The organism is Nitrosomonas sp. Is35, assembly GCF_033063295.1.
Classification (GTDB): Bacteria; Pseudomonadota; Gammaproteobacteria; order Burkholderiales; family Nitrosomonadaceae; genus Nitrosomonas.
This window is the reverse complement of record NZ_JAWJZH010000001.1, coordinates 1,841,357-1,956,699: the sequence shown is the minus strand read 5'-3', so window position 1 is coordinate 1,956,699 and position 115,343 is coordinate 1,841,357. Positions and strand designations below refer to the sequence as shown.

The 115,343-nt window shown below is 48.8% G+C and carries 112 protein-coding genes, 1 tRNA gene and 2 pseudogenes (2 of these 115 running past the window's edge); 55 read left to right on the top strand and 60 right to left on the bottom strand.

All coding sequences use genetic code 11. From position 1 onward, the window contains the following. Nucleotides 1-1,902 carry the 3' portion of an excinuclease ABC subunit UvrB gene (gene uvrB, locus R2083_RS09225; protein ID WP_317538279.1) on the top strand. 129 nt of this gene lie to the left of the window's left edge, so the window shows 1,902 of its 2,031 coding nt (coding positions 130-2,031); its start codon lies off the left edge, out of view; it ends in the stop codon at nucleotides 1,900-1,902. 6 nt (nucleotides 1,903-1,908) lie between these two features. On the opposite strand, the gene R2083_RS09220 is transcribed toward uvrB, so the two are convergent. The 6 genes from R2083_RS09220 to R2083_RS09195 form a co-directional block, all read right to left on the bottom strand. Beyond that, nucleotides 1,909-2,265, bottom strand: coding sequence for a hypothetical protein (locus R2083_RS09220; protein WP_317538278.1), 357 nt, complete (start codon nucleotides 2,263-2,265; stop codon nucleotides 1,909-1,911). A 50-nt stretch (nucleotides 2,266-2,315) separates the two neighbouring features. Then, the gene (locus R2083_RS09215) at nucleotides 2,316-3,140 is read right to left on the bottom strand and encodes an RNA methyltransferase (protein WP_317538277.1); all 825 of its coding nucleotides are present in this window, start codon (nucleotides 3,138-3,140) and stop codon (nucleotides 2,316-2,318) included. Nucleotides 3,141-3,183: 43 nt separating this feature from the next. After that, nucleotides 3,184-4,488, bottom strand: a complete 1,305-nt coding sequence (hisD, locus tag R2083_RS09210; protein WP_317538991.1) for a histidinol dehydrogenase — start codon at nucleotides 4,486-4,488, stop codon at nucleotides 3,184-3,186. A gap of 35 nt (nucleotides 4,489-4,523) precedes the next feature. After that, complete coding sequence (gene hisG, locus R2083_RS09205; protein WP_317538276.1) at nucleotides 4,524-5,168, bottom strand: ATP phosphoribosyltransferase; 645 nt, start codon at nucleotides 5,166-5,168, stop codon at nucleotides 4,524-4,526. Between the two features lie 11 nt (nucleotides 5,169-5,179). Beyond that, on the bottom strand, nucleotides 5,180-5,821 hold the full coding sequence (locus tag R2083_RS09200) for a superoxide dismutase (protein WP_132427542.1): 642 nt from the start codon (nucleotides 5,819-5,821) through the stop codon (nucleotides 5,180-5,182). 64 nt (nucleotides 5,822-5,885) lie between these two features. Further along, a complete protein-coding gene (locus R2083_RS09195; protein ID WP_132427544.1) occupies nucleotides 5,886-6,317 on the bottom strand; it encodes an ExbD/TolR family protein in 432 nt (143 codons plus the stop codon). Nucleotides 6,318-6,545: 228 nt separating this feature from the next. On the opposite strand from R2083_RS09195, the gene purE reads away from it, so the two are divergent. From purE to R2083_RS09155, 8 genes are all read left to right on the top strand, one after another. After that, the gene (gene purE, locus R2083_RS09190; RefSeq protein WP_317538275.1) at nucleotides 6,546-7,034 is read left to right on the top strand and encodes a 5-(carboxyamino)imidazole ribonucleotide mutase; all 489 of its coding nucleotides are present in this window, start codon (nucleotides 6,546-6,548) and stop codon (nucleotides 7,032-7,034) included. Then, the gene (locus R2083_RS09185; protein ID WP_317538274.1) at nucleotides 7,034-8,167 is read left to right on the top strand and encodes a 5-(carboxyamino)imidazole ribonucleotide synthase; all 1,134 of its coding nucleotides are present in this window, start codon (nucleotides 7,034-7,036) and stop codon (nucleotides 8,165-8,167) included. The genes purE and R2083_RS09185 overlap by 1 nt, the downstream gene beginning before the upstream one ends. Before the next feature lie 10 nt (nucleotides 8,168-8,177). After that, entirely contained in the window at nucleotides 8,178-9,065 is an 888-nt protein-coding gene (locus tag R2083_RS09180) for a phosphoribosylaminoimidazolesuccinocarboxamide synthase (RefSeq protein WP_317538273.1), read from the top strand. A 155-nt stretch (nucleotides 9,066-9,220) separates the two neighbouring features. Next, complete coding sequence (locus tag R2083_RS09175) at nucleotides 9,221-9,829, top strand: hypothetical protein (protein ID WP_317538272.1); 609 nt, start codon at nucleotides 9,221-9,223, stop codon at nucleotides 9,827-9,829. Nucleotides 9,830-9,993: 164 nt separating this feature from the next. After that, nucleotides 9,994-11,445, top strand: coding sequence for a hypothetical protein (locus R2083_RS09170; RefSeq protein ID WP_317538271.1), 1,452 nt, complete (start codon nucleotides 9,994-9,996; stop codon nucleotides 11,443-11,445). A gap of 263 nt (nucleotides 11,446-11,708) precedes the next feature. Then, nucleotides 11,709-11,930 (top strand): type II toxin-antitoxin system HicB family antitoxin, encoded by a 222-nt coding sequence (locus R2083_RS09165; protein ID WP_317538270.1) that lies wholly within the window; start codon nucleotides 11,709-11,711, stop codon nucleotides 11,928-11,930. Continuing rightward, a complete protein-coding gene (locus R2083_RS09160; protein ID WP_317538269.1) occupies nucleotides 11,923-12,147 on the top strand; it encodes a type II toxin-antitoxin system HicA family toxin in 225 nt (74 codons plus the stop codon). Before R2083_RS09165 ends, R2083_RS09160 begins: the two co-directional genes overlap by 8 nt. A 435-nt stretch (nucleotides 12,148-12,582) precedes the next feature. Then, nucleotides 12,583-14,733 (top strand): fatty acid cis/trans isomerase, encoded by a 2,151-nt coding sequence (locus R2083_RS09155; RefSeq protein ID WP_317538268.1) that lies wholly within the window; start codon nucleotides 12,583-12,585, stop codon nucleotides 14,731-14,733. 66 nt (nucleotides 14,734-14,799) lie between these two features. Here R2083_RS09155 and R2083_RS09150 read toward each other — a convergent pair whose 3' ends face one another. The 9 genes from R2083_RS09150 to R2083_RS09110 all read right to left on the bottom strand — a co-directional run bounded on the left by R2083_RS09150 (nucleotide 14,800) and on the right by R2083_RS09110 (nucleotide 22,520). Continuing rightward, nucleotides 14,800-16,302 (bottom strand): aldehyde dehydrogenase family protein, encoded by a 1,503-nt coding sequence (locus R2083_RS09150; RefSeq protein WP_317538267.1) that lies wholly within the window; start codon nucleotides 16,300-16,302, stop codon nucleotides 14,800-14,802. 62 nt (nucleotides 16,303-16,364) lie between these two features. Further along, the gene (locus R2083_RS09145; RefSeq protein WP_317538266.1) at nucleotides 16,365-17,474 is read right to left on the bottom strand and encodes an NAD(P)-dependent alcohol dehydrogenase; all 1,110 of its coding nucleotides are present in this window, start codon (nucleotides 17,472-17,474) and stop codon (nucleotides 16,365-16,367) included. Between the two features lie 50 nt (nucleotides 17,475-17,524). Continuing rightward, the gene (locus R2083_RS09140; protein WP_317538265.1) at nucleotides 17,525-19,069 is read right to left on the bottom strand and encodes an FAD-binding oxidoreductase; all 1,545 of its coding nucleotides are present in this window, start codon (nucleotides 19,067-19,069) and stop codon (nucleotides 17,525-17,527) included. A 12-nt stretch (nucleotides 19,070-19,081) separates the two neighbouring features. Continuing rightward, nucleotides 19,082-20,011, bottom strand: a complete 930-nt coding sequence (locus tag R2083_RS09135) for a hypothetical protein (RefSeq protein WP_317538264.1) — start codon at nucleotides 20,009-20,011, stop codon at nucleotides 19,082-19,084. A gap of 14 nt (nucleotides 20,012-20,025) precedes the next feature. Beyond that, nucleotides 20,026-20,355: a cytochrome c gene (locus tag R2083_RS09130; protein ID WP_317530491.1), complete on the bottom strand. Its 330-nt coding sequence runs from the start codon at nucleotides 20,353-20,355 to the stop codon at nucleotides 20,026-20,028. Between the two features lie 114 nt (nucleotides 20,356-20,469). Continuing rightward, nucleotides 20,470-21,288: a class III extradiol ring-cleavage dioxygenase gene (locus R2083_RS09125; protein WP_317530492.1), complete on the bottom strand. Its 819-nt coding sequence runs from the start codon at nucleotides 21,286-21,288 to the stop codon at nucleotides 20,470-20,472. Between the two features lie 59 nt (nucleotides 21,289-21,347). Continuing rightward, nucleotides 21,348-21,950: an NAD(P)H:quinone oxidoreductase gene (gene wrbA, locus R2083_RS09120; protein ID WP_317538263.1), complete on the bottom strand. Its 603-nt coding sequence runs from the start codon at nucleotides 21,948-21,950 to the stop codon at nucleotides 21,348-21,350. Nucleotides 21,951-22,068: 118 nt separating this feature from the next. Continuing rightward, nucleotides 22,069-22,233 (bottom strand): hypothetical protein, encoded by a 165-nt coding sequence (locus R2083_RS09115; RefSeq protein WP_317530494.1) that lies wholly within the window; start codon nucleotides 22,231-22,233, stop codon nucleotides 22,069-22,071. A gap of 80 nt (nucleotides 22,234-22,313) precedes the next feature. Next, the gene (locus R2083_RS09110) at nucleotides 22,314-22,520 is read right to left on the bottom strand and encodes a hypothetical protein (protein ID WP_317530495.1); all 207 of its coding nucleotides are present in this window, start codon (nucleotides 22,518-22,520) and stop codon (nucleotides 22,314-22,316) included. Between the two features lie 276 nt (nucleotides 22,521-22,796). Between R2083_RS09110 and arfB the strand changes: the two genes are divergently transcribed. Further along, a complete protein-coding gene (arfB, locus tag R2083_RS09105; RefSeq protein WP_411172542.1) occupies nucleotides 22,797-23,210 on the top strand; it encodes an alternative ribosome rescue aminoacyl-tRNA hydrolase ArfB in 414 nt (137 codons plus the stop codon). Between the two features lie 336 nt (nucleotides 23,211-23,546). On the opposite strand, the gene R2083_RS09100 is transcribed toward arfB, so the two are convergent. From R2083_RS09100 to R2083_RS15400, 7 genes and pseudogenes are all read right to left on the bottom strand, one after another. Continuing rightward, on the bottom strand, nucleotides 23,547-23,771 hold the full coding sequence (locus tag R2083_RS09100; RefSeq protein WP_317538262.1) for a transcriptional regulator: 225 nt from the start codon (nucleotides 23,769-23,771) through the stop codon (nucleotides 23,547-23,549). A 204-nt stretch (nucleotides 23,772-23,975) separates the two neighbouring features. Beyond that, nucleotides 23,976-24,791 (bottom strand): integrase core domain-containing protein, encoded by an 816-nt coding sequence (locus R2083_RS09095; RefSeq protein ID WP_317537428.1) that lies wholly within the window; start codon nucleotides 24,789-24,791, stop codon nucleotides 23,976-23,978. Between the two features lie 122 nt (nucleotides 24,792-24,913). Next, nucleotides 24,914-25,528: a tyrosine-type recombinase/integrase gene (locus tag R2083_RS09090; RefSeq protein WP_411172541.1), complete on the bottom strand. Its 615-nt coding sequence runs from the start codon at nucleotides 25,526-25,528 to the stop codon at nucleotides 24,914-24,916. Nucleotides 25,529-25,534: 6 nt separating this feature from the next. After that, a pseudogene (locus R2083_RS15405) lies at nucleotides 25,535-25,783 on the bottom strand (tyrosine-type recombinase/integrase); the annotation flags it as partial. A 21-nt stretch (nucleotides 25,784-25,804) separates the two neighbouring features. After that, nucleotides 25,805-26,568, bottom strand: a protein-coding gene (locus R2083_RS09085) for an IS5 family transposase (RefSeq protein WP_317529838.1) whose coding sequence is annotated in 2 segments (ribosomal slippage) — nucleotides 25,805-26,253 and nucleotides 26,253-26,568 — 765 coding nt in all. Because the reading frame shifts where the segments join, the coding sequence is not laid out codon by codon here. Between the two features lie 12 nt (nucleotides 26,569-26,580). Continuing rightward, nucleotides 26,581-26,760 carry an integrase arm-type DNA-binding domain-containing protein gene (locus R2083_RS09080; RefSeq protein WP_317538260.1) on the bottom strand — a complete coding sequence of 60 codons (180 nt, stop codon included), beginning with the start codon at nucleotides 26,758-26,760 and terminating at the stop codon, nucleotides 26,581-26,583. Continuing rightward, nucleotides 26,724-26,906, bottom strand: coding sequence for an integrase arm-type DNA-binding domain-containing protein (locus R2083_RS15400; RefSeq protein ID WP_411172499.1), 183 nt, complete (start codon nucleotides 26,904-26,906; stop codon nucleotides 26,724-26,726). The genes R2083_RS09080 and R2083_RS15400 overlap by 37 nt, the downstream gene beginning before the upstream one ends. A gap of 341 nt (nucleotides 26,907-27,247) precedes the next feature. Here R2083_RS15400 and R2083_RS09075 point away from each other — a divergent pair, with 341 nt between their 5' ends. The 5 genes from R2083_RS09075 (at nucleotide 27,248) to R2083_RS09055 (ending at nucleotide 32,253) form a co-directional block, all read left to right on the top strand. Then, entirely contained in the window at nucleotides 27,248-28,498 is a 1,251-nt protein-coding gene (locus R2083_RS09075; protein WP_317538259.1) for a tyrosine-type recombinase/integrase, read from the top strand. Nucleotides 28,499-28,610: 112 nt separating this feature from the next. Continuing rightward, nucleotides 28,611-29,474, top strand: a complete 864-nt coding sequence (locus tag R2083_RS09070; RefSeq protein ID WP_317538258.1) for a hypothetical protein — start codon at nucleotides 28,611-28,613, stop codon at nucleotides 29,472-29,474. A 128-nt stretch (nucleotides 29,475-29,602) separates the two neighbouring features. Beyond that, a complete protein-coding gene (locus R2083_RS09065) occupies nucleotides 29,603-30,199 on the top strand; it encodes a TetR/AcrR family transcriptional regulator (RefSeq protein ID WP_108699556.1) in 597 nt (198 codons plus the stop codon). A gap of 64 nt (nucleotides 30,200-30,263) precedes the next feature. Next, nucleotides 30,264-30,536, top strand: a complete 273-nt coding sequence (locus R2083_RS09060; RefSeq protein ID WP_090322434.1) for a DUF4242 domain-containing protein — start codon at nucleotides 30,264-30,266, stop codon at nucleotides 30,534-30,536. Between the two features lie 55 nt (nucleotides 30,537-30,591). Continuing rightward, nucleotides 30,592-32,253, top strand: coding sequence for a hypothetical protein (locus R2083_RS09055; protein WP_317538257.1), 1,662 nt, complete (start codon nucleotides 30,592-30,594; stop codon nucleotides 32,251-32,253). Nucleotides 32,254-32,286: 33 nt separating this feature from the next. Here the strand turns inward: R2083_RS09055 and R2083_RS09050 are convergent, their stop codons facing one another. Both R2083_RS09050 and R2083_RS09045 read right to left on the bottom strand, forming a co-directional pair. Beyond that, nucleotides 32,287-32,859, bottom strand: a complete 573-nt coding sequence (locus R2083_RS09050; RefSeq protein ID WP_317538256.1) for an NADPH-dependent FMN reductase — start codon at nucleotides 32,857-32,859, stop codon at nucleotides 32,287-32,289. Nucleotides 32,860-32,973: 114 nt separating this feature from the next. Continuing rightward, nucleotides 32,974-33,294, bottom strand: coding sequence for a winged helix-turn-helix transcriptional regulator (locus R2083_RS09045; protein WP_292923525.1), 321 nt, complete (start codon nucleotides 33,292-33,294; stop codon nucleotides 32,974-32,976). Between the two features lie 106 nt (nucleotides 33,295-33,400). Here R2083_RS09045 and R2083_RS09040 point away from each other — a divergent pair, with 106 nt between their 5' ends. From R2083_RS09040 to R2083_RS09020, 5 genes are all read left to right on the top strand, one after another. Next, nucleotides 33,401-34,306, top strand: coding sequence for a pirin family protein (locus tag R2083_RS09040; RefSeq protein WP_292923526.1), 906 nt, complete (start codon nucleotides 33,401-33,403; stop codon nucleotides 34,304-34,306). Between the two features lie 64 nt (nucleotides 34,307-34,370). After that, nucleotides 34,371-34,721 carry a SnoaL-like domain-containing protein gene (locus R2083_RS09035; protein WP_121167146.1) on the top strand — a complete coding sequence of 117 codons (351 nt, stop codon included), beginning with the start codon at nucleotides 34,371-34,373 and terminating at the stop codon, nucleotides 34,719-34,721. 40 nt (nucleotides 34,722-34,761) lie between these two features. Next, nucleotides 34,762-35,391 carry an isochorismate family cysteine hydrolase YcaC gene (gene ycaC, locus R2083_RS09030; protein ID WP_317538255.1) on the top strand — a complete coding sequence of 210 codons (630 nt, stop codon included), beginning with the start codon at nucleotides 34,762-34,764 and terminating at the stop codon, nucleotides 35,389-35,391. A 139-nt stretch (nucleotides 35,392-35,530) separates the two neighbouring features. Next, nucleotides 35,531-37,402: an amidohydrolase gene (locus R2083_RS09025; protein WP_317538254.1), complete on the top strand. Its 1,872-nt coding sequence runs from the start codon at nucleotides 35,531-35,533 to the stop codon at nucleotides 37,400-37,402. 36 nt (nucleotides 37,403-37,438) lie between these two features. Further along, entirely contained in the window at nucleotides 37,439-38,806 is a 1,368-nt protein-coding gene (locus R2083_RS09020; protein ID WP_317538253.1) for an alginate export family protein, read from the top strand. Nucleotides 38,807-39,185: 379 nt separating this feature from the next. On the opposite strand, the gene R2083_RS09015 is transcribed toward R2083_RS09020, so the two are convergent. The 3 genes from R2083_RS09015 to R2083_RS09005 form a co-directional block, all read right to left on the bottom strand. After that, complete coding sequence (locus R2083_RS09015) at nucleotides 39,186-39,332, bottom strand: hypothetical protein (RefSeq protein WP_317538252.1); 147 nt, start codon at nucleotides 39,330-39,332, stop codon at nucleotides 39,186-39,188. Between the two features lie 2 nt (nucleotides 39,333-39,334). Further along, nucleotides 39,335-39,679, bottom strand: a complete 345-nt coding sequence (wrbA, locus tag R2083_RS09010; RefSeq protein ID WP_317538251.1) for an NAD(P)H:quinone oxidoreductase — start codon at nucleotides 39,677-39,679, stop codon at nucleotides 39,335-39,337. 166 nt (nucleotides 39,680-39,845) lie between these two features. After that, complete coding sequence (locus R2083_RS09005; protein ID WP_317538250.1) at nucleotides 39,846-41,984, bottom strand: copper-translocating P-type ATPase; 2,139 nt, start codon at nucleotides 41,982-41,984, stop codon at nucleotides 39,846-39,848. 506 nt (nucleotides 41,985-42,490) lie between these two features. Between R2083_RS09005 and R2083_RS09000 the strand changes: the two genes are divergently transcribed. From R2083_RS09000 to R2083_RS08980, 5 genes are all read left to right on the top strand, one after another. After that, nucleotides 42,491-42,799: a type I restriction endonuclease subunit M gene (locus R2083_RS09000; RefSeq protein WP_317538249.1), complete on the top strand. Its 309-nt coding sequence runs from the start codon at nucleotides 42,491-42,493 to the stop codon at nucleotides 42,797-42,799. A gap of 69 nt (nucleotides 42,800-42,868) precedes the next feature. After that, nucleotides 42,869-43,012 (top strand): hypothetical protein, encoded by a 144-nt coding sequence (locus tag R2083_RS08995; protein WP_317538248.1) that lies wholly within the window; start codon nucleotides 42,869-42,871, stop codon nucleotides 43,010-43,012. Continuing rightward, the gene (locus tag R2083_RS08990; protein ID WP_317538247.1) at nucleotides 42,999-43,214 is read left to right on the top strand and encodes a hypothetical protein; all 216 of its coding nucleotides are present in this window, start codon (nucleotides 42,999-43,001) and stop codon (nucleotides 43,212-43,214) included. The genes R2083_RS08995 and R2083_RS08990 overlap by 14 nt, the downstream gene beginning before the upstream one ends. Before the next feature lie 9 nt (nucleotides 43,215-43,223). After that, nucleotides 43,224-44,144 carry a site-specific integrase gene (locus R2083_RS08985; RefSeq protein WP_317538246.1) on the top strand — a complete coding sequence of 307 codons (921 nt, stop codon included), beginning with the start codon at nucleotides 43,224-43,226 and terminating at the stop codon, nucleotides 44,142-44,144. A gap of 5 nt (nucleotides 44,145-44,149) precedes the next feature. Beyond that, nucleotides 44,150-44,719 (top strand): hypothetical protein, encoded by a 570-nt coding sequence (locus R2083_RS08980; RefSeq protein ID WP_317538245.1) that lies wholly within the window; start codon nucleotides 44,150-44,152, stop codon nucleotides 44,717-44,719. A 56-nt stretch (nucleotides 44,720-44,775) separates the two neighbouring features. Here R2083_RS08980 and R2083_RS08975 read toward each other — a convergent pair whose 3' ends face one another. Together R2083_RS08975 and R2083_RS08970 are read right to left on the bottom strand one after the other, a co-directional pair. Then, nucleotides 44,776-45,999, bottom strand: coding sequence for a glycosyltransferase (locus tag R2083_RS08975; RefSeq protein ID WP_317538244.1), 1,224 nt, complete (start codon nucleotides 45,997-45,999; stop codon nucleotides 44,776-44,778). A 129-nt stretch (nucleotides 46,000-46,128) separates the two neighbouring features. Beyond that, the gene (locus tag R2083_RS08970) at nucleotides 46,129-46,956 is read right to left on the bottom strand and encodes an AraC family transcriptional regulator (RefSeq protein WP_317538243.1); all 828 of its coding nucleotides are present in this window, start codon (nucleotides 46,954-46,956) and stop codon (nucleotides 46,129-46,131) included. 321 nt (nucleotides 46,957-47,277) lie between these two features. On the opposite strand from R2083_RS08970, the gene R2083_RS08965 reads away from it, so the two are divergent. After that, nucleotides 47,278-49,980 carry a cation-transporting P-type ATPase gene (locus R2083_RS08965; protein ID WP_317538242.1) on the top strand — a complete coding sequence of 901 codons (2,703 nt, stop codon included), beginning with the start codon at nucleotides 47,278-47,280 and terminating at the stop codon, nucleotides 49,978-49,980. A gap of 119 nt (nucleotides 49,981-50,099) precedes the next feature. Beyond that, the gene (locus R2083_RS08960; RefSeq protein WP_317538241.1) at nucleotides 50,100-51,998 is read left to right on the top strand and encodes a potassium transporter Kup; all 1,899 of its coding nucleotides are present in this window, start codon (nucleotides 50,100-50,102) and stop codon (nucleotides 51,996-51,998) included. Nucleotides 51,999-52,036: 38 nt separating this feature from the next. On the opposite strand, the gene R2083_RS08955 is transcribed toward R2083_RS08960, so the two are convergent. From R2083_RS08955 to R2083_RS08905, 11 genes are all read right to left on the bottom strand, one after another. Next, nucleotides 52,037-52,633 (bottom strand): HNH endonuclease family protein, encoded by a 597-nt coding sequence (locus tag R2083_RS08955; RefSeq protein WP_317538240.1) that lies wholly within the window; start codon nucleotides 52,631-52,633, stop codon nucleotides 52,037-52,039. Between the two features lie 382 nt (nucleotides 52,634-53,015). Beyond that, nucleotides 53,016-54,245, bottom strand: a complete 1,230-nt coding sequence (locus R2083_RS08950) for an IS256 family transposase (protein WP_317538239.1) — start codon at nucleotides 54,243-54,245, stop codon at nucleotides 53,016-53,018. A gap of 44 nt (nucleotides 54,246-54,289) precedes the next feature. Continuing rightward, nucleotides 54,290-54,970, bottom strand: a complete 681-nt coding sequence (locus R2083_RS08945) for a transcriptional regulator domain-containing protein (protein ID WP_317538238.1) — start codon at nucleotides 54,968-54,970, stop codon at nucleotides 54,290-54,292. A gap of 233 nt (nucleotides 54,971-55,203) precedes the next feature. After that, the gene (locus R2083_RS08940) at nucleotides 55,204-57,891 is read right to left on the bottom strand and encodes a DEAD/DEAH box helicase (protein WP_317538990.1); all 2,688 of its coding nucleotides are present in this window, start codon (nucleotides 57,889-57,891) and stop codon (nucleotides 55,204-55,206) included. 172 nt (nucleotides 57,892-58,063) lie between these two features. Further along, the gene (locus R2083_RS08935) at nucleotides 58,064-58,579 is read right to left on the bottom strand and encodes a zeta toxin family protein (RefSeq protein WP_317538237.1); all 516 of its coding nucleotides are present in this window, start codon (nucleotides 58,577-58,579) and stop codon (nucleotides 58,064-58,066) included. Between the two features lie 124 nt (nucleotides 58,580-58,703). Continuing rightward, nucleotides 58,704-60,398: a site-specific DNA-methyltransferase gene (locus tag R2083_RS08930; protein WP_317538236.1), complete on the bottom strand. Its 1,695-nt coding sequence runs from the start codon at nucleotides 60,396-60,398 to the stop codon at nucleotides 58,704-58,706. Between the two features lie 47 nt (nucleotides 60,399-60,445). Beyond that, on the bottom strand, nucleotides 60,446-60,658 hold the full coding sequence (locus R2083_RS08925; RefSeq protein ID WP_317538235.1) for a KTSC domain-containing protein: 213 nt from the start codon (nucleotides 60,656-60,658) through the stop codon (nucleotides 60,446-60,448). A gap of 10 nt (nucleotides 60,659-60,668) precedes the next feature. Next, complete coding sequence (locus R2083_RS08920; protein ID WP_317538234.1) at nucleotides 60,669-62,582, bottom strand: ATP-binding protein; 1,914 nt, start codon at nucleotides 62,580-62,582, stop codon at nucleotides 60,669-60,671. Beyond that, complete coding sequence (locus R2083_RS08915; protein WP_317538233.1) at nucleotides 62,572-63,789, bottom strand: SIR2 family protein; 1,218 nt, start codon at nucleotides 63,787-63,789, stop codon at nucleotides 62,572-62,574. The genes R2083_RS08920 and R2083_RS08915 overlap by 11 nt, the downstream gene beginning before the upstream one ends. Next, nucleotides 63,786-65,087 (bottom strand): DUF2130 domain-containing protein, encoded by a 1,302-nt coding sequence (locus tag R2083_RS08910; RefSeq protein WP_317538232.1) that lies wholly within the window; start codon nucleotides 65,085-65,087, stop codon nucleotides 63,786-63,788. The genes R2083_RS08915 and R2083_RS08910 overlap by 4 nt, the downstream gene beginning before the upstream one ends. Before the next feature lie 29 nt (nucleotides 65,088-65,116). Beyond that, nucleotides 65,117-67,972, bottom strand: coding sequence for an SNF2-related protein (locus tag R2083_RS08905; protein ID WP_317538231.1), 2,856 nt, complete (start codon nucleotides 67,970-67,972; stop codon nucleotides 65,117-65,119). A gap of 273 nt (nucleotides 67,973-68,245) precedes the next feature. Between R2083_RS08905 and R2083_RS08900 the strand changes: the two genes are divergently transcribed. Beyond that, nucleotides 68,246-68,863 carry a translesion error-prone DNA polymerase V autoproteolytic subunit gene (locus R2083_RS08900; protein WP_317538230.1) on the top strand — a complete coding sequence of 206 codons (618 nt, stop codon included), beginning with the start codon at nucleotides 68,246-68,248 and terminating at the stop codon, nucleotides 68,861-68,863. Continuing rightward, nucleotides 68,860-70,272 carry an exonuclease domain-containing protein gene (locus tag R2083_RS08895; RefSeq protein WP_317538229.1) on the top strand — a complete coding sequence of 471 codons (1,413 nt, stop codon included), beginning with the start codon at nucleotides 68,860-68,862 and terminating at the stop codon, nucleotides 70,270-70,272. The genes R2083_RS08900 and R2083_RS08895 overlap by 4 nt, the downstream gene beginning before the upstream one ends. Nucleotides 70,273-70,318: 46 nt before the next feature. Here the strand turns inward: R2083_RS08895 and R2083_RS08890 are convergent, their stop codons facing one another. After that, nucleotides 70,319-70,996 (bottom strand): IS1595 family transposase, encoded by a 678-nt coding sequence (locus tag R2083_RS08890; protein WP_317537134.1) that lies wholly within the window; start codon nucleotides 70,994-70,996, stop codon nucleotides 70,319-70,321. 46 nt (nucleotides 70,997-71,042) lie between these two features. On the opposite strand from R2083_RS08890, the pseudogene R2083_RS08885 reads away from it, so the two are divergent. From R2083_RS08885 to R2083_RS08875, 3 genes and pseudogenes are all read left to right on the top strand, one after another. After that, nucleotides 71,043-72,296: pseudogene (locus R2083_RS08885) on the top strand (Y-family DNA polymerase); the annotation flags it as partial. Nucleotides 72,297-72,366: 70 nt separating this feature from the next. Next, the gene (locus R2083_RS08880; protein WP_317538228.1) at nucleotides 72,367-72,723 is read left to right on the top strand and encodes a hypothetical protein; all 357 of its coding nucleotides are present in this window, start codon (nucleotides 72,367-72,369) and stop codon (nucleotides 72,721-72,723) included. Beyond that, nucleotides 72,720-73,175 (top strand): hypothetical protein, encoded by a 456-nt coding sequence (locus tag R2083_RS08875; protein ID WP_317538227.1) that lies wholly within the window; start codon nucleotides 72,720-72,722, stop codon nucleotides 73,173-73,175. The genes R2083_RS08880 and R2083_RS08875 overlap by 4 nt, the downstream gene beginning before the upstream one ends. Nucleotides 73,176-73,311: 136 nt before the next feature. On the opposite strand, the gene R2083_RS08870 is transcribed toward R2083_RS08875, so the two are convergent. The 3 genes from R2083_RS08870 to lpxK all read right to left on the bottom strand — a co-directional run bounded on the left by R2083_RS08870 (nucleotide 73,312) and on the right by lpxK (nucleotide 76,120). Continuing rightward, a tRNA-Ser gene (locus R2083_RS08870) sits at nucleotides 73,312-73,404 on the bottom strand. Nucleotides 73,405-73,455: 51 nt separating this feature from the next. Next, the gene (locus R2083_RS08865) at nucleotides 73,456-74,685 is read right to left on the bottom strand and encodes an aspartate kinase (protein WP_090317052.1); all 1,230 of its coding nucleotides are present in this window, start codon (nucleotides 74,683-74,685) and stop codon (nucleotides 73,456-73,458) included. 418 nt (nucleotides 74,686-75,103) lie between these two features. After that, nucleotides 75,104-76,120 (bottom strand): tetraacyldisaccharide 4'-kinase, encoded by a 1,017-nt coding sequence (gene lpxK / locus R2083_RS08860; RefSeq protein ID WP_317538226.1) that lies wholly within the window; start codon nucleotides 76,118-76,120, stop codon nucleotides 75,104-75,106. A gap of 224 nt (nucleotides 76,121-76,344) precedes the next feature. Between lpxK and R2083_RS08855 the strand changes: the two genes are divergently transcribed. Beyond that, nucleotides 76,345-77,235: an alpha/beta hydrolase gene (locus R2083_RS08855; RefSeq protein WP_317538225.1), complete on the top strand. Its 891-nt coding sequence runs from the start codon at nucleotides 76,345-76,347 to the stop codon at nucleotides 77,233-77,235. Between the two features lie 17 nt (nucleotides 77,236-77,252). On the opposite strand, the gene R2083_RS08850 is transcribed toward R2083_RS08855, so the two are convergent. Then, nucleotides 77,253-77,387 carry a hypothetical protein gene (locus R2083_RS08850; protein WP_317538224.1) on the bottom strand — a complete coding sequence of 45 codons (135 nt, stop codon included), beginning with the start codon at nucleotides 77,385-77,387 and terminating at the stop codon, nucleotides 77,253-77,255. 358 nt (nucleotides 77,388-77,745) lie between these two features. Between R2083_RS08850 and R2083_RS08845 the strand changes: the two genes are divergently transcribed. The 6 genes from R2083_RS08845 (at nucleotide 77,746) to R2083_RS08820 (ending at nucleotide 82,623) form a co-directional block, all read left to right on the top strand. Next, complete coding sequence (locus R2083_RS08845) at nucleotides 77,746-78,189, top strand: M67 family metallopeptidase (protein WP_317538223.1); 444 nt, start codon at nucleotides 77,746-77,748, stop codon at nucleotides 78,187-78,189. Nucleotides 78,190-78,257: 68 nt separating this feature from the next. After that, nucleotides 78,258-78,530 carry a MoaD/ThiS family protein gene (locus tag R2083_RS08840; protein WP_317538222.1) on the top strand — a complete coding sequence of 91 codons (273 nt, stop codon included), beginning with the start codon at nucleotides 78,258-78,260 and terminating at the stop codon, nucleotides 78,528-78,530. A gap of 115 nt (nucleotides 78,531-78,645) precedes the next feature. Beyond that, nucleotides 78,646-79,749: a glucuronyl hydrolase gene (locus R2083_RS08835; protein WP_317538221.1), complete on the top strand. Its 1,104-nt coding sequence runs from the start codon at nucleotides 78,646-78,648 to the stop codon at nucleotides 79,747-79,749. Between the two features lie 420 nt (nucleotides 79,750-80,169). After that, nucleotides 80,170-80,961 carry an FxDxF family PEP-CTERM protein gene (locus R2083_RS08830; RefSeq protein ID WP_317530515.1) on the top strand — a complete coding sequence of 264 codons (792 nt, stop codon included), beginning with the start codon at nucleotides 80,170-80,172 and terminating at the stop codon, nucleotides 80,959-80,961. Between the two features lie 133 nt (nucleotides 80,962-81,094). Then, nucleotides 81,095-81,469, top strand: coding sequence for a hypothetical protein (locus R2083_RS08825; RefSeq protein WP_317538220.1), 375 nt, complete (start codon nucleotides 81,095-81,097; stop codon nucleotides 81,467-81,469). After that, nucleotides 81,454-82,623 (top strand): amidohydrolase family protein, encoded by a 1,170-nt coding sequence (locus R2083_RS08820; RefSeq protein WP_317538219.1) that lies wholly within the window; start codon nucleotides 81,454-81,456, stop codon nucleotides 82,621-82,623. Before R2083_RS08825 ends, R2083_RS08820 begins: the two co-directional genes overlap by 16 nt. 82 nt (nucleotides 82,624-82,705) lie before the next feature. Here R2083_RS08820 and R2083_RS08815 read toward each other — a convergent pair whose 3' ends face one another. Together R2083_RS08815 and R2083_RS08810 are read right to left on the bottom strand one after the other, a co-directional pair. After that, nucleotides 82,706-84,307 (bottom strand): alginate export family protein, encoded by a 1,602-nt coding sequence (locus tag R2083_RS08815; protein ID WP_317538218.1) that lies wholly within the window; start codon nucleotides 84,305-84,307, stop codon nucleotides 82,706-82,708. 475 nt (nucleotides 84,308-84,782) lie between these two features. Continuing rightward, nucleotides 84,783-85,622: a radical SAM protein gene (locus R2083_RS08810; protein ID WP_317538217.1), complete on the bottom strand. Its 840-nt coding sequence runs from the start codon at nucleotides 85,620-85,622 to the stop codon at nucleotides 84,783-84,785. Between the two features lie 63 nt (nucleotides 85,623-85,685). On the opposite strand from R2083_RS08810, the gene queD reads away from it, so the two are divergent. Genes queD through ald form a run of 5 tightly spaced genes read left to right on the top strand, consistent with a single transcriptional unit; the run spans nucleotide 85,686 to nucleotide 89,497 of the window. Then, the gene (queD, locus tag R2083_RS08805) at nucleotides 85,686-86,135 is read left to right on the top strand and encodes a 6-carboxytetrahydropterin synthase QueD (protein ID WP_317538216.1); all 450 of its coding nucleotides are present in this window, start codon (nucleotides 85,686-85,688) and stop codon (nucleotides 86,133-86,135) included. 21 nt (nucleotides 86,136-86,156) lie between these two features. Next, a complete protein-coding gene (locus R2083_RS08800) occupies nucleotides 86,157-86,939 on the top strand; it encodes a TatD family hydrolase (RefSeq protein WP_317530521.1) in 783 nt (260 codons plus the stop codon). Then, nucleotides 86,923-87,576 (top strand): ankyrin repeat domain-containing protein, encoded by a 654-nt coding sequence (locus tag R2083_RS08795; protein WP_132428986.1) that lies wholly within the window; start codon nucleotides 86,923-86,925, stop codon nucleotides 87,574-87,576. Before R2083_RS08800 ends, R2083_RS08795 begins: the two co-directional genes overlap by 17 nt. Before the next feature lie 39 nt (nucleotides 87,577-87,615). Beyond that, nucleotides 87,616-88,356, top strand: coding sequence for an SDR family oxidoreductase (locus tag R2083_RS08790; protein WP_317538215.1), 741 nt, complete (start codon nucleotides 87,616-87,618; stop codon nucleotides 88,354-88,356). A 22-nt stretch (nucleotides 88,357-88,378) separates the two neighbouring features. Then, a complete protein-coding gene (gene ald / locus R2083_RS08785) occupies nucleotides 88,379-89,497 on the top strand; it encodes an alanine dehydrogenase (protein ID WP_317538214.1) in 1,119 nt (372 codons plus the stop codon). A gap of 65 nt (nucleotides 89,498-89,562) precedes the next feature. Here the strand turns inward: ald and R2083_RS08780 are convergent, their stop codons facing one another. From R2083_RS08780 to R2083_RS08745, 8 genes are all read right to left on the bottom strand, one after another. Next, a complete protein-coding gene (locus tag R2083_RS08780) occupies nucleotides 89,563-89,997 on the bottom strand; it encodes an HNH endonuclease domain-containing protein (RefSeq protein ID WP_317530525.1) in 435 nt (144 codons plus the stop codon). Nucleotides 89,998-90,181: 184 nt separating this feature from the next. Continuing rightward, nucleotides 90,182-91,048 carry a YicC/YloC family endoribonuclease gene (locus R2083_RS08775; RefSeq protein ID WP_317538213.1) on the bottom strand — a complete coding sequence of 289 codons (867 nt, stop codon included), beginning with the start codon at nucleotides 91,046-91,048 and terminating at the stop codon, nucleotides 90,182-90,184. Next, on the bottom strand, nucleotides 91,045-92,106 hold the full coding sequence (locus R2083_RS08770; protein WP_317538212.1) for a hypothetical protein: 1,062 nt from the start codon (nucleotides 92,104-92,106) through the stop codon (nucleotides 91,045-91,047). Before R2083_RS08770 ends, R2083_RS08775 begins: the two co-directional genes overlap by 4 nt. A 9-nt stretch (nucleotides 92,107-92,115) precedes the next feature. Then, on the bottom strand, nucleotides 92,116-93,726 hold the full coding sequence (locus R2083_RS08765; protein WP_317538211.1) for a peptide chain release factor 3: 1,611 nt from the start codon (nucleotides 93,724-93,726) through the stop codon (nucleotides 92,116-92,118). Further along, nucleotides 93,716-95,788 (bottom strand): ABC transporter ATP-binding protein, encoded by a 2,073-nt coding sequence (locus R2083_RS08760; RefSeq protein WP_317538210.1) that lies wholly within the window; start codon nucleotides 95,786-95,788, stop codon nucleotides 93,716-93,718. Before R2083_RS08760 ends, R2083_RS08765 begins: the two co-directional genes overlap by 11 nt. Then, nucleotides 95,785-97,293, bottom strand: a complete 1,509-nt coding sequence (locus R2083_RS08755; protein ID WP_317538209.1) for an ABC transporter permease — start codon at nucleotides 97,291-97,293, stop codon at nucleotides 95,785-95,787. Before R2083_RS08755 ends, R2083_RS08760 begins: the two co-directional genes overlap by 4 nt. Before the next feature lie 279 nt (nucleotides 97,294-97,572). After that, a complete protein-coding gene (locus tag R2083_RS08750) occupies nucleotides 97,573-98,592 on the bottom strand; it encodes a PstS family phosphate ABC transporter substrate-binding protein (protein ID WP_317538208.1) in 1,020 nt (339 codons plus the stop codon). A gap of 198 nt (nucleotides 98,593-98,790) precedes the next feature. After that, nucleotides 98,791-100,509, bottom strand: a complete 1,719-nt coding sequence (locus tag R2083_RS08745) for an OprO/OprP family phosphate-selective porin (protein ID WP_317530532.1) — start codon at nucleotides 100,507-100,509, stop codon at nucleotides 98,791-98,793. 376 nt (nucleotides 100,510-100,885) lie between these two features. Between R2083_RS08745 and R2083_RS08740 the strand changes: the two genes are divergently transcribed. From R2083_RS08740 to hslU, 8 genes are all read left to right on the top strand, one after another. Then, nucleotides 100,886-101,695, top strand: coding sequence for a methane monooxygenase/ammonia monooxygenase subunit C (locus R2083_RS08740; RefSeq protein ID WP_090316992.1), 810 nt, complete (start codon nucleotides 100,886-100,888; stop codon nucleotides 101,693-101,695). Nucleotides 101,696-101,843: 148 nt separating this feature from the next. Continuing rightward, complete coding sequence (locus tag R2083_RS08735) at nucleotides 101,844-102,281, top strand: PGPGW domain-containing protein (protein ID WP_317538207.1); 438 nt, start codon at nucleotides 101,844-101,846, stop codon at nucleotides 102,279-102,281. Between the two features lie 73 nt (nucleotides 102,282-102,354). Continuing rightward, entirely contained in the window at nucleotides 102,355-102,876 is a 522-nt protein-coding gene (locus R2083_RS08730) for a GNAT family N-acetyltransferase (protein ID WP_317530535.1), read from the top strand. A gap of 20 nt (nucleotides 102,877-102,896) precedes the next feature. Continuing rightward, nucleotides 102,897-103,724 carry a diaminopimelate epimerase gene (dapF, locus tag R2083_RS08725; RefSeq protein ID WP_317538206.1) on the top strand — a complete coding sequence of 276 codons (828 nt, stop codon included), beginning with the start codon at nucleotides 102,897-102,899 and terminating at the stop codon, nucleotides 103,722-103,724. A 17-nt stretch (nucleotides 103,725-103,741) separates the two neighbouring features. Beyond that, nucleotides 103,742-104,449, top strand: a complete 708-nt coding sequence (locus R2083_RS08720) for a DUF484 family protein (protein ID WP_317538205.1) — start codon at nucleotides 103,742-103,744, stop codon at nucleotides 104,447-104,449. After that, nucleotides 104,433-105,326: a tyrosine recombinase XerC gene (xerC, locus tag R2083_RS08715; protein ID WP_317530538.1), complete on the top strand. Its 894-nt coding sequence runs from the start codon at nucleotides 104,433-104,435 to the stop codon at nucleotides 105,324-105,326. The genes R2083_RS08720 and xerC overlap by 17 nt, the downstream gene beginning before the upstream one ends. A gap of 66 nt (nucleotides 105,327-105,392) precedes the next feature. Further along, complete coding sequence (gene hslV / locus R2083_RS08710; protein ID WP_317530539.1) at nucleotides 105,393-105,914, top strand: ATP-dependent protease subunit HslV; 522 nt, start codon at nucleotides 105,393-105,395, stop codon at nucleotides 105,912-105,914. Between the two features lie 93 nt (nucleotides 105,915-106,007). Continuing rightward, on the top strand, nucleotides 106,008-107,339 hold the full coding sequence (hslU, locus tag R2083_RS08705) for an ATP-dependent protease ATPase subunit HslU (RefSeq protein ID WP_317538204.1): 1,332 nt from the start codon (nucleotides 106,008-106,010) through the stop codon (nucleotides 107,337-107,339). Here hslU and R2083_RS08700 read toward each other — a convergent pair whose 3' ends face one another. After that, nucleotides 107,340-108,035, bottom strand: a complete 696-nt coding sequence (locus tag R2083_RS08700) for a laminin B domain-containing protein (RefSeq protein WP_317538203.1) — start codon at nucleotides 108,033-108,035, stop codon at nucleotides 107,340-107,342. A gap of 239 nt (nucleotides 108,036-108,274) precedes the next feature. Here R2083_RS08700 and R2083_RS08695 point away from each other — a divergent pair, with 239 nt between their 5' ends. From R2083_RS08695 to nudB, 3 genes are all read left to right on the top strand, one after another. After that, entirely contained in the window at nucleotides 108,275-108,580 is a 306-nt protein-coding gene (locus R2083_RS08695; RefSeq protein WP_317538202.1) for a zinc ribbon domain-containing protein, read from the top strand. A 101-nt stretch (nucleotides 108,581-108,681) separates the two neighbouring features. Further along, complete coding sequence (aspS, locus tag R2083_RS08690; RefSeq protein ID WP_317538201.1) at nucleotides 108,682-110,463, top strand: aspartate--tRNA ligase; 1,782 nt, start codon at nucleotides 108,682-108,684, stop codon at nucleotides 110,461-110,463. A gap of 21 nt (nucleotides 110,464-110,484) precedes the next feature. After that, a complete protein-coding gene (nudB, locus tag R2083_RS08685; protein WP_317538200.1) occupies nucleotides 110,485-110,940 on the top strand; it encodes a dihydroneopterin triphosphate diphosphatase in 456 nt (151 codons plus the stop codon). Here nudB and R2083_RS08680 read toward each other — a convergent pair. From R2083_RS08680 to R2083_RS08665, 4 genes are all read right to left on the bottom strand, one after another. Beyond that, a complete protein-coding gene (locus R2083_RS08680) occupies nucleotides 110,937-112,205 on the bottom strand; it encodes a SulP family inorganic anion transporter (RefSeq protein WP_317530545.1) in 1,269 nt (422 codons plus the stop codon). The two genes, nudB and R2083_RS08680, sit on opposite strands and share 4 nt — an antisense overlap. 175 nt (nucleotides 112,206-112,380) lie before the next feature. Beyond that, the gene (locus R2083_RS08675; protein ID WP_317530546.1) at nucleotides 112,381-112,614 is read right to left on the bottom strand and encodes a hypothetical protein; all 234 of its coding nucleotides are present in this window, start codon (nucleotides 112,612-112,614) and stop codon (nucleotides 112,381-112,383) included. 309 nt (nucleotides 112,615-112,923) lie between these two features. Beyond that, nucleotides 112,924-113,973, bottom strand: coding sequence for a carboxysome shell carbonic anhydrase domain-containg protein (locus R2083_RS08670; RefSeq protein WP_317530547.1), 1,050 nt, complete (start codon nucleotides 113,971-113,973; stop codon nucleotides 112,924-112,926). 46 nt (nucleotides 113,974-114,019) lie between these two features. Further along, nucleotides 114,020-115,343: the 3' portion of an NADH-quinone oxidoreductase subunit M gene (locus R2083_RS08665; protein ID WP_317538199.1), read on the bottom strand. The gene runs 182 nt beyond the window's last position; only the last 1,324 of its 1,506 coding nucleotides appear in the window; the start codon falls outside the window, past its right edge — the gene reads right to left on this strand; it ends in the stop codon at nucleotides 114,020-114,022.

Genomic DNA, 115,343 nt, shown 5'->3' with positions numbered 1-115,343 from the left:
GGCGTTACCGGATCCGGTAAAACGTATACGATTGCCAACATGATCGCGCGTTTGGGCCGTCCGGCCATCGTGATCGCGCCGAATAAAACGCTGGCGGCGCAGCTGTACGCGGAAATGCGCGAATTTTTCCCGGAAAACGCCATCGAGTATTTCGTCTCGTACTACGATTATTATCAGCCTGAGGCGTATGTTCCGGCGCGTGATCTGTTTATCGAAAAAGATTCCAGCATCAACGAACATATCGAGCAAATGCGCTTGTCCGCGACCAAATCGATGCTGGAACGCGATGATGCCATCATCGTGGCGACGGTGTCGTGCATCTACGGTATCGGCGACCCGGTGGATTATCACGGCATGATTCTGCACTTGCGCAGCGGGGAGAAAATTTCGCAGCGCGACATTATCAAGCGCCTGACCGAGATGCAATACGATCGTAACGAGCTGGAATTCAAACGCGGTGTTTTTCGCGTGCGCGGCGATGTGGTCGATGTTTTTCCGGCGGAAAGCTCGGAAGCGGCTTTGCGCGTGTCGCTGTTCGACGACGAAGTCGACAGCATGTCGCTGTTTGATCCGCTCACCGGCCGTATGCTGCAAAAACTGTCGCGCTTCACCGTCTATCCTTCCAGTCACTATGTCACGCCGCGCAGCACCACGTTGCGCGCGATGGAAACCATCAAAACCGAATTGCGCGAACGGCTGGAGTATTTCTATCAGGAAAACCGGCTGGTCGAAGCGCAACGCCTGGAGCAACGCACGCGCTTCGATCTGGAAATGCTCAACGAATTGGGTTTCTGCAAAGGGATTGAAAATTATTCCCGTCATCTGTCCGGCAAAAACCCCGGTGAACCGCCACCCACACTGCTCGATTATCTGCCGCCCGATGCGCTGATGATTATCGATGAAAGTCATGTCACGGTGCCGCAGATCGGCGGGATGTACAAAGGGGACCGTTCGCGCAAGGAAAATCTGGTGAATTATGGTTTCCGCCTGCCGTCCGCATTGGATAATCGTCCGCTGCGGTTCGAGGAATTCGAGAAACGGATGCGGCAAACCGTGTTTGTATCGGCTACACCCGCCGATTATGAGAAACAGCATAGCGGTCAGGTGGTGGAACAGGTGGTGCGTCCCACTGGTCTGGTGGATCCGGTCATTGAAGTGCGCCCGGTTGCCACGCAAGTGGACGATTTAATGTCGGAAGTTCATTTGCGTACCGCCAAGAACGAACGCGTGCTGGTCACCACGCTGACCAAACGCATGGCGGAGGATTTGACCGATTATTTTTCCGATCACCAAATCAAAGTGCGTTATTTGCATTCCGACATCGACACCGTCGAGCGCGTGGAAATTATCCGCGATTTGCGTCTGGGACAATTTGACGTGCTGGTTGGGATCAACCTGTTACGCGAAGGACTGGATATTCCCGAAGTGTCGCTGGTGGCGATACTGGATGCCGATAAGGAAGGTTTTCTGCGTTCGGAGCGATCATTGATTCAGACCATCGGCCGGGCGGCGCGTCATATCAATGGCACGGCGATTTTATATGCGGATCGTATTACCCGCTCGATGCGCGTTGCCATTGATGAGACCAACCGGCGGCGCCAAAAGCAGGTGGAGCATAATCTGCAAAATGGCATCACGCCGCGATCGGTACATAAACGGATTAAAGACCTGATCGACGGCGTCTATAACCATGAATCCGCACAACAGAATCTCAAGGCCGCGCAAGTGCAGGCGCGTTATGACGCGATGAATGAAGCGCAACTAGCCAAAGAGATTCAGCGGGTTGAGAAGAAAATGCTGAGTGCCGCCAAGAATCTGGAATTCGAACAAGCGGCACAGTACCGGGATGAACTAAAAAGCCTTAAAAACAAACTGCTGATTGGTTTTACCGATGTCGCGTAAGTAGGATTATTTCTTCACTTCGGTGGAAGAAACGAAAACGAGCGTGCCGAAAGTGCGGTTCAGCGTTTTGCTGGTGAAGTTGGTCATGACCATGTCTTGAACGAAACGAATGCGATCGCCCTTGTTCACTTTAGTCGTCGGTGCGGCGATCCAGAAGCGGTTGCCGGCATTTTCCAATTCCATGTAGGTATAGCCGGTAGTATCGATGATATCGACAACGGTTCCTTCGTTATTCGCCATTTTTCCGCTGGATGCATGCGGTGACTGGGAATCTTGCGGTTCATGGTGAATGGCCATGACCTGGGCGGAACTGAACAACAAACATCCCATCAGGGCGATGAGAGATAAAGAAGAAAATTTCATAAGTGCTCCAAAGTGACTGTTTTGATGGGTGCGGTATCATACACCGCCTGTTATTTTGTTCCAATAGCGGTTGACGCCGCGTATGCTCTGTCCTGGCGGACCTTTTCAAAAAAACAAATGGCCGCCGCGGCGGCCGCATTCAATGATTCGGTTTTACCGGGCATGGGAATCACGATATTTTCGTCTGCTGCCTGGATCATTTCTTTGGACAATCCAGCGCCTTCGTTACCGAATACAAAAGCGGTGGGGCCAACCAGAGAGATTTCAAAAAGATTCCGGTTGGCTTGTATCGATGTGGCAATGACCGTTCCGGAAAATTGCTGTGCGACCTTTTGCAAATCACTGTCTTCATGAATGTGCAAAAAAAAGTGCGCCCCCATCGCGGCTCTGAGCGTTTTGGGCGACCAGGCATCGGCGCATTGCTTGGACAAGTAAACATCCTTAACGTTGGCGGCAGCGGCGGAACGCAGAATCGAGCCAAGATTGCCGGGATCCTGGATAGTTTCCAGCAGAACGCTGAACATCTCCTTGCCGTTACTGACATCTTTTTTCACCGCGGGAAGTGCAATCAGCGCGAGGATGCCGGACGGTGTTTTGACCGGAGATATCTCGCGAAATAAAAGATTGCTGACCACCGTCAATTTGGGAGGGGTATGGCCGAAAAGAATGGTGAGAAAGTGCTCATTCTCGGCATCGTCAATATAAGCCTGGCTGACAATCAGATTTTTCGGAGCGCCCAACACGGAGCAATAGATCTGAATTAGATGAATGCCGTCGAGCAGCGTTAAGCCGGTTTTCTTGCGATATTGCGACGATTCTTCCAGTCTGATCAGTTGTTTGATGAGCGGATGGTCGCGTGACGTAATGACTGGCATGAGGTGCAAATCCGCTATGAGAGTCGGTTCACGCTATGCGTCATTACCGGTGCTTGATATAGCGATATTCCGCCGATTTTGCGTGTGCTTGTAATCCTTCCCCGTTAGCCAGTATCGATGCAATTTTCCCGAGCTTTTCGGCACCTTGCTGCGACACTTGAATCAGACTGCTGCGTTTTTGAAAATCGTAAACACCGAGTGGCGACGAGAAGCGCGCAGTGCGTGAGGTCGGCAGCACGTGATTGGGGCCGGCGCAATAATCGCCCAACGCTTCACAAGCATGACGGCCAAGAAAAATAGCACCGGCATGGCGGATTTTATCGACCCATTTTTCCGGTTGCTCAACCGATAACTCCAGGTGTTCCGGTGCGATTTTGTTAGCGATCTCGCAAGCTTCGTCCAGATCTTGCACCTGAATCAATGCGCCGCGATTTTCCAGTGAGGCGCGAATGACACTGTGGCGCGGCATTGCCGCCAATTGACGGTCGATGCTTTGTGCGACTTGATTGAGAAATTCCGCATCCGGCGACAACAAGATCGACTGCGCCAGCTCGTCGTGTTCCGCCTGGGAAAACAAATCCATCGCAATCCAGTCGGGATCGGTTTTGCCGTCGCAAATCACCAGGATTTCAGAAGGCCCAGCCACCATATCGATACCGACGATACCGAACACCCGGCGTTTGGCCGCTGCAACGTACGCATTGCCAGGGCCGACGATTTTATCGACCGGCGGCACGGTTTCGGTGCCGTACGCCAATGCGCCGATCGCTTGCGCGCCGCCGATGGTGAAAACGCGATCCACTTTGCTAATGGCCGCGGCTGCCAGCACCATATCGTTGCGTTCGCCATCCGGAGTAGGGACAACCATGATCAATTCTTGCACACCGGCGACTTTTGCCGGAATCGCGTTCATTAGCACCGACGACGGATACGAAGCTTTGCCACCCGGCACATAAAGACCGGCACGATCTAGCGCGGTCACTTTCTGGCCCAATAACGTGCCATCGGCATCGGTGTATTGCCAGGAACTGAGCGGTTGCTTCTCGTGATAGCTGCGCACCCGTTCCGCTGCTTGCTGTAATGCAGTCCGCTCAGCTTCTGGCAATGTTGCTAACGAATGCTGCAATTGATCCTGCGTCAGTTCGAGGTCTTTGGCGGATTGAATGGCCAGCCGGTCGAAGCGATTGGTGTATTCGATCAGTGCGGCATCCCTGCGGCTGCGGATATCGGTGAGAATGTTGGCAACCGTGACATCGACAGCATCATCCTGGGCATTTTCAAAAGCCAGGAGCTTGTCGAGACAGGCATTGAAATCGGCATCGGTGGAGTTGAATCGTTTTATTTGAATCATGGTATGAATGGGTTTCAGATGCGCGCGGCTATCTACTGTTTCACCGCAGCGGAAAATGCATCCAGCACCGGCTGAATGGCATCCTGTTTCAGTTTCAGTGCAGCCTGATTGACAATCAACCGGGATGAAATCTGCATAATTTCTTCGACTGCGACAAGATTATTGGCTTTTAAGGTGTTGCCGCTGGACACGAGATCGACGATGGCATCGGCTAATCCGACTAAGGGCGCCAGTTCCATCGAACCGTACAACTTGATCAGGTCGACATACACACCTTTTGCGGCAAAGTGCTCGCGTGCGGTTTGCACGTATTTGGTGGCAATGCGTAACCGTGCGCCTTGACGCACGGCGGAGTCGTAATCGAAACCATTGGGTACAGCCACCATCATGCGGCAGCGTGCGATATTCAGATCCAGCGGTTGATACAGCCCGGCGCCGCCATGTTCTTGCAGCACATCCTTCCCGGCGATGCCCAAGTCGGCCGCGCCGTATTGCACATAAGTCGGGACATCCGAGGCGCGCACGATAATCAAGCGGACATTGGCTCGGTTAGTGGATAGAATCAATTTGCGCGACGACTCTGGATCGCCCAGCGCGACTATACCCGCCGCTTTTAACAGCGGCGCCGTATCTTCAAAAATTCGCCCTTTTGACAGGGCGATCGTGATATCAGTCATAAAATCCGGAATTATCCGAGGTTAGCTTCCGCGAAGTCCCAATTGATTAATTTATCCAAAATCGCATTGGCGTAATCGGCGCGGCGGTTTTGATAATCCAGGTAATAAGCGTGTTCCCATACGTCGATGGTCAGCAGGGGGCGGATATTTTTGGTGATCGGTGTTTCCGCGTTGCCGGTTTTAGCGATGGCAATTTTACCGCCGTCCACAACCAGCCACGCCCAGCCGCTGCCGAATTGTGTCAGCGCCGCTTGTGCGAATTCTTTTTTGCATGCTTCCAGACTGCCGAATGATGCTTCGATTTTTTGCTTCAGTGCTGCGGAAGGTTCGCCGCCGCCATTCGGTTTCAGGCTGTGCCAATAGAACATGTGGTTCCAGACTTGCGCGGCGTTGTTGAAAATCGCGGCTTTATCCGCTTGCCCGGCGGATGCGCGGATAATTTCCTCCAGCGATTTACCGGCCAGATCGCTATTCGCCAGCAGATTATTCAAGTTATCGACATAGGTTTTGTGGTGCTTGCCATAGTGAAAACTCAGCGTGTTGGCGCTAATGACCGGATCAAGCGCAGTGTTTGCGTAGGGCAGGGGCGCCAGAACATATTGGGTACCGGCTTGAGCAGCTTGGGAAAAATTATCGACATTAATAGTGGACATATGGGTCTCCTTAGTGAGTTTTTTGGTGTAATTTTTTAACAAATCAAACATTTGATCACTTCCCTTAGGGGATATTGTTCGTTTCCGTGGTGAACGTGATTTTATTGTAGCCTGCCAAGCGCGCCGCTTCCATTACCGTGATCACCGATTGGTGCGTTGCTTTTGCATCCGCATTGATGATGATAAACGGATCCGGCTGATTCTTGGCCGCAGCCATCAAGGCATCGCGCAGACTCTCGATACTGGCGGATTTAATGGCTACCCGGTTGATGGTGTAATCGCCCAGCGCGCTTACCGTGATATCGATATTGTTCGGTTTCTCGATATTTTTATCGACTTGTTCCGCGCTGGTTTCCGGCAAACTGATTTCAAGCTCGGCAAATTTTGAATAGGTCGTCGTCACCACCAAAAAAATCAAAATCACCAATAATACATCGATCATCGGTATCAGATTGATTTCCGGATCGTTATTTTGTTTTCCGCGTTGAAAATTCATGCAAATGCCGGTTGTATTGATAGCTGGTAACGTTTTAAACGCAAATCAATGAAAAGCTCGCTGTTAAATCAGGTGAGTATAATACCAGTTGTGTTTTTTGTTGCAGCGATCGAAATAAATTACACGATTATTGCACAGACTTATAAAATAGCCAGCCGGGCTTTCAGGGTGTGATAGTACAACATTCTCTTGGATATTTATTTTTAATTTTTTGCCAGTTACAGTGAAATGATTAAACCGTTAATCAGCGTAGTGATGGGAAGTAAAAGCGATTGGGATGTGATGCAGCATGCGGTGGCTATTCTGGATGAATTTCATATCGCCTACGAGGCCAAGGTGGTTTCGGCGCATCGCACGCCGGATTTACTGTTTCAGTTCGCCAGAGAAGCCAAGGCGCGTGGCATTCAATGCATCATCGCCGGTGCGGGCGGCGCGGCGCATCTGCCGGGCATGATTGCGGCCAAAACTACGCTGCCGGTGCTGGGCGTGCCGGTGAATTCCAGACATCTACAAGGCTTGGATTCATTGCTGTCGATTGTGCAAATGCCGAAAGGCATACCGGTCGCCACGTTTGCCATCGGCGAAGCCGGGGCGGCGAATGCCGGGCTGTTTGCGGTGGCGCTATTGGCGGTGAATAACAGTGAATTGAGCGCGCAGCTGGACGAGTACCGGCGCAAACAAACCGAATCCGTACTGAACGCCGAGTTGCCGCAATAATGGTGATCATGCCTGGCGCGATGCTCGGTGTGCTGGGAGGCGGGCAGCTCGGGCGCATGTTCGTGCAAGCCGCGCAGCAAATGGGCTACCCAGTCACGGTGCTGGATCCGGACAGCGGCAGCCCGGCTGGGCGCATTGCCGATGCATTCATTTGTGCGAATTATGACGATCCGGAAGCGCTGGAAAAACTCGGCAGTCAATGCGCGGCGATAACCACCGAATTTGAAAATATCCCCGCGAATTCGCTGCGAAAACTGGCCAAATCCTGTGTCGTCAGCCCGGATGCATACAGCGTTTCGGTCGCACAAAACAGAATTGCGGAAAAACAATTTCTCGGTATCAATGGCTTTGCCGTCGCCCCGTTTGCGGTCATACAGCAGGCGGATGACTTTGCCGATCAGGATGCCGCGGAGTTGCTGCCCGGTATTCTGAAAGTCAGCCAGTTCGGTTACGACGGCAAAGGTCAGATCAAGGTATCCAGCGGCGCGGAATTACTGGCGGCGTATGAGCAGCTGAATCACGCCGTGTGCGTGCTGGAAAAATTCATGCCGCTGAAAAGCGAGATCTCGGTGGTCGTGGCACGCGGCAGCGCTGGCGAAATGCAAACGTTTCCGGTCGCCGAGAATCAGCACGTCAATGGCATCCTGGATGTCAGCATCATCCCGGCGAGAATTTCGCCGCAATTAGCCTCGCAAGCGCAAGAGATTGCCGGTCAGGTGGTTAAAAAACTGAATTATCGGGGTGTGCTGTGCGTCGAGTTTTTTGTGTTGCACGACGATACGCTGTTGATCAACGAAATCGCACCGCGTCCGCACAACAGCGGGCATTATTCGATCAACGCCTGCGTCACGTCGCAATTCGAGCAGCAAGTGCGCACACTGTGTGGTTTACCGCTCGGTTCGACCGCGCAACTCAGCCCCGCAGTGATGATCAACCTGCTCGGCGACGTCTGGCGCAACGGTGACCCCGACTGGAACATCGTGCTGCAACACCCCTCGGCCAAGCTGCATCTGTACGGCAAAGCCGAAGCACGCACCGGCCGCAAGATGGGACATTTCACCGTATTGAACAGCGATATCGAGACCGCATTGAGCGCAGCACTGCATATTAAACAACAACTCGACCAAAGTTAAAGCGAACACCATGACCGAAACTGCATTGTTTGAAACCGCCATCAAAAGCCTGCCATTTTTGCATCGCGGCAAAGTCCGCGATATCTACGCCGTCGGCGATGACAAACTGCTGATCGTGCAAACCGACCGCCTGTCGGCGTTCGACGTGATCCTGCCGACTGCCGTGCCCGGCAAAGGAAAAATCCTTACCGCGTTATCGCAATTCTGGTTCGGCAAACTCGCGCATATCCTGCCGAACCACCTCACCGGCATCGCACCGGAATCGGTTGTTGCTGCAAATGAACGTGAGCAAGTGGAAGGCCGCGCGTTCGTAATCCGCCGCCTGAAACCGCTGCCCATCGAAGCCATCGTGCGCGGCTACGTCGTCGGCTCCGGCTGGAAGGACTACCAGCAAAATGGCGCAATTTGCGGCATTCCGCTGCTGCCTGGATTGAAACTCGCCGATAAGCTGCCAGGTGGCGCGATCTTTACGCCATCGACCAAAGCCGCTGCCGGTGCGCACGATGAAAATATCGCTGTCAGTGAGGTGGAAAAACTGTTAGGCCGGGAATTGACCGCCAAAGTCAGCGCCAAAGCCATCCAGCTCTACTCCGAAGCCGCTGAGTATGCCTTGCAACGCGGCATCATCATCGCCGACACCAAATTCGAATTCGGCCTGGATGAGCAAGGCGAGCTCTACCTGATCGACGAAGTCCTCACCCCCGATTCATCCCGCTTCTGGCCCGCCGATCAATATCAACCCGGCCAAAACCCGCCAAGCTTCGACAAACAATTCGTACGCGACTGGCTGGAAACGCAGGATTGGAATAAAAAAGCGCCTGCGCCGGAATTACCGGAGGATATTTTGCTAAAGACGGTAAAGAAGTATCGGGAGGCATTGAAGCTGCTGGCAAGATAAACTTCTACGCGAACGAAAATGACAATCATGATCGATAGTAAAGCGCAGGCACAACCAATAGCAAGTTGGTATTATCATGGGTAAGAATAAGAATTCTTAATTATGCATCCCTTCCTTGCAATCGTAGAAAACAACAAATAAGAAGGAGAAGAGAGATGGGGTTCTGGAAAATCCTTGGCGGAATCGCTGCCGGAGTTGGCGTAGTGGTAGCGTTGCCAGTGGCTGGACCGATAGGAGCGGTCACTGGCTTGGGTGCCGCCATTGGAGGTGGTTTTGGTGCATTGGCTGGTGCTGCCGCCTCCGTTATTGATGAGGAAGAGAAGAAAGATGCTCACTGTTCTGGAGAAAAAAAAGCCACGGCCAAGTATGAGGAAAAGTGTTCGAAGCTTATAGATGCTCTTAAAGTAGCGGAAGAAAGGCTCCGCGATGACAAAACATACTTCGAATTGCTCATTGCACTCTTCGCAGTTGGTATGGCAACCGCAAATGCTGATAGTGACATCTCGGATGAAGAAATAGCTGATCTTGATGAATTTATCGCGGGGATTGGTCACTCGAACCTGCCTTCACATGTAAAGGAAACGATCACAAGGCTCAAAAATAACCCACCTAACTTCAATACTGCGATGGAGTATGTATCAAAACTGGAAAATATCGATCTGAACCTATTCGAGTCGGTCATTGAGGTCATTTCGGCCAGTGATGGAAAAGTGTCAGAAAAAGAGAGAGCATTGTTGAACGCTTTTCGTAAAGCCGTCGCATAGAAAGTGGAGGTGCAATTGTGGATAGTACAAAGAGATTTCTCAAACGAAAATTAGTACAAGAACAACGAAACTTACGGCATGGTTTGGCAGTTGTGGTAGACAACGCGCTTATCGATGAATTTCTTCACTCCGAGGTTGATTGGGATTCAGTTCAGAGAACCCGAATGGAACTGGATGCCAAGTATGAATTCGAGTTCAATGTTGAGGTGAGCGACGAAGAGATTCAGCAACATCTAACAGTATTGGAGAATGAGTTCAATGATGAACGGTTTCGACTACTTCTGACTTCGTGCCGTAATGAGGTTTTGTCTGCGGTCGTTGGTCCTTTCGGTCTAGGAGGTATCGTGTCTAGCGGGGACAAGAACGGTGGAAACGTCACCACTATTCATAATGCCAAAGAAAAAGTGTATGCAATGGAGCAGGACGAGTATAAACGGGAAGACTACACCAGAGCGAAGAACAGCGAGGGGAAGTCATTTGAGGGCAGTGGTAAGAGTTCCGTCGGCAGTGAATTCACTCGTTCTCAACTTGACCGTAAACAAAACCTTGTTGACGCGTATACCGGAAGAACTGAAAGAGGCTCCGATACAAGTCCAGATCACGTTGTTTCGAATTCCGAATTCCATAAGGATGGTGGCTTCATGCTGGAGTCAGAGCGCAAGGCCGACTTCGCAACGGATACCAATAATCTTGCGTCAACCCGTAGGGAAATCAATCGGTCGATGAATGATTATGACAAGAAGGAATGGGTTGACAGTAAGCAGGCCAAACGCGAACAGACCAATGAGGAGTTTTATGAAGTAGATCGTCAGCGAGTGAACGACAGCTATGAGAAAGGGAAGGCTACGGCCAAGAAGCACGCTCCCACTGAGTTGGACAAAGTGAAATATTATAGTGGGCGGATGGCCACTACTGGTGCGCATGAAGGTGCAAAGATGGGGACACAGCAAGCTCTGGGGCTTGTTCTTTGCGAGTTCTTCAAAGCGATATTTGACGAGATTCAAGACATCTACGCTAAAGGCTATTCTGCTGGGTTTGATGATAATCGTTTTTTTCTTGTAATGAAGGAGAGGTTATCTCACATTGCGAGACGCGTTGCCGCCAAATGGAAGGTTGCATGCGTAGCCTTCAGAGATGGGTTCATTTCAGGGTTTCTGTCGAATCTAGTTACTGTGATCATCAATATGTTTGTCCGTACAGGGAAGAGAATTGTTCGTGTCATTAGAGAAGGGTTCTACTCATTACTAAAAGCAATCAAGATGTTGTGTTTCCCACCTCAGGGCATGACAATTGCACAAGCAGCTCACGAAGCCTCCAAGCTGATTGCAGCCGGTTTGGCTGTGATCGGTGGCATTGCTGTTGAGCAGCATATCGACAACATGATCAAAGCAGCACCATGGCTAGAGCCTTTTGCCGATATTCTTACTGCGGTGCTGACTGGCGGGCTTACTGGTTTGGCCACTACTTTTATCGCTTATGTTATTGACAAGATTGATATTTTTAAAGTCAATGCACACGAAAAGCATGAATTTGTTATGGGCCGACTCGAAACAAGCCTTGATAAGATGTTCGCAGAGGGTGATGCTCTCGTCAGTGAGCTTGCGTATTCATACTGAGGAAGGGTAAAGCCGAAGATCACGCAAGGGGCTAGATACTGTCTTGAATTGCAAGTACTGAATGATTAAAGTTTGTATCAAACGGCAGCTCTGATTTAACAACAAGTAGCCCTGATAAGCTTATGCCACCCGGGATTAAATTTCTTTTAATTACACATTAAAACTCGAATTACGCTGAATCTGGCCATGTAATTTACTTACAATACGATGTGCAATGAAATCGATTTATCTTTATTTGCAAACCAAACCTTGGAGCGAATCTCATGAATAAACAAATGACCGCCATCATTGAACGTGAAGGCGACGGTTATGTGTCTTTCTGTCCGGAGCTCGATATCGCCAGTCAAGGCGATACCGTTCAAGAAGCGCGTGAAAACCTGAGGGAAGCGCTGGAATTGTTTTTCGAAACCGCGTCAGCGGAAGAAATTCAGCAGCGGTTGCATGATGAGATTTATATAACCCGCCTAGAGATTGCCGTTGGGTAAGTTGCGAGTTTTATCCGGACAGCAACTGTGCGCTATCTTGGCTCAACATGGTTTTATTGAAGTCCGGCGGCGCGGCAGTCATGTGGTGATGCAGAAGAAAATGGATAACACAACGATTACCGTACCTGTGCTTAATCATTCCGAAATACGCATTGGAACACTTCAGTCCATCATTCGCCAGTCAGGAATTGCCAGAAGCGAATTCGAAATTTTGTAGCAAGTAGCCTGGACAAACCTGCATCATCCAAGACAAAAATTCCGGAACAACAATATCGGAATCCAATACATCATTCGATGTGACAATGCCGCCCTCGCTGAATGGAATAAATTCAATGCACATTGTGTCCAGCATGTATGCATTGCACTGTGAAACAATTCATGCGTTATCTGATAGCGTCTTTTCAATTTATTTAAGTGATGGTTTTTCATGCGGATAGTTTATTCAGGTATATATCTCATTGCTTTGCTTTTTGTATTGTCTGCTTGTCAAAAATATCAAGATGCAATTTCTGGCAATAACCAGATTCCTAGCCCTGCAATACTGCCAGCACCGGTTGAGCGTCCGGTTTCTTATGCCCAAGAAATCCGGCCAATCATCGAATCAAAGTGCTTGTCATGCCACAGTTGTTTTGATGCGCCGTGCCAGCTAAAGATGGAGAATGCCGAAGGGTTGTTGCGTGGCGCCTTTCGCGAATCGATTTATGGTGGCGCACGAGTCGAAGCCATGCCGCCCACCCGGTTGGGTATTGACGAATTGACTGTTCCGGGATGGCGCGAGCGCGGTTTTCATTCTGTTCTTCAATCCGACAATGCACAGTCTGAACCATTGATCGCGGGAATGATATCGCTGGCGAAACAGTATCCATTCCCACCGAATAGCAAAATACCGGACTCAATCGAGCTGGGCATTACCCGGAAAAATCAGTGTGTTTCCAGTGAGAAGTTTTCCGGTTATGCTCGTGATTATCCGCGCAGCGGCATGCCGTTTGCCGTTACCGGACTCAGCGATCAGGAATATGCGTTACTGTCTGGATGGGTCAAGCAAGGCGCGGTGATTACCGATGAACCGGTGACGCTTACCGATGGCGAGAAGGAATCGCTTCATCAATGGGAAGCATTTTTCAATCGTGATGATAAGCGCGGCAAACTGGTGGCGCGCTGGTTGTATGAGCACCTGTTTATGGCGACGCTGTATTTTCCCGATCTGGATGGGGAGCTGCGGTTTTTTGAGTTAATCCGGTCATCGACACCACCAGGCAGGGAGATCATCCCGATCTCCACCGTATTTCCCAATGACGATCCCGGGCAGCCATTTTTCTATCGTATACGCCAGATTTCCGGCAGCATCCTGCACAAACGGCGGATTCCGTATCCTCTCGATCAAGCTAAATACCGCCGCATCAAGGAATTATTTTTCAGTCAGGAATGGCCGCTGGGTGATTTGCCTGGTTATAGCTATGCGGAACGGGTGAATCCGTTCGCCACGTTTGCGGCCATTCCGGCATATGCTCGTTACCGGTTCATGCTGGATGATGCCGAATACTATGTGCGCAATGTTATCCACGGACCGGTATGCCGTGGTCAGATTGCCACCGATGTGCTGCGCGACCGTTTCTGGGTTTTATTCCAGAATCCGGGATCCGATCCTTTTATTACGAATAACGCATATCGGCATCAAGCGATTCCGTTACTGGAAATGCCTGGGCAAAACGACGATCTGCTGGCGATGGGTGAAGAATGGCTGCACTATCTCGGCCATCACAACGATTATCTGGCACAACGCCGCAGTCAGTATGTATTGCAATACCCCGGCGGCGCATCGCTGGATCACTTGTGGGATGGCGATGGCCGGAATAAAGATGCCTTGCTGACGATCACCCGCCATTACGATAGCGCTTCGGTTACAAGGGGATTGATCGGAGATATTCCTCAAACGCTATGGCTCGTGGATTATCCGTTACTTGAGCGTACATACTACATCCTGGTGGTGAATTACAACGTGTTTGGCAATGTCGCGCATCAACTTCTGACCAGGCTGTATTTCGATCTGATACGCAATAGCTCGGAACATAACTTTTTGCGTTTGATCCCGGATGGCCAACGCACGGATATTCTGCACGATTGGTATCAACATTCAGGCAAACTGAAATTCGGCATTTTTTACGAAAAAATCGACGATGTATCGCCTTCGGCGGAGAACTTCACAACTGATGATCCGAAGCAGGAACTTGTGTCACGGATCCTCCAGCGTTTTGAATCCGTCAATGCGATGGCAGATGATCCGATTAATCGTTGTGAGCAGGTCGACTGTGTCCGTTCGGATCAACCGCTTTGGATACAAAAAGCGGATCAAGCGTTGTCTGCCATCGCAGCCCGGCCGGCGGCCGATCTGGCTGGCATCAACCGGTTGCCGGAAGTGACTTTCGTGCGAGTTAAACATGATCAGGATAAGCGTACCGTCTATACATTGTTGCGGGATCGTGCGCATAGCAACGTTGCATTCATACTGGGCGAGGAATTGCGGTATCAACCGGAAAAGGATCGTCTGACCGTATACCCCGGCATTACCGGCAGCTATCCGAATTTCATTTTTGATGTACCCGCCTCGGATATTGAAGAATTTGTATCGCTGCTAGGCATAGCCAAAAAGGAGGAACACTTCGAACATATTGTGAGCACATGGGGAGTGCGGCGCACGCATCCGCAGTTCTGGGAAATCCTGCATGACATTACAGACTGGCAAAAAGAACTTGAGCCTCATATAGCAGGTATTTTTGATATCAATCGCTATGAAAATTTTTAGATCTGAAAAGCAAATGGTAAGAAATCGCAAAATGGCTGTTTTTATATCTACATATTTCCAATTAAATTACCCAATGGCTTGCGCATTGAATGGATAACGACGCGGCGTATGCTGAACGCTTATCCATTGATCAGTCGTGAATGCTGCGACGGCCCAGACGCCATTGAAACGACCGACTCCTGAGTTCTTTTCACCGCCGAAAGGGTTATAAGGTAAATCATTGACCGGCTGGTCATTGATATGCGCCATGCCCGATTCGAGTTGTTGTGCAAACCGAAGGCCGCGTTCAATATCTTGTGTAAACACCGCGGCAGCCAACCCAAGGTCGGTGTCGTTGGCGATATTCAATGCATCCGTTTCATTGCGCGCACGTATGATCGGTGCGATGGGGCCGAACGATTCCGTTTGCGCCAATGGCATCTGATTGGTGACTTGAGAGAATACATGAGGGGGTAGCACCAGGCCTTGTGCGTCACCCCCCACCATTTGGTGGGCTCCCGATGAAATGGCGTCGTGGATCCGTTGTTGCAGGCCATTCAACTGGGATTTATTGATAATGGGTCCAATCATCGTATCAGGCGCATTCGGGTCACCTGCTTTCAATTGACGCACACGATCGGCAAAGCGTTCGACAAACTCATCGTGAACCCGGTCCTCAATAATGAAGCGGTTAACGCTCATGCAAGTCTGGCCCTGGTGCAGAAATTTCCCAAACACGGCGGCTTCCACGGCTTGCCCCAGATCGGCATCATTCAATACCACAAACGGGCCATTTCCACCCAATTCCAATTCAAGCCGCTTGAGCATGGGTCCTTCAGCTGCCAATCTTGCGATATTGCGACCAACCGGCGTGGAGCCGGTAAACGATATGACGCGAGGAATGGGGTGGGTGACAAAGGCATCGCCAATCTCGCTGCCTGCACCGACGATAACGCTGAGTAAACCCGCAGGCAATCCCGCCTCTTCAAGGATTTTTGCAAACAACAGTCCGCCCGTTACTGGAGTATCGCTGGCTGGCTTGACCACGACAGCATTACCGACCGCGAGCGCGGGTGCTGCGGAACGAGCGGTGAGCTGGAATGGCCAATTCCAGGGGCTGATCACCCCGACAACCCCCACGGGTTTACGATACATGCGGCTTTCCTTGCCGGGAATGTCTGCCGGAAGAATCCGGCCCTCCACCAAATAAGGCAGCGTGGCTGCCTCAAGCAGCACGCCATGCACGGCATGCCATTCCAGATTCGCTTTGATGCGCGTGCCACCGGATTCATGAATGATCCAGGACACAATTTCTTCACGGCGTGTTTCCATGATTTGTGCCGCGCGGCGCATGATGGCTGCGCGCTCGCCCGGTATTAATGCCGCCCATGCGTGCTGCGCCTTGGCGGCGCCGCGATAGGCTTCGTCCATGTCATCGCGATTGGCATGGGGTATTTCGACCAGCGTGCTGCCATCATAGGGATTGAGGTCGCGCAGAATCTTTGCTCCCTTGCCGTGGCGCCATTGGCCATTGATGAATAGCTGGTCGAAATTTGAATAAGGCGATTGGGATGCTAATTTCTTTTCCATATGGCGTTCCTCATGGGTGTTTTTTTGGAAAATCCAATCAAAGTGAAGCACATAACTGTGGATTAGAGTCGAATGATCGGTTTAATCGTGATGCCCTTCTCACTATCTTCAGCGGCTTGATTGATTTGATCGAGGGAATAGAACTTCACCAGTTTGTCAAAAGGAAATCTGCCCTGCTGATAAAGTTCAACCAGTGCTGGAATAAAAAGATCCGGTTTGCTATCGCCCTCAACGATTCCGATAATGCGTTTTCCTGTCGTCATCACCCCGTTTACATCGAAGCTCGCTTCGGTACCCAAGGCCGGTGCGCCGACAATGCCGCATGTCCCGCGGATAGCCAATGCATCAATGGCTTGACGCAATACCGCAGGGCGTCCGCTCGATTCGAGCGTGAAATCAGAGCCGCCATTCGTTATTTTGCGAACCGCTTCGACTGGATCGGTTTCCCGGCTGTTAATGGTATGGGTTGCGCCGAGTTCCATCGCCAAGGCCAAGCGCGAAGGAACCACATCGGCCGAGATGATGGTCGTAGCGCCGGCAGCACGTGCCGCCATCACGGCACTGAGTCCCACTGCGCCGCCGCCAAAAGCTGCAAAACTGCTGCCCGGATTGACTTTGAGTGCATTCATGACGGCTCCGGCGCCGGTCTGAATGCCGCAACCCAGCGGGCCAAGAAGCTCCAAGGGCGCATCTTTGGGGACTTTGATGACGTTACGCTCATGTACGAGCGCAAAGGTGCCAAACGACGATTGCCCAAAGAAATGATCGTGAATCGGCTCTGAAGTATTACCTGTTGTAAAGGTTGACATGCTGCCATCCTCGCGTGCACCACCAAAATTCAGCGCATAAAATTGCTCGCAATAGGTCAGATCGCCCCGTAAACAGGGCTTGCAGTGACCACACCACATATAAGTCAGCACAACATGGTCGCCAACAGCGACTTTCTTCACATGGCTACCAATCTGTTCGACTACGCCCGAGCCTTCATGCCCTAATACCACCGGCAGTGGCACCTCATAGAGCTGATCACGCGCAACCATATCGGTATGGCACATTCCCGTCGCAACGATACGGACGCGCACTTCATCGGATCGCGGATCATCCTGCATCAGGTCTTCAATCTGAAAAGGCCCGCCTTTCTGGCGGACGACGGCTGCCTTGATTTTTTTCACGGGTACCTCCGCTTTGGAATCGTTAGGTCTTACTCAAGGTCAAAATGAAACTAGCGTATGCCTGATTTTCCCGGCGCAAGAATGCCATTGGGATCCAACGCTTTTTTAAGTATTTTGTGAACATTTCTCTGCACTGGGCCATAGGTTTCGGCGACTTTGTCCATAAATGCCGTATTGACCCGATAAGTTCCATACCCGCGCGCAGAGAATTCGGTCAGCAATTCCTCGAAACATTGATAGGCCGCTTTCGTCTGCTCTGGGTCGGTCTTATCGTACAGTACATCGACAATGTGATGCATATCGCGCATCCCGACGATAAATTCACCGGAATAATCCAGTCCGTACTTGGCCAGTATCTGCTTAGTCAGCGCCATTTGTTTAAGGGTTTCACTGCCGCGCGCTTGAGAGACGGGCGCAAACCACATTGACCCGCCACCTCCACGCCAGTTATACAACGAAAATTCCGTGAGCGTCATTTCTCCGCGCATGAGCTTGGCGCGATAAGCAAATGCCGGATCATCACCTGCTTCCTGTTCCGTTAGTATCTTAGCTTTACCCGATTGACCGAATGCTTGCGTGACAATGTTCCAGTTCACATCAATCTGCTCCTGCGTGCCATAGAGCGCGGCATATACGTTCCAGATCCCCAGTTTGTGATCTTTCATAATACGATACACCGCTTCATCCGGAATTGAACCCGGTCCGGACACATAATCACTGCGCTTGGCTTTTACCGGCGCCTCATAGAGCGCATGGGCAATGACCACAGCGTTTGGAATGACGCCGCTAATGCGCAGCGGACGAATCGTTTCGACGATCTCAACGATATCTTCTTCATGCTGATATTGAATCACAAACGGCTTGAATGCCGGTGGTTCAGGCATCAGCCAGAAACCGAATTTGGTGACGATGCCATAGTTGGATTGCGTAAAAATGCCATCCAGATAGGGGCCATAGCCCCATTTGAATACCTGCCAGGTGTTGGAATTGGGCACTGAGCCCATGCCGGTGCGCAACACTTCGCCATTCGCCAGCACGACCTCCATGCCGCAAGCGAACAAAAAGTGCTCGCCATAGGGCGTGTAACCCACGCCGCGATCCAGCGTGTTACCAACCGGTCCTGCGATGGCGGAAGGGGCGGGCATGGATAGCCATAAACCCAACTTGTGTTCTTTGATGTAATCGTAGAGTTGCTGATAGGTTACACCCGGTTCGACCAAGGCAAAGGCCAAATCCTTATCCACTTCGAGAATGCGATTCATGCGCTTCAAGTCAAGCACTACCTGACCCCGCTCTGCCGGGGCTGCCGAGCCGTAGCCCAGGTTTTTTCCGGTGGAAATCATCCAGATCGGTACTTTGTATTGATTGCAAATCGCAACAATTTTCTGGATTTGCTCGACGGTTGTGGCCAATAGTGCTGCAGACGGGGTGTGTTCGGCATCGGAAACCGGCATCATCGTCTTGATGTAAGGTGCAAGTTGTTCCGCGCTGGTGAGTACAGCAGCGTCGCCCAGTACTTTGCGAAAATCACGGATGGCCGCATCGAAGTTTTTTTCCGATACGCCTTTGGGCAATGCGATATATTGACTGGCCATGCTGTTTTCTCCCTACACGTCGATGACAAACGAAACGAAATGTTTTCCCGATAACCCTTGATGGTTCGAATTGCGTTGATTCGATTGATGTACAAATGCGCGATTGGAGCAGGATGCTTGCTGCACTCCCATTCCCAATGCCGTAGCAACAATGGCATAGCCGGTGTTCTCTATCCAGTTCTCGAACTGGGGATGTTCAATAGCTGTAGCATTCGCTGTTTTATCTTCGCGAGAGAGTACAGATTCCCAATTTTCTGATGTCTTCCAGCCAATCCGTTGACTGGCTTCCAGCGGAGATACCCCGGCGCAATGCAAATGCGTCGAGGGTTGTTCAGCCAACCGAAAAGACGAAAACTCCGCTGACGATGAATCGCTCATTGCACTATCTTTTTTCGCTTGTTCAAGAAAATTTTCGACAATAGAGAAATCATGCTGATTATGGGTAAGCAGGGAGGCAAGTAATCCTCCGGCGCTGTATGCCGGTGACGCGGTAGTCCATACATGGCGCTGCGGGAGGGAGGTGTTATCGCTGGGTGCGAACATATGCGAGCCTAATGCGAGGAGATGCCGTTCAGAGTTTCGCACCAACTCAGTGAATATGGCCGCATTGGCATAATCCATGATGGCTACCCAACGCATATTCCGGGATTGTGTTAATAGATCGATTATTCGTAGGGGGTTGGTTAGTAGCTCATCTGCAAATTGAAATGCCGGTAATGCGCCTTCTTGGTTGAAGCTGCTGAAACGGGTATACGCGGCTTGGGCGCCTTTGGCAAAGGCTTCGTCTATGGGGGTATTCCCCAGTAACAAGTGACAATTGCGCATATTACCGGAAGGTGTTTTGCTGGTGGATAGTGCTTGAGTGACGGTAGGAATACCGAAGGCCAACAAGGTTCCACCAGTCAGCATGCCTTTGATGAAGCTACGTCGCGTTTCATCCATGGAATGTGATCTCCTTAACGCTGTGCATCTTTGGTTGCAATGAAATCCGCCAGTTTGACTAACGATTCGTCGTCGATTTCTGAAGGACGAAAGGCCGGCATGGCCCGGTTACCATTGCGAACGACTGCACGGATATAAGCTGCGGGAAGGTCACGATGGCGAATGTGCGGTCCGACTTGGGCTTCATGACAATATGCGCAAATTTTGGCGTAAATTTCTGCGCCATCCTTCCATGCAAATCCGGGACTGTTTTTCTCATCTTGCGCTGACCATGCATTGCTTGCCGCAAAAATGACTGTGAACATGAAACCGAATAGCCAATTTTCCAATTTTGATTTTTCCATACTGATTCTCCAGTATTTCATTGAGATGATAATAAGCTGGCAGCTTGGTGCGGTTAATTCAAATGCTCATGGCTGATGGCCAACAATGAAAATCAGCATCAAAATACCATGATTCTACTGCCACAGGAAGCTCGTCACTTTTTTCCCCATCACCTCCTCATTAAATACAATTTTTGCTATTGGCGTACTGGCGCAGGCGATACCGTAGCAAACATGTAAAGGCAATAAATGTTCTTCTCTCGGATGACAAAATCGGGCAAACGGTGCCTTTTCCCATTCAATCAATCGCTGTTCACGCGCTGCAGATAGAATCTCCGGATCGGTACAAGTTTCAATCAACCAGTGATCAAATCCCTTATTTTCTTTGCCGCTATCGATATCGTTCGAAAAAAATGTTTTCAAATTGTGAAATGACATGCCTGAACCGATAATCAGGATATTCCTCTCGCGTAAAAATGCAATTGCTTTTCCAAGTGCAATATGCAATCGAGGATTTAAATTTTTCAGTAATGATAACTGGAGACAAGGAATCTGGGCTTGCGGAAACATCAGTTTGAGCGGCACAAACAACCCATGATCAAAACCTTGTTGCTCATCAAGTCTCGCCGGTATGTCGCTCGCTGTTAACTGTGTACAAATATCATTCGCCAGCTCGGGATTACCCGGTGCTGCATATTGAATTTGGTAGGCCTCAGCAGGAAATCCATAGTAATCATAGATTATTCCGGGATGACTATTGCTCGTTATGGTTGCTTGTTCCTCTTCCCAGTGAGCGCTGATGACTAAAATCGCGGATGGCTCGCCCAGCTTAGTTGCTATTTCTTTTAGAAAAGCAACCATCTTTTCATGCCCTTTGTCACCAAGTATCGGTAGTGGCCCACCACCATGCGGTAAAAACAAAACGGGCGATAGCGTTTGTGAAATGTTGCTCATGATTAAAAACTTCCGCTGAAATAAAGTACGAGCGTTTGTTAACTCAGTGTACTACCTCATCAGCGAGATAGCTTGTTGGCTACTTTGGCGACATGAGTCCCCTGAAAGTGCGCTATTTTTATTTCATTGTCTGATGGCAGACGTTTGCCATCGCCACCGGCCAGCGTGCTTGCCCCATACGGTGAACCGCCGGTGATTTCACTCATGTTCATGATTTCCTGGCAGGAGTAGGGAACACCCACGATGATCATGCCATGATGGAGTAAGGTAGTATGAAACGAGGTGATTGTGGTTTCCTGGCCGCCGTGCTGAGTGCCTGTAGACGTAAATACGCTACCCACTTTGCCGATCAGTCCGCCGTTAAGCCATAAGCGGCCTGTTTGATCGAGAAAATTGCGCATTTGCGCGCACATATTGCCGAAGCGTGTAGGTGTGCCGAAAATAATGGCATCATAGTTAGTCAGCTCATCCACGGTCGCAATGGGTGCTGGCTGATCAAGCTTGGCACCGACCCTTCGCGCCACTTCTTCCGGCATGAGTTCGGGGACACGCTTAACGTCAACCTCGGTATTTTCGACGCTGTGTGCCCCATCAGCTACCGCGTTGGCCATAATTTCGATATGACCATACATGCTGTAATACAAGACGAGAATTTTTGCCATGGCACGCCTCCTGATTGATGGGGTTGTGAACTAAAACTTTGCCGAAATTAGATAGTACTCGCTTTATATAATATATAAAATCAAAAATTGAGAAATGTTGTTCTTAAACTTTTCATACTTACTCCAGCTTGGTTATGCACGTAGCCGCAATGCATTGACGATCACGCTCACAGAAAATAGCGACCGCTGCCGCAGCAAAAAACGGAGATGGCAAGATGTCTCCGGAGTGCGCCAGCCCGATCAAATGACCGCCCATTTCCAGGATAAAAACGGGTGCGGTCAATATGAAGCCAACTCAGAAGCGGCGGATCCTGTCCGTCAGTTCCGCGCTCGGTCCAGTACTGAGTAATACTACCGCCGGTTCTAATGACTGCCGAAAACCGAACAGATTCCCGGCCTGGCTTGCCACATTCCCGGATGCATGGGGCAGGAGTAAATGGCGTACCCGGTTGGGGACTTGCCGGTTAGATAGGTATTGGGTTCAGCCACAAATTTGCCGTGGCAATGGGTAAAATAGAAATAGTAAGCTTGCTGATCATGTTGTTGATGTTCGTGATGATCATGCGTCATAACTTGCAGTTTTTTTAGAACGCGATAACACTGATGCCATTAATATAAACTTTTGCTGCCGATTGTATTTCTATGCTCGGGTAATCTCTGTCTTCAATCCTAAGTAAAGTGAATTAAGGCGATTGTCCAATTATTGAAGTTTGGTGTTATTGAATACTGCCTTGCGAGATATCACTTAGAGTTATATTGAGGCATGGAATCGGAATAGTCCGGCGATTGCTATCGTAACCAATTGATAAAAATATTATTGTCTTTTTCGTGCATAAAATAACCTTCCTGAAAATAACAAACAATCTCACAATACCATTGACTGAGATTGAGATTTTTGCTGTCCGCTCGCAAGGCTCCGGCGGGCAGAATGTCAACAAAGTGGCGACCGCGATTCATCTGCGATTCGATATACAGGCGTCATCATTGCCCGAACACTACAAGGACAAGCTATTGCAATTAAAGGATAGCCGCATTAGCAGCGAAGGTGTCATTATCATCAAAGCGCAGCGGTTTAACAGTCAAGTTAAGAACCGGGAAGATGCACTCAACCGCTTACGTGAAATGATTAAAAGTGTCACGATTGTACTGAAAACCCGGGTACCCACCAAGCCGACCAAAGCTTCTCAAATAAAACGCTTGGAAAGTAAATCGGTACAGAGCGAAAGAAAATCGTTCCGCAGTAAGATTGGCGAGGAATGATAAAAGCAGGAATGATGACATACACTGGAGAATCAGTGCGAGAGAGGGATTCATATGATTCTCTGTAATCAATTATCCATGATGGTTTTTATTTTCAATTATTGAAATTTACCCGCTTTTTTACCCGTTTTTAGAAAAGCACCCTCCAAGGCTGCGGCCTTTCCGGTCATCGTGACTCGGGCAGAATGCCAGCATACCGCCATTGTGACGTTTGATAACGCCCTTTAAACGGTTTGTGATTTCGTTCAATATGTCATGGGTGCTATAATTCGTGTGTGAGTTTATTCCAGCCGCTACCCCCGCCGGGTGCGGCTTTTTTGTGGATTTCTGCATGGCTCATTCCCCCGCCCGGTAATTGATCGGGTCAGCAAGCCAGCGGTGAAGCTCCGCATTATCGTAGAAAGTGCAGCGTACGCCCATGCGCTCGGGCTGCGGTGCTTTTCCTGCTTTTGATAATTGTCTGAATTTTTCTTTAGAAAATGGTGAAAATTTAGCGATTTTCGACCAACGGGATTTGCCTAACTTTGGAATTGTGTCAGGTGAATTTGAAATTTCTTTCATGTCTACTTTTTCTCCAGCGCCATCACGGCGTTAGGTTGATCATGTGTCAGGGAATTTGAAGCTTCTTTCCTATCTACTTCTTATTGCATATTTATTTGATAACCATACTTACGTTTCTCCTTTGGATTTTTCACTCTCTCGATAACACAAAAAAGTGCTATCACCCCCTGCATATGTGTTAATAAAATTTATCTGTAAGAAATCTCAGGGTTGTTTACAGAGAGGTTGATTGAAATAAGCGTGAAGTATTTCATAAGGGGTAGCATTATTCAAACTCTTATGAGGTTTGACGGTATTGTAGAAGTTAATGAAACGGGAAAGCAGAATGCGCCGATCGGCGCAGTCTTTAAAGGAAATCTGGCTGTGCCACATATCCATCAGGGTGCGGATGACTCGTTCGGCTTTGCCATTGGTTTGCGGACGATTGATGCGGGTAAACTTCTGTCCGATACCGTGTTGTGTGCAAGCTTTGCCGAAAGCATGGCCGTCAGTTCCTTTAAATTCCTTGCCGTTATCGGAATAAGCGCAGTCGATCTGATACGGACATTGGGCAATGACAGTGTCTATGAGAAAGCGAGCTGCGCTGTGTTGAGTTTTATCGGGAAAAATATCGGCATACAGCTCCCTGGAAAAATCATCGATGGCCACAAACAGGTACTCGCGAGGTTCATTGGCGGATTGCCCTTTCAACAAGGAAAGCCGCTTGGTATCAAAGTGAACAAGCTCACCTGGGTAAGACTTGTTATAGCGTTTGGCTTCACGCTTGAGCCGTTCCTGGATGGCTTGTTCGACCTTAGCCAGGCGCTTAAGACCGTATTGCAACGTCTTGAACCGCTGATTGGTGCTGTCACGCGGCGTAAATTCCTGCAGTCTCGCGCGTTTCAGTACATCATAAATCGTTGGCCGGCTGACATGAAAGCGTTCCGCCAAATGCGCCACCTTCCACAGCCGGGTTTGATAAAGCCGCCAGATTTCCTGACGATCTAATAAAGTTAATCGGGTGCGTTTGTGTATGTTCATCTACAGTATTCTCCCAAATACTGTAAACAACGCTAGTAATTCTTACAATTTATCTTTTAAAATAGTCTTGTACGATTTTTGGCTAAGATTACCATAGGTTGAATTTTGTGTGCAACAATTCACTACATATTGCGTTCTAACTTATCCAAGTAATCTGCCCATTCCTGCATCATGCGTGCCCGTGGTTCCAAGTAAAGCGCATGGTTGTATGCCGCGCTAACTGCATCGCGTTGAGTGTGTGCAAGCTGCAATTCGATATGATCATGATTGAATCCCTGTTCGTGAAGGATCGTTGACGCTATCCCTCTGAAGCCGTGCCCGGTCATACGGCTGTGATACCCCAATCGGTAAAGAGCGTAAAGAATTGTGTTATTACTCATTGATTTGCCATCTCTTCGTTCACTTGGAAACAATAGAACATCATCGGCCTCCAGCTTGCGGATTTCTTCCAGTACCGCTAAAGCCTGATCGGATAGGGGGACAATATGCGGGGTTTTCATCTTCATGCGTTCAGCTGGAATACGCCATTCTCTTTTGATCGTGTCGATTTCGTCCCATCGGGTACCGATCAATTCGCCGGTGCGAACAAACGTTAACGCCATAAGCTGCAATGCAAGGCGGGTGAGGGGCTGTCCGTCATAGCTATCGATCTTGCGCAATAACTCGGGCAATTCTTTTTCACTCAATCGCGCGTGGTTGGTTTTCTTGGTAGGTTTCAATACATCGGAAGGTTTTATATCTGCGGCCGGGTTTCGCTCTGCTAGCCCGTGCGCCACGGCATAGCGCATGACTTGACCGCACATGGTTAATACGCGCTTGGCAATATCCAGCGCACCGCGCGACTCGACCTTGCGGATCATAATTATTAACTGCGCGGCTGTGATGTCATTAACCGGTTTTGCACCAATAACCGGGAATATATCCGCTTCCATGCGCCGGATCGTGTAGCCTGCATGACGTTCGTTTTTATCGTGCTTCCAGTGATTCCACCATTGGCGCGCTACTAGGGCCTGTTAACACAATCTGATTGCTTCGACGATGAGAGCGAAGTGGATAAAGGAGATGAAGACGACATCGAGCTTATCGAACCTGGAGAAGATGCGGCGAAATCCCTTGAGCCTTCTGAACAATCGTTCGATCTCGTTGCGTTTTTTGTACATGGCACGGTTGTATTCCCAGGGTGACAAGCGATTTGCTTTGGGCGGAACAACCGGGATGTAACCCAAATCTAGTGCCAGTTGCCGGGTTTGGTCGCCCTCATAAGCACGATCCATCAGCAGGTAGGTGGGCGTATTGACGGGACCGAGGGAAAGCAAAAGCTGCCTGCCCTCTGGCGCATCGTGGGCGTGACCGGGCGAGAGGGCAAAGCCTATGGTTGTTCTGGAATCTGCGGCAACCAGATGAATTTTGGTGGTCCATCCACCTCGAGATTTTCCGATGGATTGGGGGCCGTTTTTTTTAACGCACCCGTACCGTCGGGATGGACTTTGATGCTGGTGCTGTCCAGCGAAACAGTTTCAATACGGATACGGATGATTTGCTGATGCTGAAGTTGCCCAAATACATGGCTCAGTACACCACTCTTTGCCCAGCGATTCATGCGGGTATAGATGGTATGCCAGTTGCCGAATCGCTTGGGCAGTCCTCGCCACTTGCAGCCATGCTCGGCAACGTAAAGAATGGCATTGAGAACTTGCAGATTGGAATGGCTGACGTTGCCACGCTGACGCGGCAGGCAGTGCTCGATCTGTTGATATTGAGTTTCGGTGATTTCCATCACCAAATTATATCAAATAGCGTTAACAGGCCCTAATTCAAAGCTGTTCTCCGCTGCAATGGCTGCCTGCCGTTTTTGTTCTTTGCGGTTTTCTGAAGGGTCGATACCTTGCGCCAGTAATTGCTTGAAGCGGGCGTGTTCCAGTCTTGCGGCTGCTAGCGACACAGTGGGATAGAAGCCAAGGGAAAGCATATTTCATTTTCGTTAAAGTAATAACGCATCCGCCATGCTTTCTGACCGTCTGGCTGTATCAGCAAAACAAGTCCTTTGCCATCGGCTAGGTTGTAACGCTTATCCTTCGGTTTTGCTGCTTTGATGATTGAATCGGTAAGTTTCATGCAACCCCCTGAATACCGAAGAACAAAACAAAAAACGGGTAACAAAAATACGGGTAAATTTTTACTCGCTTTTTTACCCGCTTTTCGATAATGTTACCCGCTTTACTCAGGGTTGCCAAGGATTGGCAAAATTACCGTAATATTGTTTATTCTAAAGGGATTTGTTGGTATTGCTGGGCAACGTTTGGAACATCTTTGGCGGAGAGAGAGACTGCTGGCTTCAGGTTTCACAATGTCCCATGATGTATCCTATCCAACTAATTATTAATTAGTTATAAGTTTTCGTTGTTCCAAAAAGTTTCTTGCTATATCATCAAATCCCAAACATTTTGATGGGACGGATGATGGGAAAAATTAAGTCTGCCATATCGGCCCTGGGTGTTAAAAAACTCTCTAAAGTACCAGGCATGCACGCCGTAGGGGGGGTGCCGGGTTTGTATCTTTGCGTCAATACGAATCCCAATTCCACCGATATGAATCCCACTTTCGCAGCCTCATGGATCTATCGGTATTCTTTTTCTGGCCGCCGCCGCGATATGGGGTTAGGCAGCTATTCCGATTTCTCATTGGAAGAAGCCCGCCATAAAGCCAGCAACTATCGAAAGCAGGTTTTAGAGGGCATTGATCCCCTGGAAGACAAACAAAAGCAGATAGATACTAACAAAAAAGCGCATAGTAAGCGGGTCAAGTTTCAACATTGTATCGAAAGCTATCTGGATGCACATGGCGATGCCTGGAAAAATCCCAAACACCGGGCACAGTGGCGGAGCACGTTAGAAACGTATGCTTGTCCGGTTGTCGGCAATCTCAATGTGGCGCATGTGGATACCGGTCTGGTATTGAAAGTTCTGGAACCGATCTGGAAAACCAAAACAGAAACGGCCACCCGTTTACGCGGACGCATTGAAAGCGTTTTGGATTGGGCAACCGTGCGAGGCTATCGCGAAGGCGAGAACCCAGCCAGATGGAAAGGGCATTTAGATAAATTATTACCGTCACCTTCCAAGATCGCCAAGGTCAATCACTTCACTGCCTTATCCTACAAGGAAATTCCGGAATTCATGCAGCAATTGCGCAATCAACCCGGCATCGGTGCTGCTGCATTGGAATTTGCAATTCTGACCGCAGCCCGCTCTGGTGAGGTTAGAGGCGCATTGTGGCCGGAAATCAACATAGTGGAAAGATTATGGCTGATTCCCGCAGATAGAATGAAAGCCGGACGGGAACATCGCATTCCATTATCCGATGCAGCCATAGCGATACTGGAACGCATGAAAGAAAATCACGTATCCGAATTTGTTTTTCCGGGCACCAAGCAAGATAAACCGCTATCGGATATGAGTCTGACAGCCGTACTGAAACGCATGGAACGCGGTAATCTGACAGCACATGGATTCCGATCCACATTCCGGGATTGGGCGAGTGAAACCACTGCCTACCCGCAAGAAGTCTGTGAAATGGCGTTAGCTCACACCATTGCCAATAAAGTCGAAGCCGCGTATCGCCGGGGAGACCTATTTGATAAGCGCATAAAACTGATGGATGACTGGGCAGATTATTGCAACAATTTGACAGCAGATTCTAAATCCTAAACGACACCGTATTAACAAGCCCAATTCCACTAATTTAAGAAAGAGCGTTGTTTTTTCTATAACTAAATAAAAATAGGTGATTGAGATGTGTGGATATTGTTACGAAGGCATCATGTTGCATGTTGTGGAAACTGGTCAAAGAGGTACAAAAGGTTACCGGTTTAGTTATCTCCAGGAATCGGATGATATTAAAGCCGAAATACAACAACTAGAAGATCCCAACAACCCGGAACCGCTGATTGATCTGACATTCTGCCGCTTGTACGATCACTACTTCTCGCACGGCTTTGATTCCGGGTTATTCAATACCCTGCAAGATAAATTTGGACATGCAGCCGTCCAATCTTACCTCGGCAGAAGACAAGCCTGCTCTAGTGCATTCCAAGCGGAACTCAGTGATATAAACCTGTTAAAAGATGAAGTCTACTGGAATCGGTTTATTGCGGACAAAGAGAGAACTCGCAAATATGCTATAGATTTGCTGAATTTCTACTATGACTGGTGGCTTCTCGGTATTGGTAAAGAAAAAAGCGAACCAGAAGAACAGATAGAAGAAACAGAAATCGAGGATCCCATTGTCAGTGCAACCCTTGCTGAATGGAACAAATTCCATGCATTATATCCAGCATTATCCTTTGCACTGTCATACCTCATCAACCACCACAGTGATTCTGACATCATTCAGGAAATTGCGTTAACAAACCTGGAAGATGTACCTGATATTTGGACTAAAGATTTATGGCTGCAACGAAGAGCCATGATAGCCTGTGTACAGCGTAACGGATTTGTGTTTGTTACAGAAAACCTATGCCAGATCAGGTATGAATTAATCTACTATGTTCTGCTAAAAACAGATACCAACCCCGCTGAATTGAATAAGTTAAAGGAAGCTATTCTGTCTGAGGATGAGCACCCAATGCAGGGAATGATGGAATCCGAACATATCATTGAGTTGATGGAAAAATTAGTTGCATAGATGAGTTGCAATCAATCAAAGCGATTAAGAATGCTGGAAATCTAAATGCATTAAGTTGACGTCTTATCGCGAAAGCGTTTAGAAAAATTTTATTTGACAATTAAGACAACCGGTCGTATTGTGCGCGTATGGCTAAATCGATCCAAAAAGAACTCAATAGAGAAAACCTCTTAAACCAAGGCGTCGCTTTATTTATTGAGCAAGGTTATCACGGTACCGGGTTGCAGGAAATTCTCGATGCGGTGAGCGTTCCAAAGGGTTCTTTCTATAATTATTTCGGCAGTAAAGAAGATTTTGGTGCTGAGGTCATTCAGCACTATATTGATCCTTTTATTGTGAGGTTGTCCACACATCTGAGCAAAGCCGACACGGACGCGCTAAATGCAATCAGGAGATATTTTGATGAGCTAATTGTGGAACTCGAAAATAACCAATTTAAAGGCGGTTGCCTGCTGGGTAATCTGATGGGAGAAATCGGCAGCACCAACGATGTTTGTCAGCAATCCCTGCAATCGGCTATCAGGCGCTATCGAGATTTATTGCAGTCTGGATTGGCCAAAGCGCAACAGCAAGGAACAGTAAGGTCAGACAAATCGTCCGAAGCAATGGCTGATTTGCTGATCAATGCCTGGCAAGGAGCTTTACTGCGAATGCAAATAGAGAAATCATCTGCGCCGGTTAAGCAATGTTGTCAGGATTTGCTGGAAGATTATTTTAAGGCTTGATTATTTTTTATCGAATAAATAGACGACCGGTCATATTATTAATTCAATTTTAGAGGGGATAAAAATGCCAAAATATATTATTGAACGCGAAATTCCTGGAGCAGGTTCACTGACACAACAAGAGCTAAAAGCCATTTCGCAGAAATCATGCGGTATCTTAAACAGTATGGGGCCACGAATCCAGTGGCTGGAAAGTTATGTGACTGACGATAAAGTCTATTGCGTCTACATTGCCCCCGATGAGGCCACCGTTAGAGCACATGCTGAACAAGGCGAGTTTCCAGCCAATCGTATTTCTCAAGTCAGATCCGTGATTGATCCAACTACGGCTGAATAGCATGCAAAAATTTTGCCGCTCATGAAAAATATTTTTCATCAAGGGAGTAATGATTATGCAACCCCATACTTTTCGCCTTGCAATACTAGCTCTGACCCTGGTTGTCGCAAGTACTTTTGAATCATTTGCAGCAACTGAATCAGACGGCCAGCTTATACCTAGACTGCAAAATCTGGGTACGCACATATTTCCAGTCAGTACACGCAATCCACTAGCACAGCAATATATCAACCAGGGCCTCAATCTAGCGTATGCATTCAATCATGCTGAGGCGCGCCGCGCATTTCGTGAGGCGGCAAGACTTGACCCCGGACTTGCGATGGCTTACTGGGGTCAGGCACTCGTACTCGGTCCTAATATCAACGCCATGATGGAGCCGAACGAAGAGCCGCAGGCTTTGGAAATTATGCAGCAAGCCAAGTCACTGATGATAAATGCTTCGCCAAAGGAACAAGCACTCATCAGCGCACTGGAAAAGCGCTATTCAGGAAAAACCGAACACAGAACAACGAATGATAAGGCTTACGCGGAGGCAATGCGGGAGGTACATCAGCGTTTTCCGGATGATGCGGATATCGCGGTGCTGTATGTCGAGTCCATGATGGATTTGCGACCTTGGGGCTACTGGATGCTCGACGGTACTCCGTATGAAGGCACAGCCGAAATCGTCGCGCTTACTGAAGATGTATTACAGCGCAATCCGCAACATCCTGGCGCGCTGCACATGTATATTCACCTGATTGAGCCGACCAGTACACCTGAGCGTGCAGAGAAGGCCGCCGATACCTTGCTGAACTTAATGCCGGAAGCAGGGCACATGATACACATGGCATCGCATATTTATCAGCGGATCGGACGCTACGCCGATTCCATGAAAAGCAATCAATTGGCAATCGCGGCAGACGAAAATTACATCACGCAGTGCCATGCTCAAGGGTTATACCCGATGGTCTATTATCCGCACAATATTCACTTTCTCTGGTTCGCAGCCACAATGGATGGTCAAAGCAAGATTGCGATTGAGTCTGCCAAACAAGCTGCTGGCAAAATTGACGATGAAGTGCTAAAAGCGATTCCATTGACGGCAATTTTTCGCGTGACACCTTATTGGGCATTAGCCAGGTTTGGACATTGGCAAGAAATTCTTGAACAACCTGCGCCGCCGTCAACCAATCCATTTTTGACAGGGAGCTGGCATTATGTACGCGGTCTAGCATTTGTTGCGATGAGGCAACCGCTACAAGCTGAGCAGGAGTTAATAGCGCTGCGCAAGATCATGAAAAACCCGTCACTAGACAATCCGCTGTTGTCTAAAAATACCACCAGCACCATACTCAGTATCGCACCTGAAGTGCTGGCAGGTGAAATTGCCGCTGCTCACGGTCAATTCGATCAGGCTATTGCACACCTTGAAAAAGCGGTTCGACTAGAGGATGCCCTGGTATATACAGAGCCATCAGAATTTCATCTCCCGCCACGCTTGGCACTGGGCGCTATCTTACTGGAAGCAGGTCAGCCAACTGAAGCGGAAACCGTTTACTGGGAAGACTTGCGGCGAAATCGTAACAATGGTTGGGCGCTCTACGGACTGATACAGGCATTGCGCGCGCAAAAAAAGGATGATCAGGCAAGGCTTATCGAAGCGCGCTTCAAAAAAGCTTGGGAGCGTGCAGATGTCACCCTGCAGGCATCCCGTTTCGGGCGCCCGTTACGCTGAGCAAGCACATAGTCAAATGGTTCTAGGCAACACTCAATCTCCAGCGCGGCTGCTGCTAGCTTGGATAAATTCGGCGAACCCAGCAAGAAAACTTCGGAGTTGCTCACGTGCTGCCTCATCTACCATTTCACCCGATTCATTGAAGACGTGATGTGCTCGTGATATGAGCAACCGTCCACCGAACCATGGACGCATGCCTAATGCCCGTAGCACAGGGAGCCAGGCATTCTGAGACAGGACTGTGCCAAATCCGCCGGGCGATGCTCCCATCAGTGCAACTGGACGGTCACTGAAAGTTCGTGCAATACTGCTTGATGGCCGAGATAGCCAGTCAATCGCATTTTTGAGCACGCCCGGTATGGAATTATTGTATTCTGGGGTAGCCAGCAATAATCCATCCGCAGCAGCAATTTGTTCTTGCAGCGCAATAACTGTTTGAGGAATACCTTCATTGACCTCGACATCTTCATCATAGAGCGGAATGCCTTTGAGTGTCGCGATCTCCAACTTGGCTTCGTTCGGCATTAGTCCTGCGGCCATACGTAGCAGTGCAGTATTGTACGAACCGCTACGTAGACTTCCTGTAATTCCGATGATATTTATCATGATGTCTCACTGTTATGTTGATAAACCTGAAAATAGGCTATTTGCAACGGCACTGTGTAGCACAAGTGAGTTGAGAGTAGCTGATGCAGCTCGTAACACACTTAAAGTACTCACTTATTTGCCTCCTGCATCATAATTCTTTCCCCATTCATCCATCGCATACAGGATAGTTTTAAGTGAATGTCCTAACGGAGATAATGAATATTCAACGTGCGGGGGAATTTCGTTGAAATTATTCCTGATAATTAATTGGTCTGCTTCCATTTCTCGCAATTGTCGGCTGAGGGTACGGTGAGTAATTCCTGTTAAATCCCTTTGTAACTGATTAAATCGCATCGTACCGTTTAATAGGCTATGGATAATCAGAACTTTCCAACGCCCTCCAATCACCTTCAACGTCACTTCTACGGGACAGCAGGCTTCTTTCTTTGGCATTTGACATCCTTCGCGTGGCAGTATCCTTTTTGTGCGTACTTGTAATTAATCCTGACGGTATTAATCTATCACGTAAACACAAAATCTTGTTGGGGGATAATAAGCCATGCAGACATTAAAATCTGATCCATCCGTTAAGAAGCTGTTACGCATCCAACGGAATACAGATCAGCACTGGATTGGTGATGGTTTTCCTGTACGCACACTATTTTCCTATTCAGTGCTGGGCCCCATGATCAGTCCTTTTTTGCTGTTTGATTATGCTGGACCCATGGAATTCTCACCGACTGAGCAACGCCATGGTGTAGGCGAACATCCACATCGCGGTTTTGAAACGGTCACTATCGTGTATAGCGGTGAAGTGGAGCATCGAGATAGTTCTGGTGGCGGCGGCAGGATTGGTCCTGGCGATGTGCAATGGATGACCGCAGCTTCTGGCTTGGTTCACGAAGAGTTTCATGGCCGGGATTTTGCAAGGCATGGTGGTGTACTTGAGATGGTGCAGCTTTGGGTGAATTTACCCGCTAAGGATAAGATGTCGCCACCTCATTATCAAAGCATTCTGGATAACCAGATTCCCGCAGTCAATCTCCCAGAGGATCAAGGAAGAGTGCGCGTCATTGCGGGTGAATTCGATGGAACTACTGGGCCAGCGCATACCTTTACGCCGATTAATGTATGGGATTTGCGTTTGACCAGTGATCAGTCTATTAACCTTGCTGTGCCGGATGGTTACAACACATTGTTGGCAGTGCTCAAGGGATCAATTTGCATCGATGATTCGGAAATCCTCGCTACCGCGGAGGTTGGCTTGTTCGATCGGGCAGGTGATCATATCTGTATCAGCAGCAAACCCGATACCATCGCACTTTTGTTGAGTGGTGAGCCCATCGAAGAACCCATTGCAGGCAGCGGCCCATTTGTCATGAATACTGCGGAGGAAATTCGCCAGGCCAAGATAGACTACCAGAGCGGCAAGATGGGCAAAATAGCACCAATCCCTTCCACATAAGCTCACAAATCAGTCTTGTTTCTAAGTTGCAGTCCTTTTAGAAAGCGAAGAATTAGGAATAAAAATGACCTTGGAAGAAAAACTTAACGACTTAAATCGGATGATTTTAAATGGCGAGATATTGGAATCGATGGATAAGTATTACCATCCCGATTGCATCGTAGTCGAAAGAAATGATGTGGTGGCGAAAGGCTTGAAACAAGCCAAAGATCGAGAATCCGAATTATTCGAAGGTGTTGAAGTATGGCTCAAATCCGAAATTGTATCGACCGCCGTAGGAGAAAACGTCACGATGACCGAGTGGCATTATGAATACAAGCATAAAGATTTAGGCCACAAAAAGTTTGATCAAGTAGCGGTACAGCACTGGAAAGATGGCAAGATCATCAGTGACCGATTCTATGCGTTGTATTGAATAAAAATGCATAACAACAACCAATGAAAGGAGCACTACAATGAACAAGACTTTCAAATACAACCGGCTTTCTAAAGATGATGCTGTTTTGCTATTGGTGGATCATCAGGCAGGACTGATTTCGCTGGTGCAGGATTTCTCACCAAATGAGTTCAAGAATAATGTGTTAGCACTGACAGCCTGTGGCAAGTATTTCAAGTTGCCGACCATTCTGACAACCAGTTTCGAAAGCGGTCCGAATGGCCCATTAGTACCAGAAATCAAAGAAATGCATCCTACTGCACCGTATATCGCTCGTCCCGGCAATATCAATGCCTGGGATAACGAAGATTTTGTCAACGCGATCAAAAAAACCGGACGCAAGCAACTGATCATCGCCGGTGGGGTGACCGAAGTCTGCGTTGCTTTTCCAGCGTTATCTGCGATCGAAGAAGGATATGACGTATTTGTAGTCACCGATGCCTCCGGCACTTTCAATGAAGTAACTCGTGATGCCGCTTGGGCACGCATGCAAGCTGCAGGTGTGCAACTGATGAGCTGGTTTGGCGTGGCTTGCGAATTGCACCGCGATTGGCGTAATGATATCGAAGGATTGGGTGCTTTATTTTCCAGTTATCTGCCTAACTACCGCAACCTGATGACGAGCTACTTCGCCATTACCAAGAAATAAATAGTCAAGCTCCGAGAGGGATGAAACATGGGTGATAGCGCGGTAAACCTGCGCCGTCGGCGTATTTTGCAAACAGTCGGAGTGTCTTTATTGTTTTTCGAAAACTGGCGTGCTTGCTGAAACTTCGCGAGGTGCATCAATGCAGAACCACAATGCCCAATTGATACTACACAACGGTCAATTCACGACGCTGGATCGCCAGAATCCGCAAGCCACTGCCGTTGCCATTGCGGAAGGCTGTTTCATTGCTGTGGGAAACGACGACGAGGTGATGCGTTTTGCCGATGACCATGCACAAGTAATTGATCTTAACCGCCGCCGCGTCATTCCCGGTCTGATCGATTCGCATCTGCATTTCATCCGCGGTGGACTCAATTACAACATGGAATTGCGCTGGGACGGCATCCCCTCGCTGGCTGATGCCATGCGGCGCCTGAAGGAGCAGGTGGCACGCACGCCCGCACCGCAATGGGTGCGTATCGTCGGCGGCTTTACCGAAATGCAGTTCGCGGAAAAACGTTTGCCGACACTCGACGAAATCAATGCAGTCGCACCGGATACCCCGGTTTTCATTTTGCATCTCTACGATCGCGCCCTGCTGAATCGCGCAGCACTGCGCGCCTGCGGCTACGATCGTGACACACCTAATCCGCCAGGCGGTTTGATTGCCAAGGACGCCAACGGAGAACCGATAGGTCTGCTGCTGGCAGAGCCCAATGCGCTGATCCTGTACTCGGCGCTTGCCAAAGGTCCCAAGCTGCCTTACGAGTATCAGCTCAATTCCACGCGCCATTTCGTGCGGGAAATGAACCGCCTGGGTATAACCAGCGTCATTGATGCCGGTGGCGGTTTTCAGAACTACCCAGACGATTACAAGATTATTGAAGAATTGCACCAAACGGGTGAGCTGACCCTACGCATCGCCTATAACCTGTTCACACAAAAAGCTGGAGAAGAGATTGCCGACTTCACTAAGTGGACAAAGATGGGAAAACCTGGTGACGGTGATAGTTACTACCGGCATAACGGCGCAGGCGAAATGCTGGTCTTTTCTGCAGCAGATTTCGAGGATTTTCGCATGCCACGTCCGGATATGGTGCCGAATATGGAGAACGATCTGGAGGCGGTAGTGCGCATTCTTGTCAGTAATCACTGGCCATTCCGTTTGCACGCCACCTACAATGAGACCATCTCACGTGCGCTGGATGTATTCGAAAAGGTGAATCGGGATATTCCCTTTGACGGACTGCACTGGTTTTTTGATCATGCCGAAACCGTAACCGATGCCAATCTTGAACGTATCGCCAAACTTGGCGGCGGTATCGCCATACAGCACCGCATGGCTTATCAGGGTGAATTTTTCGTGCAGCGCTACGGCTGCAAAGCTGCGGAGCGCACGCCGCCTTATCGGCGTATGCTGCAAATGGGCGTCAATGTCGGCGCTGGCACTGACGCCACTCGTGTGGCCAGCTACGATCCATGGAATGCCCTTTATTGGCTGACTAGTGGTAAAACTTTGGGCGGTCTCTCGCTGTACCCGGTAGCGAACCTCGTCGATCGCGAGACTGCGTTACGTCTGTACACGCAGGCAAATACCTGGTTTTCGAACGAGGAGGGTATCAAAGGTCAGATTAAAGTCGGTCAATACGCGGACCTCGCCGTACTGTCCGCCGATTACTCTAGCGTGCCGGAAGACGAAATTCGCAATCTTGTTTCGGTACTGACGGTCGTCGGCGGACGCATTGTTTACGGTGATGACGAATTCAGCGCGCTTTCTCCACCCTTGCCACCAGCCATGCCAGATTGGTCTCCGGTGAATCACTACAGCGGCTATTTCAAGCCTGCGGCTAATGTGGCCGCATTAAATGCGTTTGCTCAGACAGCTTGCGGCTGCGGAATCAGTTGTTCCGTGCATGGACATGCTCATGGACGTGCGTATCAAGATGCTGTGAATATTGGTGATCAGCGTGGCTTCTGGGGTGCGCTCGGCTGTTCGTGCTGGGTAATATGATGCATATAAAACCTCGCTTGCTCAGTAAACCTCTATATGTGCCAACAGACGGCCAGAAAATATAAAACCAGTCTGATTACCGTTGTACTGTTTGCCATGTCATTGTCAGTGGCTGCATCCGAATATATGCCGCTACGATTCGAGGAAAACTGGGGTTCAAATTGCAACAAAATGACACCCAAATGCTGGCGTATCACCGAGGAAACTACGCTTACGCTCGGTGCTGACGCGCGCGTGCGCGCCCAAGGTTATTGGCCTCTGGATTTCGGTATCGGTAACACAATGAACAGCCATAGGGGTGACAGCTATACACTGTTTCGGGGCTTAATGCATGGCGATCTACGTGTTGGCAAGCATGCTCAGATGTTCGTGCAGTTCGGGGTCTATGATGAATCTGGACGCCGTGGGGGTGCAGAAATCACCGATCAAAGCAATCTCGACTTGCAGCAGGGTTTTCTGGCGTGGAACGGCGATAGATTTTCCCTCCGTGCGGGTAGACAGGAAGTTATTCTGGGCACCTCGCGCTTGATCGCGGTACGAGAGGGTCCCAATATTCGTCTTGCTTTCGATGGCGCACGCGCCAGTTGGAAACAGGGGCCATATCGCATTGATGCTCTCGCCTTTCGTCCGGTTTTCAATAAACCGGAAGCTTTTGATGATGTGACTAGCAAGTCGCAGGCGCTGTACGGCTTATATGCCACATTCGCACCGAAAAGTATTGCGCCGCTCAAAATCGATCTCTACTGGCTTGGTTATGAAAGAGATCAAGGTCGGTTTGCAGCAGCGCAGGGACGGGAACACAGGCATTCTTTCGGCACCCGACTGTTTGGTTCTGTAAAGAATTGGGACTGGAATCTGGAAGCGGTATTCCAGATCGGCCATATCGGCAATCAAACTATCCGTGCCTGGACAGTTGCTTCTGATACAGGTTTTACCTTTACTGCGCTGCCGTGGTCACCTCGGCCCGGCTTGAAAGCGGACATTGCCAGCGGTGATAAAAAACCTGATGACGGGCAACTCGGTACCTTTAACGCACTCTATCCCAACCCCACCTATTTCAGCGAGGCGGCACTGCTGGCACCGGGTAATATCATGGATTTGCAACCGTCTGTGACGATTAAGCCTGTTCCTACGTTAACACTCATTTTAGGTTGGAATTTCCTCTGGAAACATTACAAAGAAGATGCTGTTTACACGCCGCCTGCACCCTTGGTAGCGATACTTGAAACCATTGGAACCGGGCGCTACATTGGTGATCAAATCAAGCTGGAAGGTAGTTATCGCCCTCATCCGCAGTGGGAAATACGCGCCGCTGCAGTCCATTTTAACACTGGGGAAGCCTTGACGCAGGCCGGTGGCAGAAACGTGGATTTTTTCATGACAAGCCTGGCATTCCGCTGGTGAGTCCAACCTGCCACGACTACATATTGCACACCTCGCAAATGATTACCAGGCGCAGCATATTAAATAGTATAGGCCTCGGCAGGAAATCCATAATAATCTATGATTATTCCGGGGTAGCTATTACAGGTTATCGTTGCCTGTTCCTCTTCCCAGTGGGCACTGATGACTAAAATTGCGGAGGGCTCGCTCAACTAACTTGCGATTTTCTGCAGAAAAGCAACCACCTTTTTATGCCCTATATCACCAAGAATCGGTAATGGCCCGCCACTATGCGATAAAAACAGAACGGGCGAAAGGGCTTGTGATACTTGGCTCATCATTAAAAATCTCTGCTGGTGGAAAGTACGAGTATTATTTTTCTCTTTTTCAGAATCTCCTATCAGGGAGCTAGTTTGTTGGCCACTTTCGCAACATGAGAACCTTGAAAATGCGCAATTTTTGTTTCATTATTAGACGGAAGTCGTTTGCCATCGCCACCGGCCAGCGTGCTTGCCCCAAACGGTGAACCGCCGGTGATTTCATTCATGTTCATGATCTTCTGGCAGGGACAGGGAACACACCCACGATGATCATGCCGTGATGGAGTAGGGCGGTGTGAAACGAGGTTATCGTGGTTTCCTGACCGCCGTGCTGAGTGCCGGTAGACGTAAATACACTACCCACTTTGCCGATCAGACCGCCGCTTAGCCATAATCGGCCTGTTTGATCAAGAAAATTACGCATTTGCGTGTACATATTGCCGAAACATGTAGGCGTACCGAAAATAATGGCATCATAGTTAGTCAGCTCATCAACGATTGCAATGGGCGCTGGTTGATTCAGCTTGGCATCAACCCTTCGCGCCACTTCTTCCGACATGAGGTCGGGGGACACGTTTAACGGCAACCTCGGTATTCTCGATGTTCCGTGCACCTTCAGCCACCGCGTTGGCCATAATTTCGATATGACCATACACTTTGCCAAAATTGGATAGTACTCTTTTGTATATATAGATTATAAAATTAAAAATTTAGAAATGTGGTTCTTAAACTTTCAATGCTTACTCCAACTTGGTTGCGCGTAGCCGCAATGCATTGACGATCACGCTGACCGAAGATAGTGACATCGCTGCCGCAGCAAAAACCGGTGACAGCAAAATGCCGAAGAATGGATACAGTACTCCGGCCGCGATCGGTATGCCCGCTGTATTGTAGATAAAGGCGAAGAACAAATTCTGGCGGATGTTACGCATGGTTGCTTCGGACAGGCGCCGTGCCCGGACGATACCCAGCAGATCGCCGCGCAGCAAGGTTACTCCGGCGCTTTCAATGGCAACATCGGTGCCCGTGCCCATGGCAATGCCAACATCGGCGGTGGCCAAAGCCGGAGCATCGTTGACACCATCCCCCGCCATGGCGACCACTCGCCCTTGTTCGCGCAATCGCATGACGATTGCCGCTTTCTGATCGGGTAACACTTCCGCTTCCACTTCGTCGATACCCAATTGCCGGGCGACCGCTTCAGCCGTAGCGCGGTTGTCCCCGGTCAGCATGACGATGCGGATGCCATCGGCGTGTAAAGCTTCGATAGCGGCGGGTGTCGATTCCTTCACCGGGTCGGCGATAGCGACGATGCCTGCAACCACCCCATCGATCGCTACGAATATCACGGTCGCCCCATGTTGGCGCAGTTCATCTGCTTGCGCTTCCAACACCCGGGTGTCGATATTCAATTCTGCAAGAAACTTGGTATTACCCAGGACAATCCAGTGACCATCGACGTTGCCAAGCACGCCTTTGCCAACCGGTGAATCGAAGCTGGTTGCCTTGACCAGCACAATTGAGCTTTCCTTCGCTGCGGCAACGATAGCGGCAGCCAAAGGATGCTCGCTTCCCTGTTCCAAGCTGGCCGCAAGGCGCAGCAGCTCGTTTTTGCCGATATTTTCTGCAGTGTGAATTGCCGTGACCTTGGGTTTACCTTCAGTCAGCGTGCCGGTCTTGTCAATCACGATCGTGTCGATCTTTTCCATACGTTCCAATGCTTCAGCGTTCTTGATAAGAACACCTGCGGTCGCGCCTCGTCCGACACCTACCATGATCGACATCGGGGTCGCCAGACCCAGTGCGCATGGACAAGCGATGATCAGCACGCTGACGGCTGCGATCAGCGCATGTCCCATGGCTGGTGGCGGACCCCAGATCGACCAGGCGGTAAAGGCCAGGATGGCAGTCACAATGACTGCCGGGACAAACCAGCTGGCAACGATGTCCGCCAAGCGTTGAATCGGTGCGCGGGAGCGCTGTGCTTCTGATACCATGTGGACGATTTGTGCCAGCATGGTGTCGCGCCCAACTTTTTCCGCGCGCATCACAAAACTCCCTTGCCCATTGATGGTGCCGCCGATCACCTGATCTCCGGATTGCTTACGAACTGGCATGGATTCGCCTGTCACCATTGATTCATCGATATTCGAAAAGCCTTCGATCACTTTGCCATCGACAGGTATGCGGTCGCCGGGGCGAACTCTTAGCCGGTCACCTGCTACTACCTGATCCAGGTTGATTTCCACTTCAACATCGCCGTCGTCAAGACGGCGGGCTGTGGTTGGTGACAGGTTGAGCAAGGCTTTAATCGCACCGGACGTGCGTTCGCGCGCGCGCAATTCCAGCACTTGACCCAATAACACCAACACGGTGATGACTGCCGCCGCTTCGAAATACACTGCGACCGATCCATCACCGCTGCGGAAGGTATCAGGGAAGAGGCCGGGCGAAACGGTTGCGACGATGCTATAGACCCATGCCACACCGGTGCCCATCGCAATGAGCGTGAACATATTGAGCGCGCGGTTTGTTATCGATTGCCAGCCGCGTACAAAAAACGGCCATCCTGACCACCACACGACTGGAGTTGCCAGCAGCAGTTGCAGCCAATTTGAAGTTTGGGGAGATAGTAAATGCGCCAGCCCGATCAGATGACCGCCCATTTCCAGGATAAAAACGGGTGCGGTCAATATGAGGCCAATCCAGAAACGGCGACTCATGTCTGTGAGTTCCGTACTCGGTCCGGTACTGAGTGATACTTCCGCCGGTTCTAATGCCATGCCGCAAATCGGACAGCTTCCCGGCCCGGTTTGCCGGACTTCCGGGTGCATGGGGCAGGTATAAATAGCTTCAGGTTCATTATGATCATGCGTCATATCTTGTACTCCTTTTGGAACGCGAGAACACTGATACCATCTTACAAACTTTTGCTGCTGATTATATTTTTATGTTTGAGCAATTTCTCCCTTCAATCAAAAGTAAAATGAATTAAACAGGTTGTCAAATTAAAGGCCGATGTTATTGAATACTTTACTGTGAGATATCACTTAAAACTGCATTACAGTATGAAATTGAAATAGCTCTACAATTTCTTTCATAAGCAGTTGATAGAAATATCATTGCCATTTTGAGCGCATAAAATAACCTATTAAAATATAACTGTATTGCAATTGCATGTGCAGATTTATTTATTTGTAACTTCTGCATTGCATAAAGTAAGCAATTTTATTCAAGCTAGCTTCCTCGCAATACCAAATCGTTCCAAAAGTAACTGTTAGCACCTCAGTAATACCTCAAATAGATCCCATTTAATCGCAGCAATCAGAACAGGCGCATTTTTGCGCTTGTCTGCTTTTGCTCGCCCTGAAAAAGGAGAAAAGAAATGTGTAATCCCAAATCTGTTGGGGAGCAGCGTTCTATTGCGCTGTTTCCACTAGGCCGGATCGTTGCAACCCCCGGTGCGCTCGAAGCACTGGATCGGTATGCCATCAATGCGATGGATTTGATCAAGCGTCATCAATCCGGTGACTGGGGCAATGTGCCGCCCGGCGATGCTGAAGAAAACTTACGTTCGATCGAGAATGGCTGGCGCATCTTATCAAGCTATGCGCTCAGTGAAAATCAGAATCTATGGATCATCACCGAAGCAGATCGCAGCGTCACCACTTTGTTATTACCCGAGGAATATTGAATCAATTTCCTTATTAGCTATTAGTCGACTTACAACAAGCTCTTTTCGGGTGTTATGGGAGCAAAATAAATGAAAACACCCAACCACTTGCCTGCCAGTAAATCCAATGCTGGTGGGCTTTTTATTATTTTTCAACTAGCGATAACTGATCATTATGACGACCGTGATGATTGGGTTATCAATTACTTAGGAGTTATTTATGAAATTGATTGAGAAACTGGATTCGCCATTGACCGATGCCGTAGTCGAATTAACCGGCAAAGATGGCAATGCTTTCTTTATTCTGGGGCAAGTACGGCGCGGTATCCTGAATAGCAATCGCCCGGAATTGGCTGAAGAATTCATGCGTGAAGCCACAGCCAGCGATTACGAGCATTTATTGAGCGTATGTATGCGCTACGTCGATGTCCGGTAGGAGTGTGCGATGAAAAACAAACTAACGCTCTCAAGCAATCATACCCGCAAGAAAGTCCGAGAATATCTGGCTGCCACCCAGGCCAAGAATACGCAACTGGCGTATCAGAACGATATCGCTCATTTCCTGAGAAGCGGCGGCGAGATTCCGGCAACACCGCGTTGCGTCGCATCCTATTTGGCTGTTCATGCCAATACGTTGTCTCTGGCTACGTTAAACCGGCGTGTGGTGGCTATCAACCATGCCCATAAAGATAAAGGACTGAAATCACCGACTCGTTCAGCACTGGTGACTGATACTTTGCGCGGTATCCGGCGCATCAATGGCAGTAAACAGCGCCAAGTCATGCCCTTACTTAAATCTGATCTGATGAAGATTACGAGAAAACTCACCGGGTTGATCGGTATCCGTGACAAAGCCTTATTACTGATCGGATTTGCCGGTGCATTCCGCCGTTCTGAATTGGTGGCGTTAAAAGTGGAAGATGTGCGATTTGTGACGGAAGGCGTACTGATTCATGTCCTACGCAGTAAAACGGATCAAAACGGTGTCGGCCGAAAGGTTGCCATCCCCTATATTAAAGGCTGTCATTGCCCGGTACGTGCATTAAAAATGTGGCTGGAAAAATCGAACATCAAAACCGGTGCATTGTTTCGCCGCATGAACCGCTTCGATCAAGTCACTGACTATGGATTATGTGCAGCCTCGGTGGCACTGATCATAAAACAGCGCGTAGCTGAGGCCGGTTTGAATCCGGAGCAGTATTCAGGCCATAGTCTTCGGGCGGGATTGGTTACCAGTGCAGCACAAGCCGGGGTCAGTTCCTGGAAAATCCGTCAGCAAACTGCGCATAAATCGGATGTGATGTTGCAGCGCTATATCCGGGATGGTCAGTTGTTTGTGAATAATGCGGTTAGCCAAATTTGGTAACTACTATGTCTGATGAGGAAAGTATTATGCCCATCCGGCAAGGCAGTATTGATCAACTATGCGGGGTATATTCCGTGATGAATGCGACGGAAGCGGTTATTGGTAAATTCCATTATGATCGAAAGCTTAAACATAAAGCCAGTCAACGCAAAACTCTATTCCATGACTTGATCAATCATTTGGACAAACAGGGCATGCTGAGAGCCGTGCTGACTTCGGGCATCGAGCATATAGACGAAAACGGTTTGATAGATATCGCTGTCAAGTCTGTCAAAAAATACCAGAAACGCAAACTGCGCAAACAAATCGCGTTTGATACCGATGACGTAACACTGGATCAATATTGGGAAAAGCTGACCCAGCATTTAAGCCAACCGGACTCGGCGGCCATTATCTGCTTGAGCGGCCGTATCAAACACTGGACTTGTATCAGAAGGATTACGCCCAATGTCCTGATTTTGTCGGACTCATTGGGCATTCGGCAGATTGCCAGGGATCGCTGTACCATTGAAACGGAAAATCGTGAGCTGTATACGCTATGGCCGACTTTGACTTATTTGTTGTCGTTTGTATAGAAATATAACCGAAACATAGGCATTCTTGAGGAATTTTTCTGTGAAAAATTATCGAATCATTCATAGCTGAGATCAGCCAGTATAGTCTCTGCAATCCGACTGGCACCATCGCCATCAGCCATAAGTTTCTGTTTTGCTTCCTTGAGAGCCTTTTTAGTATTGGGATTGAAAGCCCAATGCCAAGCTGCTTCGATGGTCTCGAGATTTGTGGGATCAATCTTTCGTCCAAAACCGATCTTTTGGAGCCTGGCTGCATTGTCCGCCTGATCGTGCGCCATCGGTACTAGCAACTGTGGTAGCTCAGCACGCATAGCTTCAGCGATCGTTCCAATGCCCGCATGATGAATGATCAGATGAACTCGACTCAGTAGCGCTTCGAATGGTGCAAAGGGAATTCGATACACAAAATTATCGTCTCGACCCGGATGTGAAGCCGGTTCTATCACCACAACACGTGCGCCACGGCTAACTGAAAAATCGACCATGCAATCCACCCAGATTGGTCTTTCTGCCACTGCGGTGCCAGCAGTAATCACAACCACAGGCTTGTTTCCTTTGCGTAAGAATGTTTCCAATTTAGTCGGTAACAGGCGATCGCGATTAATCCCGCCTGGAAAACTGGCCGATATGCCGTTGGCTGGCCAATCTTCGGCTGGTGCAGCAAACCATTCCGGGAAAGCATAAATGACACGTCGAAGCGAGTGTAGCCATTGGGAGAATAAATTTTTCTTTGGTGGTAGACCGAGTTCCAAGCGAAATGAATTGACATGAGTGCCTATCATGGGATCAGTTACCAATCGCTCTACAGTTCTGATCATGAAGCGTTTCAAGAACAACGGCCAAGTGGGTGGTATTGAGAATGCAGGCCATTTCGACGGTCGGTGTGCCGAGAATATTACTGATGGTGACAGATGGATTGTCGTATTGCGGTAACCATCAAGCTCCTCTGCCAAGCGTGCCGCGACCGCAAATGATGAACTTACAAGAATAGTATCGGAAGTGCTCCATCCTTGACGCAAAACCTGGAATCCTGAGCGCATGGCTGCGCCGTAATAGCGCCATGCAGCCGTGGATCCCTTTAATGGATGCCAAATATCTTCTCCATCAAATACTTCTGAAAATATTTCATCTGCACCAATTGATTGGAATGCCACTGCCGAGTTTTCCGTAAAATGTTTGTAACGTGCCGGAGCAAGCAGTGTGGTCTCGAAGCCATGATCTGCAAGCTTAGCCGCTACCGATGCCATCGGAGCAACATCACCTCCCGAACCTACTGCCATTACAACAACTCGTTTTATCTTACTCACACTGCGACCTCCACCTCAAAATACCCTGTACGGTTCAAAGTAGATTAATGGTCGATCAACAGTAAATATTGAACGAAAACGACATTATCCGGATTCAGTAAGCTAAACCATAACTTTCGCCGGTTTGAATGCCCAATAACCGGGCGTCTCTTTATTCATTCCGTCTTTGGTCTGACGGGGTGTCAATCCGGTTGCGCGGCGATAGTCACGGGTCATGTGAGACTGATCGGCATAACCCGCATCGGCAGCCACATTGGCCAATGATTCTTTGTCATTCGCCAATTTAACAAGCGATGCTTCAAAACGTTTGACGCGTAGCCATTCTTTTGGGCTTAGTCCGAAATTTCGCGCAAACCGGCGTTCAAATTGACGCACACTAATGCCATGCCGAGATGCTGTCTCTGCAATACTCTGTGTTTCAAGCAGCACATTGGCCATGATGCTCGCTTCGTGACCTGAATCTGATTGCGGAACCGAAAGGATTTTTAATGCTGACTCCAGTAGGCTTGGCTGAGATGTAGCGGATTGAAGTGCGGCAACTACAGCGGGATCAGTGAGGCGGGGTACGTATGCGGCATCGATAATTGCATTCACCATATTCCCCGCATCAAGGTCAAACCAGCTTTGCAGCAACCAGGGTTGAAAAACTATGCTCAAAGAATTCAGTGGAGCGAAAGCAAAAGTTCTTACGGGAGCAGTGAAGGGGCCGGTCAGAAATATCCGAGGAAGCGATTCTCCCGAAATTCCGCAAATTTTCACATCACCGTCCGTTATGACATTCAAACAGGCATAGACATTTGCTGGCACAGTTCCAGGCACGACTGCTGCATTGCAAGCCTCGATATGACGCCAAATTGAACAAACGATAGCGGATTCAAATCCAGTTGGCGCACCGCTGACCGTTACACCTTCTTCAGGCTCGGAGAGCATTGAATTGGATGAATATAACTCAGATGATAATCTTTCCATTCATTTATGAACAAAATTCGCAGAACAATTAATTGTAGATTTCGTAACCAGTGTTTATCAGCATTAGACCGTATTCAGCCATTGGATATGCATTAACATTAGGCAAATTACACCCAATGCGTTGTGATTCTATCGGAATCATCGGGTATCCGGCAGATCGCTGCATCATAGAAAAGGAAAGCGGGATATGTATACCTTGTGGCCGTCTCGGACTTATTTGTTGTCGTGGGATGAAAAGGATTAGTATGTTTCTTAAACGGAAAACCTTTCAGCGAGATTCTCATGAGAATTCACCAGCTATCTCCGGTTGATGCCATTGCAAGCCTGAAAAGTACTCTATCCGGCCTAAGCTATGCAGAAGCCGAACGCAGATTACAAGAATATGGCTCCAATGAGGTAGAAAAAGTAATTCGCAAACCTCTATGGCTGCGCCTGATCAAAGAATTTGCAACTTTCTTCTCATTGATTCTGTGGATTGCAGCAGGATTGGCTTTTTTTGCAGAATGGAGTGATCCCGGTCAAGACATGGCGAAAGTAGGTTACGCCATTGTAATCGTAATTCTGGTCAGCGGGATATTCTCATTCTGGCAAGAATATCGCATCGAAAAAACGCTTGTGGCATTGCGCAAATTATTGCCTCAACAAGCGCAAGTAGTGCGTGAAGGCGAGGTTACGCAAGTGTCAGCGGAACAACTGGTGCCGGGGGATATTATTTACCTGGAACAAGGCGATAAAATTCCCGCGGATTGTCGGCTAATTGAAACATTTGGTGCAAGGGTCAATAACGCAGCCATCACGGGTGAATCTCTACCCAAAATGCGTGAGGCTGATCCATCAGAAGTGAATAACTTGATTGACAGCAAGAATATTGTACTTGCTGGCACCTCAATGGTATCCGGGCAAGCTAAAGCTATTGTTTTTGCTACTGGGATACATACTGAATTCGGCAAAATTGCGCGTCTTACCCAAACGGCTGGGGAAGAGATTTCGCCGCTACGCAAAGAAATCGCATACTTAAGTCGCTTGACCGCAGCTCTAGCGGTGCTAATCGGCCTTCTATTCTTCCTAATCGGCTGGATAATAGGCATCCCATTCTGGAAAGCATTTATTTTTACAATCGGCATCATTGTCGCCATGGTACCGGAAGGATTGCTCCCTACGTTGACTTTGGCGCTCGTTCTGGCCACCCAGCGAATGGCAAAACGCAACGTGCTCATACGCTATCTACCCTCAGTCGAGACACTTGGCTCCACAACAGTAATTTGCACCGACAAGACCGGGACACTGACACAAGGCAACATGCTGGTTCGACAAATCTATTTAAGTAAGACCATCATTTCGCTTGCTGGAATAAAAGAAAAAACCGATTTCTTAAATCTCAACAAGCTTTTCTTTCTAACAGCCTGGATGTGTCACGATCTGAAGGAAATAGGAAATCACGGGAAATCTCCTATTCTGGGAGACCCCATGGAAGTTGCGCTGGTAGAAATGGTGCTGAATCTTAGTCCTACCCTTCCTGTTTATCCGCGATTGGATGAAATACCATTCGACGCTGAGCGCATGCGGTTATCCACCATCAACCAAGCATCTGAAGGTAATTCTCTATATTGCAAGGGTGCGCCCGAATCGGTTATCCCGCTTTGTCAGCACATTGTCATTAACGGAAAGATTCAACCCCTTGATGTTGAAACAAGGGCAAACATAATTCAAGCTCAGGATGCAATGGTGCATCAAGGCTTGCGCGTTCTAGCATTTGCCTGCAAAACACTACCTATAGATTATGATCGGGAGAAATTGGAGGAAGATTTGGTTTTTGTTGGTCTGGCAGGGCTGGAAGATCCCCCCAGGCCAGAAGTGCCAGAAGCGCTTCGCAAATGCCAAGAAGCTGGAATCAAAGTGATCATGGTTACCGGCGATCATCCCGGAACAGCCGCGGCAATCGCACGAGAAATTGGGCTGTGTAAATCCGATAATCCAACCATTATTACTGGTGAACAGCTCAGAGGGTTCTCGGATATCCGGCTTCAGCTTGCCTTGGATGCTCAAGAAATCATCTTCGCACGGGTCGTCGCCAATCAAAAGATGCGCATTGTTGAAGCATTAAAGAAGAAAAAACATATTGTGGCTGTCACCGGAGATGGCATCAATGATGCACCAGCATTAAAAGCCGCGCATATCGGTATTGCTATGGGTATTGCCGGTACGGATGTAGCCAAGGAATCGGCTGACATGGTGCTGCTTGATGATAATTTCGCGAGCATCGTGAATGCAATTGAAGAAGGGCGCGCTGTATTCGAAAATATCCGCAAATTTCTCACTTATGTCCTTGTCCACAATGTTGCCGAACTGATACCTTATCTTGGTTTTCTGCTTTTCAAGATTCCCTTGGCATTGACACCAATTCAAGCGCTGTTGATTGATATGGGATCTGACACATTTACCGCCCTCGGCCTAGGTGCCGAGCGACCCAATCCACAGATCATGCGTCGGCCTCCTCGCCCGCAGAGCGAAAGGCTGATGAATTGGCCCTTGGTATTCCGCGCTTATATCTTTTTAGGATTGATTGAGGCAACTGCCGCCATGGCGGTCTTTTTCTTTGTACTTAACAGCGCTGGATGGGAGTATGGACAGAACTTGGCTGCCCAGGATCTCCTGTATATGCAAGCTACTACCGCTTGCTTGAGCACCATCATCGTAATGCAAATCGTGAATGTGTTTCTGTGCAGAAGCGATGCTCGATCAGTCTTTTCAACCGGATTTCTGGGTAATAAGCTGATTATTATTGGTGTGATATCAGAAATTGTAATTCTCTTGTTGATCAACTATACGCCTTGGGGAAATTCTCTCCTCGGAACGGCGCCGTTTGAAAATGAGGTTTGGGGTCTCATCATTGTATGCGCATTAGTAATGTTCATTCTGGAGGAGCTGCGCAAATGGATTGCACGCAAGAAATCCCTTAATTCTTCTTATCGGGATGGCGTCTGAATAGCCCAAAATCAGCAAGGTAATATGACTGAATCTATTGAAGGCGCACATATCGCTGATCCTTTCATTTTTTCTCCCTTCTTACTAGCAGTATAATAAACATTTTGCATGAACCCCTTATGGTCAGCACAAGCAATAAACTCAAAAGCACCGCCAAGAATGAATCTCTCAGTGTATTAAGCCTCGCTGCACTAGGTGTTGTCTATGGCGACATCGGCACAAGTCCTTTGTATGTCATGAAGACTGTTTTTGATCCCGCTCATGGGCTTATTATCAGTGATAACAATATCATTGGTATTATCTCGCTCATTTTCTGGGCGATCATGATGGTAGTGACGGTTAAGTACATCACATTGATTTTGCGAGCAGACAATCATGGAGAAGGCGGCATCATGGCATTGCTGTCGCTTGCCAGCTCCTCAGTCCTTAATCGTCCTCAGTTACATCGTATTCTTTTTATAATCGGCGCATTTGGTGCAGCACTATTCTATGGGGATGGCGTAATTACTCCCGCTATATCCGTGTTGAGTGCGGTAGAGGGGTTAGAAGTGGCAACCCCGCTGCTTCAGCCCTATGTATTACCGATCACGCTCATTGTCTTGATTTCGCTTTTCCTGATCCAGCAACGTGGCACGGGTGGAATTGGTGCGATGTTCGGACCGATAACGCTGATATGGTTCATTACACTAGGGTTTTTCGGTTTGATAAATATTGCTACGGCACCAGAGATTTTGCAAGCTTTTAATCCGCTGTTTGCTGTTAGTTTTTGTCTGGACAACGGATTGCTTGCCTTTATTGCTTTTGGTGCCGTGGTGCTGGCAGTGACAGGCGGTGAGGCACTTTATGCTGATATGGGGCACTTTGGGATAAAACCAATTCGCCTGGCTTGGTATGGTTGCGTTCTTCCTGCGCTCATATTGAACTATTTAGGACAAGGTGCGCTGCTACTTGCCGATCCATCGGCCATTTCCAATCCGTTCTTTTTGCTGTTCCCATCGTGGGCGCTTTATCCAGCCGTTGCGCTGGCTACGGCAGCCACTGTCATTGCATCGCAAGCGGTGATTTCGGGTGTTTTCTCAGTAACCCGGCAAGCCATCCAACTGGGATTCTTGCCGCGCATGCAGATCAGGCACACCTCAGACCAAAAGATTGGCCAAATATATATTCCATTCGTCAATTGGATTCTGCTGGCAGCCGTGATCATGGCTGTAGTGGGATTCGGTTCATCGTCTAGTCTCGCATCGGCTTATGGCGTAGCGGTCACCGCCACAATGGTGATTGAAACCATATTGACTTTTTTTGTACTTCGTTTCGCTTGGAAGTATCCTTTGATACTTGGCATAGTAGCGACAGGATTTTTCTTGATCATTGATGCCACATTTTTTGCTGCAACGATATTAAAAATATTCCAAGGCGGGTGGTTTCCCTTAGTCATTGGCGCAATCATCTTTTTTGTAATGATTACTTGGAATCGCGGACGTGAAATTTTACTGGAGCGTTTGCGTTCAGATGATATCCCTCTTGAGCCATTCTTGGAGTCATTGCTAGCACACCCACCGGTACGTGTTTCCGGAACATCTATTTTTCTAACATCTAATGTGAATGGTGTGCCGCATGCGTTATTGCATAATCTCGCGCATAACCAAGTCTTACATGAATGTGTAGTGTTCTTGACCGTAGATTACCTGGAAACTCCCAGAGTTCTGGAAGAGGAGCGGGTATCTATAAAACCGTTAATAGGAAATTGTTATCAAATTACTGTTAAATATGGCTTTAAGGACGAACCAGACTTGCCAGCTGCGTTGGAAATATGTAAACAACATGGACTCGAGTTTGAGCCACTGAAAACATCTTATTTTCTGAGTCGTGAAATTGTCGTGCCAAGTCCTGGTGGTGGCATGACGCAGTGGCAGGAGCGGATATTTGCTACGATGGCTAGAAATGCCAGCAATGCGGCCGAGTACTTTAAATTACCGGCTAATCGTGTCCTTGAATTGGGTACAAGGATTGAAATCTAATCCGACAAAACGCATTGAATTTATTGCTAGCTCCATCGTCACTGGCAGGTCTCAGCCAGTAAGCGCAGAGTTTTTACTTCCAGAGCGGCATACCACAATCGGTATTTCTCCTTGATGCGGTTCCAGCGCTTGCCATACTCGCACCAGTAATCTCTGCGAGGAGGTAACCATTCATGCGGTGCTTGATCGCCTTTGGATTGATTGGCTGAATCATCAACCACCAGCAGATTCTCGAAATCATTGGCGAATGTTCGCCGTTGATCACGCGTCCATTTGTCAGCACCGTGCCGATGCGCATGAGCTAGGGGTACAATGTGATCAATATCGACATCCGAAGCTTTGGTAAATGCCTTGCCCGTGTACACACCAAACCATTCACCGGATACTACGGTGCAGTGCCGAGCATCCTTAAATCGCACTGGGATTTGACTAAACGCAATCAGCATTTCTTGCCGTGTGTTCTGACAATCCCCGTCGGCATCAATCCAATGCGGCCAATCTTTGCGATTGTAGGGGCTGATCTGAGCGGGAACAGCGATTAATTCTTGTTGAGTTGGCGCAACCCGCTTTTCTACAGCACAGCCGGAAATTGTCGCCAGGATTGCAACTAGTAGGGATAGAACGATATTTTTCAACAGATATACAATTTTGTTTCTATTGGAGGGGTAGCTGCAATTGATTTAGGTGGGGTAATCGACAAAACAACAGCGGGTAATACAATCAGTGTAATTTCCCGCTGTTGTATTATAAATCAGCTACTTGGTTGTTTCATTGAACTCCGCGATACATTCTTTCGCGGCTTCAATATTCTCCGTTTCTCTTGGAAAAACAAAACAATGATAGCGACCGATTTTATTGCCGTTCGAAGAGATTTGTCTAGTGCTATTCAATTCTGAATCGGGTAACAAATATCCCTTTAATTGGTAACGTTTAAGTAATTCCTTATAGAGAGATTTTGGTACCAGTAATTTCACAGCCTCCGGTTTGGGGGTGTCCTAGATTTTGTGTAAACGGTGGTTAATAATGCCGAGGCATTCTTTCGTTAAATTGAATAGTAAACCTGTTTAGTGCCGGTTTCCAATCTCTTAGTGGCATAGACCATTTTTTGGCGATATTGCTGAGAGCCAAATAGAACAATTTGATCACAGCTTCATCGTTGGGAAACGATCCACGGTTTTTGCTGACTTTGCGTAGGCTCATATTGACTGACTCAATCGCATTGGTGGTGTAAATAATGCGCCGTATCTCAGGCGGGTAGTCGAAGAATGGAATGATGCGTTGCCAGTTATTGCGCCAAGATCGGGCGATCGGTGGATAAGCATAGTTCCATTTATCTTCAAAGTCGGCTAACGCGTGTTCAGCCTCATCAATCGTGGCGGCGCTGTAGACCAAACGTAAATCAGCAGCTACTTCCTTGCGTTTATTCCAGCCGACGTAGTTGAGACTATTACGAACCATGTGCACGATACAGAGTTGTACAATGGCATGTGGATAGATGGTTTCAATCGCTTCGGGAAAGCCCTTTAAGCCATCGACACAGGCGATAAAGATATCTTGCACGCCACGATTTTTGAGTTCAGTGACAACGCTGAGCCAGAACTTGGCACCCTCGGTCTGAGCAATCCATAAGCCCAGTATTTCTTTATGGCCCTCCATGTTAATGCCGATCGCCAGGTAAATCGCTTTGGTACGAACGCTACCAGCGTCACGAACTTTGGCATGGATACAATCGAGATAGATCACAGGATACACCGCATCGAGAGGCCGGGATTGCCACTGCTTCACTTCATCCATTACGCCATCAGTGACCGTAGAAATGAGCGTAGGCGATACTTCTGTGCCATACATTTCAGTGAGGTGCTGTTGGATTTCACGCACTGTCATGCCACGGGCATACAGCGAGAGGATCTTGTCATCAAAGCCCGCCCAGCGGGTCTGATGCTTGGAAATGATCAGAGACTCGAAGCTGCCCTCACGGTCACGGGGGATCTCGATGGGTAACTCACCGAATTCACCTTTCAGGGTCTTACGGCTTTTACCATTTCTGGTATTGCCAGTGGCATTGACTACCGTTTCGTGCTTATCGTGACCAAGATGATCGGCCATTTCTGCTTGCAAGGCACGTTCAACCAACGCTTTGGTGAGTTGCTTGAGAAGACCATGCTCACCGATTAAATCTTCTGGCTTTTTGTAATCGGCCAGCAGGCTATCAATTAAGCCGGCTGGCAGGGGTTTGGGTGTGGTCATTTTTGCTCCAAAAATATATAAACAGTTTCCTGCAATATGACCATTTACACAAAATTATTTACACCTCCTTTTTCTGGTTTGGGATAAAATATCTTACCTTTGAGAATTTTTATATAATCTTGATCTCGTAGTGCCTTAGCCTGTTTTACGTAGGATTCTGCAGTGGTCCCTTTTCTTACATTACAAGTGATGGCCACATATCCGTCGGTGATTTCATTTTCAGAAATCCCCGCCGAGAGTGCATCAAGGATCCGTAAATAAATTCCATAATTCTTTTTATTTATTGTAAATTTGGCATTACATTTTTTTTCAAATTCATCAAAATGATCCTTAATTGCTTTAAGCTGGATATCGCGATCCAGTTCAACAGATAAGCGGACCATAAACTCACTAGGTAAATTTCTGCCATTAAAAGATCTTGTGGTGAAAGTTGGTGTCGCATCTATGTAAAAAGTTGGGGGAATATCGACCTTTGGATCAAAATTCTTTGATTGACTATCAATACCATACCAATCACACATATCGGTAGAGTCATCCTGATTCAGGTGTGGAACATAATTTGGAAATTGGCCTGTTCTGGCGTATTCAAAATAATCATATTGGTACTCGAGATTCCTGCGCAGAAATTCCCATGCACAAACATCATTGGGAGTTTCTGTTGTTATTATGCTCATGTAGTTGTCAGGATTCTTCCAATCAAGGGAATACCAGGCTATTTTCTGCATTTAAATTATCTGTAGTTATGGATGATTTATTTCACGTCAATAAATCTGAGGTGCTTTATGATACTAATTCGGCGACTTTAAATCAGCCCTGGATAAGAGGAAAAGGACAGTGGGGTGTAATTTGGCTTTACTGGATCAGAGGGATTTATTCTGTCTTGCTGGCTAGCGATAATTTATTTTATCGCTACCGAGTATGGAAAGTATTCTTGCCTTGCCCTGTTTATGCATAAGCACTATGAAATGAATTGTTGCACCAACCCTTCAAGGGTCATATTTTGTGCAATTGCGTTATGCGGAATCAGAACATAGCGCCAAGGCTTGCCGCCATTGGCTATGGCGTAGTCAGACGCATTCTTGCACCACTTGATAGCAGCTTCCATCTTGGCTTTAACGACCGGATCGGTCATTTGATTGCTAGCCTTGGGTTCGAGCATAAAAATCGCATTATTTGTCTCAGCGACAAAATCCGGCTGATATTCTGGATGATCGGCCCCTTGTTGGTAGAAAATCTGAAATTGTCCCTTTGCCGGTTTAAACCACTTGATTGCATCACGGTCAAGAATGTTTGCCAATACGCGTTCTGCTTCAGAGTCAAATTTCTGCACCGGGTACAGGCAATGCTTGAAGCCGCCAAACACATACTTCGACATATTGCTCCTGTCTGCGGGTGATACCCGATAATCGGCTGGCGGTTCATTAATCGCATGAGTGTAGGCGCTAGATTTGAATTCTGTGTACCCTTTACTTACAACTACTTCGTAATCTACTGCTTCTTCCCAACTATGATCTTGCATTTGTGCATGGATAAATCGGGCAATGTCACGCTGATAGCAACGCAAAACCTTACGCGCTTCATCCTCGGATAGATAGCTGCAGAAATGCTCAACGGTCTGCGCAGCCAAGTCATACAATAGGTCTGCTTGATCATCATAAGAAACATCATCGAAATACATCAGGCCGCTGACGACATAATCCTCGATTCGTTTCTCTTCAATACCACCAGCGCCCAATGTTATTTCATCTCGCTGACTGGTACGCAGGTACTGTATCCATAGCTCATCGGACACCGCTGGATATTTCAATGTATCCAGTTTTAGAGTGAACGGTCTAAAACCAGCTTTCACTTCTCCTTTAGGCACAACTAGGATGCGTGGAATATCAATAGTCTTCTGGTTTACTAATTCCACCGTTTTAGCCACAACGGCTGCAAAATCCGGCAGTTCTGCCACTCCTTCCAGTTCCAGTTGTACGGGTCGATGTTGTTCTTGTACAGCCTTAACGATAGCAGCCTGAACTTCCGGATTTTTCAAATGCGCCAACGTGGGCACAGACTTGGGTTGATTCTCCATCTTGCGGATGACTTCATAAGCAATCTGCGCTGCCTTTTGTTCTTCCGGTTTGGTAAAAAGAGGCTGCACATCTTGCCCCGCAATTTGTGTGTTGGCAGTTGTATCTGCTGGCTTTATTCCCAATTGGGTCGCAACTTCAGATTGAGAAACAATCGTTGCTGTTTTTTGATCGAGTTCATCATTATTCAGTACCACTGCTTTCAGATGAATGGCGGAATCAGGTCGATTCGCTTCGTTGATTATTTCCTGAAACTTATCATGGGCCACAATATTGAGCCGATCAACTGCCGTTACGCCCGTGCGCTTACCATAAGGCAACCGTAATCCACGACCGATGGATTGTTCAATCAGGGTACGTGCATTGGCAGCACGCAGCGGCACGATAGTATAGAGATTGGTTACGTCCCAGCCTTCTTTCAGCATATTAACGTGAATAACGATCTCAGTCGGCTCTTCAGTGTGTTCCACCTTCAATAACCGCTCGATCATTTCTTCTTCATCTGCACCGGTTCGGCTCGAATCAACTTGAATGACCTTGTCTTTGTAGCGTCCTTCGAAGAAACCCTCGGATTGGATCAACGCCAACAACTGCCCAGCATGGGTGGTATCTCGTGCAATCACTAGCAGGAATGGCTTAACAATAGGATTGCTGGTTTCTCTGGCGTAAGTTTCCAACTCGACTTTTACGCTCTCGTGCAGGCGCATCCCATCTTCCAATTTCATGCGTTCAATTTCTTCTGGCGACATGCCTGCCGGATTGAAATTCTTGCGCGTCACCACGGCAGGCTCTTTCACAAAACCATCTTCCATCGCCTTTCCCAATGGATAATCCAGAATAACGTTTTTAAACGGCACCGCACCTCCGGTTCCTTCTACAAAAGGGGTAGCTGTCAACTCCAAACCAAGAATCGGTTTCAGCTCATTGATTGCCCTGATGCCCGCACTGGCACGATAGCGATGCGATTCATCCATCAAAAGCACCAGGTCGGGTAGTCCGGCCAGATAGTCAAAATAGCTTTCGCCGATATATTCAGATAATCGCTTGATGCGCGGAGCTCGGCCACCACGCACCTCAGAATTGATTTTGGAAATATTGAAAATATTGATACGCACGCCACCAAAGAGTGTGCCACTGGCCGGATCATGCTGATTATAGTTGTCGCCCGTGATGATGGCAGGTGTATCAATGGCAAATTCCGAGATACCCTTGAAGACATACTTTGGATGGGTGCGGTCACTGAAATCGGTGATCAGTTTATTGTAAATCGTCAAATTCGGTGCCAGTACAAAGAAATTATTGATACCGCGCGCCAAATGCAGATAACTGATAAATGCGCCCATTAATCGGGTTTTGCCCACACCTGTAGCCAGTGCAAAGCACAGTGACGGAAACTCGCGTTCGAAATCTGTGACGGATGGAAATTCACTGCGAATAATTTCCAGTGTTGCCAGAAGATCTCTATCTTTTTTGGGCGGAGTAATCTCAGTGATTCGATCCAGAATTTCTAGCGAACGGCGCTGCGGTGCACGCAAACTGAGACGTCCGGCAATAGCGTTGACATGACGATTCATCGCGGCTTTGGCTCTCCGCTTGGCTTTATATGCACACATTTACCATTCCGCAGAACGACAAGCTCAGTGTTCGTACTGGCCGCTAATTGTCTCGCCCGCTGAGCAGCACGGCGGATTGCAACCAAAGAACCCGCCAAATCAGGATCTTTTGCCAGCTCTATACTTTTTTGGTTCATGCCTTTTCTCCCCAATTAATCAGTACCGGCTCATCGCCTGCATTGTCATACAACGCCCAAGCATCCACTTCATCACGATAAATCTGTTCAAAATTTCGCAGCCCCGCAGCAAAACGCCTGCGGATGACCTCGCTCGGCACGTCATGACCGCCTTGGCGCACACGTTCCGCCACACGATCAATGGCCATTTGTGAATTCGGCAACGACAAGAAAAACAGCGTGACATGATAACCGGCCTTGCGCCAACGGCGAATCCGGTGCGCATAAGTCAACCCAGAAAGCATAGTCTCAAACGCAAAACTTTCACTGCGCTCTTCAAGCTCTTTAATACTTTCCAGCATAATACGGGCTGCTTTCATCGCAGCTACATCCGGTGCAAACGGCGACAAACCCGCCGCGATCAAATCTGCGTTCACGAATTTTGGACAACCGGCTTCATTGGGCAGAAATTCCCGGGCGAAAGTCGTTTTACCGGCACCATTGGGACCAGCAATGATGATAATTTTCTTCACGGCAAAGACCAACATGAAAAAATGGGATGTCTGAAGTTTTCACCCACTTGCGGCACAATTTTTGCATAAACTGGCGCATGTGATTTATAGGTTACCGCAGAATGATCTAATTTCCTCACAATGATCATTCCATTTCCTCATCAAATAACCCGCCTTGGACCGAATTTGCAGCACTATGCCCCTTGGCTGTTGTCATCTCTATTTCTACTGGAGGAGGGGCTTGGGGGAGATTTTCGACTCGCAGCGAATAGTCATCATGCCCCCATTCACAGCGTGACAACACCTGCTTAGGGATTTTCTTCACGGTAAGATTCGGATAATCACCTCGGCCACGGAAAGCAGTGCACAATACTAATAAACTTCGCTCCAATCCCACTTCATCGGAAAGCTGCTGTAATTGCTCGTGATTTAGATTTGCTGTGGTGACGTAGATAAAATCTCGTTCGGTGGAATGCCCGTGCATCCAGTAATGCACTTCAGAAGGCGCATAGGTGAATCCTTCCAGCTTGCATAAGGCTTGCGCCAGCATCTCGGCGTTGTATTCCTTGTTGATGACCCACTGTCCATAAGCATCTTGCTGCAACAAGCTAGGTGCGAGTTTGTAATAGCGGAAACCGCCACCGCCTTGCCAGCTTACTGCCTTGCTAATGCCACCTTGGTCTTCACCGTCGATGACTTTTTGCAAGCGTGGGATGATGTGGGTGTGGCAATGCTCGCCCAGCTCCACCATGATCCAGCGGCGACCCATCTTGTGGGCAACTGCACCGGTGGTGCCGGAACCAGCGAAGGAGTCGAGGACAAAGTCGCCGGGCTTTGTTGCCAGTTCTAAAATGCGCTGAATAAGTTTTTCAGGCTTGGGAGTTGAAAATATCTCCTCCGAATTAAATTTTGCGACTTCACGCTTAGCATCTTGGTTGTCTCCAACATCCGTGCGCAGCCAAACTGTCATGCAGACGATTCCTTCCTGAACTTCTGATAAGAATCTTTTGATTCGCGGAACATTGTTACCTGCTTCACCGAACCAAATTCGATTATCCGCTCGAAGCTCCTCAAATCGCTTTGGAGATGCGCCCCAGCAACGACCCTTGGTAGGCATCAGTTTCCGACCTGATGGCGTAGTGATTTCAAAAATATTTTCGCTGACCCCCGTCTTTGCAAACTGCGCCCCTCTCTGCCCTCCAGTAAGACTAATTGTGAAGTCCCCAGATGTCCAAGACCCACGGGGGTCATTGTCGGGGTTCGAGTATCTTGAGTCCGCATCATCGGTTCTTGGCAACAGGTTAGGACGCCAAGATTCTTTATTTTTTGCATATACCAGTATGTGGTCGTGACTGTCAGATAACCAAACGCTATTTGCCTGTGGCGAAAACTTTTTTTGCCAAACAACATTGGATACAAAATTCGCCCGCCCAAACACTTCATCGCACAACACTTTCAGGTAGTGCGCCTCGTTGTCATCAATCGTAATCCACAACGAACCATCCTCCGACAGCAAACGCCGGATAATCTCCAGCCGGTCGCGCATTAGCGAAAGCCAGATCGAATGCTCCACTCCGTCGTCATATTGAGTAAATGCACTACCGGTGTTGTACGGTGGATCAATAAACACACACTTTACCTTGCCCGAGAACTCCGCCTCCAAAGCCTTCAATGCCAGCAGGTTGTCGCCGAAGATCAGCCGGTTGTCGAAGATATCGCCATTCGTCACCCGATGCTTCGCGTGATAATTCCTCAAAGGGTCTTCCAGCAAAATGCGCGGCTCAAGCTTGGGCCGGTTCTCCTTGCCGATCCAGGTGAGCTCAAGTTTTTGCTTACGCATCGTATTTTTCCAGACAATGCATGCCAATTAAGTGCACGGCAGGCCAACTAGGCTCTTGCATACCGATAAGTTCCCTTAATCTGTTGCGCTAGGTATTGTCCCTTTGATGGTGCGGTGCGCATCCCCTCGAAAACATGTTGTGGCACATCAAAGTAATCATATATGCCGCCATTCTTGAACTCGACCTTCAGGACATAGTTTGTATCGTCATAGGCAAAGCGAGCAATGTTTGAAGATTCTGGTGTTTCAATCCAATTCATTTTTCACTCCTTATTTATCATCAGATTCTTGCAAAGTTTCCACCGTTGGCGACTTATGCTCATAGTGGGGAGTTTGCATCCGCCACTGTCTGACCATGGCAGCATAGTCAGATGGATCACGACGCTGTCCCCAGCCACCTGGCCCTTGAAATCCTTCATTCAGATTGCCACGCTCCACAACACGGGGATCAACACTGTCAGGGCAACGATCAAGTGGGGGCGGTGTAATCAGGGTTCGCACGGGAAGGCTCACTGCTTCTCCAACGATAATTGCCTCGCCAGTCCGAAGAATTGGCAGCATCTCGAAAATGCCTTTTAAGTTGTCAGAGGCGGCTCCTGTTATATGCCCCCTATCAGTATCATTTGTGAGACGCATAGCAAAAAGTGTTCCGCATTGTGAAAGTATGGTCGAATCAATCTCTGATGGCCGCTGGCTGACGATCATCATACCGACACCATATTTACGGCCTTCCTTGGCTATTCGCCGCACGGCGGTTGCCGCCGCTCCGGTATGCTCTTTAGAAAGATAGGCATGTGCCTCTTCCAACACCAATAGTAAAGGGCGTTCCCGTCCACCTTCGGGCAAATTTCTTGCCCAAAAGATTGCGTCATAGAGAACACGCAATAATGCACCAACCAAGTCGTTGAGGATGGCAGATGGTATGCCAGAAAGATCCAGAATCGCTATGGGGTTCGGTCCGCCAATCCATTCTTCCAACAAGCTATCCAAATCTTTTTTTGTTTTGCCGTTGATGTCAGGCAACCAATCGCCTGGGTTGAACAAAAAATTCAATCTTGCGTCTCTTAATCTTGCGGCCAAGCCTGCTAATTGCTGCCGCAGATTAAGTGGTTTGGGTGACTGGCTCCAGTTGATATGTTGATCTCTAGGCCCTGATGTTTTAACAGTTCGGTATGCTGGCGGCAATACGGCCATCGCATCTCCGAGTTGAACAGGCTGTCCATTGGCATCTAAAACATATGCTGGTTCAAGTTCGTCTTGTGCGCCACCAGGTTTTGCAATTACAGTTTGGTGTTCCCTCCGATGTAGATCAAACCATAGTTTGTGAATGCAAAATGGTACTGGTGAATCAACTGTTACACGGGAGATTCGCATCCCTTCTCTCGGAAGGGAGGTCAAACTCTCTATTTTTAACTGAATGATTAACTCCGCAACAGCGGCTGCTTGCTCATCACCTAGATTTCCAAAAGCAAATCTTTTCAGTTCATCAAAACTAAGTGCCCAAAAGGGTATTTGAAGAGCTTTTTCACCTTTTGCCGTATCAGCGTCGACTCTAAAAACAGTGGCTTTATCTGATAATGCTTTGGCATATTCGCCATGAATATCTACCACCAAAATCCTCGCTGATGGGTAATGCGTTATATCGGATAGTGCATTAAGCAACCCCGCCACCGTAGTGGACTTACCCGATCCTGTTGTTCCGACAACGGCAGAATGACGTGTGACAAGTTTATTGATATTGATAAGGGATGGAATTGACTCGGCGCTTGCGAGATGTCCTACCGACACGAAGTCCTGAGGATCCCCCGAACCATAGATTGCTTTAAGGTCGGCTTCAGTAACAATATGGACGCGGTCATCAATAGTAGGATGCTGAGAAATTCCACGTTCAAACCGTCCACCTCTCTGGCCTTCACCGACCATCTGTACCTTAACCCAACGGTTGCCGTAGGCTTTAAGTTCTTGTTCGCTTTCGGGTGCGGCGCCTGCCCCTACTTGGGAAACAACACCATATAAATCAACAAATCCTAGAGGGATACGCACAAAGCTACCGACTTGCCCGACACGGTAACCCTCGCCATGCACAAACCCAAGCCCGGTAACCGTCTCGTCGCTCAACTCAACCGTGATTGTTGCGCCGTGAACGTCTTGAACAGTTCCTATGAATGTTGGATCACGCTGCATTTGTTCCCGCCTGCTCGTCACTCGAGCGCGTTAATTGTTGCGCCAAGAAATTACCAAAGCTCTTGAAATCACCAAGCGTAAATTCGCAGTTATTTGAGGCTGGGTCATAATTTTCCGCGAACTCCTTTTTCATTACGCTTATTTCATGTAAAGCATGCCCCGTTTGTTCATCAGGCCGCCAGTCTCGCTCAACAGTTCCAAGGACAGCACCATCAGCAGCAAGAAGACTCAGGTTTGGATGCTTACGCGCCTTGTGCAAAGCATCTGCGTATGATGAACGTTTGCCAAAAAGCAATCCGAAACAAATGGCCGTCGGGTTGCTTCGCAAACCATGGAGAATGACCTCATTCAAGTGTTGATCGGCAAAAGAATACCCACATGTCACCAGCACCGCCTGCCCACGAGCAAGAAATTCACGCAACCGGTCAAGCATTGCCAAGTACGGCATACGCCGACTTTGGTCATACTTCAGGTGCGATGGATAAATCATTTGCCTGGCACCTTCGGAGTAGTTTTCGCGGCGAACAACCTCATCATTCATTGTGCGCCACCAGTTTACAGAGCCATGCACTTTCCAGACACGCGCCCAGCGCGAAGGAAGAGATTCACTTTCCATTGAAGTCAGGTCGAAAAACGCTTGCTTCGATCCGACAAATCCATCAAAGAAAGGAATTTTGTGTGACTCCAGTGCCTGCTCAACAAGCAAGTCGTAGTTGGGGGTAAATACCTCAATCGGATGCGCTCGATGAATCCCACCAATCCATGTTGCAAGTTGATGATATGGAGTACCCGAATCAGGTAGATCCACTCCGACTACTTCTGTGGTGATTTTGCATATTTCTGCATCAAGTGCAGCCAGTGCGTTTTTATCGAGACCATCAATGCTGCCATCCCGCACAACATCATGAAGCGCACGAATATGGCTCAGAATATCTTCAATCGTGGGAATGGCTGGTGCTCCTCCCTTAAATCGCTCCAGCAACGTGTTATAGCTATCCTTTTTTTCAGACACGCTCAGTTTTTCGCCAACCATTTCCGTGAGCCCCCGAATGTCTGGGATCAATGGTTTTGATACTTCTCCATCTGAGATTTGAATTGAAAATGGGCAGCCTGCTCCCAAGAGGAATGCGATCCGCATCTTATCTGGCGCTAGTGCTTGTTGGAGAAGAGTTGATTGTCTGTACGGGCAGTGTGATGAGGTATTCATAGTTTCTCCAACCCTATTGTTGTGCCGCTTACCGTCCCCAATTGTGTCAAATCCAAGCCTTCTATTTCTTGTAGTGATTTCCCCGCAATCCCCTGCAAGTCGCCATACATGCCCACCGTCGCCCCCATCACGCGCTCAATCTGCTCTTCGCGCTTGGCCCACTGTTTCATAATCGCCTTGCGCTCCTTGTCCAAGTCTTCCTGCATGGTGGAAAATGCTTCAACAATGGCTTCCACACGTTGACGGAAACGCGGGCCGGTGAGGTACTGGTAAACCATCTCAGTTTTAGTTTGCTGGCCTTCGGATGACTGGCGTGCCAGAGCAACTTCCAGCAATGATTGGCGTAATATCATAGCTACCGGCAGGGCAGCGCGCGGATGTGTGACCCAGACACCTTCAACCAATTCGAAGGTTTCAACGCCTTTCGGTAATATCTGACTCACGATCACAGCGATTTCTGCCTTTGCAGTTCGCTGATCATCGCGCAGTTTTACCAGCCACGTGTCGCTCCAGTTCTTGGTGCGTTTGAATTCCCACAAAATGGTGCCCCCAGTTTGGCCACCTGTGCCGACAACTCGGTGCAGCACATCTCCGCCGTATTCTCCCTTGGGCACTGGTTCAATCGTATCGAAAGGAAATTTGCTACGCAGAAGATTTTCCAGTTCAAGTTCTTGTACCTCACCTTGTAGTTGCTGAGAACCTTGTTCAGCCCTACGCTTAAGATCTTCGATCTGCTTCTGCATCGCGGCAATGGTTTGTTCCTTTTCCATCACTTTCAGTTTCTGCTCGTCTTTAGCTTCTTTCTTGGCGAGGGTGCGCACTTCGATCAATCCATCCTGTACTCGCTTTTCTACGGTCAGTTCCAGTTCGCGCTTGGCATCATCGAGTTCACGCTGTTTCTTGATGAGTTCGGCTTGTGCTTTCTGCGCTTCCGCCAATTTTTCGTCGCGGGATTTTAGCACTTCTTGTAATTCGGTCAGTTCACGCGCTTTGTTTTCCAGCTCGACAGCACTAGCCAGTTTAGCTTTCTTGGATTCTTCTGCAATCACGCGAGCACGCTCTGCTTTCAACTGCTCTGCCACTTGATCGGCTACTTGATCTTCAAGCCTACGCTTGTCTTCTGCCAGTTGCTTTTCTTTTTCACGCATGGCTTGTTCGCGTTGGATGATTTCGCTGTCTTTTTGCGCCAGTCGTTGCTCAAACTGCCTACGCGTGGACTCAATCAGCGGAGCCGCCAATGATTCGGTGAGCTTAATCTCTGTTTTGCAGTTAGGGCAGGTGATCGTTGGCTCTGTCATAACAATATTTCTCCTGTTTATAGCTATGGCTATGAAATAGTCCAGTGTATTAAAAATAATTGATCAGATCGTATACTTTGGTTCAGTTTCCCTTCTATCACCGAAATCAATTCTTCACGCTGCTTGTCTACCTGGTCCTGTGCATCAAAGAGTGAGCGTCGCTTTAGGTTGCGATGCGCCTCTAACGATTTGACCAGTTTTTGTCCGGAGAGCTTTTCTTCCAGCGTCAGTGCAGTTACAGCAGTACGGCGCGCTTCCTTGATTTGGCGATCAATTTCTTTAATTTCTCTTTCCAAGCCAACTTTCAAATCATCAGCCCAGCCATCCAATTTGTCGGCCTCAGCCTCGAAGAAACGGGCATTGCGTTCTGAAATATTGCGCTGTATTTCCAATTGGCGCTTTTGGTTTTGTGTTTCCAGAGAGGTGATTTCCAAGACAGGCTGAACTTGGTTAACCACATTCCCAGGAAGTGTCAGTAGTCGTGCAGAAATTTCCTCATCCAATATTTGGCCATCATCGGTTTCCGCTGCAAAAATAAGATGATCTTCCGCTTGGTCGAGTGATTCAACGCTAAAAAGCGAGAGAGTTAACCAGCCAGATTTGCCAATGAATTCTTCTAGTAATGTAACTTTGCCATCGTACTGCTGATAATCAAAATGAATTTCTGCTGGAGGCAGGTTACGCATTTTTGCCTGGGCAATGAGTGTTTCAGCGAGCGGATGGTTTAGGCGATAAAGGTGCGCTTCACCGGATCGTCGTGGCAGTTCATATAATCCAACTGGGATTGTTGCAGCCTGCTCCGGGAAAGGCTGTTTCTCCAGGCAAAACGAGGAATCATTTAGGAATTTAGCGCGGCCGTTGAGTTCATATTGGGTAAGCTGCATCAGCAAACGTTCGTAATGATTAAGGTAAGCTTTTGATGCTTCGTCTCGCACTTTGAGTTTTTCACGCACTTCGTCATCAAAATTATCTAATAATTGTTGGCGCGTGCGTGTCATGGATTCATTGATTTCTAGGCTCAATTCGAGCTGGAGCTGATCAAAAGCGGTTTGAATTTCTTCCTGCATGCGGCAGTGTTGGTAGATAGCCGCTATGCGTTTCTCAAAATCAACGCCCGATTCAATAGCTCCCAATACTTCATCGCTAGCACCAAAGACACCTTCAAATAGCTTGAATTTTTCTGCCAGTAATTCGAAAACGCGCTTGTCCGCAGCGTTCTTGCGGTTAAGAAAGTTTACAACCACTACGTCGTGCTTCTGCCCATAACGATGGCAACGCCCGATGCGTTGTTCGATGCGCTGCGGATTCCATGGCAAATCATAATTAACGACCAGTGAGCAGAATTGAAGGTTGATACCTTCGGCACCGGCTTCCGTTGCGATCATGATGCGTCCCTCTTCACGAAAATAATCGACCAGCGCCGAGCGCATATCTGCGGTGCGTGACCCTGTTACTCGGTCGGTGCCTTTGTGACGTTCAAGCCATTGATTGTAGATAACTTTGGATTGATCATCGGTATTAGTGCCATTGAAAAGTACAATTCCTTCAGCAAATGGACTGTTTGCCAGCAAGCGCAATAAATAGTTTTGTGTGCGGCGTGATTCGGTGAAGATGATTGCTTTCTCTGCTGCACCAAGTTCTTTTGCCTTGGCAAATGCAATACCCAGCGCTTTTAGCAGCGCCTTACCCTTGGCATTATGGTCGATTGAAATCGCAAGCGCGGCGAAAGCATCAAGCTCGGCAATTTCCTGTCCGAGAGCCTTGCGATCATCCTCGGTGAGCAATTCGGCCGATTCGTCATCCGTCCATTCCTCGGCGGTTTCATCGAGTGCTTCGTAGTCCTGATCCAGTTCATCTTCAAGCGATTCTGTGGTTTCTTGTTTGCGCAGCTTGCGCTTGAGTCGAGTTGAAATCGAAGTCAGCGCGCCCGCAATGGCAAAGGTGGATGAGGCCAGCAACTTGCGTAACACCAGTGTCATCAGGGAACGCTGGCTTGATGGCAGTGCTTGTAGATTGTCACGTTGCAGATATTTTGAAACAAGGTGGTAAAGACGATCTTCGCTTTCTTCCGGAGTAAATTCCTCTACCAACGGCAGGCGCTTGGTGTATGGGATATAGGCAGTGACCTGGCGACGCAGGGTTCGATGACAAACCGGCTTGAGCCGAGCCTTGAGGGTTTGAAATACTTGTTCCTGATTCAAATTGGCAAATTGCTCGCGGAAACTTTTTAAATCACCGAAAGTATGTTCATCAATAAAACTCACCAATCCATAGAGTTCCAACAGCGAATTTTGTAGTGGTGTTGCTGTAAGCAGTAGCTTATGTTTTCCCGCCAATGCCATCTTCAATGTATTTGCTATGACATTGGATGGCTTATAAACATTGCGCAGTCTATGCGCTTCATCAATAACAACCAGATCCCAGGGTATTGCATGAACATCTGCGGCCTTACTTTTTGCAAACTGGTATGAGCAAATTATGATTTCAGGTGATTCAAATGGACGAAACTGGCCTTGTTTGATTGCAGCATTATAGGATTTTGCTTCGAGGATATAGCAGGGGAGAAAGAATTTCTCGTTCAACTCCTGGTACCATTGTTTACGCAGGTTTGAAGGCGTAATGATCAAAATACGCCGTTTACGCTCAGCCCATTTTTGAGACAGCACTAATCCAGCTTCAATAGTCTTGCCTAATCCAACTTCATCAGCCAGTAGCGCGCCTTTGGAAAGTGGCGAGTTAAAAGCAAACAAGGCTGCATCAACTTGATGTGGATTGATGTCCACTTGAGCACTGGCTACTGCACCTGCTAATTTTTCAGCGCTATCTGTTGGAAAACGACGTGTTAGTTCGTGCGCAAAGTATTTTGCTTGGAAAGCTGTAATCATTAGCCGAAGTCCATCACCAAGTATTCCAATTCATATCGACCAGAATGATTTAAAAAGAATTTCCGCTATTTTAAATATATAGAAATGTACTGTACATATTCAGAATAATCCAATTGCGGGAGTTTATATCAGACTATATCTTTGAGCCTGACCTTTATGCAGGTTTTCTTGCTCTTTACTGTTTAATCTTGATCTTATTGGGTTGGTACATTTGACATCACTATGGTCGTGTGTTTGAATAATGTATCGCATTTCAATGTGGAGTATCGGAACATGTCCAATCGTGGCGGAAAAAGAGAAAACGCAGGCAGGCCGCGTGGTCAGGGTAAATTCGGCGAGCCGACAGTGACCATGCGCATACCGGAGAGTCAGACGGCAACCATCAAAGATTTCCTGGAAGCCTTGCAGCGCAAGAGAGCCAATGCAGCTGGGGATAATGCAGTTTCGGAAATCGAAGTCGATGAATTTCTCGTCCCCGAGATCAGCGATCACCCCACCTTGTTACCGCTTTTTGCGACCAAAGTGGCGGCAGGCTTTCCCAGCCCGGCGGATGATCATGTCGAGAAGCGCCTCGATGTCAGCGAATTCCTGATCGATCATGCGGCGTCGACGTTCTTTGTCACGATCAAGGGTGATTCGATGATCGATGTAGGTTTGTTACCGGGTGATAAAGTGGTAGTGGATCGTTCCAAAACGCCTAATATCGGTGACATTGTGCTGGCAGTGGTGGATCGGGAATTCACCATCAAAATCCTGGATCATGGGGCAAACAAAATGCCGAGACTGTTGCCAGCCAACTCCACTGGCGCTTACAAGCCGATTTACATTCGTCCCGATACCCAGTTCGAGATTTTTGGTGTCGTAATTGGATCATTCCGCCGGTTCAAATGACGACATTATTGCCATGCTACGTGTTACTCGATCTGGAAACGACGGGAGCTATCCCAACTCAGGATCGCATTACTGAAATCGGTTTGATCCGTTATGAAAATGGAATTGAAGTAGGCCGCTGGAATACCCTCATCAATCCGGAAGTCAGCATTTCGCCTTTCATACAGCGATTGACGGGTATCACCCAGGACATGGTGAATCATGCACCGGCTTTCCAGGAAATCAGCAATACGCTGCTGGAATGGCTGGATGATGCCGTATTGTGCGCTCACAACGTACGCTTCGATTACGGTTTCCTCAAAAACGAATTCAAGCGCATCGGCGTTACTTTTCAAAAGAAACTGCTGTGTACGGTCAAACTCTCCAGAAAACTCTATCCGCAGCATCATTCACATAGCCTCAATGCCATAATCGAAAGGTTTCAATTGATCTGTAACCAGCGCCACCGCGCTATGGGCGATACCGAAATGATGGCGGCATTCATTGATGTCGCAATCCGTGAATTCGGCGAATCAACCCTACAGGAAACCGTCAAAACACTGCTGAAGCAGCAGGCGACCCCAACGGGACTTGATCATCTGGATATCCATGCCATCCCGGAAACCTGCGGTGTTTATTTATTCCATGGCGATACCGCATTGCTGTACGTCGGCAAAAGCGTTTCATTGCGCTCCCGGGTATTCAACCACTTCCAGGGCGATCATCGTTCCGCCAAGGAAATGCGCATTGCACAGGAAATTAAGCGCGTCGAATACCGCATCACCAGCGGAGAATTGGGCGCACTGCTACTGGAATCGCGCCTGATTAAGGAATACCAACCCATCCATAACCGGCAGCTCAGACGTGAGCGGCAACTCTGTGCCTGGCAAGTATCGAATAACCCCAATGCCAAACCGTTGGTTACTTTGATCAATGAAAGCGACATCGACTGGCGTAACGCAAACAATGTCTATGGCACTTTCAGAACGAAGCGACAGGCTGTGGAGGTTTTAAACAAGCTGGCTGATGAATACGGGCTGTGCGATAAGGCATTGGGACTGGAGAAAGGCTCCGGTGTGTGTTTTGCGCACCAGTTAAAACACTGCAAAGGCTTGTGTACAGGTCAGGAATCCGCCGAATCACACTGGCTGCGCCTGCTCGCGGCTTTGAGCCATTACAAACTACTGGCATGGCCGTATGCTGGCCGTATTGGAATCAGGGAGCACAACCCGGACTATGACATCACGGAAATACATGTTTTTGACCAGTGGTGCCATCTGGGGAGCGTCAAGGATCATCGGGAATTGGAGGAATTATCGGCGCGCCCGTGTTTTGACCGGGATACCTACCGCTATCTGCTTAAATTCCTGAACCGCAAAGATGTCGAAGTAGTCGCACTGCATGGAAATGCCCAACCATCCTATGCCTAATCGCGCCATCGCGTTAATTGATGTAAATAATTTGGGTCTTAGGAAGTTAAAGCGGGTTTAAACGTAATAATTTGAGAATCTGATGATAGAGATTATCACGGCGATGATTAAAACGAAATTCGGTTTCTTTCAAATGCAAATAAAAGGTATGTTCAGGAACACCATTGAACTTTGCCAAACGCCTTTTTGCAAAGCTCCAGAAAGATTCAATGCCGTTGATATGCCGCTCGCCACTGGCGAATTCATTGTTGCCATGACAAACCCTGAAGTGCTTATCAAAACCAATATCGACCAGCCCGTCATATCCGCGCCAGCCATCAGAATGGATGATGGTATCGGGTGCTACATGCCCACGGATAATAGCTTGTAACGTGGCTTTGGAGCAATCAGGAACAATCTCCGTATATACCTTCCCTTGGCGTTTCAGAACGCCAAAGACAATGGTTTTACCATAAGCGCCTCGACCTTTTTTGCCTCTGACACGCTGCGCGCCAAAATAAGATTCATCAACTTCCACAGCACCTTGAAGCGGCGATTCAAGTTCGCAGCAGTAGGCAATTTTTTGCCGCACTTTGAGGTAAATCGTATTGACGGATCGGATAGAAATACCGGTCAATTGCGCGGTACTTGTAGCGGTAAAATCCAAAACAAAATAGCGAATAAGTTGTCTGAATTTAGCTTCTCCAATCCGAGAACGGAAATAGTATCTATTTTTAACATTCATCTCAGTAAGTTAACACACTTCCGTAAGTGCTTAACTTCCTAAGACCCATAATTTTTATGTCAGTTGTGAGCGGGTGTTCAATCCCAAGCTGGAAGGCAGGCCGGTTGTGGTGCTCTCCAACAATGACGGCTGCGCGGTCGCCAGAAGCAATGAAGTCAAGGCGCTGGGCGTCAAAATGGGGCAACCGTGGTTTCAGCTGAAAGAATTAGCCAGAAAACACGGCATCATCGCCTATTCATCCAACTATGCGCTCTATGCGGATATGAGTAATCGCGTCATGAGCATTTTAGGCATGTTCAGTCCCGAACAGGAAATCTACTCGATTGATGAATGCTTTTTGGATCTCAGCGGGTTTAAAAGACACAGCCATACCGGTTATGGGCAGAAAATCCGGAAGCGCATCAAACAATGGACGGGATTGCCAGTTTGTGTGGGTATAGGTCCAACCAAGACGCTGGCCAAGCTGGCTAACCATATCGCTAAAAAGAACCCAGAATTTAACGGTGTGTGCGATCTCAATAGTTTGTCACTCGAACAGCAAACGGATTGGTTTCAACGCATCGAGGTCGGTGAAATCTGGGGTATCGGCAGGCGGCTAGCACCTAAACTGCATGAAATCGGCATCAAAACCGTGCTGGATCTCAGAACTGCATCGCCATCGCAGCTACTTGCCCGTTTCTCGGTTGTGATGGAAAAGATCATTCGTGAAATTAACGGCACTACCTGTATCGAGCTGGAAGAAATCAATCCGCCGAAAAAACAGATCGTCAGTTCCCGCTCGTTCGGTATTCCTGTATCCGATTTGGCAAGTTTGGAAGAATCAGTATCCCTCTACATCAGCCGCGCCGCAGAGAAACTGCGCAGGCAACAATCGTATGCCGGGGCAGTGCATGTCAGCATCCGCACCAGCCCGTTCAATGAAAAAGAACCGCATTATGCCAACGGCATGACGATTGCGCTACCAAGACAAACGGACGATACAAGATTGCTGACCAAGGTAGCTTTATGGGGATTACGCAGAATTTATCGCCGTGGCTATAAATATCAAAAAGCGGGGGTGATGCTATCTGAACTGGTACCTAGACAATACCGGCAACTGGATCTCTTTGGCTCAATATCAATAGCCGATACCCAATCCAGTAAATTGATGAGTGTCATGGATCAGATCAATGCCCGCATGGGGCGAGGCACGCTAAAACTGGCATCCGAGGGATTCAAACAACCCTGGAAGATGAAGCAGGGGAATAAAAGTCCCAATTACACGACGTGCTGGGATGAATTGATCTGTGTCTTGAAATGAGCGGTGATTTTTACTTCAATTAGCAGCAATTCTTACCGTTCATAATTGCTTCTTTCTGAATTAATTCGCTATGAACGATAGAGCAATACATATTGCCTGCGCACTTGCCATCATCGGGGGTGCTGTCTTATGGCAAGTAACGGCAACGATAAGCGGTAAAAACGAAGCCTGGGATGATCCATCTTACTGGTCTGTGACTTATCCACTTTCGATTTTGTTCGTGGGCTGGCTCGGTTACCAGTTTCCTGAAAAACCATGGCGCTGGGGATTCTCTGTCATGTTCGGACAAGCCGGGATGATGATGCTATCGAATTCCAGTTTTGGTTTATTACCGCTAGGATTGATTCTGTTTGGCCTGCTTGCATTACCTGCTGCTGCGTTTGGACAGATAGCTGCCAAAATCCGTTTGCACATTCAGAAAATATGAATGTTGGATTGCGCACCGATTCCCCGGAATCCGACCTTTCGCCAATCAGTAATTGGCGTCATTTAATCCTACGAACACTTCTGTTGTTTTTGCTATTGCTGTTAACGGGATGCTTCACAGATGCTGCAACACGAATAGCCTACGATATTGAGACTGCCGCCAAGCGCGTTGAGCATTCTGAAAACTCCAAATTTACCCTCGCACATCGCACACCGTCCAAGAAAGGGGAATGTGACAACAATTACAAAGCTCAGCTGGATAAGATAGGTGCATTGATCATTTGGTGCAAGGACGAAAAGAACAATCAAACTGTGTCCAGTCATAGCACCAGCTATCACAGCCGTTTCGTTGATACTCCAGATACCTACATTTTGGAAAAGAATGCGAGAGAAACCCTGTTTATTGAACTTGAAAGACGAAATGGCCGGGTTGTGATTGCCGATGTGAAGTAAGGATATTGATTATTACAGGTAAAGATAATTCATGTTTAACTCCAGAATCAGGTAGTCAAATCAAAATCTTTTTGATGGTATTATTGATGGTAATATACTTCAATATAGCTTGTAAACGGCGTGGATACTGGATATTTGGCGGAGAGAGAGGGATTCGAACCCTCGATAAGCTTTTTGAGCCTATACTCCCTTAGCAGGGGAGCGCCTTCGACCACTCGGCCATCTCTCCGTTAATGACTACACTATGATGATTTTCCAGAATATCAACGCTATCGATTTCTTAGAGCGCTTGCTCAAGATCGAATGCTTTATGTAGAACCCTGACAGCCAGTTCCATATACTTTTCATCGACAACCACGGATACTTTGATTTCCGAGGTGGCGATCATCTGGATGTTAATGCCTTCTTCCGCCAAAACCCGGAACATCTTGCTGGCGATACCTGCGTGTGAGCGCATACCAACACCGACCACCGATACTTTCGCGATTCTATCACCTCCGAGTACATCACGGGCGCCAATATGCGGTTGGATTTTTTCTCGCAGGATGTTCATGGTATTTTTAAATTCATTCCGGTGAACCGTAAACGAAAAGTCCGTCAAACCGTCATGACCCACGTTTTGAATAATCATATCGACATCGATATTGGCATCGGCCACGGGTCCGAGAATCTGATAAGCGATGCCGGGATGATCGGGAACGCCCAATACGGTAATTTTCGCTTCATCTCGATTGAATGCGATACCTGAAATGACAGCTTGTTCCATATTCTCATCTTCCTCAAAAGTAATCAGCGTGCCTTGGCCTTCTTCCTCAAAGCTGGATAGCACTCTCAGCTTAACTTTATATTTTCCTGCAAATTCGACCGACCTTAATTGCAGTACCTTTGAGCCAAGACTTGCCATTTCCAGCATTTCTTCAAAGGTTATCGTGTTCAGTCTTCTGGCTTCCGCAACGACGCGAGGATCCGTCGTATAAATTCCGTCCACATCCGTGTAGATCTGGCATTCATCGGCCTTCAGGGCGGCTGCTAATGCAACCCCGGTGGTGTCCGATCCGCCACGGCCCAGCGTGGTGATGCTTCCTTTCTCGTCCGCGCCCTGAAATCCGGCTACTACGACGACATATCCGGCATCCAGATCGGCGCGGATTTTTGCTTCATCGATGCTCAAGATACGGGCTTTGGTGTGCGTGCTATCGGTCAGAATCTTAACTTGCGGCCCGGTATAGCTTTTTGCCTTAACGTTAAGTTCCATCAATGCCATTGCCAATAGCGCGATCGAAACCTGTTCACCAGTAGAAATCATAACGTCCAATTCACGTGGACTGGGGTTTTCCTGTACTTCATGAGCTAACGCAATCAGCCTGTTGGTTTCGCCGCTCATGGCCGAAACGACAACGACAATTTGGTGTCCTTGCGAGTGAAATTTCGCGACCCGGCGCGCAACGTTCTTTATTCGCTCGGTACTACCGACTGAGGTACCGCCATATTTTTGTACGTAAAAAGCCACGAATTAATAATCCGCTAAATTTCAGAATTGGAAAACCGCGTAATTCTACACATTTCACTGCTAGAAAACCAGATTGCGCTGCTTTTAAAAAAGGTAGCGTATTGTTTTTCCATCCTGCTGTGCGGATGCGTGCAGCAATGAGTATTTATTTGTACTTCAGGTTTATTCAAGATTGATCAACTATTGGATAATCCTTCCAGAATATTTCTTACGGGATGCTACTCTGGAAGGATATAAATGAAGTAACTGAAATACTTAACTATGATCTGGGTTTGTTTGCTGGATTGCGAAGGAGAACCCATTTCGATAGCTTTGAGAGTACTGAAATGATGAATCAGCGCAGTCTCTCAGTGGCCGCGATTTTAAATGAAAACGGTATTTTGTCAAGACTGACCGGCGCTCCGCAATCATCATCGTCTTATAAAGCAGGGTTGCCGCGCAGTTTTCTTAACAGAACGGATTGCAGTTCGCTATTCACCCAGGCTTTTTGAGGGATTGCCCACAGTTTGCCGTGCGCGAAGTCTTTGCACTGCAGCGCATTTTCTTCTGGCATGAGAACAATATCGGTATCGGAAAAATGAATTTCTTCCGCTTTAAAGCGGTGATTTTCTGGATGCGAATGCAATTCCGCGTTGAGACCTGTTTTTTGCATAAGCTCATAGAGCCAGTGGACATTGTCGGCGTCGGCCACAATCCGGATTGATGCATTTCCGAAATCGGCAATAGTTTTGCGCTGTTGCGGATCGAGCACAAGATAGGCGGTTTCGTTGATCAGCTTCATATTGTAAATTTTATTCTGCTGATTCGGATCAATATAATGATTCTGCAAGTTATTGGCTACAAGAATGCTGGATTTTTCCAGATCTTTCAGGACACTGCGCAAAGGGCCGGCAGGCAGCAACATCCCGTTGCCGAAGCTCTGCTCGTTAAAATCAACGGCAATGACTTCAATATCGCGTTCCAGGCGATAATACTGCAAGCCATCGTTACTGATGATGACGTTGCATTCGGGATGCGCGGTGAGCAGCGCATGTGCGGCGGCAATTCGATCGTTGCCCATCCAGACCGGACAGGATTTTCCCCATAATTGCGCTAATAAAAATGCTTTTCCTCCGCTATGCTGCGGGCTATTGGCGGTTGTGACGGCTGCTGGCGGTCCGGCATTACCGGAGTTACCTTGCGTGACGATTCCAGGGTGAAAGCCATGCGCCAGTAATAAATCGACGAGCCAAAGCAGCAGCGGTGTTTTTCCGCCATCGCCGATACTGATGCTGTCGACAATGATCACGGGAACCGGCAGTTTGACCGATGGGAAAATATCCAACCAGTAGCATAATTTTTTCCCGGTCAGGAAAAAACGATACAAAACACTCAATGGCCACAACACAAAGTGTAGCGGGGTGACGCGATGCCAATACAGCTCCGATAATTTCATATGGTGTATTCAGGTGAAGTATGGATTATGGTAAGCATAGTACATGCGATTCCAATCGTTATCCATCATGCGATTTGTGTACAAAAATTTTTACCTGAGCTATATCCAGCCTCTCAGAATTGTGTGAATATTCGTCATCATAAATTACATTTTTTGCTTGGGTTTGTGCAGCAATAATGCAATCCATGCGTGTCTGACACTTAATTCACAAGAGCAAGAGGATCATGAATATATCTGTAAACCGGCTGCTTGTTCCCACACTGTCGGGAGATGGCCAATCTAAAAAGCCGCATCACATTGCGTACACCGATTGGGGGGATCCGCACAATCCGCATGTGGTCGTCTGTGTGCACGGTTTGTCGCGCAATTGCCGTGATTTCGATTATCTCGCACAGGCGCTGCAAGCGGACTGCCGGGTGATTTGCGTCGATGTCGTAGGGCGCGGTCAGAGCGATTGGCTTGAACATGCACATGATTACGATTACTACCCGTTGTATCTATCCGACGCGATGTCGCTGATAGCGCATATCCAATCGCAGTATCAAGAAAAAATCACCTTGGACTGGGTCGGTATTTCCATGGGCGGGCTGATCGGCATGATCCTGGCGATACAACCGGACCAGCCGGTTACGATCCATAAATTGATCTTGAGCGATATCGGCCCGTTGATCCCTGCCGTGGCGTTGAAAAGAATTGCCGATTATGTCGGTAAAGATCCGCGTTTCAATAGTTTTGAAGAATTCAAGCAGTACATGCAGGTGATTTCAGTGTCGTTTGGGCCTCTGACCGAAGCGCAGTGGAAGCATATGGCGATTCATAGTGTGCGCGAATATCCGGACGGTACTTACGGCTTCCGCTATGACCCGAAGATTGCCGTCAGCTTCAAGGAACATAAAATCACCGATATCGATTTGTGGGCGCAATGGGATCAGCTGGCGGTGCCAACGTTGGTGCTGCGCGGTGTTGAATCGGACATTTTATCGGCTGAAACGGCGGCGCAAATGCAGCTGCGCGGCGCAAAAGCCCAAATCGTCGAATTACCCGGTATCGGCCATGCGCCGATGTTGATGGATGATCATCAGATACAAATCGTGCGGGATTTCATTTTGAAATAGCGCGCTGTTATGACAGTTCAATGATCTCCAGCAAGGCCGGAGATCATTGAACTGAGTTTTTTTTGCCGCCGCATTTTTTGCGACACTTTCCCGGAACGAAAGAAAACATCCATCGTACCGGATTCCTCGCCATCTTCAATTTCTGTTTGCACATCAATCGCAGTTGCTTGAATCGAATTGTTTAATGTCTATTTCTCCTTAAGGAATTTTGTTTTTGCTTATTAATAAGCACTCCGGGGAATAGATGAATCAACGCTGTGACAAATTGCCGCGCGGCAATTTGTCACATTCCCAACACCGTTTGTTTAATTTAAATTCCGCCAGAATTAATTGCAACGAAGGGTTTGAAAGGACGTGCGCGCACAAAGCACTGCCAATCTATTTTGACTGACCAGAAGAACTACCCAGTCCGGCAATCGATTGCATTGAAGCCGATCAGTCGCTACCCGTCTGCAAAAAGACGCCATAAACCGGCCATGAAATCATAATAACTAAAGGAGACAAGGAATTATGTTGACGATACACGCTAAATTGGTTGAAGCCATGATCACTCAGGCACTGAATGATCATCCGGTGGAAACCTGTGGCATCATCGCCGGTCCTGCGGGATCCAATTGGCCGCTGCGTCTGATTCCTATGCGTAATGCCGCGCAATCGGACAATTTCTTTCTGTTTGACCCGCAGCAGCAATTGCAAGTCTGGAAAGAAATGAGCGCGCGTTGCGAGGAACCGGTCGTTATTTACCACTCCCACACCAGCAGCCCAGCTTATCCGAGACGCAGCGACGTCGAGTTGGCTACCGAGCCGCAAGCGCATTACGTCATCATTCCTACGCAGCATCTCTATCAAGAGGAGATCCGCAGTTTTCGCATTGCCGATCAAATGGTGATTGAGGAAAGGGTGCGGATCGTGCGGCAATATCAACCTGAGCTCGAATTACAAATGGTTGCTTAAGTGCGGATCGATCCTGACAACGTAATACGCGTTTTCCTACCGCAGAAAATATTTAAGCAGGTGCAGACATGCCAATCACGGTAATTATTCCAACGCTATTAAGACCCTTGACGAATCAGCAAAAGCATATCGCGATCGAAGGCGTTAAGGTTTCCGAAGTCATTGAGCGGATGGAGCAGCAGTATCCAGGTATCAGAGCGAAATTGATTTTCGACGGCAGCGCGTATCGTTTCATCAATATCTATGTCAACGATAACGACATCCGCTTGCATGACGGCTTGGCAACCAACCTGCAGGATGGCGATATCGTGACCATCTTGCCTGCCCTGACGGCAGGCTAAAAGAATTTCCCGCGGCATATGCCATGCACTTAACCGGAATATTTACAGCACTTTTGCCATGACATTGCCTTTTAGAGAAAGATTTATATCTATACCTCATAACGAGGCTGATCCATTGCTTAGTTCCAAAGAAATGATTGAGGCGCTGGAATTGATGTTTCGCCGCATGGATGCGATCAATGCGATTTGCGCAACCGATTTTCCATTGTATTCGTCGAAGAATACCAATGCCTGGACTGTTTCCTCCGGCGGTTCCTGGATGGGCGGTTTCTGGGGAGCGTGCTGGTGGTTGCGGGCAAAATTAACCGAATCGGTCAGCGATCAACAGAATGCTGCCGATATTTGCCAGCGCCTGGCCGGAAAAATTCCTGTCGATTCGGGATATCGCAGTTTGATTTCCTGGTATGGCGCAGCCTTGGGGGAAATCTGGTTCCGCGATACGCAAGCGCGCGCCCTGACCCGGAAATCCATTACCGCGCTCGCACTCAGTTTCAATCCGAAATTAAATTGCATTCCGCTGGGTGCTGCGATGGGCGCAGTTTCCACTGGTTATCAGTCGATCGCGATCGATAATTTTGCTGCGCTGCTTCAGCTCCTGACCAGCGGCGAACAAAATCTCCATTACTACATGGCACAGCATCATACCGAGACGATGTTGACGGCGTGCCGCCGCCATAATGGCGCATTCCATGCCAGCGCGTTTTTTGACGGCAGGGGGTTTCAGCCGGACGATCAAGCGGGCACATGGTCACGCGGTCAATCCTGGGCGATGCTAGGATTAACCCGGGCAGCGGCTGTGTGGGGTGAACCGTATTTGACGCATGCCAAAACGGCCTGTGAGTATTGGCAGTATTCCCGCCCGGATTCCTTGCCGCCTAACCGGCTCGGCCAATTGGTGTCGTGCGATGATCCTTCCGCTGCCGTCATCGCATCGATTGCGATGCTTTCCCTGGCGCGTTTGCTGCCCGAAGGCGAATATTGGCGCGCTTACGCGCATCGTCAGATCAGTGTAATCATCCGCAGCCAGTATTTCATCGGATTTCAGCAAGATACCGGATACAGTGAAAATCAGAAAAATAGCTCAACCGGCGTTTTCTGGGGGTGTTGCTACAAAACCGGGCAGAACGAAGAAGAATTGGTGGAATCGGTGTGGGGTAATTTTTTCCTGATGGCCGCGCTCGCCGCGCTGACGGGTTTTATCGAACCCGGTCATTGTTAGATTGCGAACATGCTTGATCTCTTGAAGAGAAGAGGAAAACCAATGTCACCACACATCACGGCGGGTAAAAGCACGGATTATGGGTATCGCATACGAAATTTTTGCCTTGATGTTCATTCTTTCCTGTCGTGATCACCGGTGGCCGTATTATCGTTAACTATTTTATTTTTGTAATTTATACAATGCTTTAGATAATCTGCATTGCTTGCATATTCAGAGTTTGTGCTCTTGACGTTATTTTTACGTTCAGGAAGGGATCTTTTTGTCTTGTAAAAGTAAACGTAACTCATTGTAACTGCGACAATTTACCGCATTGACCCTTAACTGTGTTTGATCAATACTGCGCGTACGTTGGCCAACGCTGCAGGTGTGAAATCTTTTCTCGCCTATTCATAATCAAATAAGAAATTAGGGTCATTTATGAAAGAGACATTCGTTAAAAGTACATTGAAATATGCATTGTTATTGGCGGGTTTGACATCATTGCCTGCCATGGCACATATCGGCTATGGTGGCCGCGATTTTGGTTCGTTCACGGGCACTTCGGCAGCATCTTCAACCATTACGAACCAGGCTGTTACAGGCTTGCACGGCTGGATTGACGGAACGGATGCGGATTGGGGTGATTCCCATCGGCTCAGAGCATACCGTTTCCACTTGGATAACGACGCCGATGTCAAAATTGCATTCCAGGAACAAGCCTTTGTTACTTCGGCTGGCGCCTCGGTTGCGGCCGGTATTCTGCCAGGATTTTCTGTCTATCGCGGGCTTGCGCATACTGCACCATTCGCGGCGGATTACGATTTTGCAACAGGCTCGGTCGCTATCCGTGATGCTGTGGGCGGTGTTGGTTTGACAGAAGGTTCGTTCAGATCATTGACGGACTGGAGCATTACTAACGACAACACTGATCCGGCTAGTGCTTTCACTTATGTCGGTCATGCGTATGACGGTAGCGTCGACTATGGCACCGGTGTTATCGCTGGTGGTGATGGTTTAGCGGATCATTTCGTATCAGGAGTCTTCCATTTGACAGCCGGTGACTATTCCATTTTTGTTGGCGGTACGGATTATTTTAGTTCAGCTACCCCATTTCCTTCATTAGGTGTGACAGGTGTCGTGTCCGTGGTGCCGGAACCTGAAACCTATGCCATGTTGCTGGCAGGCCTTGGCTTGATCGGTTTCAGCGCAAGCCGCCGCCGTAAACTCTAATCGGAGTTGATTCTATAGCCAACTACTCCTGGCTATTGGTACTGCACAGCCCCGTATCACGCGAATTCTACCTCTTCGGCGTGATACGGGGCTGCCGTTTGTGCTGAATCAATTTCATCCATACTGGATTAAAATGACAAATATAAATTTCAGTTTTAACAAAAAGATAACCATTGCGCTGATTCTTTGGCACGGGATCAGTTTCAACGCATTCGGTCATGATGGAGAAGATCACGGCGGTTCGGTTACGTTAGCGCCCGGTCTGCCGGAATGCCAAATACTGGCAGCCGCCCGGTTGTTCGACGGCGTCAATTTTCCGCAAGACAATATGGCGGTGCTGATTGAAGGCGATAAGATCAAGCGCATTGGGGCTTTGACGGAGTTGAGCGGGTCCTGTGCCAATCAGATTAATTTAGGGGATGCGACTATTCTGCCGGGATTTATCGAATCGCACGCGCATATTACATTCCAGAGTGTTAAAAAAATGCTGTGTTGGAACACGGTGTAACGACCGTTCAGGATACCGGCGGTCCATTGCAGGCTAAGGAAGGCGGTGATGGGACGCTGCGGCTGTTAAACACCGGTCCGATTATTCAAGCGGCCGGTGGTTATCCGCTGAATGTTTTCGGCGGTGGCGATGGTGGTTATGACAAAATCGGCATTCCAGTCGCATCCACGGCAGAAGCCGAAAAAGTGATCACGGATCTGATTGCCGGTGGGGCCACTGCAATCAAAATGGCATTGGAACCGGGAGGCGAAACCGGTGCGCCATGGATGCAACCGCACGATGGCCCGGTACCCGAGACGCCCTGGCCGATATTATCGCAAGACATCGCTAATGCCATTGTGGCCAAAGCGCATGCATTGGGTAAACGTGTTCTGGTGCATGCCGGTGAGAATACCGGTTTTGAACGGGCGCTTAATGCAGGCGTTGATGAATTTGCGCATATTCCTTGTGGCGAAATCAGGGAAGATTTGCTGCAACGCGCGGTGGATCAAGGGGTTACGTTCGTCACCACCATTGATACGCTGGCAGCTTGTGTGAACACGGCCACCGGCAAGGGTATTCACTCCAATACCATGAGCCTGGCCAGTAAAGGCGCGAAATTTATCTATGGCTCGGAGATTGGCCATGACAATGTGCCTTGGGGGATCAACGGGGAAGAGCTGCATATGATCTTGCATTTAACCAGTGGGGAATCGATCGATTTTACCGGCGTGGTCAATGTCATTAAAGCGGCCACATCAAAAGCGGGTGAGCATTTGGGTCTGGCGCCGCTAGGAACATTGGTGGCGGGTGCCCCGGCCGATGTGATTGCGGTAAAAGGTAATCCATTTCAGAAATTCAAACTGCTGGAATATCCGCAATTGGTGATTTCCGGCGGACGCACGATTGTGAGTAAATTCATTAACCAATCATCCCCGGCAAGTATTGAATGTTTTCTGACTTGGGCGGAAGGGAAATACCCGGAATTATTATCACCTGCTGGCCAGACAACGGTGGTTTCAAGTCTCTACAGTTACCGTTATTATCCTGCCACGCAAGTGTATGCAGGCATTTCTTTTGCGGATAATCATGTTTATTTCATGAAGCAAGCGGACGGGCTATTGCGCAGCGAGGGGCCGTTGGTGAATTGGCTGCCGGTATCCGGTTGCCAGTAAATTATCATTCAATTACTGCGCTTCTAAACAACAACGGCAACCCATGGGTTGCCGTTGTTGTTTTAACCTGATTGAAACTAACTCAGAAGCGGAAATTGTATTGAACGTAGAAAAGATCAGGAGAGGTTCCCGGTCTTTGCTTATCCAGGAATTCACCGCGCCACAATTTTGAGTAGCCCAGTAACACGTCCTGATGACGGCTCATATGGAGATTTAAACGGAAATCAATTTCATCGCCGATATGACTGCCGGATTGGCCTGTGACGTCCCGCAATGTTGCCTGACCGGCAGCGTTGTATAAGTAATCACGGTTATTCGCCAAGTAGAAGCGATGATATTGCGTGATGAACGTTATCCAAGGCATCGGATGCATGGTGAACTGCGCATTGAAGTCATGCACGTTCTGACGTCCGACACGATCCAGGAAACCGAGATAGTAGTGACCGAATGGGAACAGCTGATTAAACGTATTGCTTCTGCCGTCTTTGGAATTGCCGTCGCCGGATGCAAAATCATAGCGTAGCCAGCCTTGCGGGTTCATCGGAAGCGGTAAACGGTAACCTACGCCGGTTGCCACAGCGAAAGCGGATACGTCCAGATTGGAGCGTTGACCGAACTGATACATACCTTCCAATTCATACAGCAGATTATCAAAGTTACCTGCCAAGCGGCCACCGAGCGTATGGGTATCGGCATTGCCTTGCAGAATATTTCCCGCTAGTAAATTAGCAGCGGAAACGTTGCGATCATTGATTAGACTAAGGAAGTAAAGATCGATTAAGTGACCTGGTTTCGGTTTATTGGTAGCCCACAAGCCAAAGAAGTTCTGTTGTGTATCCCAGTTATCGACGTTCCCTTTCTCAATGACCATCGGACGCATCCAGAATGCATCCACATCCCATTCCGCCGTGCGCCAGAACGTTTTCACACCTTGGAATGTTCTACGTGTGTTGACCCAATCCAATGTGGAAATCAAGCGTTGCGAACCATACATCATCTCTTGACGGCCCACACGGATATACGCCGGTCCATTATTGATATTGGCCAGCTTGATATCGGTAAACATATTCAATATGTCGGCATGATTTCTATCCGTTGCAAGCGGTGGCAACTCGGAACCAAAGGCGCGGGCATCAATGAGCTCGGCAAATAACCGCACTTTGTCGCGATACCATAAATCCGCATGAACCCTGGTGCGTATCAAGTGGAAGTCATTATTGGTACCCGCTGCATTCAAACGGCTATCCGTTTCGTGAATATAGCGATACCAGAAGTTACCACCCAGTGACAATAACCAGTCATCGCCGAGATTCATTCTCTTAACCGGATCGAATATGTCTTTTTCGTGTCCCGGTGTGGCTAGATAACGAAAGTCAATGTCGTACGACGGTGTGGTTAATAACGCAAACGGCGCATAAGGGGCAACGGGCGGTTTTTCACGCTTGTTACCGGTTACCAAATCCCACAGTGAGAAGTAGCCAGGAGCGGCAGGCGGTAACAGAAACAAGCCTGGACGTGACGGAGCAGAGACGGCCGGTACTTTGGCCATGTCAAATTTACCGTCAGCAACTTTCGGTGCCTCGGCCGCTTTGGGCGCTTCAGCAGCTTTGGGTGCATCCAAAGCTTTAGGAGCAGACGCGGGTGGATTTGCATACACCGACAGCGGCACTCCCATACTCAGCATGCATATACCAAGTTTAAGTAACCATCGCTGCATGCTTCCTGCCATAGCAAGTTTTCGCTTACGAGTGGCAAATGCAGAGAAAGTGAAGAATCTCGAGTTATTCATTAATAAGCTCCGTTGTTAATAATCCGGGTTGGTAATCAAATGGAATCATATGATTGGTATCAGAAAATTGTAAATATTATACCGCAGGCTACCGGTCTTTATGGCATGACATCGCCAAGGGCGGCCAATTAGGGTGTCGTATTATAAATAGCTGCAATGTATGGAGAAGTGGGGAAATAATACGTTAAAACAATGCTTTTCCCTTATTGATAAAGTAATTGATAGATTTCAGTCAATTACGTGGTGAAATGATGGTCAAATAACTGATTGATTTTAGTGGAATTGATTGAATATTGTTTTGTTGTAAATCAACAACATAGGGTGCTATATAACCCTGTTTTAGACTGGGTTTCTAAAGCAATTCATCGCACTATTGGCTGATTTTGACGGCGTACCCCGTGCGTTGAATTTGCTCGCCGAATTGTGATAACCAAGCATCGTCAATTTTGGAAAGACGAGATGCTTCCGGCTGTAGCGATGGGCGGGCGATGCCATACAATAAAACGCCTTGGACCGGAATTTTATCGTGGCTCAGTTGTTGCAAAAAACTTAAATAAGCGGCAGTTTCTTCATCCGAGGGCGGCATGCCGTCCAGCTGAAAAACGCAAGTTTGTAACCAAGTCGGACAGAGTAAAGCCGCTATCCGTAAATGATCCTGGATTTTTCTCAGGCTGATCGATGTGTTGTTGATGCGCTGTCTTTCCTTGCTTGAGGCGCGATCGAACTTGAACCAGACTTCTCCATTCAGTTCTCCCATGCGCTTCAAACCGGCTTGTACGGTTGGGCGGTGAATCAAGCTGCCATTGGTGATGAGCACGATTTTTAACGCTGCCGGTAATGCGAAATCATTTTTGACGCGACCGATCAATTCGATCACCTGCTCGAATTCTTTCGCGCTTGTCGGCTCACCGTTACCGGATAAAGCGATATCGTGAATTTTTCTGGCTTCAAGCGGTACATGCTGCTGCATGTAATCTCCCGCTGTCAGTTCGTGCAGAAATGATCGTAATTCGATCTCCAGCCGGTTCAGATCGATGCGCGGCGCGGAACCGCGTTTCAGATCCGGCACTTGGCAATAGACGCAGCGCCAGTTGCAGGCATTGTTCGGATTCAAATTGATGCCGATCGAGACACCACCGGCGCGGCGCGAAATCACCGGATATACATAGGTGAGTCCCGCGCTGTCGCGGCTGTGATCGGTCGTATTCAATAGTTTAGAGTTTGCTCGCAATGTTACAATTCCATATATTCATTTTGCTTCTCAATTGTACGTATGTTCATTACTCGCAGGCTGGAATTTGACGCAGGTCACCGCATTTCAACGCATAACAGCCAATGCCGCCATCTGCACGGCCACCGTTACTGTATCGAGATTACGCTATCCGGCCACATTATCGCTGACGAAGGTGTCGCGCAGCAAGGCATGGTGATGGATTACTCCGAAGTCAAACGCATTGCCAAATCGGTACTGGTCGATCAGTGGGATCACGCATTCTTAGTGTACTCAGGCGATACGAAAGTTTTACAATTTTTGCAATCGATCGAAGATCATAAAACCGTTGTGTTGGATGTGCAACCGACAGCGGAAAATCTGGCGCTGATTGCGTTTAATATTCTGGATGGCGCCTATCAGGATAGCTATGGCAATCATCTGCAACTCGAGCAGGTGCGTCTGTATGAAACACCGAACTGCTGGGCCGACGCGGTGCGTGGCCGGGTCTAATTTTAGAGACTATTTATTGTTATGTTTATCGATTCACATTGTCATCTCGACTTTCCCGATCTGGCCAAAGATCTGGATCAATTATTACTGAACATGCAGGACAACCATGTTACGCACGCGCTCTGCGTCAGCGTCGATTTGCCGAACTTTCCACGGGTGCGCGCCTTGGCGGAAGCACACGAGAATCTATTCGCATCCGTCGGTGTTCATCCGGATTATGAAGATCAGATCGAACCGTCCGCCGAGCAAATCGCCGAACTGGCTAATCATCCGAAAGTCATCGCCATCGGTGAAACCGGTCTGGATTATTTCCGCCTGCAGGGCGATCTGGAATGGCAGCGGGAACGTTTCCGCCAGCACATTCGCGCGGCACGTAAGGTGAATAAACCGCTGATCATCCATACCCGCTCCGCTGCCGCCGATACGCTGCGGATCATGCAAGAAGAGGGTGCCGATCAGGTGGGCGGCGTGATGCACTGTTTTACCGAAAGCTGGGAAGTTGCGCAGCAAGCGATTGCGCTGAATTTTTACATTTCATTTTCCGGCATCGTGACGTTCAAAAATGCCGTGGCATTAAAAGAAGTTGCCAAGAACATTCAATTGGATAGAATGCTGATTGAAACCGATTCGCCCTATCTCGCGCCGGTGCCTTTTCGCGGTAAACAGAATCAACCTGCATTCGTGCGGCATGTAGCGGAGGAAATCGCGCGCTTGCGGAATGCGGATCTGGAAGATATTGCAACTGCAACCACGGATAATTTTTTTAATCTATTCAAACCACCTAAATATGGCATACCTGCTTAAATCGCATTGGTTATCGATATGTGCTGTAGTGCTGCTCTCTTACCTGCCACTTCATGCGGCTGCGGGTATTCAGGAAGATTTCATGTGGGCGGTGGAAAAGGGAAATTTATCCGAAGTTTCCCGGTTATTGGAAAAAGGTGCCAATCCGGATCTGGCGAACCGCGATGGCTATACGCCCTTAATGATCGCGGCCAAGGATAAAAATTTGGACATGGCACGAGTGCTGATCGCTGCCGGTGCGCAATTGGATATCCGCAACCGCTACGGCGAAACGGCGATTATGCTGGCCAGCTATCATGGCCTGACCGAATTGGTGCGGTTGTTTTACATCAAAGGCGCCGAGATCAATCATAGCGGCTGGAATCCATTAACCTACGCCGCTTACGGCGGGCATTTGGACACCATCCGGTTACTGCTGTCCGGTGGCGCTGCTATTAACTCGATTACCGACAATGGCTCGACTGCATTGATGATGGCGGTCAGGGGCAATCATTTTGATGCGGTTTCATTGTTGCTCGACCAGGGCGCCGACCCAGCGATCAAAAATGAGCATGGCGACAATGCCCTGGCCTGGGCGGAAAAATACAATCACCCGGATATGGTCAAGTTTCTTAAGAGCCGCGAAGTGGCGAAATAAATTGAACGCAAAAGCAGCTATCCGGCCGGTAATTTGACCATGCAAACGCTGCAAGGAAAAGTCGCCATTGTAACCGGCTCGGGACGCGGGATCGGTGCGGAGATAGCGCTGACATTAGCCAAGGCGGGCGCAAAAGTCATCGTCAATTATGCGCAAAACCAAGCCGCTGCGGACCACGTATGCGCCGCCATTACCGCAACCGGTGGCGAATGCCTGGCGGTGCAGGCCGATGTCAGCGATCCGGCTGCGGTGCAGCAGCTCTTCACAGCTGCAATCGAACGTTTCCAGCACATCGACATTCTCGTCAATAACGCCGGTATCCTGGTGTTCAAGGAAATCGCGGAAATCAGCGACGACGAATTCGATCGCATCGTCGATATCAATTTCAAAAGTGTTTTTTATACGTTGCGCGAAGCGGCGCTAAAGCTGGCGGATCACGGGCGCGTGGTCACTGTTTCCAGTACCGTGACGCGCTTGATGCTGCCTAAATACGGTGTGTATGCCGCAACTAAAGCCGCTGTCGAACAATTGACGCGGATTTTCGCCCGCGAAACGGGGAAACGCGGTATCACCGCCAATATTGTTTCACCCGGTCCGGTCGATACGGAATTGTTCCGCACAGGCAAAACGGCGGCGGATATCGAACGCATGGCTGCGATGGCGGCATTGGGAAGGCTGGGTGCAACGGACGATATTGCGCAGGTGGTGTTGTTTTTGGTCAGCGATGAAGCCCGCTGGATTACGGGACAAAATATTGGCGTCAACGGTGGAATTATTTAACGGATAGGGAAGGGAGAAGCAAATGCGTATCGGCGTGCCTAAGGAAATTAAAATTCACGAATCCCGGGTGGGACTGACGCCGGCAACGGTACGCGAACTGGTTGCTCATGGCCATCACGTCATGGTGCAGAAAAATGCCGGAATGCAAATCGATTTGAGCGACGATAAATATCGCAACGCAGGCGCCGAGATCGTGGATGCGCCGCAGGAGATTTACGCCAAAGCCGATCTGATCGTCAAAGTCAAAGAACCGCAAGCATCCGAGCTGCCGCTGTTGCGCGAAGGGCAGGTATTGTTCACCTATCTGCATCTGGCTCCCGATCCGGTGCAGACCAAAGCCTTGATGAATTCCGGCTGTATCGCCATCGCTTATGAAACCGTGACCGACAGTTTCGGCGGCTTGCCGTTGCTGGCGCCGATGAGCGAAGTAGCGGGCCGCATGGCGATTCAAGCCGGGGCGCACGCGCTGGAGCTGGATCAAGGCGGCCGCGGCATGCTGCTGGGCGGCGTGTCCGGCGTGCCCGCCGCGCGCGTCGTTGTGATCGGCGGCGGTGTCGTCGGCACCAACGCCGCCCGCATTGCGATGGGCGTCGAAGCGCATGTCACCGTGCTGGATAAATCGATCCACCGCTTGCAGCAATTGGATTTTCAATACGGCTCGAGAATCAATACCGTATTTTCGACCGTGGACGCCGTCGAAGAACATGTGTCAAACGCCGATCTGGTCATCGGCGCGGTGCTGGTTCCCGGAGGCGCTGCTCCCAAACTGGTGACCCGGGAAATGGTCAGCCGCATGAATCGCGGCGCCGTGCTGGTCGACGTCGCCATCGACCAAGGCGGCTGTTTCGAGACCTCCAAACCGACCACGCTGGCCAATCCCATTTTCACCGTCGATGGTGTGGTGCATTACTGCGTTTCCAACATGCCCGGCGCAGTTGCCAGAACTTCTACGTTTGCCTTGAATAACGCAACCTTACCGTTTGTGCTGGCGCTGGCCAATAAAGGCTATCGCAAAGCACTGACGGACGATGTACATTTGCGCAACGGGCTGAATGTTTTTCAAGGCCGCTTGACGTATGAAGCGGTGGCGCGGGATTTGGGGTTGAAGTATACGTCTGCAATCGAAGTGCTGGCTAAGTAAGGGTCTGATGAGTATTACTGCTAGGTGCTATTCACCCAGGTATGGGTTATGTGCTGGCCGTAGTCTTAATTCTTTTGTACAAGCTTGGAAGCGGCTGCATGCCATCTCTTAATATAGGCATTTCCCAACACTGCGGGATCTGCTTTTGCTTGGTGCAAAAACCAACTCAGCAAGCCGTCCCATTTAGTGAGATCCCCTTCTGGGAGAAGACGCCACTGTAATTGCTCAAGAGTCCAGTTTGATTTAATACTGTTTGTGAGCATGGAACAGCATACATAGTTATCCTCTGAGTCGGAGCCTCCTCTGGCTACTGGCACGATGTGATCAATGGTTGGGAAAAGCTCCCAATACGCCATATGTCCTTCGCTCATCTTTCCATTTTTATGATACGGAAATTCTGCTGGCAGATAATGTGACAAGAGCCGAAGCACCGGTGGAAATACGAGTTTTGTACCTCGGTAACGATCAATGAAGCCATCTCGTAAGAAAATTTTGGTCATAACAGTAGGCGTATAATTTCGACCAGGATTTTGAGATGGACAAAAAGGATATTCAGATGAAATTATGTGTGACGCACGAACGAAATCCCTTGTAGTTATAAGTCGGCATGCGGTTTCAATCGTTGAGCTGTGTTCGATTGTCATGGACTTGGATTTTTGTCAAACATGATGAAGGTTAACTCCATCACTCAATATTCTGCACCTGCTCGCGCATTTGCTCGATAATCACCTTCAATTCCATCGAAATCCGCGTAATTTCCAGATCGACCGATTTTGAGCCGATGGTGTTGGCTTCGCGATGTAGTTCCTGCATCATGAAATCGAGTTGTTTGCCGACGGCGCCGCCTTTATTGATGATGCGTTCGACTTCGTCCAGATGTGCTTGCAGGCGTGAGAGTTCTTCGTCGACGTCGATTTTGCTGGCGAATAGGGTGATTTCCTGGTGGATGCGTTCGTTTTCCTGTGTACCAAGAATTTCTTCCAGCCGGGTGCGCAGTTTTTCCTCGAAAGTGGCGATCAGCGCCGGGATGCGCGGGGAAGCGGATTGCAGTAATTGGCGCATTTGCTTGATTCGTTCCAGCAAAACGGATTTCAGTTTGTCGCCTTCGCGTATCCGCGCGGCTTTTAAGTCATTCAATGCGGTTTGTAGCAAGGTCATGCCGATTGCATCGGATTCCTCGCCGGGTGCCGTGTCGCTCCCAAGCATGCCGGGCCATTTCAGGATTTCCGCCACCGATAACGAAGGTGCGGCGGGGTGGCGTGTTTTGATGGTTTGTTCCAGTTGCAGCAATTTTTCCAGCAAAGCCTGATCGAGCTGCTGTGAATTTTCCGTGTTCGCCGACGGGGAAAAATTCAGGCGGCATTCGACTTTACCGCGGCTGAGTTGTTTCGTCAGCAGTTCGCGCATAGCCGGTTCCAGCTTGCGAAAATCATCCGGTAGACGGAGCTGGAGGTCGAGATAGCGGTTATTGACCGAACGGATTTCCAGATTGAACGATCCGTACGGCATTTCTTGGGTTGCGGCGGCGTAGCCGGTCATGCTGACAATCATGATAAAAGTGCTTTTAAAGTTTGAAGGGGAACATACCGGGATAAGCTGAGCAAGTTGTCGTCACAGATCGCCGGAGCGGGTTTTCGGTCCAACAGACCGGTTACGGTAAAGGGCGTGTCTTTGTTTTCCGGATCGAATGCCACCAGACTCGCGTCGATGTATTTGTAATCGCCCGGCGCATTCAGGCGCCAAAGATTGGGAATGCCAGGGTAGGGCTGGTGCAGGCAATACGCTGCGGTGTCGCCGTGAATAATGAGAACCGGTTTCTTGAATTGTTCGGCTTTGTGCTTGATCAGATCGCGCAGCGAGCGGAAGCCATCGCAATCGGTGCGGTTGCTCGCAGTGCAGACCGGTTTCTCGTGATCAAAGTCGAACATATCCGCTTGGAAAGCGATGACCACCGCTTGCGCGGATTCCGCTGTGGCAAAGCGTTGTTGCAGCCATCCGGTGTTGGCATGATCGCGGCGATCCGCTTCGTTCAAGGCATCGTCGATGTTGCTGCGTAGGATTTCCCTGCGGCCATTATTGGTGCCGGGAATATGCAGCGTGGTGAAAGCGACCGGGCCGATATTCCACTGCGCATTTTCGATAAATCCTTCCTGCCGGATAAGGCCCGGAATATTCTGGGTTAAGTGTTGCCGGTTCTGATGAAAAAAGAGCTGGCGCAAATAACTGAGGCGCTCCAGTTCGTCATGCCGCATGCCGGTATTGAATCGGTCGCAATCGGTCCAGTCGTTATCGCCGGGGGTGTATACCGTTTTATGCGGATTGAGTTGCGCGATCTGGCGGTAGTGGTCTTGAAACAAATCGTCGTTGCAGCTCAACCGGCCTCTTTTAAAATCACCCAGGTGGATCAGCACGGGCGGGTTCAATGCACGAATGGCTTTGGCGATTGCACCATTGGGCTGCTCCAGTAGGGCATATTCGGCATCGGTGTAGGGCATATCGCCCAGTACCACAAAGCGGGTAGTCTTCTCAGCAACAGGAGTTGAATCGTCCGCGCATGCTGCGGTTGTAAAGAGCGCCCATGCCAGAAAAAACCGCAGCCATGCCGTCATATGTTTCTATTATCCGTTCATGTGGCTCTGAAAAACCAGCCCGGCATGCTCGCGCAGTTTATGAAAACGAATGGCAGGCCAGTTTTCTTCCGCCACACTCAGTTCCGCGCCAAACGAAGCCAGAAATGTCGGTGCATCGACAGCGTCGTAGGCGATGCGGTGTGAATTGGCTTCGATAAAGCGCTGCAATTCGCGCGGATCGTCGCTGGTAATCCAACGCGCCAATTGATATTTGGCCGAGGCGATGCGCGCCGCGACACCGTATTCATGTTGCAGGCGGTGCGCGACCACTTCAAATTGCAGCGTGCCGACAGCGCCCAGTAACAGCATATTGCCCAAATGCGGGCGGAATACTTGAATTGCGCCTTCTTCACCCAGTTGCGCTAATCCCAGTTTCAGTTGTTTGCTGCGCAGCGGATCGGCGATTTCCACGGTGCGGAAGATTTCCGGCGCAAAAAAGGGCAGGCCGGTGAATTGCAGCACTTCGCCTTCAGTCAAAGTATCGCCCAGTTGCAGCGTGCCGTGATTCGGTATGCCGATGATGTCGCCGGGGTATGCTTCTTCCAGAATGTCGCGGCGCTGCGATAAAAAGGACACGACCGTGCTGGTGCGGATATCCTTGCCATTACGCGCGACTTTCAAGTTCATGCCGCGTTTGAAGTGTCCCGAGCAGACGCGCACAAAGGCAATGCGGTCGCGGTGCGCCAGATTCATGTTGGCCTGGATTTTAAACACCATCCCGGAAAATTTCTTTTCGTCCGGCTGTACTTCGCGCTGAATGGCGTTGCGCGATTCGGGCGGTGGCGCCAGATCGACCAATGCATCGAGAATTTCGCGCACACCGAAGTTATTGATCGCCGAACCGAAGAAAACCGGGGTTTGTTTACCGGCGAGGAATGCGGCATGGTCGAAAGGCGGAGATGCGCCTTTGATCAAATCGATTTCCTGCATCGCGGTGGATAATCCTACACCGAAGCGTTGCTGGATTTTCGGATCGTCAAAACTGGCGATCACTTCGTTTTCATTGTCGACGCGGTCCGATCCCGGTTGAAATACGCGCATGCCATTGTTTTGCAAATCGCATACGCCGTGGAAATTTTTTCCCATGCCGACCGGCCAGGTGAATGGAATAGTCGTCATGCCGAGCGTACGCTCGATTTCATCGAGCAGATCGAGCGGTTCGCGTACTTCGCGGTCCATTTTATTCACGAAAGTGACGATCGGCGTGTTACGCGCGCGGCACACTTCCAGCAGGCGCAGCGTTTGCGCTTCGACACCGTTGGCGGCATCGATCACCATCAATGCGGCATCGACGGCGGTTAGCACGCGGTAGGTATCTTCCGAGAAATCCTGGTGACCGGGGGTATCGAGCAGATTGATGACGCAATCGCGGTATTCCATTTGCATGACCGAACTGGCCACCGAAATGCCGCGCTGCTTCTCGATTTCCATCCAGTCCGAAGTGGCGTGGCGGCTGGCTTTGCGCGCTTTGACACTACCCGCGATGTGAATCGCACCGGCGTACATCAGCAATTTTTCCGTCAGCGTTGTTTTACCCGCATCCGGGTGGGAAATAATGGCGAACGTGCGGCGCCGCGATACTTCTTGATCAATGCTCATAATCGGTAGTTCTGTGTTCCTGTGAATAAAGATAACAATGCGCGCTATGCGTGGCGCTGAACGAACTGGCTGGCGGGTAGGCTGCACGGCAAACCGGTATGGCATGCGCGCAACGCGGATTAAAATGACAGCCCGCCGGTGGTGCCGCCGGTGATGGCAAATCTCCCATGAGCGGAATGATGTGCCGCGCTGGATCCGCTTCGATGTGCGGAACCGACGATAACAACGCTTGCGTGTATGGGTGCTTGGGGTTATTCATCACCTCGTCGATACGCCCGTGTTCAACGATACGTCCCAGATACATCACCGCCACTTCATCGGCCAGATACTCTACAACCGCGATATTGTGGGTAATAAACAAAAATGCAAGTCCTAAATTATTTTGCAGCGATTTGAGCAGATTCAGAATCTGCGCCTGAACCGATACATCCAGGGCGCTGGTCGGTTCATCGCAAATCAGCAGCTTGGGATTGACCGCCAAGGCACGGGCAATTGCGATGCGTTGCCGTTGTCCGCCGGAAAATTCATGCGGAAAGCGCCATTTTACCTCAGCAGGCAGACCGACACGTTGCAATAATGCATCGATTTCATCTTCCCGGGACTGGGCGGATGCAGCCGTATCGTTGCCAGGGTAACCGGTTTGATAGGCTTTTAAGGCATTGATGCCTTCTTGCAGAATTTCAATGATGCGCATACGCGGATTCAAGGAAGCATAAGGATCCTGAAAAATGATCTGAAGCTGCGAACGTACCGGCCGCAATTGACTGCGCCTCAGTCCATTCAATTCCTGTTGCTTGAAACGCACGCTGCCCGCCGTGGGCTGAATCAATTGCAGAATGCTTTTGCCGATCGTGGTTTTACCGCAACCGGATTCGCCCACCAGCGCCAGCGTCTTGCCTGCGGCAATTTTCAACGACACGCCGTCGACTGCTTTGACATGACCCACGACACGTTTGAACAAGCCTTTACGAATCGGGAAATGCACTTTCAAGTCAGTGACCTGCAACAGCACTTCGTCTGTTGCCAGCGGAGTCGATGGCATTTCATGCGCGGTTTCCTGTGATGCTGTGTTGGCAACGGCGGCCACTTGATCGGCGTTGTTGCGGTATAAATGGCAGCGGACCTGATGTTGACCGGAAATCGTGTGCCATTGCGGAACGGTATCGCGGCACTGCGCCAGTGCCTGGTTGCAGCGGTCGACAAACCGGCACCCGGTAAATTGCTGCGCCAGTGACGGCACATTGCCTTGAATGACGGTTAATGCCTGATTGCGTTTCTGTTTTCCGGGCAATGCGGCGAATAATTGCTGCGAATAGGGGTGGCGCGGGTGATGAAAAAAATCGTGCCGGGTTGCCAGCTCGACAATTTCACCGGCGTACATCACCGCGACGCGTTGCGCCATTTCCGCCACCACGCCTAGATCGTGCGTAATCAGTAAAATGGCCATGCCTTTCTGCTGTTGAATGTGCCGCATCAGATCCAGCACTTGTGCTTGTATCGTGACATCCAGCGCGGTGGTCGGCTCATCGGCAATGAGCAGTTCCGGTTCACCGGCGAGCGCCATCGCGATCATGACGCGTTGCTTCATGCCGCCGGAAAACTGAAAAGGATACTCGTGCATGCGGCGTTCCGCATCGGGTATGCCGACTTGTTCCAGCAATTCCCGGATGCGCGCTTGCATGGCCTGCTGCGATAGATTCAAATGCTGCAGCAGCACTTCTTCGATCTGTTCGGCGATGGTCAAAACCGGATTCAGACTGAGCATCGGTTCCTGAAAAATCATGCTGATGCGCTTGCCGCGGATTTTACGCATGCCGGTTTCGGGCAATTGCAGCAAATCCGTGCCGCCGATGCTGATTTTTCCGCCAACGATTTCACCGACATCCGGCAGCAAGCGCATGATCGACAGCGCCGTCATCGATTTGCCGCAACCGGATTCACCCAATAGCGCAAATGTTTCCCCGGGTGAGATGGTCAGGGTTAAGCCATCGACGGCGCGTACCGGCGCATCGCCGGTGTGCAGCACAGTTTCGAGATTTTCTATTGCCAGCAAGGTATTCATGGATGAGAAGAAGATTTTGCCGCTGCGGTTGCTTCGGGCGCGTTGTCTTTTACACTTTTTTCTTTTTTGCCAAAACGCGAGAGTACCGTGCGTTGCCGTAATGTCCGGATGCGTGGATCCAATGCATTCTGGACCGCATCGGCAAACAAATTGGCGCTTAATACCAAAGTAAACATGAAACTGAACGCCGCCAGCAAGGCCCACCACACCATCGGTTCACGCGCCATTTCCAGCCGCGCTGCGTTGATCATGGTGCCGAAACTGATCATCGACGGATCGACACCGACACCGACATACGACAACACCGCTTCGGCCAGCACCAATCCGCTGAAATCCATTACCGTGGCGATTAGCACGATATGCATCACGTTCGGCAAAATGTGGCGGCTGATGACGCGCCAATGCGAAACGCCGAATGCATGCGCCGCCTGGATGTATTCCAGTTCACGCAATTTCAGCGTTTCACCGCGCAACAACCGGCACAATCCGGTCCAGCTGGTGATACCCAGGATCATGCAGAGAAACAGCAGCCGCAGATCGGCGCGCGATGCAATGGTGTCGAATAATTCCGGGTGGGTTTCGATATACACCTGCATCATCAATACCGCGGCGGCGATCAGTAAAACGCTGGGGATGGAGTTCAGCGTCGTGTAAATATACTGAATGACATCATCGACCCAGCCGCGGAAATAACCGGCCATAATGCCCAGCAATAATGCGAACGGCAGCATAATGAGCGTGGTTAGCGTGCCGATCACCAGCGCGACGCGTATGCTTTTGAGCGATTGATATAAAATATCCTGCCCGACCTTGTCGGTGCCCAGCACATGATAATGCCCGGCCAATGCAGTGATGCAGCCGATGATGAGCAACAGAATGAGTAGGGTGATCAAGATAGCGCGCCAGGGAATTTCGGTGTTGCGGCGCCAGATGGCCAGCAGGTATGGCGCAAAATTCTGCCGGCTGCGATGGGACAGCCGGGCGATTAAGCCAACGGACAGTACGCTCCAGATCAGCAAACCGCAGGCCAAGCCTTTTAACGCAAGTTGCGTGATGTCGGCGCTGTGTTCCTTGTCAGGATCTTGCAAATGCGCGCCGCCAAACTGGAGCCGGGCAAAAGTCCGCACTTGCTTGCCATCCTGCTCGATGGTTTCTTTGGCGTACAAATGCGCTGCCAGCGGTGCGGAGTAGGTTTTCTCGACTTGCGTGCGTAACGGGGCCACCAGTACATCCAGCAAACTCAGCACTTCCACGCTATAAATCGTCTCGCCCTGGTTGTTCTTGTGATCCAGCGCGGGGCGGAAATGCACCGTGTCCAGTAAACCGATCGCCAGGAAAAAAATCAGCACGGTGAGCGCTGACATGCCGCTGGCGCTATGTCCCACGCGCTTCCATTGCGCCAGCAGATGTTCATGGCGGCGGATATACCAAACGATAAAGAATACAATGGCGACAAACAAATAGATCAGCGCATCGGTCCACAAAATAATCGGGCTAAAAGACATGGTCAGGATGGATGGCTCTGCGGCGATGAGGCCGGTTTAATTACACATAATCATTCATATCATAAATGAATGCTGGGATTTTTTGAAAATTTATCAATACCGGTAAACCGATCAATGTATTAAGGCAGGATACAGTCTAACATTGATAACGGTTGAGGTCGCGTGATGATGGAAAATCTGCGCATGAAAAAGGAAGCAACAGTCCGGGCGAGTGTCTCCGTAAGATCTCTGCCCGGAACTGTTGTGTGAAGGACGTATTATTGTTGCAAACGATATTTTTTAGAAATTCTCATATTGCAGCCGGTCTTCACGCCTGATCAGCTCGTCAATCGTAAGGCCGATTGCCGGTTTACCGCTAAATACCGAACCCACCCGTTTATTGTTGAAGTGTTCCAGCATGGTGGCATAAGCTCTGGGTGGAAGAGGGAAGAACTTAACTTCTTTGACCAGTAGAAGCGCATTCTTCATATAAAACTCTACAAATGCCTTGACCTCGGGTTTTTCAGCCGCTTTGATATTGACATAAATAAAAACCGGGCGGGATAGCGGTTGATAGCTGCCATTTTCCACGGTTTCGACAGAAGGGAGAATCGCGCCTTTGCCACTGTCGATCGCAACGGCGGTTACTTTGTCCTGATTTTCGATGTAATAGGCGAAGCCAAAAAACGCTAAGCTGTTTTTGTTACCCGCCACATGATTTACCAGCACATTGTCATTATCGGATTCGGTGAAATCATGACGGCTGGATTTGGCTTTGCCGACAATGGCCTCGGTGAAGTAATCATAGGTGCCGGAATCCTCGTCAGCGCCGGATAATTTCATCGCTTCATCCGGCCATGCCGGGTTGATTTGATTCCACTGAGTGATTTTACCTTGCGCCGCCGGTTCCCAGATTTTCTTCAACTGTGCGATGGTCATTGACGTGCTCCAGGAGTTTTCCGGGTTTATCGCCACCGTCAGAGCGTCAAACGCCACGGGTATTTCGACATATTGCACGCGGGCGCTTTTACAATCTTTCATTTCACTATTCAGAATCGGGCGGGAAGCATTCACGATATCAATCTCACCACGGCAAAATTTCTTGAAGCCGCCACCGCTGCCGGAAATACCGACCGTCACGTTAATCGCGTTCTTTTTTGCGGCTTGAAAATTGTCTGCTACGGCTTGGGTGATCGGATAAACGGTGCTGGAGCCGTCTATTTTAATGACTGTTTGTGCATTGGCGACAGTGGCAGAGCCAGTCAGTATTGCCAATGAGATTGCGACAGCGAGTTGCTTGAAGTGATAAGGTTGCGACATTTCATTCTCCTGTTTGAGATGATGCGGCGTAAATGACGGCATTCAAAATGCCGCGCACGAAAATGTTAACGCATGTTTTCCAATCATGTCATGCTGGTAAAAGCTTAAGCATTGATGGATTGCAGGCTTTTTAAAATCGAGCATTCAGAAAATCACACTGAACACTCGATTTTTGCTCAACTTCTCAGTGGCGGATTTTTAGAAATCAATCGTCCACTGTGTCAGGAATGCGCTCAGATCACCATTATTCCATCCATGCGTACGTGCTCCGGCGCCGCCTGAGTAACCATTGGTATTCGTGGTTGGCGTTGCTGCCGTGTTGATATCCAGCATATGGATGACATTGGCCTGAAACTTAACATTGGAATGCGGGTACCAATTTAAACCGAATCTGACCATGTTGGCGCGGCCTCCTTTGATGACACCGGAATTCATGTCAATGTAATCATAGCCGAATGCGACTTCCCATGCGCCCCAGCCGGTGCCGTTCCAATGGAAGGGCCGGTTAGGCTTGATGCGGTTTGCCGCGCCGTTTCTGACGTGATAGGCCTTCGACTCACCGGTCAGGAAATAGCTTACAAAGCCATAATAACCGGTTAGGTGTTCGCTGTCATAACCGACACCGTTGATATTGGTGCGCAAATATTCAGCTTGCGCCGAGAATGGGCCGTAGACAAACCAGCTTTCCGCTCCGTAGCGATCATAACTGGTGACTTGACGGCGATTCGGATCACTCAACGCACCGGTGCTCAGATTACCGGTATTCAGGATATTGGTGCGGTCCACGTTGGTTCCCGGAAAGGCGAAGAATGACATACCGCCGCCGCCACCGATCTGGCCTTCTCCGACCATGGTGCCATCGGCGCGATATTGTGTGTTGACATCGGTATGTCCGGCAGAAACACCGACATGGAAAAACTTGGTGTCATCAATCATCCAAGGTCTGCCGCTGACACGGCCAATACCTTGCCAGCCGGTGTCGCCGGAGCCATTGTTACGATTCTGATTGCCGTTGGCATTGACGGAAGTCGATGCGGAAGACCATCCGCCGATGGGCTCGGTTTGGAATGCAATACCGGTTTGAAATCTCTTAACCGCGTAATTGGCGCCGATACCGGTTTTATAGGTGTTGGGATTATCGACGAACGAATTGACGGACATATGCCGTTCGATAAAAGTCAGATAGCGGTTGCTGGCAGCTTCTTCCAAGCTGAACGGCTCCTTGAACGAACCCAGTTTGTAAGAGAGCGCATCGGTATGGTTCAAACGCACGAACGCATCAGTAATTCCCGATCCGACAGTACCATTGCCTCGGCTGAAGTCGTATTCGAACTTGTAATCCCAGATTTTGTAAAAAGTGCCCTCAATGCCCAAACGCGCACGGCGGATATTCATGCCGCTATTCAATTCGTTTGCGGTACTCGCTCCGAAAGCGGGGTCAGGGTCATTGATAAAATTGTATTGCGAGGCTGGTTGAATCCGTCCATTCATCGATACCGAGAAATTGCCATCCTTGGTTGACCAATGTAAGCCGCGGTCATCAAAATTCCCGTGTATTTTTTCAACTTCCTTGACGCGTTCTTCGAGTACCGAGACTTGATTCTTAAGTTGCTCTTTCTCAGCCTTTTCCCGCAATCTTACCAAGCGGTCTCCTGCAGGTTTATTCTCCGTTTCCGCTGTCCGGTCCTCATGGGTTGGAGTTTGTGCAGGCGCTGCCAATACGCTTTGGGGGGCTTTTGTTTTGGCCGATTTCTCTGATTTTTCATAGGTGCCCATATGAACACGGCCGGGACCGGGTTCCGCAAAAATTTGCTTGGTTTTTGTATCGACATATAAATCGAGTGCATAGGCGCTGGATAGAACACCTAAATTGATTAACGCGGTGGTTGCCAGGGTAAGTCTGAATAATTTCATCATCTGTCGTTGATCCAGGGTTGAAAAAGTGAGTCATCTACGGTGGCAACCGTTATATAGAATCAATGTTACAGTTTTATGACAGTTACATTTTTTTTACGCTTTTATGACACAGCCTGTTATCCGGAATAGCAGTGCTGGCAGGTTAACTACTTGAAATAGTAACTATTAATTCCTAAAATACCGGATGCATTCAACGCAAAAGTAACAATGACGTTGCGTAATGCATAATTTGATTTTCTTGGATTGACGGGAACTTTCATGACGATAGTACCCATCTAACCAGGTACTTAACATGGGAATATGATTTCTCGTGCTAAGTAACTAATTCTATTAACTAACTGACTTATTATTATTTATTTAATAGGAGGAAAATAAAATGGCAACAACTTATGGCACGAGTAGCAGTGCATCAAGTGCTGACTATGATATGTCGCTGTGGTATGACTCAAAATACTACAAACTGGGTATGTTAACCATGCTGCTGGTTGCGATATTCTGGATCTGGTACCAAAGAACGTTTGCATACTCACACGGTATGGACTCGATGGAACCGGAATTTGACAAAGTATGGATGGGCCTGTGGCGTGTTCACATGACCCTGATGCCTTTGTTTGCGTTAGTAACCTGGGGTTGGATATTGAAAACCCGTGATACCAAAGAGCAACTGGACAATCTCGATCCGAAACTGGAAGTGAAACGCTACTTCTACTGGATGATGTGGCTGGGCGTGTATCTGTTTGGTGTTTACTGGGGCGGCAGCTTCTTCACCGAACAAGACGCATCCTGGCACCAAGTGATTATTCGTGACACCAGCTTTACCCCAAGTCACGTGGTGGTGTTCTATGGTTCATTCCCGATGTACATCGTATGTGGCGTAGCATCATACCTGTACGCGATGACCCGTCTGCCACTGTACAGCCGCGGCACATCGTTCCCGCTGGTGATGGCAATTGCTGGCCCGCTGATGATTCTGCCAAACGTAGGTTTGAACGAATGGGGTCACGCATTCTGGTTCATGGAAGAACTGTTCAGCGCGCCACTGCACTGGGGCTTTGTAATTCTGGGCTGGGCAGGTTTATTCTCGGGTGGTATTGCAGCACAAATCATCACCCGTTACTCCAATCTGACCGATGTGATCTGGAATGGTCAAAGCAAAGAAATTCTGAACAACCGGATCGTTCCTTGATCCATTCTCTGTTACTGTAAACTAAACCCGTTGCCTGAACTCTGGCAACGGGTTTAGTTCTGCCCAGCGTCTTCTTTACTCATTTGCAGCGGATCAATCTTCCGGTTGGTTTGAATAATTTCATTCGGCATATCTGTATTCTTACATCATGGAAGATTTGACAACCCCTATTCAACAATGGATATCGACCGAAACATTGATCGCGCTCTCGATCGCTTCAATCATTGGCTTCATCGGTTCTTTGATTGCAATTCCATGGATTCTGATCCGGTTACCGAGTGACTATTTCGATTTGCGCGTTCCCCGTCACTGGATGAGAGAGCACCACCCTGTATTGAGGGTGATTGGATTAATCGTCAAAAATATTGCCGGTGCAGTATTTCTAATGGCAGGTATCTTGATGCTATTTTTGCCTGGGCAAGGGATACTGACGATGCTGATCGGTATTTCTTTTATGGATATTCCTTACAAGCGTGAGTTTGAAGTCCGAATTGTCGGACAACCCACAGTATTTAACGCCATCAATGCCATGCGTCATAAATTCAATAAACCGCCACTCACGCTAGCCTTATCTCCCAAAAAGTAAAATAATTTTGGGATACTCAGGCCATTCTGATAGCCTGTTCATCACGCTGTAAGCAATGCATTAACCGTTTGAGATGAGAATAGACAAAAATATCGAGCAGCCGGAAATATTGCCCTTGACGACAGGGGATGCGGATGCCATTTCGGCATTGGCTGAAACGATCTGGCGGCATCACTATGCCCATATTATTTCAACAGAACAAATCGAATATATGCTGCAGCAGCGTTACCAGCCGGAATTGATCAAGAAGCAACTGTTGAATCCGGCCATCTGGTGGCGGAAGCTGATTTTGAACGAGGCGATCATCGGTTTCTCATGTTGCATGCTTACAAATAAGCCAGGTGAGCTTAAAATAGACAAACTCTATATCCATCATGACCATCACCGTAAAGGCTATGGTGCTATGCTGATTAAAAACGCGATTCAAATTATGCGGGAAAATAATCTGCAATCGCTGATTCTGACCGTCAACAAAGATAACCGCACCGCGATTTCGGCGTATCGGCATTATGGATTTGAAATTACAGGTGATAGTATTGTTGATATCGGCAATGGTTTTGTCATGAATGATTATTTGATGACCTGGAGAAATTAAACCGCTTGGCGGATTGAGCTATGAAACTGAAATTCACCAAAATGCAGGGCTTGGGTAACGACTTTGTCGTTCTGGATGGTATCAACCAAGCTATTACGCTCGACCGGGAGCAAATCCGCAAATTGGCAGATCGCCATTTCGGCATCGGTTGCGATCAGTTATTGCTGGTTGAAAAAGCCGAGGGTCAAGCTGATTTTCGCTATCGCATCTTCAATGCCGATGGCGGAGAAGTGGAGCAATGCGGCAACGGTGCGCGCTGCTTCGTTCGCTACGTGCATGATCATGGTCTGACACAAAAAAATGAAATTCGCATCGAAACCCTCAGTGGCGTAATATCGCCACACTTGGAAGTCAACGGGAATGTCACCGTCAACATGGGAAAACCCATTTTTGAACCGGAAGCAATTCCTTTCATCGCTGAGCAACGTGCATTGACTTACCCGCTTGAATTGCCAGGCCAGCCGGTTACAATCAGTGCGGTGTCGATGGGCAATCCGCATGCCGTGCGCGTGGTGCCGGATGTGGACAATGCACCGGTCGATGCGGAAGGCGCGCTGATCGAATCGCATCCCCGTTTTCCCAAACGCGTGAATGTCGGTTATCTGCAAGTGATGGATCGCGCGCATATCAAGTTGCGTGTTTATGAGCGTGGCGCGGGTGAGACACTGGCATGCGGAACGGGCGCTTGTGCCGCGGTTGTTGCGGGTATTAATCTGGGACTGTTGGATCACCGGGTTAAAGTCAGTACGCGCGGTGGTGAATTGACGATCAGCTGGCAGGGTAACGACGAACCGGTCTGGATGACCGGTCCTGCCGTCACCGTGTTTGAAGGCGAAATAAATTTGTAATCAACCAAGGAATTATGATGAAACCGGAAGAAATCGCGCAGTATTTGCAGGAGCATCCGCAATTCTTCAATGAATACGCTGACTTACTGGCGGATATTCAAATTTCCCATCCGCAGGATGATAAGGTCATTTCATTGAATGAACGGCAAGTCATGTCATTGCGGGAAAGAAATCGCGTATTGCAGGATAAATTGCTGGAGTTGATCAGCTTTGGAGAAGAGAACGATGCCATCGGTGAAAAGATGCACCGGTTGGCTATTTCACTGCTTTCCGTTTCCAGTCTAGACGAGCTTTTTAATGCATTGTATTTCAGTCTGAAGGAAGATTTTGCCGTTCCGCTGGTGGCCATGCGGCTGTGGAATATTGCCAATAACGCTGGACCGGCTATTGAATTGACGCTGGTCAGCGACGATGTGCGCACCATCGCGGAAAGTTTGCCGCAGCCGTATTGCGGTAACCATGTCGCGAACGAAATCAAGCAATGGTTCGGCGAAGGTGCTGAGCATCTGCATTCATTTGCGATGATTCCGATGAAAACAACGCAAACTATCGGTTTGCTGGTTCTCGGCAGTCCCGATGCCGAGCGGTTTTACCCAGAGATGGGTACGTTGCATTTAAAACGGCTGGGTGAGCTGGTGTGTACAACGATAACCCGTTACGACCACGCCGAAGCCGCTAGTGCTATCGCTTCTCAAGATCATGCCGCTCATGAGCAGCAAACCTGAGTCACTGGCCGCTGCATTTATTCATCACCTCACGCATGAGCGGCGCTTGTCGCCGCTGACCGCCGACAGTTATGCCCGGGATATTCGTCTTCTGTTCAGTCATCTGCAAAAAGATGACTTAGCGCAGGTGCAAGCGCCGCATATCCGCCAAGTCATAGCGCAGCTGCATGGCAAAGGCTTGTCGGGTAGAAGTCTGGCGCGCATGTTATCGGCCTGGCGCAGCTTTTACCGCTATTTAATCCGTAGTCACGGCTATCAGCATAATCCCTGTATTGGTTTGCGGGTTCCCAAGTCACCGCAAAAATTACCCAATGCGCTGTCTCCTGATGAAACTGTCCGGCTGCTGACGTTTTCGGCAGATCATATTTTGACGGTGCGCGATAGTGCGATGTTCGAATTGTTTTATTCCTCCGGGTTGAGGTTGGCGGAATTGGCCCAGCTTAAGCTGGCGGCCATAGATTTTGCCGAAGGAACCGTGAAAGTGCGCGGCAAAGGGGGAAAGGAGCGCATTGTTCCAGCCGGTGATTTCGCCCTGCAAGCGTTGAAAGCATGGCTTGTTCAACGGGCACAGATCGTCAAACCGGGTGTAACCGCGTTATTCTTATCGCAGCATGGTGATGCGATCAGTATGCGCACCATCAGTCATCGTCTCAAGGGCAGGGCCAGGCAGCAAGGCATAAACCAGAATGTGCATCCGCATATCTTGCGGCACTCCTTTGCGTCTCATTTATTGCAATCCAGCGGTGATTTGCGTGCCGTGCAGGAAATGCTGGGACATGCGCATATCACCTCTACGCAGGTTTACACCCATCTCGATTTTCAGCATCTGACCAAGATTTACGATACTGCGCATCCGCGCGCAAAAAAACGGAATTGACTTCTAGCGGAATCAGCCTGGTTTTATACGTTATAATGCGATTTTGTAACGAATTAAACGAATTCCATGACAACAATTGTTTCAGTAAGACGCGGACGTCAAGTGGCCCTCGGTGGGGATGGTCAGGTAACGCTGGGGGCGGTGGTAGCCAAATCCAGCGCGCGTAAAGTGCGCAGACTCTATCACGATAAAATTCTGGCGGGATTTGCCGGCGGCACTGCGGATGCGTTCACATTATTTGAGCGCTTTGAGGGTAAATTGGAAGCGCATCACGGACATATCATGCGTGCCGCGGTTGAACTCGCCAAGGATTGGCGCACCGACCGGATTTTACGCCGGTTAGAAGCCATGCTGGTGGTTGCTAACGAAGACGCCACGCTGATTGTGACCGGTGCGGGCGATATTATTGAGCCGGAGCTGGGTATTGCCGCCATCGGCAGCGGCGGATCGTATGCATTGGCAGCAGCGCGCGCGCTTTTGGAAAATACCGATTTGCCGCCGCACGATATCGTGAAAAAAGCTCTCACCATTGCGGGCGATATCTGCATTTATACAAACCAGGACCATATTATCGAAACCATTGATTGATATCTGGTAATCGCGCAATACCGTTGTAACAATCCACACCGGAACGGTATTCGATACTCTATTTACATCACACCTATCACAGAATTTAAAACCATGTCACAAATGACCCCGCAGGAAATTGTCCATGAGTTGGACAAACATATTATCGGCCAGGATGCAGCCAAGCGTGCCGTCGCCATTGCCTTGAGAAATCGCTGGCGCAGGCAGCAAGTTGCCGATCCGCTGCGTCAGGAAATCACGCCGAAAAATATTCTGATGATTGGTCCGACCGGGGTCGGTAAAACCGAGATTGCGCGGCGTCTGGCAAAGCTTGCAAACGCGCCTTTCATCAAAATTGAAGCGACCAAATTCACCGAAGTCGGCTATGTCGGGCGCGATGTCGATTCGATCATCCGCGATTTGGCGGAAACCGCTGTTAAGGAATCACGCGAAAATGAAACCCGCAAAAAGCAGCCGCTGGTTGAAGACCGGGCTGAAGACCGGATTCTTGATGCTTTATTGCCCGTTGCCAGAGATTTTGGTGTTCATTCGAATATAGAAGATCAGGATAACGCGACGCGGCAGAAATTCCGCAAGAAATTACGCGAAGGTGAGCTGGACGATAAAGAGATCGAAATCGAAGTCGCCGCGCCGCGCGCCAATATGGAAATTTTCGCGCCACCGGGAATGGAAGACTTGACCTCGCAAATTCAAGGTATGTTCCAGAATATGACCGGGGAACGCAAGAAAACCCGGAAGCTGACAATCCGTGAAGCGAGGAAGATTCTTCTCGAAGAAGAAGCGGCGAAAATGGTGAACGATGAAGAATTGAAGTTGACGGCGATCCAGAATGTGGAACAGAACGGCATCGTGTTTCTCGATGAAATAGACAAAATTGCCAGCCGTGCAGGGCATACCGGCGGCGATGTTTCCCGCCAGGGGGTGCAGCGCGATTTGCTGCCTCTGGTTGAAGGCACGACCGTTTCAACCAAATACGGCATGATCAAAACCGATCATATCCTGTTTGTGGCCAGCGGCGCATTTCATATGTCCAAACCTTCCGATTTAATTCCTGAGTTGCAGGGGCGTTTCCCGATTCGCGTTGAGTTGACCAGTCTGAGTGTCAGTGATTTTGAGCAGATACTCACCAATACCGATGCCTGTCTGACCCGTCAATACGAAGCGCTACTGGCCACGGAAGGCGTTACATTGCAGTTCGGCGAAGATGCAATCAAACGCTTGGCTGAAATAGCCTTTTCCGTGAACAGTAAAACGGAAAACATCGGTGCCAGACGGTTGCATACGGTGATGGAGAAACTGCTGGAAGACATCTCATACGATGCACCAAAACACAGCGGAAAGACGATTGTGATTGATGCAGCGTATGTTGATCAGCGCCTTAAAGACTTATCGCAAAGCGAAGACTTGGCGCGCTACGTGTTGTAATTACGCTGCTTGCAGCGTTTTTCTGCGGTAGGCAGCAAAACCGAGCAACCCGAATCCGGCAAGCAACATTGTGTAGATCTCGGGCTCGGGTACCGGTGTCAGGAGACTGACATTGTCCAGAGCAATGACTTCCATCACCGGTGTAAAGTGCTCGGCATTGATCCAAAGTGCATTCAGGTTGGAAAGAACAGCGAGCAATTGCGCATCGGTGGCCAAAGCTCCGGAAAAAGTATCGGCAACCCGCCAAGTACCGGCTGTGAGCGCAGCATCGAAATGCGTCCAAGCGGCTGGCAAGCTGTTGGTGGCTTCATAAACCAGCGTCAGTCCGGCGCCTTTTAAGACAATTTCGGCTTCATTGGCGTAACTCGTGCCCGCAACCATATACCGGCTATCGAATTGAAGGCTGCCGCCAAAAGCAGCGCTCTGATCGCCGAGGAATTTGCCGGGGGCGCTAAAATATGTCCATTGCGAATCGGGATCGGCAAGCGTAATGGAACCGGCGGGTACGCCGTCTGCGCTGTGTGTGGGCGTTAAACCGCTGGTGATGACCGACCAGGAAGGAGAGCCATCCGTTGTGAGTCCGCTCCAGCCATCAGCATCGCTATCGAAAGTGCTGGATACGAGTGAGCTGGCGGCGATCGTGGAATAACTCAGAATAGTCAAACAGCAAGCAACAGAAATGACAGAACGGATCATAAATAGTCTCCTTGGGTAGGGTTGAAGCTGAAAGTGTCCTAAAGCTGAAGTGAATATAGTTTGGATTCTCTCATTTTGTCAAATAGATAAAGTCATTATTGTAGAATCGGCCTGAATAACAATTTCGATTCAGCTGCATATTGAGAGGTACGGATACCGGGGCAGCATGGATGCTTATCCAACAAGAGCGGTTAAGGTATAATATCCGGTTTCTCAATATTGGATTGTCGGAGGTTGCTATGCCTATTTATGAATATCTATGCAATTCATGCGGTGCCGAGAAAGAACATTTGCAAAAAATTAACGATGCACCTATTGCAGTTTGTCCTGTCTGCGGCGGCAGCAATTATGTGAAGCGTATTTCTGCGGCTGGATTTCAGCTAAAAGGAAGCGGCTGGTATGTCACTGACTTTAAGAATAATAAAACACAGAAAACGGAATCCAAAGCCAGTGCAAAAGAAAATACGCAACCTGCGGCATCTGCCGCTACGGATTCACCGGCAACAACAGAAAGCAGTTCCGCTTCCACGGCGGCTGCCGATTAACGGATCCGCAATATCCCAATACAACGCGATGCATGTACTTGGCTACTGCCGGTAATACCGGAAAATCACTTATCTCACCATTCTGACTACTGAATAGAACTATGCGTACAAACTACTGTGGCGCCATTAACACCGGATATCTGGGTCAAACCGTAACTCTTTTCGGCTGGGTGCACCGGCGCAGGGATCATGGTGGTGTGATCTTCATTGATTTGCGCGATCGTGAAGGACTGGTACAGATCGTGTGCGATCCCGATAGCGTGGAAACATTTCAGGTCGCGGAAAAAATTCGCAATGAATTCGTCCTGAAAATTACCGGTAAAGTGAGAAAACGTCCGGAGGGAACGATCAATACCGCGTTGGTCAGCGGTGAGATTGAGATTCTGGTGGCCTCCATTGAGGTATTGAATCCGTCACTGACGCCCCCGTTCCTGATGGATGACGACAATATCAGCGAAGCAGTGCGGCTGGAACATCGTTATCTGGATTTACGCCGTCCTGCGATGCAATCGAATCTGCGCTTGCGGCATAAAGTGGCGATGGCGGTGCGTGTGTTTCTCGATCAACATGGATTTCTCGACATTGAAACGCCGATGCTGACCAAATCCACACCGGAAGGCGCGCGCGATTACCTGGTGCCGTCACGGGTGAATGCCGGTCATTTTTTTGCTTTACCGCAATCACCGCAATTGTTCAAGCAGCTTCTGATGGTATCCGGATTCGACCGGTATTATCAGATCACGCGCTGCTTCCGCGATGAAGATCTACGCGCCGACCGGCAGCCCGAATTCACGCAAATCGATATTGAAACCTCATTTCTGTCAGCGGATGAGATCATGTCGTTGATGGAAGAAATGATACGCGGCTTGTTCAAAACCGTGAGCAATGTGGATTTACCCGATCCTTTTCCGCGTCTCACTTATGCCGATGCCATGCACAAATACGGTTCGGATAAGCCGGATTTGCGTATCCCGCTGGAATTCACCGAATTGACCGACATCATGAAAGATGTGCCGTTCAAGGTATTCCGTGAAGCCGCGGAAAAACCCGATGGCCGTGTCGCGGCGCTATGCGTGCCCAGGGGTGGGGAATTGTCACGCAAGGAAATCGACGATTACACCAGCTTTGTCGCAATTTACGGCGCCAAAGGCTTGGCTTATATCAAAGTCAATAATCTCGCGGCTGGTGTGGAAGGGTTGCAATCGCCGATTCTGAAATTCTTACCGGAAGAAACAATTAAAACCATTCTGGCGCGCACCAACGCAAAGGATGGCGATTTGATTTTCTTTGGGGCGGACAAAACCAAAGTCGTCAACGAATCATTGGGTGCGCTGCGTATCAAAATCGGACATCAGCACGGACACGCTGAATCCGGCTGGAAACCGCTATGGGTTGTCGATTTTCCGATGTTTGAACGGGATGAGGAAGAAAATCGCTGGCAAGCATTGCACCACCCGTTTACGTCTCCGGCTGACGGGCACGAGGACTTGCTCGAAACCGATCCGGGCAAAGCGCTTTCCAAAGCGTACGACATGGTGCTGAATGGCTCCGAAATTGGCGGCGGATCGGTGCGGATACATCGCCAGGAAGTGCAATCGAAGGTGTTCCGCGCACTCAATATTTCCGAACAGGAAGCACAAGAGAAATTCGGTTTCTTGCTGGAAGCGCTGCAATACGGCGCGCCGCCGCATGGTGGGATTGCATTCGGCCTGGATCGTATTCTGACGATGATGACCGGTTCGGAATCGATCCGGGACGTGATTGCGTTTCCTAAAACGCAGCGCGCGCAGTGCTTGTTAACGCATGCGCCCAGCACCGTGGATGAAAAACAATTGCGGGAATTGAACATCCGTCTGCGACAGGTTGAAACCAAGCCCAGTTAACGGGCAACCGGGTGTTTGTGGATGTACAAAATACCGGTTTCTGTGTTGGTGGTGATTCATACCGCTGATTTGCAGGTTTTATTGCTGGAGCGCGCCGATCACCCCGGTTACTGGCAATCGGTGACTGGAAGCCAGGACTCTAGTGAAACATTGACACAAACAGCAGCACGGGAAGTATTTGAAGAAACCGGTTTGAACGTTGCCGATTATGCGCTGACTGATTGGCAAACTGAAAATCGCTATGAAATTTACGAAGAGTGGCGTTGGCGCTATGGACCGGATGTTCGGTTCAATACCGAACATGTGTTTGGGTTAAGCTTACCTGGCATCCTGCCAATCCGGATTGCCGCCAGAGAACATTTAAACTTCATGTGGTTGCCTTGGCAACAAGCAGCGGATAAAGTGTTTTCGAGCAGCAACGCGGACGCCATTCGTCATTTGCCTGAACGCCAAAATCTTCAGCGGAATAATCGTTAATCGACACCGCCTTGTCCGGAAAAACGCTCCAAATACTTTTTAACAATACTTATACTCTTGGTGTGATGCACTTGGTAAATCACAATGAAATTGATGAGTCCGTGCATCAATAGCGATAGCAATAGACCTTCAAAAATGCCGAGACGGTAAACAAGCAGGGCGCAAATGACCGCAAGCATCATCGCATACTGGCCTTGATGCGCGACGTGTACGAGTCCCATGATCATTTTCCAGCCGGTAAAAATCATGATCACCGCCAAAGAAAACTTGGGCAAAAACTCTAACAACTCCGTGTTCAATACAAAGAACAAGATAACCAAGCCGATCACCAGTACGGAGAATTTTGTATAAGCGCCTGCCAGCTTGTTCGTAGTGCTTTTAGCCACACCATCCAGATTGGTCATGCCGCCAAAGAAACTGGATCCCATATTGGCGATCCAGATCGCCAATAAACTATTGTTGGTATTGCATTTGCGGTTTAGTGGATCGATTTTCTGAATAGCTGCATTGCTCATGACTTGCTCGATGACATCGATAACCGCCAGCATGGCTGCAAAACCGATGACATACAACCAGGTCAATGCGCTATCGAAATGCGGTAGCGGCAATGATAAATTGAGCGGCACATCTTCCACATGCAGCATCGGCATGGCAACAAATTGCGCCAATATGACTCCCGCAGTAATTAAAACAAAATAAGGGATCGCCGGTTGTGTTGCTTGGAATTTGGCAAAAAGGTAAAGAAAAACAGCAAAGCCTGAGATCGAAATCACGATCATCAAAATACGAGCGCTATTCCAGAAGCCTTCGGATACCGATTCTGCCGGTATTTCATACGTCATGACAAAGAAATTGAGGACAATTTTAAGTCCCACACCGGCCAATAAGCCTTCAACCAGATATTCAGGCACTGCCAGGAGAATATATTTCTGTAGATTGAATTTCCAAATGATAGCTTGCATAAATGCCGTCAGGAAAATCACAAATGCCATATTGGCCATACCAAAATTGGCAACCCCTAGTGCCAAAACCGGCGCTAAGCCAGCAGCCACTCCTGGTGCTCCAATATAGTTGCCGGGTTTGAACCAGGCATTGATCCAACCAACAAAACAGGCAAAAACAACGGTTGCTAGCGCAACTTTGATTGGATAATCGGACATCAGTGCAATGCCGGTAGTCAATGGAATTGCCATTGCTCCTGTGATTACCCCGGCTTGCAGATCACGCGTGAGGAATTTAGCTTGAAATGCTGCGGAATTATGCATATTTCGATACTTCAGATAATTTGTTAATGCAATACCAAACGATAATTGCATGCAAACTTTGCTGGGTGCTCAAGGAAAATACTGCAGGAAGGCAAATTCCTGCATTTTTAACGAATAAAATTCTAATGGTATTAATTCCCGTAATCTTATGTACGGGATTTTTTATATATTCAAGTCATTTAAGATTGATTACTTGAGGCTCATCGTCATTGTGCTGTATATCGGCCTCACCGCTTGTTTGTATTTTAGATTCAATTGTTTCCGATGCTATTTCATGCCCGTCTTGCAGACTTGAATCATTATCAGCCTGATCTTTATCATCATCTCTTTCTATGTTGTTTTCGCTTGCTTTATTCTCTTCGTCGCTTTTAGAACTGAAAAGACCTGTAAACCAATCAAATAAACCCATAGCACTTCTCCTTTTGTTGGAACAGCGATAAATTGATAAATCTAGGGGATATACACACAACGCTGGCTGTCACTATCGAAGCTATTGTGTAACTGGGTGAGCGGTTGCCTCCTTTTTAAAGTTGATTGTTGGTGTCAATCACATAAAAGAAATGGCCAAAACAGTATTAGTCTATGAAACTAATGTGTAATGACCATTCTGTATTGAAACAATTATGTTTTTTTGTTTTGTAAAAACCAAAACAAATTGATCTGAAGTTACTGCATCAAAAAAAACATATTGTGAGTAATTGTTCATTTATGTAGCGTTTTATCCAACTCTTTCGATTACCTCAAGCTTTCTGGTATTCAAGTTATTACAGGCTGTCAGTATTTGCAGATGAGGCGCTAGATCGGGAACCTTATCCTTGATGATATTAAGTGCAAATTTACCGAGGAATAACGCTTTTTCTTTTGCTAAGAGATATTCCGGACCGGCTTCATCGCGATACACCCCGGAAGTCATTAGCACCACACCATCAGCAGCAATCCGGCCTTCGTCGATATTGTTTTTCAGAAGCTTGGCGGCTGTTTCAATCGCAACGGAAAGATTAGGATCAAAAGGTCCGACAATAAACGCGGTATTGATGACATGCAGCCAGTCAAAGCCACGGCCAACGCCGATTACCCATTCTTTGTGTTCAGATTCTTCGATGGGCCGATTGGTAGAACGGATTTCTGCAATATGCCGGATATTCCCCCGCACCAGTGGCATCAAGTCCCGGATAACCCTTTCAGGCATTGTGGGGTAGAGTGAACGCAGCATTTCTTCCAGTTCAAGTTGCGACGATTCTTTCGCATTCGCCAAATCAACGGAGCGGCCATCTTCACCGTGCAGAACCAGAGCATCCAAGTCGGTTTCAATGCCGCAAACGATGGGCACTACCGCGCCACCCTTGCCATAAACCGATTGAAATTGACTTTTTAGCTTAACGGCAGCAGCTTTTGCAGCTTCCGTATCGTAATGGAATCCCCGGCAGCCGCGGTGTGTATCTCCACGAGCAAAGTGATAGGTGACAAAAACCAAACAGTGTCTGCCGCGGCTGATGGAATATTCGACCCATTGATCGATAGCTGCTTGAAAAAATGGCCAACCCAGATCAAAGATACCACCCAAATTACGAAATGGCTGAATGATCCCAAGCGCGGTTTGTGTCATAACCGGCAAATGCAATCGGCCATCCATGCATTTTAGCGCGGCTATTTCGGTTGGATGTTCGCCTCTATACCTCCGGCGCTCTGTGGCCAAATCTATGAAAGCTTGCGAATGTCTTGCATTTAAATCGAGTAAATAATCGATTCCAGTATTCGAATTTTTCATCATTCTCCTAAAAAAATTTAGCATATTATGAATTATGAGTTTAAAACTAGCGGGTTGTTAAGGTTAATCGAGACAGCCATTCTTCCGAAGCAATTTGATTAATATTAAGAATGTATTCAGGATAAAAACCTAGAGCTAATATTAGCAGCGCCGGAATGAGTAGTAAAATCATTTCTCGTAATTGCAGATCAATTACTTGCTTGACATCGTCATGAACAATCGGCCCCAAGAAAGTCCGGCGTGTATACGATAGCATATAGGCTGCGCCAAGTATCGCACCGGATAATGCTGCAATGCCTAAAACAGAGTGCGCGCTGATTGCGCCCAGAATCATCAGCAACTCAGCCGGAAATCCGCTGGTACCGGGTACTCCAATACTTGCCAACGTAAACAGGAAATAAAAAGCCGTCAGTTTCGGCATGACTTTAGCAAGCCCGCCTAAATGAATCGCTTCAGTGCTACCGAGCCGGTGCTGTATAAAGCCCGCTATGAGCATCAGTGAGCTGGCTACAAGCGTAAAATTCAGCAATTGAAAAATAGCACCTTGGAATCCTTGTATGTTGAGCGATGCGATCCCCACCATGACTAATCCGACGTGACTGACACTGGCGTAGGCGAGCAGGCGGCGCAGATTTGTTTGCTGCAATGCGATCAAGGCCCCATAGATGAGTGTAAAAGCCCCAATCACGCTCAAAACCCAGCTGTATTCCATTGCGGCAACCGGTGCCAGCGGCATCGCAAAACGCAAAATCCCATAAATACCCAATTTCAGACCCACCAGAATGGCGACGATGTGCGTTGGCCCCTCGGTCGCTACTGTAGGTAGCCAAGTGTGTAATGGAACCAGCGGTGATTTTACGGCGAAGCCGAATAACAGTAAGAGAAAGACCAGTTCTTGCAATTCATTCGGTAACGGCGTATCTAGCAAAACGGGTAAGCTGAAAGACAAATCTGTAGGTATTTGCCCTCCGGATTGTAGCGCATGGTTTGTCGCCAATACGATAATTGCCAGCAATAAGGTGACGCCGCCGGACAGCATAAACAATGTATATTTCATTGCTGCGCTGCGCCGATGCGAACCGATGCCCCATAAACCGATTAAGAAAAAGAACGGTGGCAGCGTTAGCTCCCAGAACAGGAAAAATAACACCGTGTCCAAGGCACAGAATATTCCAATGCTGACGCCTTCAAGCGCCAGTAATAAAGAGAAATGAAAGCGTGAAGTATGGGAAATGGTATTCCACGAGGCTAACATCGTAATCACGGTCAGCAATGCAGTCAGCGGCAAAAACAAAACTGAGATACCATCAACGCCGATCAAATATTCGATGTTCAAAAGCGAAATCCAGGCGCGGCGTTCAACGAGTTGA

Excerpts from the sequence above, each read along its gene's own strand:
- R2083_RS09065 (WP_108699556.1), top strand. The coding sequence starts at position 29,603 with ATGGCTAAATCGATCCAAAAAGAACTCAATAGAGAAAACCTCTTAAAC.
- R2083_RS09005 (WP_317538250.1), bottom strand. The coding sequence starts at position 41,984 with ATGACGCATGATCATAATGAACCTGAAGCTATTTATACCTGCCCCATG.
- R2083_RS08970 (WP_317538243.1), bottom strand. The coding sequence starts at position 46,956 with ATGCTCTCCGAGCCTGAAGAAGGTGTAACGGTCAGCGGTGCGCCAACT.
- R2083_RS09100 (WP_317538262.1), bottom strand. The coding sequence starts at position 23,771 with ATGAAAGAAATTTCAAATTCACCTGACACAATTCCAAAGTTAGGCAAA.
- R2083_RS08720 (WP_317538205.1), top strand. The coding sequence starts at position 103,742 with ATGAAACCGGAAGAAATCGCGCAGTATTTGCAGGAGCATCCGCAATTC.
- R2083_RS09110 (WP_317530495.1), bottom strand. The coding sequence starts at position 22,520 with ATGACGCATGATCATCACGAACATCAACAACATGATCAGCAAGCTTAC.
- R2083_RS08880 (WP_317538228.1), top strand. The coding sequence starts at position 72,367 with ATGAACGATAGAGCAATACATATTGCCTGCGCACTTGCCATCATCGGG.
- R2083_RS08990 (WP_317538247.1), top strand. The coding sequence starts at position 42,999 with ATGAAATTGATTGAGAAACTGGATTCGCCATTGACCGATGCCGTAGTC.
- R2083_RS08765 (WP_317538211.1), bottom strand. The coding sequence starts at position 93,726 with ATGAGCATTGATCAAGAAGTATCGCGGCGCCGCACGTTCGCCATTATT.
- R2083_RS08905 (WP_317538231.1), bottom strand. The coding sequence starts at position 67,972 with ATGATTACAGCTTTCCAAGCAAAATACTTTGCGCACGAACTAACACGT.
- R2083_RS09050 (WP_317538256.1), bottom strand. The coding sequence starts at position 32,859 with ATGATAAATATCATCGGAATTACAGGAAGTCTACGTAGCGGTTCGTAC.
- R2083_RS08750 (WP_317538208.1), bottom strand. The coding sequence starts at position 98,592 with ATGTCGCAACCTTATCACTTCAAGCAACTCGCTGTCGCAATCTCATTG.
- R2083_RS08790 (WP_317538215.1), top strand. The coding sequence starts at position 87,616 with ATGCAAACGCTGCAAGGAAAAGTCGCCATTGTAACCGGCTCGGGACGC.
- R2083_RS08945 (WP_317538238.1), bottom strand. The coding sequence starts at position 54,970 with ATGCAGAAAATAGCCTGGTATTCCCTTGATTGGAAGAATCCTGACAAC.
- hslU (WP_317538204.1), top strand. The coding sequence starts at position 106,008 with ATGTCACAAATGACCCCGCAGGAAATTGTCCATGAGTTGGACAAACAT.
- R2083_RS09130 (WP_317530491.1), bottom strand. The coding sequence starts at position 20,355 with ATGGAAAAATCAAAATTGGAAAATTGGCTATTCGGTTTCATGTTCACA.
- R2083_RS08800 (WP_317530521.1), top strand. The coding sequence starts at position 86,157 with ATGTTTATCGATTCACATTGTCATCTCGACTTTCCCGATCTGGCCAAA.
- R2083_RS08950 (WP_317538239.1), bottom strand. The coding sequence starts at position 54,245 with ATGACCACACCCAAACCCCTGCCAGCCGGCTTAATTGATAGCCTGCTG.
- R2083_RS09000 (WP_317538249.1), top strand. The coding sequence starts at position 42,491 with ATGTGTAATCCCAAATCTGTTGGGGAGCAGCGTTCTATTGCGCTGTTT.
- ald (WP_317538214.1), top strand. The coding sequence starts at position 88,379 with ATGCGTATCGGCGTGCCTAAGGAAATTAAAATTCACGAATCCCGGGTG.
- hisG (WP_317538276.1), bottom strand. The coding sequence starts at position 5,168 with ATGACTGATATCACGATCGCCCTGTCAAAAGGGCGAATTTTTGAAGAT.
- R2083_RS09170 (WP_317538271.1), top strand. The coding sequence starts at position 9,994 with ATGGAACTGGATGCCAAGTATGAATTCGAGTTCAATGTTGAGGTGAGC.
- R2083_RS08730 (WP_317530535.1), top strand. The coding sequence starts at position 102,355 with ATGAGAATAGACAAAAATATCGAGCAGCCGGAAATATTGCCCTTGACG.
- R2083_RS08780 (WP_317530525.1), bottom strand. The coding sequence starts at position 89,997 with ATGACCAAAATTTTCTTACGAGATGGCTTCATTGATCGTTACCGAGGT.
- R2083_RS08975 (WP_317538244.1), bottom strand. The coding sequence starts at position 45,999 with ATGGCAGTAGGTTCGGGAGGTGATGTTGCTCCGATGGCATCGGTAGCG.
- R2083_RS08830 (WP_317530515.1), top strand. The coding sequence starts at position 80,170 with ATGAAAGAGACATTCGTTAAAAGTACATTGAAATATGCATTGTTATTG.
- R2083_RS08930 (WP_317538236.1), bottom strand. The coding sequence starts at position 60,398 with ATGCGTAAGCAAAAACTTGAGCTCACCTGGATCGGCAAGGAGAACCGG.
- R2083_RS08980 (WP_317538245.1), top strand. The coding sequence starts at position 44,150 with ATGTCTGATGAGGAAAGTATTATGCCCATCCGGCAAGGCAGTATTGAT.
- R2083_RS08735 (WP_317538207.1), top strand. The coding sequence starts at position 101,844 with ATGGAAGATTTGACAACCCCTATTCAACAATGGATATCGACCGAAACA.
- R2083_RS09155 (WP_317538268.1), top strand. The coding sequence starts at position 12,583 with ATGGAGAATGCCGAAGGGTTGTTGCGTGGCGCCTTTCGCGAATCGATT.
- R2083_RS08700 (WP_317538203.1), bottom strand. The coding sequence starts at position 108,035 with ATGATCCGTTCTGTCATTTCTGTTGCTTGCTGTTTGACTATTCTGAGT.
- R2083_RS08670 (WP_317530547.1), bottom strand. The coding sequence starts at position 113,973 with ATGAAAAATTCGAATACTGGAATCGATTATTTACTCGATTTAAATGCA.
- R2083_RS08825 (WP_317538220.1), top strand. The coding sequence starts at position 81,095 with ATGACAAATATAAATTTCAGTTTTAACAAAAAGATAACCATTGCGCTG.
- R2083_RS09080 (WP_317538260.1), bottom strand. The coding sequence starts at position 26,760 with ATGCTTTCCCTTGGCTTCTATCCCACTGTGTCGCTAGCAGCCGCAAGA.
- R2083_RS09220 (WP_317538278.1), bottom strand. The coding sequence starts at position 2,265 with ATGAAATTTTCTTCTTTATCTCTCATCGCCCTGATGGGATGTTTGTTG.
- R2083_RS09125 (WP_317530492.1), bottom strand. The coding sequence starts at position 21,288 with ATGAGCAACATTTCACAAACGCTATCGCCCGTTTTGTTTTTACCGCAT.
- R2083_RS08995 (WP_317538248.1), top strand. The coding sequence starts at position 42,869 with ATGAAAACACCCAACCACTTGCCTGCCAGTAAATCCAATGCTGGTGGG.
- R2083_RS08680 (WP_317530545.1), bottom strand. The coding sequence starts at position 112,205 with ATGCATAATTCCGCAGCATTTCAAGCTAAATTCCTCACGCGTGATCTG.
- R2083_RS08675 (WP_317530546.1), bottom strand. The coding sequence starts at position 112,614 with ATGGGTTTATTTGATTGGTTTACAGGTCTTTTCAGTTCTAAAAGCGAC.
- R2083_RS09215 (WP_317538277.1), bottom strand. The coding sequence starts at position 3,140 with ATGCCAGTCATTACGTCACGCGACCATCCGCTCATCAAACAACTGATC.
- nudB (WP_317538200.1), top strand. The coding sequence starts at position 110,485 with ATGTACAAAATACCGGTTTCTGTGTTGGTGGTGATTCATACCGCTGAT.
- R2083_RS09175 (WP_317538272.1), top strand. The coding sequence starts at position 9,221 with ATGGGGTTCTGGAAAATCCTTGGCGGAATCGCTGCCGGAGTTGGCGTA.
- R2083_RS08770 (WP_317538212.1), bottom strand. The coding sequence starts at position 92,106 with ATGACGGCATGGCTGCGGTTTTTTCTGGCATGGGCGCTCTTTACAACC.
- R2083_RS09025 (WP_317538254.1), top strand. The coding sequence starts at position 35,531 with ATGCAGAACCACAATGCCCAATTGATACTACACAACGGTCAATTCACG.
- R2083_RS09070 (WP_317538258.1), top strand. The coding sequence starts at position 28,611 with ATGTTGCATGTTGTGGAAACTGGTCAAAGAGGTACAAAAGGTTACCGG.
- R2083_RS08960 (WP_317538241.1), top strand. The coding sequence starts at position 50,100 with ATGGTCAGCACAAGCAATAAACTCAAAAGCACCGCCAAGAATGAATCT.
- R2083_RS09165 (WP_317538270.1), top strand. The coding sequence starts at position 11,709 with ATGAATAAACAAATGACCGCCATCATTGAACGTGAAGGCGACGGTTAT.
- R2083_RS09055 (WP_317538257.1), top strand. The coding sequence starts at position 30,592 with ATGCAACCCCATACTTTTCGCCTTGCAATACTAGCTCTGACCCTGGTT.
- R2083_RS08875 (WP_317538227.1), top strand. The coding sequence starts at position 72,720 with ATGAATGTTGGATTGCGCACCGATTCCCCGGAATCCGACCTTTCGCCA.
- lpxK (WP_317538226.1), bottom strand. The coding sequence starts at position 76,120 with ATGAAATTATCGGAGCTGTATTGGCATCGCGTCACCCCGCTACACTTT.
- hslV (WP_317530539.1), top strand. The coding sequence starts at position 105,393 with ATGACAACAATTGTTTCAGTAAGACGCGGACGTCAAGTGGCCCTCGGT.
- R2083_RS08895 (WP_317538229.1), top strand. The coding sequence starts at position 68,860 with ATGACGACATTATTGCCATGCTACGTGTTACTCGATCTGGAAACGACG.
- R2083_RS08915 (WP_317538233.1), bottom strand. The coding sequence starts at position 63,789 with ATGAATACCTCATCACACTGCCCGTACAGACAATCAACTCTTCTCCAA.
- purE (WP_317538275.1), top strand. The coding sequence starts at position 6,546 with ATGATTAAACCGTTAATCAGCGTAGTGATGGGAAGTAAAAGCGATTGG.
- queD (WP_317538216.1), top strand. The coding sequence starts at position 85,686 with ATGTTCATTACTCGCAGGCTGGAATTTGACGCAGGTCACCGCATTTCA.
- R2083_RS08900 (WP_317538230.1), top strand. The coding sequence starts at position 68,246 with ATGTCCAATCGTGGCGGAAAAAGAGAAAACGCAGGCAGGCCGCGTGGT.
- R2083_RS08845 (WP_317538223.1), top strand. The coding sequence starts at position 77,746 with ATGTTGACGATACACGCTAAATTGGTTGAAGCCATGATCACTCAGGCA.
- R2083_RS08925 (WP_317538235.1), bottom strand. The coding sequence starts at position 60,658 with ATGAATTGGATTGAAACACCAGAATCTTCAAACATTGCTCGCTTTGCC.
- R2083_RS08695 (WP_317538202.1), top strand. The coding sequence starts at position 108,275 with ATGCCTATTTATGAATATCTATGCAATTCATGCGGTGCCGAGAAAGAA.
- R2083_RS09195 (WP_132427544.1), bottom strand. The coding sequence starts at position 6,317 with ATGAATTTTCAACGCGGAAAACAAAATAACGATCCGGAAATCAATCTG.
- R2083_RS08755 (WP_317538209.1), bottom strand. The coding sequence starts at position 97,293 with ATGTCTTTTAGCCCGATTATTTTGTGGACCGATGCGCTGATCTATTTG.
- R2083_RS08920 (WP_317538234.1), bottom strand. The coding sequence starts at position 62,582 with ATGCAGCGTGATCCAACATTCATAGGAACTGTTCAAGACGTTCACGGC.
- R2083_RS09060 (WP_090322434.1), top strand. The coding sequence starts at position 30,264 with ATGCCAAAATATATTATTGAACGCGAAATTCCTGGAGCAGGTTCACTG.
- R2083_RS08985 (WP_317538246.1), top strand. The coding sequence starts at position 43,224 with ATGAAAAACAAACTAACGCTCTCAAGCAATCATACCCGCAAGAAAGTC.
- R2083_RS09180 (WP_317538273.1), top strand. The coding sequence starts at position 8,178 with ATGACCGAAACTGCATTGTTTGAAACCGCCATCAAAAGCCTGCCATTT.
- R2083_RS09095 (WP_317537428.1), bottom strand. The coding sequence starts at position 24,791 with ATGAACATACACAAACGCACCCGATTAACTTTATTAGATCGTCAGGAA.
- xerC (WP_317530538.1), top strand. The coding sequence starts at position 104,433 with ATGAGCAGCAAACCTGAGTCACTGGCCGCTGCATTTATTCATCACCTC.
- R2083_RS08740 (WP_090316992.1), top strand. The coding sequence starts at position 100,886 with ATGGCAACAACTTATGGCACGAGTAGCAGTGCATCAAGTGCTGACTAT.
- ycaC (WP_317538255.1), top strand. The coding sequence starts at position 34,762 with ATGAACAAGACTTTCAAATACAACCGGCTTTCTAAAGATGATGCTGTT.
- R2083_RS09185 (WP_317538274.1), top strand. The coding sequence starts at position 7,034 with ATGGTGATCATGCCTGGCGCGATGCTCGGTGTGCTGGGAGGCGGGCAG.
- R2083_RS09045 (WP_292923525.1), bottom strand. The coding sequence starts at position 33,294 with ATGCCAAAGAAAGAAGCCTGCTGTCCCGTAGAAGTGACGTTGAAGGTG.
- R2083_RS08965 (WP_317538242.1), top strand. The coding sequence starts at position 47,278 with ATGAGAATTCACCAGCTATCTCCGGTTGATGCCATTGCAAGCCTGAAA.
- wrbA (WP_317538263.1), bottom strand. The coding sequence starts at position 21,950 with ATGGCAAAAATTCTCGTCTTGTATTACAGCATGTATGGTCATATCGAA.
- R2083_RS09035 (WP_121167146.1), top strand. The coding sequence starts at position 34,371 with ATGACCTTGGAAGAAAAACTTAACGACTTAAATCGGATGATTTTAAAT.
- R2083_RS08775 (WP_317538213.1), bottom strand. The coding sequence starts at position 91,048 with ATGATTGTCAGCATGACCGGCTACGCCGCCGCAACCCAAGAAATGCCG.
- R2083_RS08890 (WP_317537134.1), bottom strand. The coding sequence starts at position 70,996 with ATGAATGTTAAAAATAGATACTATTTCCGTTCTCGGATTGGAGAAGCT.
- R2083_RS09075 (WP_317538259.1), top strand. The coding sequence starts at position 27,248 with ATGATGGGAAAAATTAAGTCTGCCATATCGGCCCTGGGTGTTAAAAAA.
- R2083_RS08940 (WP_317538990.1), bottom strand. The coding sequence starts at position 57,891 with ATGAATCGTCATGTCAACGCTATTGCCGGACGTCTCAGTTTGCGTGCA.
- R2083_RS09015 (WP_317538252.1), bottom strand. The coding sequence starts at position 39,332 with ATGAATGAAATCACCGGCGGTTCACCGTTTGGGGCAAGCACGCTGGCC.
- R2083_RS08840 (WP_317538222.1), top strand. The coding sequence starts at position 78,258 with ATGCCAATCACGGTAATTATTCCAACGCTATTAAGACCCTTGACGAAT.
- R2083_RS09135 (WP_317538264.1), bottom strand. The coding sequence starts at position 20,011 with ATGGATGAAACGCGACGTAGCTTCATCAAAGGCATGCTGACTGGTGGA.
- R2083_RS15400 (WP_411172499.1), bottom strand. The coding sequence starts at position 26,906 with ATGAAACTTACCGATTCAATCATCAAAGCAGCAAAACCGAAGGATAAG.
- aspS (WP_317538201.1), top strand. The coding sequence starts at position 108,682 with ATGCGTACAAACTACTGTGGCGCCATTAACACCGGATATCTGGGTCAA.
- R2083_RS08855 (WP_317538225.1), top strand. The coding sequence starts at position 76,345 with ATGAATATATCTGTAAACCGGCTGCTTGTTCCCACACTGTCGGGAGAT.
- R2083_RS08745 (WP_317530532.1), bottom strand. The coding sequence starts at position 100,509 with ATGATGAAATTATTCAGACTTACCCTGGCAACCACCGCGTTAATCAAT.
- R2083_RS09140 (WP_317538265.1), bottom strand. The coding sequence starts at position 19,069 with ATGGCCAGTCAATATATCGCATTGCCCAAAGGCGTATCGGAAAAAAAC.
- R2083_RS08760 (WP_317538210.1), bottom strand. The coding sequence starts at position 95,788 with ATGAATACCTTGCTGGCAATAGAAAATCTCGAAACTGTGCTGCACACC.
- R2083_RS09020 (WP_317538253.1), top strand. The coding sequence starts at position 37,439 with ATGTGCCAACAGACGGCCAGAAAATATAAAACCAGTCTGATTACCGTT.
- R2083_RS08795 (WP_132428986.1), top strand. The coding sequence starts at position 86,923 with ATGGCATACCTGCTTAAATCGCATTGGTTATCGATATGTGCTGTAGTG.
- R2083_RS08815 (WP_317538218.1), bottom strand. The coding sequence starts at position 84,307 with ATGCTGAGTATGGGAGTGCCGCTGTCGGTGTATGCAAATCCACCCGCG.
- dapF (WP_317538206.1), top strand. The coding sequence starts at position 102,897 with ATGAAACTGAAATTCACCAAAATGCAGGGCTTGGGTAACGACTTTGTC.
- R2083_RS09150 (WP_317538267.1), bottom strand. The coding sequence starts at position 16,302 with ATGGAAAAGAAATTAGCATCCCAATCGCCTTATTCAAATTTCGACCAG.
- R2083_RS09200 (WP_132427542.1), bottom strand. The coding sequence starts at position 5,821 with ATGTCCACTATTAATGTCGATAATTTTTCCCAAGCTGCTCAAGCCGGT.
- R2083_RS09040 (WP_292923526.1), top strand. The coding sequence starts at position 33,401 with ATGCAGACATTAAAATCTGATCCATCCGTTAAGAAGCTGTTACGCATC.
- R2083_RS08910 (WP_317538232.1), bottom strand. The coding sequence starts at position 65,087 with ATGACAGAGCCAACGATCACCTGCCCTAACTGCAAAACAGAGATTAAG.